We start from the raw sequence: 113,862 nt of genomic DNA on the forward strand, positions 1-113,862 counted from the left end.
CTGTCAGAGGAGAACACGATGCTGATCCCACCGAATGAACAAAGCCTATTGCTGGCAGAGCGCTGGCTGAAACTGTTATCCGATCTCGGGCGGGCGCAGGGCACACTCACCGCCTACCGTAGCGCCCTTCATCATTACTTTTCGTTCTGCAGCGAGAACGGAATTGAACCTGAAAAAGCCCGGTTTGAAGACCTCGCCGCCTACATCCGCCCTCAGCTGCCTGGCATGCCTTACCCTGCGGCCAGTGCCACGCTCCAGCTGCGCCTGTCTGCTATCCGTCTCTGGTATGACTTTCTTGTTTATCAGGATATATGCAGTCTCAATCCGCTACCCCGCGCGGGTTTACCGGGTGCCATTTATACCGGGCGGGGGCTTGTCCCGCGTATCACCCGCTTACCTGTAATACCTGACAATGAACAATGGCTGAGATTTCTTAAACATGTTTCAGCTGCTTCCCTGCGGGACCGGCTGATGCTCGCACTGGCCTATTTTGGTGCACTCCGCCGTGCAGAGGTGACAGCCCTGACGCTTGAGGATATCGACCCTGCTCATCGCCTGATCCGTATCCGCCCGGAAACAACGAAAAGCCGGCGTGAAAGGGTTGTGTGCTATGGTCCGGACATTACGCCGGTACTGGCAAACCTTTTCCGGCAGCTGAAGCGGGCTGGCCGGACACAGGGGGCGTTGTTCCGTTCATTTTCTGATCGTAATTACGGCACTCCTCTTTCTGTGTGGAGCTGGAGTAAAACCGTGCGCAGATGGGCTCTGGATACGGGGCTTCCACAGATTACAACCCACACCTTTCGCCATCTTCGCCTGACCCATCTGGCTCGGGCCGGCTGGAAGCTGCATGAGCTGGCGACTTATGCTGGACACAGAGATCCGCGCACCACACAGATTTATATCCATCTGTCAGGGTCCGATCTGTCTGGCCGGATAACCGCAGCCGTAGCTGAAACCGACAGGAAAATCGCTGGCCTTATTTTTCAGGCGGGGGCTTACTGATGAGTGGAAAAAAAAACACAGTCACTTATATACCTTTCAAACGCACAGATTATCAGCTGAGCGATGCGCTGAGTCCTGAGGAAAAAGACGCGATACGTACAGGCTACCGGCGGTCTGCTGCGCTCGATCGGCCAGATTCCCTGCCATATTTGCTGCTGCCTCTGCAGGACATTGCCTCACGAAGCAGTATCAGTGTCAGACTTGCCAGAATTACCCTCCTTGCCGTTCTTGCAGAAACGCACCGGTCGGGTCAGCCCTGCTGGCAGTGGACGCAGGAAAGATGGTTAACGCTCTGTGAGCAACACTGTTCCGGCAGGCCCCTGCTTGCTGCTTTTGCCTTTCATCTCGGTCCGTTTTCTTCTCCGCTCAGCCTGCCAGTGCATGGCGCACCGTCGTTGTACGCCAGTGCTATATATGGCCGGAGTATTGTCAGTCATGAAATTAACCGGCTGACAGACGTTCTGATCTCAATGGGATATGCCGGGCAGAATCAGAAGCACAATATGTCCGGTATGCTGGGTGTACTGATGCTGATGAACAACGACCCGCGTCTTGAAACTTTTACGACAGACCTCCTGTGGCGGGGGCAGAACTGCCACGACCGGGGAATCGCAAGAGCTACGGGGAAAATATCCTGTGCGCTTGCTGCTATGGGAATTATAGAGAGCCCCCTGAGAATGCGTAACTATCAGGAATGGCATGAAAAGCCAACACAAGGTATCGCACCTGACTGGGCGCGGTGGTGCCGGATGTGGCGGGAAACGTCGGTACTCCGCCCCCGCTCCAGAGAAACTCAGTACAGTTTTATTCTCCGCTGTGGCCTGTGGCTTGCCCGGGAAAAGCCGGAAATATGCGAGCCCTCTGACTGGACAATGGAAACCTGCGCCAGCTTTATTGCAATGGTCGGCAGACTGAAAGTAGACGAGCTGTCACTGGATACAAAGAAAGGGGGCAGACAATCAAAACGCTCAGGAGAACCCCTGATGCCGCATTCCCGCAGCCGGTTTGTTTATGCCATTCGCCGTTTTATGCTTGATTATGAAAGCTGGGGATGGGGGCGATTAAAGTTCAGTCCGGCCCGCCATCTGTCCACGCCTGATACACCGCTGTTTCGTCAGGGCGTGAGCCCCCGCGTTATTGATGATCCGGTCTGGCTCAGACTGGTCTGGGCGAGTCTGAACCTGCGTCAGGAAGATTTGCTGAGCGAAATTCATTATCCCCTGTCTATGCTTCAGGCTATGGCGGTTATCTGGACGCATGCCGGGCTGCGACAGAACGAGCTGTTGCGCCTGACAATGAACTGCGTTACCCCACAGGTGGATGACATTCTGCAGGAAAACAGCAGCCCTGTCCCGGCCGGTACTCTGTGCTATCTCAGCGTACCAGCCGGCAAAACGTCTAAAGCTTTTGTTAAGCCAGTCTCGTCTGTTGTGAAAAAATATGTCGATATCTGGCTCAGTGAGCGTCCTCAGGAGCAGGCAGCATTTACGGATGAACGCACCGGTGAAAAAGTTCGTTATCTGTTTCAGAACCGGGGTAAACCGGTGGGAAGAAACATAATAAATCTCACTGTCATTCCGCTTCTCTGCGCCAGAGCGGGTATGTCTGTGGAAGATTCACGCGGTCCCATTACCAGCCACCGCGGCCGTGCTTCTGCCGTTACAGCACTGGCCAGTGTTGCCGGGGGGATGTCTTTACATGAGCTGATGCAGTGGTCCGGCCATTCATCCCCACAGTCAACCCTGCATTATATTCGTATACGTCCGACTCAGCTGGCCGCTTCGTTCGTCAAAGCCGACAGGGTCTCTCATATGATAAGCGTGCTGATTGACCACGATCCGGAAGCCGCCAGTCTGACCGGACCCGCGACGTACTATGATCTGGGTGACTCATACTGCACGAACCCTTTCTGGAGCAGCTGTCAGCACCGGATGGCCTGCATCGGCTGCGATTTTAACCTGCTTAAAGACAGCGCGCGCGGGCTGATAATGGAGAGTAAAGCATCCATCCGGCGTTACCTCGAAGAGGTTCCGCTCACTCCCGATGAGAGATCCATACTGGAGCAGGATGCTGAAAAGGTTGAGCGGGTTCTTACAAGACTGGATCCACAATCCTGACGGATCAGATGCTTACAATGTCCGGCCTGAGGGTGTCAGCGCAGAGTCAGTACAGACGACCGAACGTCGTATCTGATATAAATCTGATTATAGCGGGCGTGATGCCGTAACTGATGGAGCCGCAGATGAGAAAACAGAAGCGATGTATGGGGTATGTGGCTGTTGTGGTCGATGACTACGATCGTGCAATTGAGTATTACACCGATAAGCTGGGCTTTACCCTGATTGAGGACACGCCGCAGCCGGGTAAGCGCTGGGTCGTGGTGACGCCGGACCCTGACAGCGACTGTGCTATTCTTCTTGCCCGCGCGTCGAACGATCGGCAGGAAGGCTTTATCGGCAATCAGTGCGGCGGACGGGTTTTTCTGTTCCTGCAGACCGACAACTTCTGGCGCGACTACAATGCTATGAAGGCAAAAGGCGTCCACTTCTGTCAGGAGCCGCGGGAGGAAGAATACGGAATGGTTGTCGTGTTTGAGGACATCTATGGCAATCGCTGGGACCTTTACCAGAACAGACAGACCTGAAACTCTGTCACGACAGTGCCCCGGATTTACGAGAAGCATTACAGGCGTAAACCCTGTCGGGTCAGGCCCGCAGAGAGCGCTTCTGAACAATATACTGAACTGTCTGACCTCAGTGCAGCGGTCGCTGCACTGAGGTCTCGCCTGGATTAAAGGCCGTACGGTCCGGGTTAACCACACAGCGTCATGATATAAAATCCGGCCGCCGTCATGGCCAGCGAACCCAGCACGTGTATCAGCACCGAGGCGGCTGCCCAGGCATAGCTGCCTGACTGCAGCAGGGCAAAAACCTCAGCTGAAAATGTGGAGAAGGTCGTCATTCCTCCACACAGCCCGGTGGTAATGAGCAGCCGCCAGGCCGGATCGAGGCCGGGATGGCGCAGAAAATACGCCAGGGCCGCCCCGATGATAAATCCACCCAGCAGGTTGACCAGCAGCGTCCCCGGCGGCAGGTCCGGAAAAAGCGCATTCAGGCGCGCGCCCAGCTGCCAGCGGATAACACACCCTAAAGCACCGCCGGTGATGACGGCAAAAAGCTGATTCACGTTCACTCCTTTTTTTTAATATTCAGAACATCACGGGACACGACCTGGGCGGCCGCATCCATCTGATATACGACCGGCACGCCGGTCGGGATGTGCAGCTGTGCCACGCTGTCGTAAGGCATGCCGTCCAGGAAGGCGGTCAGGGCGCGCAGCGTGTTGCCGTGCGCCACAACCAGAACGGAACTTCCGCAGCGTAACTGCGGTACCACAGCATGCTGCCAGTACGGCATGACGCGGCGCAGCGTCATTTCCAGGCTTTCCGTTGCAGGCAGGTCGGCCAGCGCAACGCGGCGGTAGCGCAGATCCCGACGCAGCTGCGCCGGAGCCTCCGCGTCCGCGGGCGGAATGCCGCTGAAGCTTTTGCGCCAGAGCCGGACAGTCTCTTCCCCCATTATCCGGGCAGCGTCGTCCTTGTTCAGCCCCTGCAGCGCCCCGTAGTGGCGCTCATTCAGTCGCCAGCTCTTTTCCACGGGCGTCCAGCTGCGGTCAAGACGGTCCAGCACCCGCCAGACCGTGTGAACGCAGCGTGTCATCACCGAGGTGAAGACACGGTCGGGCATCAGGCCCGCTGCCCGCAACGCGTCACCGGCCCGGTCGGCCTCCTGCAGCCCCCTGACCGTCAGCGGCACGTCTGTCCATCCGGTAAAACGGTTTTCCCGGTTCCACTGGCTTTCGCCGTGACGCAAAAGGATCAGCGTTGCAGAGGCCACAGGCATTCCTTCTGTGCAGGACGGGGACCGTCCGGCGGATGTGCTACGTGCGGCGCACAAACGCATGAAGCCCCGCGTAGTGCGCATCGTCACCCAGCGCCTGCTCAATGCGCATCAGCTGGTTGTACTTTTCCACGCGTTCGCCGCGGCACGGCGCGCCGGTTTTCAGGTGTCCCGCGCGCAGGGCCACCGTCAGGTCGGCAAGGAACGTGTCCGTGGTTTCCCCGCTGCGGTGGGACATGAACGCGCCCCAGCCGTGCCGCTGGCAGAGCGCCACGGCGTCCAGCGTTTCGCTGAGCGAGCCTATCTGATTGAGTTTAATCAGTGCGGCGCTGGCGAGGTTTTCGTCAATGCCGCGCTGGATATACTTCACGTTGGTGACAAACAGGTCGTCACCAACCAGTTCGGCCCTGCCCGCAAGCTGCCGGTGCAAATGCTTCCAGCCCGCCCAGTCGTCCTCGGCCAGGCCGTCTTCCAGCAGGATGACGGGAAACTGGTCCATCAGCTCGCCGTAGTATGCCGTCATTTCCGCCGCGCTCAGCGCGCTGCCCTCGGTGCGCAGATGATATTTGCCGTCTGCGAAAAACTCACTTGAGGCAGGGTCCATGCAGATGCTGATGTCTTCTCCGGGCCGGTATCCGGCTTTCTCAATGGCCTGTACGATAAACGCCAGCGGGTCGCGGTTTGACGACACGGCGGGCGCAAAACCGCCTTCGTCGCCCACTGCCGCCGACAGGTTGTTGTCCAGCAGGATCTGGCGCAGCGCCTGGTAGACCTCGCTGCCCTGACGTACGGCCTCGCGCAGCGTGGGTGCGCCGTGCGGGGCTATCATGAACTCCTGAAAGTCCGCGCCCTGACCGCGGGCGTGCACGCCGCCGTTGATAATGTTCATGCACGGCACGGGCAGCAGGTTCGCCTGCAGGCCACCCAGGTAGCGCCACAGCGGCTCGTGGGAGGCCTGTGCCGCCAGCCGGGCCACCGCCAGCGACACGCCCAGAATGGCATTGGCACCCAGGCGACTCTTGTTCTCCGTGCCGTCCAGCGCCAGCATGATGTTGTCCAGCTGACGCTGTTCGCGCACGTCGCTGCCGCGCACGGCCTGGCAGATTTCCGTATTAACCGCCCTGACGGCATCCAGCACGCCTTTACCGCCAAAACGGTGTGCGTCACCGTCGCGGCGCTCTGCGGCCTCGCGCGAGCCGGTACTGGCCCCGGAAGGCACCGAGGCGCGCGCCATCATCCCGTCCGTAGTCCGGGCTTCAACTTCAACGGTGGGGTTGCCGCGCGAGTCAAGAATTTCACGGGCGGTTACGTTATCCAGTGTAAAGCGCATGGTGTTTCTCCCGGTTCAGTCAGTCAGGTGAGTGATAAGCACATCCACCGTAAGGTGGTTGATGTAGTCCGCCGAGCGGGAGGTGAGCATTCCCATAAAGCGGTTTCGGTGCCCGGCAAGCACGAGGTCCACGCCCAGCTCCGCGATGCACTTCTCCACGTCCTCAACGCGGCGCATGGTCACCAGCTCCCGCGTGTCTACCGTCTCAGGCACGGAGGCCGCCAGCTCACTCATAAACGCTTTGCCTTTCAGCACCTCCTCCGACACGACGTCGTCCATCAGGCTGTCAGACACGTAGTTCATCTCCCGGTAGTCGTCGCTGATGTGCGCCAGGGTGATTTTCATGCCGAGCGGCTGCGCCAGCGCGACCGCCCGTTTCAGCAGAAGAGTGCCGTCGTTTTTATCGTTCACAAGTATCAGTGCGTGGGTGTAGCAGGTCATAATGAACCTCCGTTCTGGTTAAGGCGGGACTCAAGCCACGGCAGAAGCTGCTTTTTGCGGCTGAGCATGCCCGGTACGGAGCAGGAGGCGACGTTAACGCTCTCCCGCCCGGCGAAGTAAAGCGTTGAGAACCCGGTACGAATGTCGGTCAGCATCAGCACCGCCAGGCCAGCTCCCGACTGGTCTGCCAGATACGCCAGTGCTGCGAGCAGGTCGTTCATCACGGGGGCAACCTGTGACGGTGAGCTGACCTCAATCTGGGCTATGCGCACGTCGGTGCCGGCAATGACGAAGGCCTTGAGGTCCCTGTCCAGCAGCTGCTGTGCGCTGAGGCCGCTGACGTCTGTTTTTGCGGTGAGGAGGTCACGGGCGAAGGCTCTGCGGTTTACGCCAGACAGTGCGCCCAGTTCGGTCGCCGAACGGATATCGTCTTCGGTGGTGGTCGGCGAGCGAAGATTCACGGTATCACTCAGGAGTGCGCCCAGCAGAAGCACGGCGAGCGTCGGGGGCAGCATGCGGCGCGCTTCTGCGTCCATCAGCAGCCAGAGCAGCGTGGCGCTGCTGCCAACCGGGCGAATATGTACCTCCGGCGGCAGTTGCGTTATCAGCCCGCCCAGCCGGTGGTGGTCAGTGATGCCCACGACGTTGCTCCGGAGCAGGTCGTCAGGCCCCTGTGCCGGTTCGGTGAAATCGACCAGCCAGACCCGTTCATCCTTTAGCGGAAAAGCGAGCAGCGGCGGCAGCGTGAGGCCGGCGGCGTCAAAGATAAAGCGGGTTTCCCGGTTAGCCTCGCCGAGACGCCATGCGCGGGCATCCATTCCGCGCCCGGTCAGCCAGTGTGCGGTGACGACGGTCGTGCAGATGGCGTCGCTGTCAGGATTAATGTGGCCAAAAACGTGTATCACAGGTCTCTCCCCATAGAGGGAAGTACGCAGGCCGGGAGGAAAGTAAGGACGGCCTGACGCACCTCCTGAAAATCAAGAGTCACATCAGGCGTCATCAGCTCCTGAACGGAGCGGTTGGGAAGGGTGGAACGCCATCACCCTGTACTGTGAGTATAGAGCCGGTTGCAAAACCTGTCAGTATTATTCCGGCGGCGCTCTCAGCCCGCCAGCGCAGTGCGTGCCTCGCGGAGCACCTGGCGGATGTTTTCCGGCACTGCCGGGCTTGTGCAAAGCGACAGCGGGCTGGGGTGAGGCATAGTCAGCACCGTGACGCCGGGGCGAAGGCAGCTGACCGTCCCGCGGGCCTGCGCCGCTACGGCACCGGCCAGCACCACCACGCGCAGCGCGGGCAGATACGCCAGCACGCCCTCAAGCCAGGCGCAGCCGCTGCGGATGTCCGCCGCTGAGGGCCGTTTCTGCGGCCCGTCACTGACCCAGGGCACCGTATTCCACAGCACGCTGTCCCGGCGCGCAATACCGGCCTCCGCCAGAAACCGCCCCAGATTCTGCTGGGCCGGCCCCGGGTTATCTCGCGAAACGAACCGGGGTGACGGGCTGCTGCGCGCCGGCGACTGCAGCAGGACAAGCAGTCCGGCCCCGGTCCCGCCGTCGGCCGGATCAAACCACGGCAGTTCCACGCCGGCCTGACGCTGCCCGCTGACCCAGCGATTCAGCGCGGCTACGTGCGGCGCGGTAATCGCCGCGAGGCGCTCCTCGCGCAGAAAGGGGTCCAGCAGCGACGTGCAGGTTTCACTCACGACTTCCGGTCCAGGCCTGCCAGGCAGGGGGAAACAAAGAGTTTCCCGCTCCATGCCCCGCGCACCGTCTTCACAGCGACAAGCAGCCACATGGCGGCCAGCATGACGACAAGAAGCGCGCCGAAGCCTTTAAAGAACGCCAGGTCAACGAGGGTGGACAGCTTCAGCGTGGCGACGGTGTACACGCCCAGCGGGAAGGTAAAGCCCCACCATCCCAGGTTGAACGGAATGCCTTCACGAAAGTATCGCACGGTTATCAGCGTGGCCAGCAGCATCCACCACAGGCCGCAGCCCCAGAAGAGAATGCCGGCAACGAACCCCACGCCCTGCGCGATGTGAGCGATTTCCGGCATGCCCGCCGCGGCAAACACCCCGGGCGCATCGCCGCCGATGACCAGCATACCGAGCGAACCGGTGCCAATCGGCCCCAGGGCCAGCCAGCTTGAGGCTGCCATGCTTTCGTGCGGCAGCTTGTGCAGGGCCATACGCAGCAGCAGGATGGCAAGGATGCTCAGCGCCACCGGTACGGAGTAAGCCCACAGCACGTAGCTGGTAATAATGATGCCGAGCTGCGCGTGGGTGTCGGCAATGTGCGGCGCCAGCAGGCCGCCGCTGACCGCTGCGACCTCGGCAGCCACAACCGGCAGTAACCAGACGGCCGTCATCTGGTCAATGCTGTGCTGCTGCCGGGTAAACATCATGTAAGGAATACACACGCCGCACAGCAGCGACATCGCCACGTCCAGCCACCACAGGGCGTGCGCCACCGGAATGACGTCTGCGCCCCACCGGGGAAGACCGAACGCCAGCAGGCCGTTGATGATGGTCGCCATGCCCATCGGGATGGTGCCGAAGAACATGGACACGGTTGAATGGCCGAAGATGCGCTTTGCCTCACCGAAGTACATGACCCAGCGGGCCAGATACATCACGGCAAAAACGCTGAACAGCAGGATGTTAAACATCCACAGCCCTTCCGCGACGAGGCGCAATCCCGGAACCGGCCAGGGGAACTGCGCCAGAGACAGCGACAGGATACCGGTTCCCATGGTGGCGGCGAACCAGTTTGGCGTGAACTGACGTATGGCCTCTTTCGGGCTGCTCAGCGCGCTCAGCGGGCGTGCTCCGTTATGCAGGGTAAATATTTTATCGTTCATGCCGGGATCTCCTGTGTAAACAGAAACAGTATAGGCATGCAGACGTAAATCTTTAAAACAGGTTATTCAGCTAAAATAAATCTGTAAAAGTGGTTTATCCTCCCTCACCCTGCGAAAGACTGTTACTGCACCGGAGTGAGGGAGGGACTGAATCAGGCCTTCGGCGGGCTTTTAATCGTGGCCGTGACGCGGTTCTGTTTCAGGTCAACCACCGAAATACTGAGGTCTTTATTCAGCACCCACGCGCGGGCACTGTCTTTACTGAAAACGATGGCCTGACGGGGCGCATCCAGTCCGGTAACAGTGGCGACCACCTTACCGGCGGCGGTATCAATAACGGAGAGGCTGTTGTCACCCAGGTTGCCGCTGTAAACATAGCGGTTATCCGGTGTCAGGGCGGCACCGTAAGGGTCCTGCCCCACGGGAATGGTTGCCGTAATGGCGCGCTTCTGCGTGTCAACCACTGCGATGGTGTTGCTCCCGCTGTTAGCCGCGTAAAGCGTGCGGCCGTCGGCGCTGACAGAAATGGCGCGCAGCTTGCTGAAGCCGGTTATCTCGCCGCGAATCTCACCCGTTACGGCGTCAACGAGGGTGATTTTATCGCCCTTAAAGTTGGTGACGTAGACGGTTTTGCCGTCCGGGCTGATTTTGATGCCCTGACGGGGCTGAGCAAAACCCGTCACAACCGAAACGGGCCGGTTGTGGGTCAGGTCATACACCGAGAGTGTGCTGGCGGCTTCGTTATTCACATACAGACGCTGACCGTCACGGCTGATGGCTGTACCGAATGCCCCGGCCCCCAGCGGCAGCGTGGTCTCCACGTCAAGCGTCCCGGTGCTGATTTTTCTGACCACGCCGAGGCTGCTGTCTGAAAGATATACAGCCTTCCCGTCGGGGGAGAAAAGCGCATTGCGGGGCGTGACGTATCCCTTCAGCACCTTTCTGACTTTGCCGTTAACCAGGTCGTAAACCACCACGTCAGGGCGCTCACTGTAGGAGGCCACCGCCGTTTTTTCATCGGGACTGACAGCAAGAGAATTGTTGTGGATATCGCCGTCAAACGTCCAGCGCGCCTCTGCGGCACCGGCGAGGGTGCTGATGAGAAGAAGCGCCACCGCGGTCAGTCCCGGGATCCTGTATTTTTTTATCATCATTTTTCCTGCATAGGGGGTGGTAAGGGATAAGACTCATTGCCCGCTTAAGGGCTTCAGAAGAAGTGTGGCAGATAACCCCCTCTCAGGGAAATCGATTTTCCGGCTATGTCTTACCAGTTCACTTCTTTATGCTCTGAGCGGAGGTAAACTGCAGCAATTTAAGGCTGAATAAGTGGGGCTCTGGATTTCAGTCCATGAGGAATAGTTGCTCATTTTTTTTGTTTAAATTGCATTCCACATAAACGCTGACATGTCTAACCGGGTGATGACGACGCTGGAGCAAATGGCGCCATCGGTGGAGGTGTACTCCATCGACGAGGTATTCCTCGACCTGACCGGCGTACGCAACTGCAGGGTGCTGGAAGACTTTGGCCGCGAGGTGCGGGAGCGAATCAAGCGAGACACGCATCTGACCGTCGGTGTAGGCATTGCCCAGACCAAGACTCTGGCCAAGCTTGCCAATCACGCCGCGAAGACGTGGAAGCAGACCGGCGTCGTCGTCGACCTGTCCAATGTCGAGCGGCAGAAAAAGCTGATGGCGCTGGTATCGGTAGAGGATGTGTGGGATGTAGGCCGCCGGATAAGTAAGAAGCTCAACGCGATGGGCATCATTACCGCCAAAGACCTGTCGGAGCAGAGTACCTATGTCATCCGGAAGCACTTTAACGTGATGCTGGAGAGAACGGTGCGTGAGTTGCGCGGCGAACCATGCCTTAAGCTGGAAGAGTTCGCGCCGACGAAGCAGCAGATCGTCTGCTCCCGATCGTTCGGTTCACGCATCACCGAGTACATGGATATGCGCCAGGCGGTTTGCTCCTACGCAGAACGCGCTGCTGAGCAGCTGAGGCGTGAGCGCCAGTATTGCCGACAGGTAGCCGTGTTCGTCCGCACCAGTCCACAGGCTGAAGGTGAGGTGTTTTATGGCAATCAGACAATGGGCAGGCTGCTAACGCCGTCCAATGACACACGCGACATCATCCGTGTTGCTATGCAAGGCCTCGACCACATTTGGCGCGACGGGTGCCGGTATATGAAGCAGGCGTGATGCTGGGCGACTTCTACAGTCAGGGCGTATCTCAGCTCAATCTCTTTGACGAATACAAACCACAGGCCAACAGCGAATCGCTGATGCGCGTAGTTGACGGCCTTAACCAGAGCGGGAAGGGGAAATGTTTGCAGGACAGGGTATCCAGAAATCCGGGGAGATGAAGCGCGAAATGTTGTCGCCGGCATACACCACCAGACTGTGGGACCTGCCAGTGGCGAAGTGACGTTTCTGCTACAGCCGCTGCAGCACATCCTGTCTACGCGTGAGACTTCCAGCATGGTGGAGCTGAATGGCTGCAGGTGCATAGTCGATAAGCAGCGTTACCCGGTAAACGGTGACACTGTGCTGATTGATATGTCAGGCATGTATGAGTGGGCGATGATCATGATTCAGCCGCGGCGGCTCATTACCGACGATGGCGCATTCCTGATGGATGACCTGCTGGAAGATATTGCAGTAGTCGGAGTGCTGACGCATGAAATCACGACCATGTATGGCGAGGGTGATTTGCCGATTTAAGAAAAAAGCCCGGAAGTGGTGGCTAACCGGGCTTGCACTATCCTGTGCCAAAATTTCCAATGAAGTTGAGTCGTCAAGACAGGGAAGTAAAAGCGACTTATTGAAAATAGACTGGCTCTTAAAAATAGCTAGCGAAGCGGTAAGTTTATTCTGTAAAACTAAATTCATATATATGATTTATAAGGATTAATTCTAAAGGCAAGAGCTACCATTTGCGATTATTAAAACAGAAAAAATTCAAATATATTCAGATGATTATGTTTGTTTTTGCAAGGTAATGCTGCGCTACCTGGAGTGGTTCGAAGCGGCTGACCTGATCGTTAAAGGTGTTGAAGGCGCTATCGCTAACAAAACAGTGACTTACGATTTCGAACGTCTGATGGAAGGCGCTAAACTGCTGAAATGTTCAGAGTTTGGTGACGCTATCATCAGCAACATGTAATTTACCACTCGGGCAGAAAGCATAACGGGAGCCGATGGCTCCCGTTTTTTTATCTCAATTTGGCAGATATGCCAGCTAAGTTTATTGCCTTGCCAGCACCGCCTGAGCATCAATAATTATGCATTTCCCTGAGCAGCTCTCATTGCCGTTGATCACTGGCGATTTGGTTAGAGTGTAATGCATACCCGCTTCTTTTTTTACGGTAAATGCCATACCGGCAAACGTCCACGGCATGCCTAAAGATAAAGAACCAAACTCATCATATTTCGATGATTTTGCAATTTTTGGCAAATTCTCACTATTTAAGCGGTAGTAAAGGGCGCCATCGAAATCTTTTGCGACCATTTTAGTTATTTCGGCTTTTAAAAGTGCATACTCTTTTTGCTGAGGTGAAGAAAAACCCTCTTTAATATTGTTGGCTGCAAGCCATCCGGCAGCGACAGGTAGCAATAGATAAAGGAATCGTGAGTATTTTGTCTTATCGATCACCACGAATATCCCGATAAGGAAGCAAGACGTGGTAATCAGCGAGAGCGCACTGATTGTTCGGTAAGCCGCCCAACTCTCTGTCACCAATAAGTTTGGGGTCACTGCTGCAACAGCGAACAGTAAAGATAAAATCACTTTCTCCTTGCCGTTCCCGCTAATTTTTTTCAGCCCAATAAAGATGAATAACAGAGAGATAATAACCGATAGTGCTTTTCTCCCAGTGTCAAAATTACAGATGGCATTTTTCAATGGCTCTACAAAGAACCATTTTATTTTTCCCATGAGATCGAGGGTAATGTTACTTCTTGAAAGTGTCTCGCCGAATAACAGGAGCGGAATGACTTTGGCTAATATCAATGCCATTAGCATGCCAAAGAAAATCATTAACAATGTACGAATGAGTTCTTTTTTAGCGACTTTACGTGGAGTCAGGCAAGTGTCCATAAACGCAAAAAAAAGAAAACACATGGCCGTGGGCTGGTAAATGGCGAAAGAGAGCGTAATCAGCAAGGCTGACACCGTTATTCCCTTAATACCACGCAATCGGGTTAATGCTGAGTAACTCCATCCAGCAAGAAGAATAGACGTCACAAAAGGAAAACATACTGACCAGGCGTTGAATACCTGAAAAGAGGGCAGTAAACAGATCACTAAAGAGAATATAACTCTCTGCAGTGGATTTTTAAGGATACCTCTCTCAGAGATAAATTTGTAAAAGTAACAGCTTAGTAATATGAGAGAGACAACGGATAGCACTCTTATCAGTATCAAAGAGTTCACGCTGGATATCAGGAAAGAGAAACCATAGCGCAAAGCGCCATAGGCCGGCCTTCCAGAGAGGACGTCCCACTTGAAAATGCTGGCAGGATCAGTTTGGGCGCTGAACAGATAGTACCAATCATCCGAAAAGGCATAGCTTGAAAGAAAGACAGGGCTATAGCAAACCAATAATGCCGCAGCTAAAAAAAGATAAACTTTAAAGTTATTACAAGCTATGTTTGTCATCTGCTTCCTTTTTAATATATCGAGGTCTATGCTTGGTTTCAATATATATCCTGCCAATATATTCACCTAGCACACCTATTCCAATTAATTGAATTCCACCCAAAAACAGTATTGATACCAGTAGTGATGGATAACCTGCTACCGGGTTACCCCATATTATTTTATCAATGATCATCCACGCGCCATAAACGAACGACAGGAATGCGACAAAAAAACCAATATAGGTCCACACTCTGAGCGGAAAGGTTGAGAAACTGGTCAGCCCTTCAAGCGCTAAATTCCAAAGTCGCCATCCGTTAAACTTTGCCTCTCCCGCAACGCGCGCTGAACGGCTATATTCCACGATGGCAGCATCACCCTCCACCCAACTCAGGATGCCTTTCATAAATAGATTGCGTTCCTGCAATTGCTTTATGTTTTCGACAGTCGCGCGCGAAAGTAAACGAAAGTCTCCAACATTTTCTTCAAGCTTTGGTGAGCTGATCTTATTATGCAGTTTATAAAACCATGCAGCCGTTTTACGCTTGAAATGACTATCGCTACTGCGGTCATTGCGTTTTGCCAGCACAATGGGCCATCCCTCTTGCCATTTGCTTATTAGCAAGGGAATCACTTCGATGGGATCCTGTAAATCAACGTCAACCGGAATGACTGCATCACCGGTAGCATGTTCAAGTCCGGCAAGCAGCGCGGTTTCTTTACCAAAGTTACGAATAAAATTAATGACTAATACAGATTCGTCATCATCCCGCAGCGACTTAATAATCTGCTCTGTTCTATCGGTACTGCCATCATTAATGAAGACAATTTCGAGAGGGTAAGAAGAGAGTTTTTCTTTGACGGTACGATAGAATATCGGGATTGCATCTTCTTCATTGAAGACGGGAACGACCAGAGAAATTTTCACTTTTTCACCTTAAAAACAATAAAGTTTGAATAGATGAAGCCGAATACCAGGCTTATTATAGAAAATGAAATAAGCGTGATAATCGGATTAATATGCGTATGATCGGCGAAACTGCCGATGCCGGCGGCCATTATGCCCATAAAGGCCACGAAGATGACATAGCGAAAAGTTGTCGCTTCGGCTTTAAACGTCCAGCGTGCATTGGCAAAAAATGAAAATGTTACCGCGACAATGAAAGCCAACAGATTAGCCAGCCATTGGCGGGTATTAAGAGAATACAGGGCTGCAAACACCATCCAATGAATCAGTGTGTTAATGATGCCAACTGATAAAAAACGTGAGAATAATTTCAACATAGTGAAATATTAGCCATGACGACATCATTATTTGCAAAATAGATGCGAATTTTACATGGAGGGGTACGATAAATAAAGTTGAAAAATCAGCGTCCTCACCGGTATGTCATAAGCGCAGGCTATTCACTCATCGTCAGAAAAAACGGAAGCTAATCGCTTCCGTTTTTTTAATGCATTAATCGACTTGCTGCTCATTGGGTTTGGCGATTTGAGCGCGCTCCTGCGACAGTCGCCAGAAATCGCTGCCACCCGGTTGCTGGTACATCCGCAGTGAAAAGTGACCGACGATCGCATAGATATACTCAAAAATGGCCGACTGCGAATCCTCGTAATCCACCCACAGCACTGACGAGGTGAAGCAATAAACCTCCACCGGCAAACCCTCGGGCGAAGGCTTCATGGCGCGTACCACGATATACATATCCTTTTTGATATCGTCGCGCTGCGACAGCCACGCCGTCAGGTATTTACGAAACACCGTTAGATTGGTAATGCCGTTTTCTGCAAACCAGCGTTCGCCCACCGCATTGCTATCGCGGCCATCCATCAGTGCTGAAAGTTGCTCACTGACGCCGCGGATTTGGCTCATCTGCTGCACCATCTCGTGATCGAGAAAGCGTATCGACATCTGATCAAGATGGAAACTGCGCATAATGCGGCGCGCGCCGGAGGAGAACATCGCCTGCCAGTTGGTGTAGGTTTCGGTGAGGAAGTTTTTGGTGGGGATACGCGACAGCGTATTGTCCCAGTTGCGAATGGTGATGGTATGCAGCGCGATATCGATCACTTCGCCGCTGATGCCGTTATCCGGCATCTCAATCCAGTCGCCGAGTTGCAGCACATCGTTCGATGACACCTGAATATTGGCCACCAGCGACATCAGCGTATGCTGGAACACCAACATCAATACCGCCGCTACGGCACCCAAACTGGAGATAATAATCACCGGCGATTTATTCGACATAATCGCCAGAATCATAATCGCCGAAATAATGTGCACCAGAATCTTGCCGACCTGGATATAACCCTTGATCGAGTGATTTTTGCGCTTGGCTTTTTTCGAATAGGAGTTATTAACGATCTCCAGCACTTCGGTAAAGAACAGCGATAAATAGACGAAGAACAGAATGCCGCAGATGGTCTTAATAGCGATCAACAGATGCTCGGGTAAATCTGGCATAAACTGCAGCAGATAATAGACCGTGATCACCGGGATAAAGTTAGAGAGCTTCTCCGACAGCCTGACGTCCTTATCCAGCGGCACCTGATTTTTATGCGTGCTGAAGAACACCTTTCTGACCACCTTAACAATAAAGAATTTACAGATCAGATGGGCGATCATGCCGGCAAACATCAATAACATCAGGCTGAAAGCGGCCGACAGCACCGTGTTACCCTCAATAAAACTTTGTATCTTGCTTAAATAATTCATTTCAACCACATGCCGGACAGTGTTGGCGGGAATTCAAACATAATCGCGCCGATGGCGATATGCGACGCGTGCGCATTAGTCTACACCATCGTGGGTTTACATTCCCTTTCGCAGAACTTTGAAACAGTTAACATTTACGTGCTGATGGCAGTGTGCATTAAAGACTAAACCGTTATCTTCAGCGCTTACGATTCAGGAGGTGGTATGCAAGGTGTAATCAAGTTCGTTAAAGGCTGGCTGCTGTTTTCGCTGTTGTGGGGCATCTTTATGTGGTTTGTTTCGTGGCAGGCGCAGGGCAAAGAGATCGGCATGGTGATCGTGATGAGCTTGTATGCGGGATTAATTTACCAGGCGCTGATGACCATGGTTGCGCGATACAAAGCACGGCGCGCGCAGGTGTAGTTGTACACAACTGACTACAGAGCTTTGCGGCACATTGACGCTCATTTTCATTTACTCGGGCAATCTGAGCCGACATATCTCAGCTTGCTGGAAAAAGAACGATGGTAAAGAAAGTTGTCGCTGCGTGGTTTTTTCTGCTGCTGTCTGTGGTCGCTTGCGCACAGCCTTCAAGCTTAATAACGTTAACCCTGCAGCACGATCGTCATTTGAAGATGGAAAACAGCACCGCAGATGTGGCTGAAACGCCGGATGAACACATCAAAGAAGGAATATATGAGGTGGGTCAGCACCATTAAAATCGGGGCCTTGAGGCCCCGTTTTAACGGATTACTTACGTCCGAGCAGAAAACCGACAATCACACCAATGCTGGCTGCAACTGCCAGGCCGGTCGCGGGGTTATCGCGTACCGATTTCACCACACAATCCGCTGCATCCTGAACCGCATAGCTGGCCTGAGCCGGATAACGACGCGCCGCGCCTTTGGCTTCATGACGGCGTGAACCGGTGAATTGACCAAATTTTTCCTGGACGGCACCCGCCGCTTCATTCAATTTTGCTTCCGCTTTGTCGCTCATAATGACTCCCTGATCGTGGTGAATGTCCTGTAAAGCGTAGTCAGAGAAACTACAGGCAGCAAATGACGCAGCGGTAAAGGTTGTAACAGCAGTTTGCAGTACGCAAAAATTCTGCGCATGCCAGCGGAGTGGGAAAGCGAAAACCTGAAGTTAGCGCTGACCGCGATAAGCCGGATACCAGCTCACCAGAAAGTGACGCAGGTGGTCAAAACACCATTCGGCATCGTCGGCCTGCTGGCAGTAATAGCGTAAGGTCACTTTTTCGTAGCGCATGTGGCGCTGCTGCAGGGGAGACCAGCTCCAATCAAGCACCGCACGCGCGTAGTTGATTAGCGTGCCACTCTGCATGTTGTGCTGCTTCTCCTGACGGCTGAGGTAGATTTCAAACGCCTGATCGAGGCTTTGCGTCTCTTCCGTATTGAAGCCTGCCACCGTCGGACGAAATGCCACATCGATAAATCCGCACACGCCATCGTCACGTTGCTGCCAGTCGCAGGCCAGCGTCATAAATAAGCCATCCTGCAGATTCACTTCTTCCAGCAGGCGCCGCATATTTTCGGAGTGTTTACCGGCGGTGATCTCATCAATACGATCGGTTTCCAGCGTGAGGTCAAATCCACAGGGGTTCACCGAGCCATCCGCGTTGGTGCTGGCCGGAAAGGGGAAATCGATATAGCCGTTGTTATCCAGACTCTTTTCCATCATGCAGGTCCGCCGCGTGCGATGGGCAGACAATAAACCATCTCACGCTGCGACGCACGGCTTATGGGCACGTCCAGGTAATCATGGTGTTCTGATAAGGATTGATCAGGCGGAACTGTTTATCAGACAGGCGTTGCGCGTAAAAGCCCTCCGCGGTGATGGCCGATGGCACGTACTGAAAGCGATCGGTGGAGTGCAGCGTACCGCTTTGCACCTTCACGCCATCGCGCGATACGGCGAAGGCGCTCACCAAATCAAAGATCCGCGCCTGCGTGTTGCCCATCGATTGTCCATAAATCGTCGACACTTCGCCCGGACAGTCGACACCTTTCGGTGCGGAACTGCAGCCAGCTAACATTAAAAGGGTGAGTACAACCGTGATTCGCCACATGAGCACCTGCTTCATTCCCTGGTTTGCCATGGCACGCCTATGCGTACTGATAAGTGGATCATAGCAGGTCTGACGCTGCTTCCCATTTGTCATTTGTATAATCGTTAAGCGGAAGGAATGTAAAGGGGTGACTTTACTAGCAGAGAAACGGTATTCTTGCCAGCGTTGCGCACCAGGTAAGCAAAACAAGGGTAAATTAATGAAAGAAGAAGAAGCGAGTTTAATGATTCTTCAGCACGCGATCGACAAATTAGAAGCCGACAAAAAGAAGCAGGTAATGAACTGCGTAGCGGCCATTCAGGAAGTGATGCAGCGTTTTGAAGCCGAAGAAGCCGGACTGGCATTGATGTTGGTCGCGGCGCAAGTGGCCGCTGAATAGTGCCTGCTCCCGCAGAATCTCATTGCGCTTGATGTACCAGGCTTTGCTGTTGTTGGATGAAGTTTATGGAATGCAGCAGCAAGGCCAATCACGCCACGAAATCATCATTTAACCTCAGCGGAGAACCCAATGAAGGCACTAGTCATGGCCGTTGGCGTGCTGGCATGTCAGATAGCGCCCGCCTGGAGCGAAACCGAATACCAAATCACCTGTCCCGGCCGTCCGACTATGACGGTATCGCGTGCCGAGTATGGTTTGAGTACGTTAATGTGGCCAACGCGCCACTTCCAGATTGCTGCCGGGCAGCAGCGCACCAGCCTGAAAGGGGGTGACAAGGTTGCCATCACCCGTTTTCGTAATGGCGATCAGTTAATCGTGAACAAAAAGAACGATGAAACTTTCTTCGTCTACGCCAACAGCAACAAGTTGTTGCCCTGCAGCCGCACCGATAAGCGCGATGCGCAGATTCTATCGCTGGAACGCTACGACGACAGCGCGCGTCCAAACTCGTGAGTTAATAACCCGGTTTGATGAGTTGCCGCTGGCGCAAATCCAGCGGCGACTGTTCCGCCTCATCAATGGCTGCCAGCCAGCTCTGCAAATTCACCTTAGCCCACGAAAGATGTCCGCGCGTGGTGCTCATCAGCACGACATCCGGGCGTAACGAGCGATACAACTCCAGCGACTGCTGCAGTTCGGTGGGATTGCTTTCAGGCATCAGCACGCTGATCCAGCGGTTGTAATCGCGGGTCAGCGTATCGCCGACAAACAGATAAGTGTGGCCGAGCGGCGAGTGATAGAGATAGCTGCTGCTGCCGGGCGTGTGTCCGGGCGTCGGCAGCAGGTGAAAATCGCCGAAGTGCGTCTCTTGCTGTGTAAAGGTTTCGTCGGGCTCAATCACCAAACTGACCGGCCCGAGCGAACGACTGTGGCAATAGAGCGCGCTATTAAAGCGCTGCTGAATGGCGATCGCCCCCGGCGCGGCTTCGTGCCAGTGAGTCAAATAGTGGCGAATGACGCCGCCGGCATCGTTAAGGAACTCATGATCGAGCGGATGCTCCACGCGGCCAATCAATAAATTGCCGCGTGGGTGGCACAGCATAAAGCCATGCATCATTAAGTCACTCGCCGTCTCTTCGGCGGGGAATTCTGGCGTGGAGATCCACAAATCGTCGTACAGTGGCTTCATTGTCGGTCTCCTGCGGCAACACGTTAGCGCAATGTCGGGTGGCCGGTGAAGGCGAACTGTGCTTCTCCATTCTCAATCTGCAACGTGGCGCTAGCGCCCAGCGGCAGCGTCACGGTATCGGCATCGTGTCCAAAAGCCAGATCGCTAATCACTGGAATCTGAAACTCGTCACGAATGCGCTGCCACACGGTGGCAAAATCAAAACCGTTGTCATACGCCGACAGCGATGTGCTGGTAAAGCTGCCGGTAATAATCGCTTGCTGGCGCGACAAAATGCCACTCTGCTGCAGCTGAATCAGCATGCGCTCGATACGGAACGGATGTTCGTTCACATCTTCGATCACCAGAATGCCGCCTTCAATTTGCGGCATCCACGGCGTACCAATCAGCGAGCAAATCATCGCTAAATTGCCGCCCCATAAAGTGCCTTGCCAGCGGCCGTGATCCGGGCTGGTGCTGCGCCAGCTTAGATTGACTGTAGGTGATGTCAGCGTTTGCCAAAAGTGCGATTCGGTAAAATCAGATAATGCCTCGGCGCCGAAGTTACCGGCCAACATCGGCCCGCTAAAGGTGATCAGCCCGATTTGTGCCAGTAACGCCAGTTGTAGCGCGGTGAAATCGCTATGGCCGCACAGCGCCACCGGTTGATTGAGCAATCGACGTTGCAGGCCAACGTAATCGATCTTATCCAGCAAACGTGAAGCGCCGTAGCCGCCACGCACCGCCAGCACGATATCGGGCAGCGCCTCTAGCGTGGCCAGCGCATTGATATCATTTAGCCGCTGCGCATCATCGCCGGCAAAGCGTTGAAAGCGGCGGGTGATCGCCGATAGATTGTCAAGATGATGGCCAGCAGCCTGTAAACGACTCACCGCGCGCTGGGCGGCGTCCTGATTGTGGCAATAACCGGAAGGGGCGATGAGACGTAGCGTGCGGGGAGTAACCATAACTTCCATCCTGCTGTAGAGTGGCCTGCTGATGATGACGAAATGCGTTATCGAAGTCACGGTAGCATAAGGTTTTTTACCGATTTAGGATAAACGGTAATTTTGCATCGCGCTGCGCCAGGTATGATAGCTTGCGCCAACCCTATTGCGGAACCAAAAATCAGTGAAAATTCGCCTACTTATGCTTTCTGCACTGCTGCTTGCTGGCTGTTCCAGCGAGCCGGAAAAACCGGCACTGCCCGAGAAGAATACGCCGTTAACTCAGGCACCGCCGTCGAAGGTGAATGATGCATGGTCAATGTTTACCGAAGATGCCGCCAGTCATTATGGCGTTGATGAGAAGTTAATCAGCGCCATTATTAGTGTCGAATCCGGAGGCAATCCCACCGTGGTGAGCCGTTCCAATGCGGTTGGTCTGATGCAAATTAAGGCCTCGACCGCGGGCCGCGAAGTCTATCGCACCCAGGGCCGTCATGGTCAGCCATCCTCGTCCGAGCTGCGCGATCCGGCGAAGAACATCGATATTGGCGCGGCCTACCTGAAAATTCTGCAGGATTCCGCCTTAGCCGGAATTCGCGATCCGCTGACCCTGCGTTACGCCACCATTGTCTCCTACGCCAACGGTGCTGGTGCCTTGCTGCGTACTTTCTCACGTGACCGCGACCGTGCTATTGCGATGATCAATTCCATGACGCCGGACGAGTTTTACCAGCACGTACAGAATAAGCATCCGGCGGCACAGGCCCCGCGTTATTTATGGAAAGTCACCACCGCCTACCGCACCATCGGTTGATGCTGTACACCTATCTGTTGCGGCGCGATTTATGACGCAATGAATTGCGCCGCTACACCAACAATCGCGCCGTCGGATAATCCACAATCAACACCTGCACATAACCGCCGCGCAACGCCCCGCGAATCGCCTGCGCTTTCTCTTTGCCGCCCGCTAACGCCACCACCTGCGGACAGCGTTTTACCTGCGCCAACTCCATACCAATTACCGGATCTTCCTCTGCGCTCAGCACCGGTTGACCGTCGGCGTCAAAATAGTGCAGGCAGATATCGCCCACCGCGCCGCGTTCAGCCAGCGTTTGCAGCATCTCACCGTCGTAATAGTTGCCGGAATTACGCAGCAGGGCGGACGGCTCGAGATCGCCGATGCCGACAATCGCCAGGTCCACCTGATCAAACTTTTCCAGTACCACCGCGACATCGGGATTAACCGACAAACGCTGGCGATCCTTTACCGAGTGTTCGATTGATTGCGACGGCAGCAGCCATGCCGGACAACCCAGCAGCGCCGCGAGATTCTGCGTTAGAATCGTGGCCTGCACATTGCCGTTGGCGCCCACGCCGCCCAGCAGCTGAATGACGCCTTGGCACGGCGCGCTGAGCGGATGCAGCGCATCGACCATGGCGCGAATGGTGCCGCTCCAGGAGGAAATGCCAATCAGCTCATCGGCACGCACCCGCGTTTCCAGATAGTGCGCGGCGGCGGAACCGATCGCCTGTTTGATCTGCAATGCAGAAGCCTGATCCGGCACATCCACCACAATCACCTGCGGCAGTTGATACAGCTGCTCAATGGCTTTTTCCAGCTCAGGGAACACATTGGCCGGCGGCACCACGCTGATCTTCACCACACCTTCTTTCACGCTGCGATTAAGGATGCGCGACACAAAAGATTGCGACAGCTTCAACAGCTGCGCAATGTCGGACTGCTTCCTGCCTTCCACATAATAAAGCGTGGCGATTTTCACCATCAGCCGCTGTTCATCCTGTTTTGCCATGGTTTTTTCTCTCTCTTAACCTGCCTGGTATTGTTAATCAGCCTGTCATAAATAACAACGCAGAACATTTTGTGATCGTTTTCGCTTTTTGAGGATCGGGCAATGGACGTGCTCAGAAAGCCAGCGCATAGTCATTATGCATATAAAATCGCAATTGAATATATATTCAATCGGAGATAACAAATGAAAGCCTCTGTCCTCAAAGTCTCTCTACTTGCTTCAATCATGATGATCTCGGCGGCGTCGCTGGCGGCGGATAAGGGGTTGCTGGCTATTATTACGCCATCACATGACAACCCGTTCTTTAAGGCCGAAGCCGACGGCGCGCAGGAGAAAGCCAAAGCCCTCGGTTACACCACGCTGGTGGCCTCACATGATGATGACGTGAATAAGCAAAATCAGCTGATTGAAACCGCCATCGCGCGCAAAGCCAAAGCCATCATTCTTGATAACGCCGGTGCGGATGCCACCGTTGGCCCGGTGCAAAAAGCCAAAGATGCCGGCATTCCTACCTTCCTGATTGACCGCGAAATCAATAAAACCGGCATCGCCGTAGCGCAAATCGTCTCCAACAACTATCAGGGCGCACAGCTCGGTGCCGAGAAGTTCGCCAAACTGCTGAACGGCAAAGGGGATTATGTCGAGCTGCTGGGCAAAGAGTCAGATACCAATGCGGGTGTACGTTCGCAGGGATATCACGATGTGCTGGATGATTATCCCGATCTGAAGATGGTGGCGCAGCAAAGTGCCAACTGGAGCCAGACTGAAGCCTTCAGCCGCATGGAAACCATCCTGCAGAAGAACCCGAATATCGTTGGCGTGATCTCCGGTAACGACACCATGGCGCTCGGTGCGGAAGCGGCGCTGAAAGCGGCGGGCAAAACCAATGTGATTGTGGTCGGCTTCGACGGCAGCGATTACACCCGCGACTCCATCCTCAATAAAGGCAACATCAAAGCGACGGTGCTGCAGCCGGGCTGGGATCAGGCGCAGATGGCCGTCGAGCAGGTGGATTACTACCTGAAGAACGGCAAAGCGCAGAAAGAGGAGAAGCAGCTGATGGATTGCGTGCTGATTGACGACAGCAACGCCGCGAAGCTGAAAACCTTTAAGCTGGCGCCATAACATGGAGGCCGGCATGAAGGGGAAAGCGCTGAGCGGCACGCTGGTGGCGCTGCTGACGCTGATGTTAGCCGCCTGCACCGTGGTGGATCTCGATGCCAACGGCAAACCCATCATGCCGAAAGATCCCAACGCCAAACCGGGCTACAGCGATCAAACGCCGCAGCAGATTGCGGAGTCAAGCTGGGCCAGCCGCGTGCAGCAGCCAGCTGAGAAGCAGGCGCTGAGCTGGGCGGATATGGAAACCAAAAGCCACACCGTCAAAGCGGGCGGCAGCGAAAGCGTGTTTGTGCGCGCGGCAGGCACGGTAACGGCGTTTGATAACAGCAACGAGCGGGAACGCAGTCTCACCATGACCATCAACGGCAAGCCGGTGAAAGTGTTGATTGGTCCGGTGCTGCGCGGCAACGCCATTCGCGATGCGGCCGGTTTCCGCTTCGAAGAGTTCACCAATCAGGTGCAGTACGCGCAACTGACCAAAGCACTGAATCGCCACGCGGTGAAACAGCTGCCCGCGGTGGATGCCAGCTGGGTGGGCAAACCGGCGCAGGCGCTGCTGGCCGTCAGCATGGGCGCGGGCACAGTGGAAGATGTTGTGGCGGTGCGGCTGCAGCAGGGGAATCCATAATGAGCGACGAGATCATTCTGCAAGCCAATCAGATGTCGATGCTGTTCCCCGGCACCTTAGCGCTGGATCGCGTGGATTACCGCGTGTGGCGCGGCAAAGTTAACGTCATCATCGGCGAAAACGGCGCGGGAAAATCGACGCTGATGAAGATTCTCGCCGGCGTGCAGCAACCGACCAGCGGTGAGATGTTCCTGAACGGTAACAAAGTGGCGTTTCACAGCACGCGAGACGCCGCGCGCCACGGTATCGGCATGGTGCATCAGGAGCTCAACCTGTTTGAGAACCTCAGCGTAGCGGAGAACATTTTCCTTGGCCGGGAAATCCAAAGCGGCATTCGGCCCATCAATGAAGCCGAGCAGAAACGCCGCACCGCCGCGCTGATGCAGCGCCTCGATCAGCCAATTTCACCGGATGAGAAGGTCGGCAGCCTGAAGGTTGGCCAGCAGCAACTGGTGGAGATCGCTAAAGCGCTGGCGGAGGACGCTGACATTCTGATCCTCGACGAACCGACCTCGGCGCTGAGCAAAACTGAAGTGGAGATCCTGTTTCGGGTGATCCGCGAACTGACGCGTCAGGGCGTCTCCATCATCTATATCTCGCATCGGCTCGAGGAGCTGATGGCGATTGGTGATGTGATCACCATTCTGCGCGACGGGCGTTTTCAGGCCGAAGCGCAGGTCAGCGATATCGACGTGCCGTGGATCGTGCGCGAAATGCTGGGCAGTGAACCGGTCGGCACTTTCCTGCCGCCGGATCGCCAGTTCGGTGCGCCGGTGCTGGAAGCCGAACACATCACCTGCGTCAGCCCGAACGGCAACACGCTGGTGGATGATGTCAGTTTTCAGGTGCGTTCCGGGGAGATCGTCGGCATTTACGGGTTGATGGGCGCCGGGCGCACCGAGCTGTTTGAGTGTTTGCTTGGCACGCAGCGTAACTATCTAGGCAAGCTGTGGCTCGACAGCAAACCGCTGCCGACGCGTCTACCCACCGCTGAACGCATTCGTATGGGCATGAGTCTGGTGCCGGAAGATCGCAAACGCTCGGGCATTTTTCCCATCTCATCGGTGGCGAGCAATCTCACCATTGCTAGCCTGTGGCGGCGTCTGTCGCATCGCACCGTAATTTCAGAGCAGGCGGAACGCGAAGTGGTGACCAGCACCGTCGGCAATCTGGCGATCAAAATCTCTTCGCCGGATGTCGCCATTAGCGCACTGAGCGGCGGCAATCAGCAAAAGGTGGTGATTGGCCGTTCGCTGCTGACCAATCCGCGTTTGCTGCTGCTGGATGAGCCGAGCCGTGGCATCGACGTCGGTGCCAAAGGCGAAGTGTTCCGCATGATGGTGAAGCTGTCGGAGCAGGGCATTGCGGTGGTGTTCTCCACCTCGGATCTGAAAGAGATCATGGCCGTTGCCGATCGCATCCTTGTGATGTCCGGCGGCAAATTGACTGCTGACCTGCCGCGCGCTGAAGCGGAAGAGGCGGCGCTGGTTAAAGCAAGCGCACAAGGGTTCTGATATGAAAAACAACGGCGCGCTCGCGCTCGCATCGCCTGTCAAAGCGTTCAACTCACGCGAAAGCCTGATTTTGCTGCTGCTCAAACTGCGCACCTTTATTGCGCTGTTTCTGATTGTCGGCTTCTTCGCTATCACGGTGCCCGATTTCCTCGCGGTGGGCAGCATGGTGATCATGGTGAAACACATCGCCATTAACGCCTTCCTCGCGCTCGGCATCACGTTTGTCATTATCACGGCGGGCATCGATCTCTCTATCGGCGCCACGCTCGGCCTGTGCGGCATGATCGCCGGCTGGCTGATTACCAAAGGCATTGTGTTGCCGATGTTTGGCATCGCTATCTTTCCCAGCGTGTGGCTAATCGTGCCGATTGTATTGCTGATTGGCGGGCTGATTGGCGCGGTCAATGGCTGGATCATTACCCGCTATAACGTGGCTCCGTTCATCTGCACGCTCGGCACCATGTACATCCTGCGCGGCACGGCGATGCTCACCTCGGGCGGCGAAACCTTCCCCGGTTTGCAGGGCAATGAAATGCTGGGGAATACCGGATTCGACAAGATTGGCGCTGGCTATTTCCTTGGTTTGCCGTGGGCCATCTGGATGATGGTGCTGCTGGCGCTGGTGATTGCCTACGTGGCGCGCCGCCTGCCGTTTGGCCGTCAGGTTTACGCGATTGGCGATAACGAACGCGCCGCTGAACTCTCGGGCGTGAAAGTGAAGTCGGTGAAAATCTGGGTCTATGCCATCTCCGGTTTCTGCGCGGCAATTGCTGGCATCGTGGTCTCGTCGCAGTTGGTGGCCAGCCATCCGGCGAACGGAACCTCCTTTGAAATGAACGCGATTGCCGCAGTGGTGCTGGGCGGTACCTCGCTGGCGGGTGGACGCGGCACCATTCTTGGCACGCTGATTGGTGCCTTTGTGATCGGCTTCCTCGCCGACGGTTTGATCATGATGGGTGTGAGCGAGTTCTGGCAAATGGTGATCAAAGGCATCGTGATTATCGTGGCGGTGATCATCGACCAAATGCAGAGCCGCATGCAGCAGAAAGCGGCGGTGGTGGCGCAGAAAGCGCTGATTGAGGAGGGCGGTAGCCCGGCAAAAAGTTAATCGGTTGGGTGCAGGCGCTGATTGTCTGCACCTTTTTTTCTTTATCACGAATAAATATTCATCCATGCTTTAAAATTCAGAGGTGTTTATGAATCCTTTCAAATACACGGTAGCGGATCTGGCAGCGAAAGCGCGCGCCGTGCGCCGCCGCATCATCCAGCTTAATGCGGGCAGCCCGGCGGGCGGTCACACCGGTGCCGATCTCTCACAGGTTGAGATCCTTACCGCGCTCTATTTCCGCATCCTGAACTGCGCGCCAGATCGCACCAACGATCCGCAGCGCGACATCTATATCCAGTCGAAAGGCCATGCGGTGGGCGGTTATTACTGCGTGCTGGCAGAAGCCGGTTATTTCCCCACCGAATGGCTGCCGACTTATCAGCATTCCGATTCGCATCTGCCGGGCCATCCGGTGCGGCAAAAAACGCCGGGCGTTGAGCTGAACACCGGCGCGCTGGGTCACGGTTTACCGGTGGCGGTCGGCATTGCGCTGGCGGCGAAGAAAGATAACAGCGACCGACGCATTTTTGTCGTCACCGGTGACGGTGAGCTGGCGGAAGGCAGCAACTGGGAAGCGGCGCTGGTGGCGGCGCATTACGGCCTCGATAACCTGGTGATCATCAATGACAAGAACAAGCTGCAGCTGGCGGGGCATACGCGCGACATCATGAATACCGATCCGCTGCCGGAAAAATGGCGCGCCTTTGGTCTGGATGTGAGCGAGTGCAACGGCAATGACATGGCGGCGGTGGTGGACGCCATCGAAAACCTGCCGCGCAACAGCGGCAAGCCACAGGTGATTGTGGCGCATACCGAAAAAGGCTTCGGCATCTCCTTTATTCAGGGCAAACCGGAGTGGCATCACCGTGTGCCGAAAGGGGAAGAGATTGCGTTGGCACTGGAGGAATTAAAAGATGAGTAATGCAAAACACCTGGCGACGGTAATGGTTGAGGCATTTATTGATGCGGTTAATCGTGGTGTCGATTTAGTGCCGGTGGTGGCCGATTCCACCTCAACCGCCAAAATTGCGCCCTTTATCAAAGCATTCCCCGATCGCCTGATCAACGTGGGTATCGCGGAGCAAACGCTGGTGGGCACCGCCGCCGGTCTGGCAATTGGCGGCAAAGTGGCCGTGACCTGCAACGCCGCGCCGTTCCTGGTTTCGCGCGCCAATGAGCAGGTTAAAGTCGACGTCTGCTACAACAACACCAACGTTAAACTGTTTGGCCTGAATGCCGGTGCCAGCTACGGCCCGCTGGCCAGCACCCATCACAGCATCGACGACATTGCGGTGATGCGCGGCTTCGGCAACATCGAAATTTATGCGCCATCCTGCCCGCTGGAGTGCCGCCAGATTATTGAATATGCGCTGGCGCATGTCGGGCCGGTGTACATCCGTCTGGACGGTAAAGATCTGCCGCAGCTGCACGATGAAAATTACCAATTCCGGCCTGGCCAAATCGACGTATTACGTGAAGGTCATGACATTGTGCTGGTGGCGATGGGCTCGACGGTTCACGAGGTGGTTCACGCCGCCGAGCAACTGCATGAGCAAGGCATTACAGCAGGTGTGATCAGCATTCCATCGATTCGACCTTGTGATACCCAACAGCTGCGCGAGCTGTTAAATCACTATCCAGCGGTCATTACCGTGGAAGAACACAACGTCAACGGCGGCGTCGGCAGCCTGGTGGCGGAAGTGCTGGCGGAAGGCGGCTGTGGCATCCCGCTGCTGCGTTTGGGCATCCCCGACGGCGAATACGCGATTGCCGGCGATCGCGCCTCAACCCGTGCCCGACATGGTATTGATGCCGCCAGCGTAGTGAAGAGTGCAGCGCGCATCTGTGCAGGAGCGTAAAGATGGCAGGTTCGTTGATACTGGCAATTGATGAAGGCACCACCAACGCGAAAGCGATTGCGGTCGATCGTGCCGGCAATGTGGTGGCACGCGGCAGTCAGCCGCTGACGCTGGAACATCCGCAGCCGGGTCTGGCGGAGCAGGATCCGCTGGCGATATGGCAGGCGGTGAAACAGGCAGTGAGCGCTTGTCTGGCGCAGTGTGCGGGGGCGCAGGTTGCGGCGGTGGCGATCAGCAACCAGCGCGAATCGGTGCTGATCTGGCAGCGACATAACGGTCAGCCGTTGACGCCGTTGGTCAGCTGGCAGGATCGCCGCTCGGAGGCGTTTTGCCGCGATCTGCGCGTGGCGGGTAAAGCACCGCGCATCACCGGACTCACCGGGTTGGCGGTGGATCCGATGTTCCCGGCCGGTAAACTTACCGGCATGCTGGCTGCGTTGCCGAATGGATTTGCGCGCGCGCAGGCCGGTGAACTCTGTATCGGCACCGTGGATAGCTGGCTGAGCTGGCAGCTGAGCGGCGGCGAAAGCTTCGTCACCGATCATGCCAATGCGGCACGCACCCAACTCTACAACCTGCACAGCGGCGACTGGGATGATGAATTGCTGGCGCTGTTCCATATTCCCCGCGCGGCGCTGCCGCAGATTGTGCCCTCGGCCAGCGCGCAAGGCGTGGTGACACGCAACGATATTCCCGGTTTAGCGCCCGGCACGCCGATTTTGTCACGCATCGGCGATTCGCACGCTGCGCTGCAAGCGCAGCGCAACGGCAGCGAAGAGGTGGTGAAAGCCACTTACGGCACCGGTTCATCACTGATGATGTCGATGGCGACGCCGTTGCTGACGGAAAATGGCCTCAGCACCACGGTGGCGTGGCACGACGGCACGCTGCGCTATGCCTTTGAAGGCAACATTACCCACACCGGTTCCGGCGCGGCGTGGCTGGGCCGCATGCTTGGCATTCATGATCCGCGAGAACTCACTGCGCTGGCGCAGCGCAGCGAACACAATCAGGGCATCTATTTTGTGCCGGCGCTTTCCGGTCTTGGCGCGCCCTGGTGGGATTTGAAAGCGCGCGGCATGGTATGTGGGTTGACCGATGCGGCGACGCCGGAGGTGCTGGCGCGCGTGGCGCTGGAGTCGATCACCTTCCAGATCGCCGATGTGTTTTTTGCCATGGAGCAGGCCAGCGGCGTGCAACTTCCTGCGCTGTGCGTGGATGGCAGCGCCACGGAAAATAGCTGGTTGATGCAGATGCAGGCCGATGTATTGCAGCGGCCACTGAAACGCGTGCCGACGGCAGAAGTTTCTGCGCTGGGCGCCGCGCTATTAGCGGGCCGCACCTTAGGCTGGTGGCAGCAAGGCAGTGAGATGCAGGCGTTACAGGGCGGTAGCGTGATCACGCCGCGTGAGGATCAGGCGAAAAGCATGCAGGAGAATTATCACGGCTGGCTGGATGCGGTGGCGCGTTGCCGTTATCAGCCGCATTGATTACCGTTATTTAAATCGCGCACGCTTCGTAGCGGCGCGATTTATCGCGCTTTTTAGACGTGTATCTCATGCCACATCGCGCAATAAATTGCGCCGCTACGATGTTGTACGGTGATAAACGTCCAGCGCTACTGGAAACGGTTGGCTTTATCACGCGCCAGACGTTCCAGCGCAAAAATCACCTGCTGTAGCTGGCGTTCCTGAATCGGTTCGATGGCGGTAAAGCGGAAGCTGAGGCGCGGTGTGGCGCGGGTTTCATTCTTGCTTGTCACTACGGTGCGTTCACCAATGTGCAGCAGCTGTGCTGTCACCTCAAAGTGACCATACTCAGCTAAATCCACGCGCAGGTTTTTAAAGGTATCGCCGCGATTGAGGCCTTCCGGTAACGCTTCGTCCAGCAGCACGCCGACGCCGCCCAGTGACAGATCCTGCAGGCGGAAACGCGCGGTACGCCCATCAGGCCACTGGCTGTGGCAATAAAAAACCGGTTCCAGCGGCGCATTGACGCGAAAGAATTCACGACGTTGAATCTGCCACACCAGTTCCGGCAGCGACGCAGCAAAAGCGGGTAAGCCTTCAAATTCAACCCGCTGTAAACCGGTTAAGCCGAATTCGACTTTGGCACCGTGCGTTTCGGCGGCAATATTTACTTCGCCACCTTGCAGCGCTAAATCGTTATCCAGCGCGTTGCTGCCGAGGTCAAAGATCACCTGATCTTCATCGGCTGACAGCAAGCGACTGATAAACTGACCGCGCGAAAAATTCACCATCAACAGGGTTTGAAAACGCAACAGGTCCTTCATCACGCCCAAAACCGCTAACGTGCCTCGCTTGAGGTATTGTTCTTTATCGGCTTCTCCCACGTCCTGCTCCACTTATCCGATTGTTATTTTCACGACTGACAATGCTGTTCGTCAGTTATCGGCGTCGCTGCGCTAACCTTTAGTCAGCTAACGGCTATTTACTGCGGCAAGTTGGGATGCAGATCATAAAATCCCGTCTATACTAGAGGCGGTGAACACATTGATTAATAACGTAAGGAGCAGTACATGGGTATTCTTTCATGGATTATTTTTGGTCTGATTGCCGGGATTATCGCTAAGTGGATTATGCCGGGTAAAGATGGCGGCGGCTTTATCATCACCGTGGTTCTGGGTGTGGTGGGTGCGGTTGTCGGTGGCTGGATCAGTACCCTGTTTGGTTTCGGTAAAGTTGACGGTTTCAACTTTGGCAGCTTCGTGGTGGCAGTGATTGGTGCCATTGTGGTGCTGTGGATCTACCGTAAAGTGCGAAGTTAATCGCGCCAGGATTTGATGAAATCCGCCATCCCGCAAAGGGTGGCGGATTTTTTTTATGCCTGATTAAAAGTCGTAGCCCACCGTGGCCATGACCGTGCGCTCGGCACCGCGATAGCAATAACCGGTGCCGTAACAGGCGGCCAGATACGTCTTATCGGTCAGGTTGTTGGCATTCACCTGCAGCCAGGCGCCTTTCAGCTGTGAGTTCCATGCGCCAAGATCGGCGCGAACCGACGCATCAAACAGCGTTACCGATGGCAGACGCGTGGTGTTCTCGTTATCCGCCCACTGTTTACCGATATAGCGCACACCCGCACCGGCGCTCAAGCCGTAGTCAAACTGATAATGGCCCCACAACGATGCCATGCTGTTCGGCGTCACATACGGCGTATGGCCATCGTTACCGTCCACGGAATCTTTGAAGCGCAGATGATTTAGCGTGTAGCCGGCGATGGTGCTAAAACGCGACGTCAGCTGATTACGCGCCTCAAGTTCAATGCCCTGCGAATGCACTTTGCCCGACGGCGTGTAAGTGCCGTCCAGCACGTTACGGTTGGCGACATCGTCCTGGGTCAAATCGTACACCGCGATTGAGTACATATCGCGCGTGCCCAGCGGCTGATATTTCACGCCCGCTTCATACTGCTCTGACGTAGTCGGTTTTAGCTGATTGCCGAAAGGATCGGTTAACGAAGCCGGCGTTATTGCCTGGCTCCAGCTGACATAAGGCGAGATGCCGTTCTCGAAGGCATATAGCAGCGCAGCGCGGCCGCTGATGTGATCGTCCTGACGACGGCTGGTGCCGTTTTCCGACACGATGCGATCGTAGCGTCCCGACAAATCCAGATGCCAGCGATCGAGCTGCAACTCATCCTGCAGATACAAACCGGTTTGATAGTAGCGGCGCGTCTGCGATGTCCAGTCGAAGTCTGGCATGATGCCCACTTCTTCGCCGTTCCACGCATTCAGCGCGCTGGCGGCACCGCTGGCTTTGGTGATGTCGTTTTTATAGCGATGGTATTCCGCGCCCAGCGTCACGCGATGCTGAACCGCGCCGGTAGCGAAATCGGCCTGCAAGCGGTTGTCGTTGGCCCACGCGCTCAGCGATGAACGCTCACCGGAGTAGTAGCGGTTCAGCAGGTCTGGATTCGTTGCGTTCCAGCCAATCTGATAAACCTGATCGAGCTCGGTATTGGAGTGGCTGTAGCTGCCGGTGGAGTACACCGACCACACATCGTTGAAGCGATGCGAGAAGTCATAGCTGTAAATCTGCTCGCGACGTTTGAACTGATCGAGCGCAGTGTCACCTTCATAGAAACTGTCGCTCAATTTGCGGCCATTATGGCTATAGAGCGTGCCTTCCGCCGGTACCGAGCCGTGATAGCCGCCGGACGGATCTTTCTGCAGGTAGGCGCGCAGCACTAAGTTGGTATCTTCACTTGGCTGCCACATCAGCTGTGGCGAAATCGCATATTTCTCTTCGCGGGTGTGATCGTATTGGGTATCGCTGTTGCGCGTAATGCCGGTTACGCGAAATGCCCACTGATCGTTGATGGCGTTGGTGTAATCAAAGGCGGCGTTATTGGTGGCGTTGGTGCCGGTCGCCAGGCGGAAGTGGCCCTCTTCAGCAAACTGCGGGCGCTTGCTCACCATATTCACCAATCCGCCCGGCACCGTTTGGCCGTAGAGCGCGGAGGAGGGACCTTTAATCACATCGATGCGGTCGAGGAACCAGTTATCCACCTGCAGGATGTTGAAGCTGCCGCCGTCACTCATCACGCGCAGGCCATCGAGGAAGGTGTTATCGACATCGCCGCCGTGGAAACCACGCAGCGCGATAGTGTCATAACGCGTGGCCGCGCCGCCAAAGTTGGTGAAGACGCCCGGCGTGTAACCCAGCGCCTGATTGAGATCCTGCGCGCCCTGATCTTCCATCTGCTGACGCGTCACTACCGAGATCGACTGCGGGGTAGTGATCAGCGGCTGATCGCTTTTGCTGGCACCGCTGCTGCGCGTGGCGAGATAGCCCTGCGTCGGTGAGGTGGCGCTCTCTTGCGGTTGCGCTGTCACGACAATCGACTCTTCAGCGAAGCTTGCCGCGGGTAAAGCCAGCGCAAGCGCGCACAGTACGCGGCCACGTTTAAGGGTAAACAACGAGGTCATGAGAGGTTCCTGTTATTTTAATGGGAATAGCTATCGATATCAGATTGAGAATTATTATCTTTTGTCGCGGATGTTTCAAGATGTGAGTTTGTTGCTAGAGGAATGTGAGGAAAATGCACAGATGATAGGCACGAGCCGTAGCGGCGCCATTTATCGCGCATTGCACTGGCGAAACCTTACTCAGGTTCGGGTCGCGCAATAAATTGCGCCGCTACAGTAATGTGCGGTTGCCGGGCTACTTCGCCCGGCAGAATAGAGGTAATTACTTCGCGCTACTTAAAACCGGCATATTCGGGATATCGCCAGCGTTATTACAGGTTTTGTCTTTCGGGCAGTACTTATCCAGCAGCTTCAGCGTCACGCCATTGGTCCAGCCGAAGCCGTCCTGTAGCGGATATTCACCGCCGCCACCGCCGCCCAGCTGCGCGCCTTCAACCACGTATTTCTCGACCAGCTTATGTTCCTTGTCGTAGGTCGCCTGCACGTTCTGCAGGAAGCGCTGACCAATCTGTTGCGCCAACTTCGGCTGCTTGTAATGCTCCAGACCTTCCACCGCCACCCATTGCAGCGGCGCCCAGCCGTTTGGCGCATCCCATTGCTGGCCGTTATTCACCGTGGTGGTCACCAGTCCGCCGGGTTTCAGCAGCTGTTTTTCAACTGCGGAAGCGGTGCGTTCAGCTTGCTTATCGCTCGCGAGCTGCATATAGAGCGGGAACAGCGTCGCAGCGGTCAGCTGTGAATGAACCTGCTTCTTCTGGAAATCGTAATCGGCGTACCAGCCTTTTTTCTCATCCCACAGGTAGCGATTGATCGCCGCCTGACGTTTCTCAGCATCCGCCGCGAACTGTTTGGCTTTGTCATCCTGCTTATCCAGTTTGGCGGCTTTAGACAATGTTTGTTCGAGGTGGAAAATCAGGCTGTTAAGATCAACCGGTGCCAGCTGCGTGGTACGGATGGACGCCAGATTGTGCGCATCGGTGAACCAGCGCGAACTGAAATCCCAGCCCGAAGCCGCGCCCGCACGCAGATCGCGATAGACCTGCTGCTTATTGCGCTCCGGCGCTTTATTCGCGGTGTTGACGTCATCCAGCCAGGATTCGGTACGCGGCGCATCGCGATCGTCCCAGTAACGGTTAAGCAGCGTGCCGTCGCTGAGTTTGATCACGCGTTTGCTGGCCTGGCCGGCCGCCACTTTGTCGCTGTCCGCCATCCAGTAATCGTACTCTTTCTGCAGCTGCGGCAGGTATTGGCGATAGACGTCGTCGCCTTTGTGCGTTGCCAGCAGGTCAACCATCAAGCTGAAGAACGGCGGCTGCGAGCGGCTGAGATAGTAGCTGCGGTTACCGTTGGGAATATGGCCATATTTGTCCAGCTCGGTGGCGAAGTTATCCACCATATCCTGCACGCGATCCCAGTGTCCGCTCTCCGCCAGGCCAAGCATGGTGAAGTAGCTGTCCCAGTAATACACTTCGCGGAAGCGTCCGCCAGGCACCACATAAGGTTTGGGCAGCGGCAGCAGCGAATCGTACTGACTGGCACTTTGCGCGGTACGCGTCAGCACCGGCCATAAACCGTTGATGTGCTCACGCAGGCTTTGCCCGGCGGGCGGCACATATTTGTCACCCTCTTTTGGCAGCGTGAAGTTGCTGTCGACAAAATGCTTGAGATCGAAGTTGCGCTGGTTTTTTTGCATCTGCCAGTCGGCCAGAATCGACGAGGGATTGGATTTCGGCACCGCATCGGCGAAGGTTTTCTGATCCGGATAAAATTTAGCCTGCTGTACCGCATTGAACAACGGTCCCAGGCGCACATCCGGTGGCTGCGGTTGGTTGCTGAGCATGCGGCTTTGATCGTCGGCGTGTGCGGCGCTGGCACCAGCCAGCAACGCGGCGCTAAGTAAAAAGGTCAGACGCGCGGGCGTGAATACGGCATTTTTTATCATCGGTTTTTCTCCTTGTCCGAAAAGGTGGTGTGCTAACGCATTGACCACCCGAACAACTTTAGTCGTAATCGCGCCGCTTAGCCTCGCACAGCGGTGGAAATGTGAAGCGCCCGGAATTAATCACGTGAGAAATTGCCTCAAGACTAAGGTTTTTGCTTGCCCTGTACGGCTATTTGCCTGAGGCTGAAGCAAAAAAAGGAGAGTCGTATGGAGATAATCTGGTATCACCCGTCGCTGGCGCCGCAAGGTTGGCTGGAGGGTTTGCGTCAGCGTTTGCCGGAGGCGCGCGTGCGTGACTGGCAGCCGGGCGACAACGCGCCGGCCGATTATGCGGTAGTGCGTTCTCCGCCGGTCGAGATGCTGGCGGGGCGTCAGCTGAAAGGCGTGTTTGCCATGGGCGCGGGCGTCGACGAGATCCTCAAACAGCTGCGTGACAATCCACAGATGCTGGCCAACACCATGCCGTTATTCCGCCTGGAAGATACCGGCATGGCGCGCCAGATGCAGGAGTACGCCAACTGGTGCGTGCTGGGCTGGTTCCGCCGTTTTGCCGACTATCGTCAACTGCAGCAGCAGGCTTGCTGGCAGGAGCTGGACGGTTTCGATCGCGAAAACTTCACCATTGGCGTGCTCGGCGCGGGCGTATTAGGCCGTAGCGTGCTGGAGAGTTTGCGTCAGTGGGGCTTTCCTTTACGCAGCTGGAGCCGTTCGCCGAAGCAGATCGACGGTGTGCAAAGCTTTCATGGCCGCGAACAGCTCAATGCTTTCCTGGCGGGCACGCAGGTGCTGATCGATCTGCTGCCGACCACGCCGGAAACCACCAACCTGATTGATAGCCAGCTCCTTAACGCATTGCCGCACGGCGCCTGCTTCATCAACCTTGCGCGCGGTGCGCATGTGGTAGAAGCCGATCTGCTGGCGGCGCTCAACAGCGGTCAGCTGGCCGCCGCCGCGCTGGATGTGTTCCAGCGCGAGCCGCTGCCGCAGGATCATCCGTTGTGGTCTCATCCGCATGTCACAATCACGCCACATACTGCGGCGATTACCTTGCCAGGCGAGGCGATGGATTACATTGCGGATGCCATACTTGCTCTGGAGCAAGGTCAACAGCCGGGTGGTTTGGTCGATCGCCAGCGCGGTTATTAATTTCCATTGGGTCAGGAGATGAAGATGTATCCCGTTGATTTACATATGCACACCGTTGCCAGCACGCACGCTTATAGCACGCTGCATGATTATGTGGCGCAGGCGAAACAGAACGGCCTGAAGCTGTTCGCGATTACCGATCACGGCCCGGATATGGCCGATGCGCCGCACTATTGGCACTTCGTCAACATGCGCATTTGGCCGCGCGTGATTGATGGCGTTGGCGTGCTGCGCGGTATCGAAGCCAACATCAAAAATCAGCAGGGCGAGATCGATTGCAGCGGCCCGATGCTGGATGCGCTGGATCTGATCGTCGCGGGCTTCCACGAACCGGTTTATGCGCCGCGTGACAAAGCACATCACACTGAAGCGATGATTGCGGCGATGGCGGGCGGTTTGGTGCATATCATTTCGCATCCGGGCAACCCGAAGTTCCCGGTGGATATCCGCGCGATTGCCGAAGCCGCCGCGCATTACGATGTGGCGCTGGAGATCAACAACTCCTCCTTTACCCATTCGCGTCCGGGCAGCGAACCGAACTGTCGCGCCATTGCCGAAGCGGTGCGTGATGCCGGTGGACGTCTGGCGTTTGGCTCCGATTCGCATACCGCGTTTACGCTGGGCAATTTCGAACACTGCCTGCGCATCACCAGCGAAGTGGATTTTCCCGAAGATCGCGTGTTAAATGTCACGCCGCGTCGCCTGCTCGACTTCCTCGCGTTGCGCACCGGCAAAACGATTCCCGAATTTGCTGATTTTTAACTTTTTTACCTCAAGGAATTCTGTTGCATGAATGAGTTTTCCATACTCTGCCGCGTCATCGGCTCGCTGTTTAATCGCCAGCCGCAGGATCCGCTGCTGGTGCCGCTGTTCACTCTGCTGCGTGAAGGTAAACTGCAACAGCAGTGGCCGCTGGAGCAGGACGAACTGTTGACGCGCCTGCAGCAGAATAGCGATCCGCAGGCGCTGGCCGCTGACTACAATGCGCTGTTTGTCGGCAGCGAGTGCAGCGTGCCGCCGTACGCGTCACAGTGGCCAAACGGTGTTGCTGAAGCAGACGTGCGTGCGTTTCTCAGCGCGCGCGGCATGCCGCTGAGCGAAGCGCCTGCCGATCACTTTGGCGTGCTGCTGCTGGCGGCATCCTGGCTGGAAGATCAGTCGGCAGAGGATGAATCTGCCGCGCAGCTGGCGCTGTTTGATGAGTATCTGCTGCCGTGGTGCGGCGCGTTCCTCGGCAAAGTGGAAGCGCATGCCACCACGGCATTTTACCGCACGCTGGCGGTGCTGAGCCGTGAGGCGATGCAGGCGATGTACGACGAACTGAACGAAGAGCAGGGCGACGAGGCGTAATCGTTACCAGCTTGCTGCGCTGCTGCCAAGCTTCACGCCTGGCGTTGCGCAGATCATTGGCGTGCCGGGCAAATACGCTGCGGCGCGCAATCTCTCTGCAATTCCCCACTGATTGATCTCTATCGCGCTCAGCGCGTCATCGTGCTGCGCGTGTATACCGTTTTGCGCATTCTGCGGCGCGGCACCGAACTGCTGCAACAGCCGCGCGGTGCGTGCCAGCGATAAGCGCGCCTGCCAGCCAATGCCGTTGGTCAAGCGCTGACGCAAACCTTCCAGCACCGCGGCGGCCATCAGATAACCGGTTGCGTGGTCGAGCGCCTGCACCGGCAGCGGCGTTGGTTGATTATTGCCGCTCCAGCGCATGCCTTGTTCGGCGATGCCGCAGCCCATCTGTACCAGACTGTCGAAGCCGCGCCGGTTGCGCCATGGCCCGCTCCAGCCCCACGCATTGAGGCTGACATCCACCAGGCCCGGCGCGAGTTGGCGGCGCGTATCGGCATCCAGCCCGAGTTTTTCCAGCGCATCAGCACGATAACCGTGTACCAGCACATCGCTGTGCTGCAACAGCTGGCGCAGCTGCTCGCGCCCGGCGCGGGATTTGATATCAAGCCGCGCGCAGCGTTTGCCGCAGGTGATCTCCTCTTCCAGCGTGGGTTCGTGCCAGTCGGGCGGATCGATGCGCAGCACCTGCGCGCCGAGGCTGGCGAGAAAACGTGTCGCCACCGGTCCGGCAATGATGCGCGTGAGATCCAGTACGCGCACGCCGAGCAGCGGCCGCGCGGGCGACAGTAACCAGGCGGGCGGTGGGGCGGCGTCGGTGGCCTGTTGGGCAATCAGCGCTTCCTGCTGTACGGCGCTGCCTTGCGGATGCTGCAGCCATTGCGCTTCGCTGCGCATCTGCGCGGCGCAGCCGCCGGCATCAATCACCGCCTGTTCCAGCGTGGCGGCGGGCCAGCGGGCCACCGCATCGGCCAGCGCGGCACGATCGGCATGCTGGCCGAGCACGCGCTCCATCGCCGCACGATGATGTGCCGCGTTGGTGTGCAGGCGGATCCAGCCGTCGGCGCTGGCGTAATCACCGGCGAATTCATCCCACAGCGCAGCAGGCGGTCGATTGAGCGGGATCAGGCTGTGCTGAAACCAGCGCGAGGCGAGACGGACATTAACGCTGACCGGCGCGGATTGGCCGAGCAGATCGCTTAGCGCCTGGCTGGCGAGGCCGATGCTGGTGGCCGCCAATTCGCTGACGGCAAAGGCAGAGGAAAAAGTGTCGGGCTGGAGAAAAGTCGGCGAGGGAAGCGGGTCTGCGCCTCGCAATCCCTGCCACATTTGCTGCCACAGTGCGGCAGCACGTTGAGAATCCATGTTGAGTCTCCGGAAAACGCGCGAGACTCAAGCATAGCAGAGCGGATTAACGGCGGCGTAAGCGCGGGAAACGCGCGTGCATCCGCAGGTTACGCAGGTTGATCACCGCAATCGCGGTGCCCAGCACCACCAGTGACGCACCGAGGATCTTGAAGCTGTTCATGCTGTCACCCAAGACGAAAACGCCCATCAATACCGCCAGCACCGGCGTCAGCAGCGAATAGGGCATGATCAGGTTGACGTTGTATTTCTTCAGCAGCGCGTACCACAGCGTATAGGCAACAATCGACGAGGCGAGCGCGCTATAAAGAATGCCAAACCAGCCGCGCCAGCCGGCGTGGCTCAGCGCGTAAAACTGATGGGATTCGGTCAGCCACGAAGCGGCACCGACAATCGGCACCGCAAGGAAGGAGATCCAGCCGGTGAGCGTCAGCGGTTGTATCGGCGGCGATTTTTTCACAATCATATTGCTGATTGCCCAGCCAAACGCGCTGCACAACAGAATACACAGCACCCACCAGGCCGGAATGGTCGGACTGCCCGACAGCACCGCCACGCCGCTCAGCGAAATGGCGATACCAAACAGCTGCACCAGCCGCAATTTCTCTTTGAGAATCACCATCGCCAGCAGCATGGCAATCGGCGTACCGAGCTGAACCACGATGGCGCCGGTGCCGGCATCGGTGTAGCGCATGCCGACAAACAGCAGCGAGAAGTGCATAAAACCGAAGGTGAACGCCAGCGTCAGCAGCCACGGCAGTTGCGCGCGCGTAATGCGGCAGAATGGCACCAGCACAATCGCTACCACCACAAAGCGCATCCAGGTGAGAAACAGCGGCGGAAGTTCCAGTAATCCCCACTTCACCGCCACGTTGTTGAAAGCCCAAATGGAAACCACCATCAGAACCATTAAAAAATGCCGCACTGCCACGAGGTCTTCCTTCACGCTGTACAAAGATGATCACCGGCTAATGATGGCATGAAGGCGCGGACTTCGGGCATGTCGGGCAACATTTTTTTCGCATAAGCATTAGCTTATGCAGGAAAAAAATAAGACATGTCGCTGATTTACTGTCAAAGTGGATGTCCGAAAGGCGACCATAACGAGGACCGTATTCGGCATGACACACACCCGCGCTTTACCTCTTGCTCTGATTCAACTTGAAATCCCGCCGCCGCAGGTTGTGGCGCAAATTGGTGAACAACCCCGCTGGTTTATCGACGCGCTGCAACTGCAGCCCGATGACTATGTGATTGTGCGTCCGCATCTGGGCGATGATTTACCGGCCTTTGACCGCGTCAGTGGCGCGATCCTCAGCGGTTCCTGGGCGATGGTCACCGATCACGCTGACTGGAGCGAACGCACCGCCGCCTGGATTCGTGGCGCGCTGGAGGCGGAGCTGCCGCTGCTGGGCGTCTGTTACGGGCATCAACTGATGGCGTATGCGCTGGGTGGCAAAGTGGGCGATAACCCGCAGGGCTGGGAGCGTGGACTGAAACCGCTGACGCGCAATGCGCAGGCGCACAACGACCCCTGGCTGGCCGATCTACCGGGCGAGTTTCAGGCGTGGTTGTCACATCGGCAATCGGTGTTAACGCCGCCTCAGCATGCGCAGGTGCTGGCGAGCTCGGCGCAGGATAGTTGTCAGATTTTGCGTTATTCACCGCAGGCGCTGTCGGTGCAGTTTCATCCGGAATTTACCCGCGAGATTATGACCGCCTGTTTACCGGCGGGCGTCAGTGACGATGGCACGGTTCTTTCAGGCGAAGATTGGTCGCGCGAACTGTTGCGCAGCTTCTGGCTACAAACGCGGCCGCAGCCGCGCGCGCAGGCTCAGGGCGCGTAGTTGCGCGTGCAGCGATAAACCCACGCAGGTGGCATATTTTTCAGCACCCGCTGGCGTTCCCAGGTGAAGTAGCGTGACAAATTTGGCTGGGTGAACGAGGTGTATTGAAACTGCACGAATACGCCGCGTGGACCCAGCGCATCATGCACCGCACTGAGGATGTTATCGCGCGTGGCGGGCGGTAATGACAGCAGCGGCAGGCCAGAAAAAATCACATCATATTCCCCGGCGAGATATTCCGCCGAACAGGCGCGTACCTGCATGCGCGCATCAGGCAATCCACGCAGGCTTTTCACCAGTTCCGGGCAGATTTCGAACACATCAAGCTGTGCTTGCGGTGACATGCGCGCCAGCACGTGGCGTGTGAGCACGCCATCACCGGCGCCCAGTTCGGCGATACGCAGGCTGTTATCCCAGTTCACCGCATCGCACATGGTGCGGCACAGCGCGGCGGAAGAGGGCGTGATGCTGCCCATTTTGCGCGGGTTGCGGATAAATTGCTGAACAAAGTTCGCTTTGGCACGCATTAACGTCAGGGCTGAAGCCAACATCTGTTTCTCCTGGTTAGTATCCTGCTTCATATTGACCACATATTTCGCCCATGTTCCGCTTTTTGCGGCATAAGCGGGAAAACTCGGAATTATCTGTAGCGGCCTACGCTCGCCACATTTCCTTCGGTGCGGTCACAGTTTCCCCTTTTACGATCTGACAGGCTGGCGTGGATCGCCCAATGTTAATAACAGGTTTCATAGTTGTTAATCGCCACTCTGTCCCGCAAGGAGAAACACCATGCGTTACGCTGCTCCGGGAGAACAAGGTTCTCTCATTACTCTGCAATCGCGTTATGGCAACTTTATCAACGGCGAATTTGTTGCACCGGTGAACGGTAACTACTTCGTCAACACTTCACCGATCAATGCTTCTACCATTGGCGAATTTCCCCGTTCGGACCGCGCCGATATTGATAACGCCGTGGCTGCCGCCCAGGCCGCTGCCGATGCGTGGGGCAAAACCTCGCCGCAGGCACGCTCGCTGGTGCTGCTGAAAATTGCCGATCGGCTGGAAGAGAATCTGGAATATATCGCGGTCAACGAAACCTGGGATAACGGTAAGCCGGTGCGTGAAACGCTGGCGGCGGATCTGCCGCTGGCGGTCGATCACTTCCGCTATTTCGCTGGCTGCGTGCGTGCGCAGGAAGGCACCGCCGCTGAAATCGATGAGTTCACCGCCGCCTATCACTTCCACGAACCGCTGGGCGTGGTCGGGCAAATCATTCCGTGGAACTTCCCGCTGCTGATGGCGGCATGGAAACTGGCGCCGGCGCTCGGCGCAGGTAACTGCGTGGTGTTGAAACCGGCCGAGCAAACGCCGCTGTCGATTACGCTGTTTATGGACGTGATCAAAGATCTGCTGCCGCCGGGTGTGATCAACGTGGTACATGGTTACGGCAAAGAGGCAGGCGAAGCGCTGGCATCCCATCCGGGCATCGCCAAAATCGCCTTCACCGGATCCACTGCCACTGGCGGCCATATTCTGGAGCTGGCGGCGAAAAGCCTGATCCCGTCCACCGTTGAACTGGGCGGCAAGTCGCCGAACATCTTCTTCGAAGACATCATGGATGCTGAAGAGAGTTTCATTGAGAAAGCGGCAGAAGGCGTGGTGCTGGGCTTCCTTAATCAGGGTGAAGTTTGTACCTGTCCGTCGCGCGCGCTAGTGCAGGAATCGATCTTTGAGCCGTTTATGGCGGCGGTGATGAAGCGCATCAAAACCATTAAACGTGGCGATCCGCTGGATACCGAAACCATGATTGGCGCGCAGGCGTCGCAGCAGCAGTTCGACAAAATCCTCTCTTATCTGGAAATTGCGCAGCAAGAGGGCGCGCAGGTGCTGCACGGCGGCGGCGTAGAGAAAGTGGGCGAAGAGTTTGCCAGCGGCTACTACATCCAGCCGACACTGCTCAAAGGGAATAACAGCATGCGCGTGTTCCAGGAGGAGATATTTGGCCCGGTGGTTGGTGTGCTGACCTTCAAAGATGAAGCGGAAGCGCTGGCAATTGCCAATGATTCGATTTACGGACTGGGCGCGGGCGTCTGGACCCGCGACATCAATCGCGCCTATCGCATGGGCCGCGCCATCAAAGCCGGTCGCGTCTGGACTAACTGTTATCACCTCTATCCGGCGCACGCGGCGTTTGGCGGCTATAAGAAATCGGGTATTGGTCGCGAAACCCACAAAATGATGCTCGATCATTATCAGCAAACGAAAAACCTGCTGGTGAGTTACAGCACGCAACCGCTGGGTTTCTTCTGATTGAAAACGGCGGCGGGGCAATCTCGCTGCCTTTTCATCTCTTCGTCATCTTGCCGCTGCAGGATATTCACTTCGCCAGAATTTTCTGATCAAGGTGGCATCTTTAAGCCAGGTCTTGTGTGTTTAAAGGAGGCGATTGGGCAGAATAGCCCACCTATTTTCAAGGAGATTTCATGAACACGTTGTATAACTACCTGGAACAGCATGATGAGATGCTGGACGGTGTGGAGCAAAATATTATTACCGTTAACCTGCCTGGGCGTCAGGCGGTGTATGTGATTGGCCAAAACGATGCTGACCTGCTGCTGGAAGTAAAAGCGCGCGAAATCGCCACGGCACAACGCATGGAAACATTGCGTCAACTGGAGAGCCAATTCCGTTTTTAACCTTTCTGTTTTGCCTCATTCGATGATCAATTCGTCAGAAATATCGCAATAAAAAAGCCGCTATCACAAGATAACGGCTTTTTTGTGGTGCGATGCGCAGATTACTTCACGCAGGCGGCACAGTTATTGTGAATCTGCTGGAAGAAGTCGTTTCCTTTGTCATCCACCAAAATGAATGCCGGGAAGTTTTCCACTTCAATCTTCCAGATCGCTTCCATGCCGAGTTCGGCATACTCCACGCATTCCAGACTCTTAATACTCTGCTGTGCCAGCACCGCAGCCGGGCCGCCGATGCTGCCCAGGTAGAAGCCGCCGTGTTTTTGACACGCATCGGTAACCTGTTTGCTACGGTTGCCCTTCGCCAGCATCACCATGCTGCCGCCATTGGCCTGCAGCAGATCAACGTAGGAATCCATACGACCTGCAGTGGTTGGGCCGAGTGAACCGGAGGCATAACCTTCTGGCGTCTTCGCTGGACCCGCGTAATAGACCGGATGGTCCTTGATGTACTGCGGCAGGCCTTCGCCGTTATCGATGCGCTCTTTCAGCTTGGCGTGCGCAATGTCGCGCGCCACGATAATGGTGCCGTTAAGCGACAAGCGGGTTGAGACCGGATAAGCCGACAGCAGCGCCAGAATTTCGCTCATCGGCTGGTTGAGATCGACATGCACCACTTCGCCTTCACCCTGCTGACGCAGCGCTTCCGGAATATAGCGGCCTGGATTGTCTTCCAACTTCTCAATCCAGATGCCTTCACGGTTGATCTTGGCCTTGATATTTCGGTCTGCGGAACATGACACGCCCATACCCACCGGGCAGGATGCGCCGTGACGCGGCAGACGCACCACGCGGATATCATGCGCAAAATATTTACCGCCAAACTGCGCGCCGAGGCCAAGCTCCTGCGAGGCTTTCAGCAGTTCTTCTTCCAGCTGAATGTCGCGGAACGCCTGACCATGCTCGTTGCCTTCAGTCGGCAGCGAATCGTAATAGTGGGTTGAAGCCAGTTTGACGGTTTTCAGCGTGGCTTCGGCTGAAGTCCCGCCAATCACAAACGCGATATGGTACGGCGGACAGGCCGCGGTACCCAGCGACATCATTTTATCGATCAGGTAGTTCTTCAATTTGGCGGGCGTAATCAGCGCTTTGGTTTCCTGATACAGATAGGTTTTGTTGGCGGAACCGCCACCTTTAGCGATGCACAGGAATTTGTATTCGTCGCCATCAACGCTGTAGAGGTCGATCTGCGCCGGCAGGTTGGTGCCGGTATTCACCTCTTTATACATATCCAGCGCGGCATTCTGTGAATAGCGCAGGTTATCTTCAATAAAGGTGTTGTAAACGCCTTGCGACAGCGCGGCTTCATCGCCGCCACCGGTCCAGACACGCTGGCCTTTTTTGCCCATGATGATGGCGGTGCCAGTATCCTGACAGGTTGGCAGCACGCCTTTGGCGGCAATTTCGGAGTTGCGCAGGAACTGCAGGGCGACGTATTTGTCGTTCTTGCTGGCTTCATCGTCGGCAAGAATGGACGCGACCTGCGCCTGATGCGAGGCGCGCAGCATGAAGGAAGCATCGTGGAATGCCTGCTTCGCCAGCAGCGTCAGCGCTTTGGGATCGACTTTCAGGACTTCTTCGCCATCGAAGTTGGCCACCGAGACGTAATCGCGGCTCAGCAGATAGTATTCGGTATCATCTTTGGCGAGAGGAAAGGGATCCTGATAATAGAAGGGTTTGTTCGACATGTTGGCTCACTTAGCTTCGTGTGGCCCGCCAGCATGACGGGCGACAAATTAGGCAGTTTGTTATTCGATTTTCTCTCGCCAGCACTCCGCAGGGGCTGACTGGCGAGTATCATAACATTTTCACGGTATGCGCGGCTCCGTTTTTAACATCGAAGCAACATCATCAGAACATCATCACCATCCATGGATAGGCGACAACCATCAGAAGAACCAGGAACAGCGCGCCGAAGATGGTGCCCAGGCGCCAGTAATCTTTAGTTGGCAGATAGCCGCTACCGTAATAAATCGGGCTTGGGCCGGTGCCGTACGGGGTGATAATGCCCATCACACCCAGAGAAACACACATCATCAGGCAGAACACCGGCATGTTGATGCCCGGAATGGATGCGGCGATGGTCAGCATCGCGGGCAGCAGCGCGGTGGTGTGCGCGGTGGTACTGGCGAACAGATAATGCAGCAGGTAGAAGGCGACCAGAAGGACGACGGCAGAAACCTGCGGGTCATAGCCTTGCAACAGCATTGCGCCTTCTTTACCCAGCCACGCGATGAAGCCAACGCGCGCTAAACCATCCGCCAGCGCGACCAGCGTGGCGAACCAGGCGAAGGTGTTCCAGGCGGCTTTATTGCTGGTGATGTCATTCCAGTTGAGTACGCCGGTCCACAGCATCAGCACGATGACTAACAGTGCGGCCATTGCGGGCTCAATCCAGGCGGTGGCGAAGATCCACATCATCAGCGCCGCAACCACGAAGCCCAGCAGCAGGATTTCGTTACGTTTCAGTTTACCGAGTTTAGCCAGCTCAGCGGTGGCCCAGCGCGGTACTTCATCGTTCACTTTCACTTCTGGCGGATAAAGCCAGTAAGCCAGCAGCGGCATGGTGAGAATCAGCAGCACGCCCAGCGGCAGGAAGGCGAGGAACCACATGCCCCATGAGATATCAAAGCCCACCACGCTTTTTACCAGCGCCAGCGCCAGCAGGTTTGGTGCCAGCGCAGAAAGGAACATTGAACTGGTGATACAGGCGGCGGTGATGGCAACCCACATCAGGTATGAACCAATCTTACGTGCGCTAGGATCGTTCGGTTTTGAACCATAGAGCGGCGGCAGGTTTGCAATAATGGGATAGATGGTACCGCCGCTGCGCGCGGTGTTGGATGGCGTAAACGGCGCCAGCAACAGGTCAGCGAAGGTAATGGCGTAACCCAGCGTCAGGCTACGACGGCCCAGATATTTCACCAGAATCAGCGCCAGGCGGCGACCGAACTGGGTTTTATCGTAGCCTGCGGCGAACATGAAGGCACCGAAGATCAGCCAGACCGTGGAGTTGCCGAAGCCACTCACCGCCCATTTGAACGACTGCGCCGCGGTTTTGAACTTGGGATCCGCCAGTTCTGCCGGGCTAAACAGCACCCACTGGCTGAACAGCGCAATCACCACCACGCCGGTTAACCCGATAACGGCACCCGGCAGCGGCTCGAAAATCAGTCCCACAATAACCCCGACAAAAATGGCGAAGAAGTGCCAGGCGTAAGGTTCCAATCCCGCAGGAGTCGGCACCAGCAGCAACAGCACAGCCACAATAATTGGCAGGCACAACATTATCAGGCGGTTCTTTTTTTTCCCTGGTGCCGCGGGAGGCGCGGTGAGGGATTCACTCTGGGTTGTTTGTGTGTTCATAGTTTTGTCTGCAAGTTATGGAGAATGCGGATATACGCCCCGAACCAAGCTGGTTTTTTTAGTTACAAAACCCTTTTAACAGATTAGTCGTGACATTTAAAACTGAGTCTTAATAAATCGCCATTTACAAAATTCGATGCGCGAATTATCTAATGGATGCGCTTATGATGCGATTAATTAAAATATCTATTTTGATCTAGATCAATAAAATTTATTGGTGATTTTTTTGCTTTAAACCTGTGCGCCTTAATTAACGAACCATTAGGTGAAAATTAACTGTGTGAGATGAATAAAACGGCACAAATCAAGCAAAAAGCAGAGAAAGGAGACGATTTATCTTTATGATAAGACTGGATTTGTTTTAAATGTAAGGAAAAAGTTGATTTTTGTCAAGTCTTGGTTAAAACTTAGCGGAGCGCAGCTTTTAGCAATAAGCCTCAAATATTATTTTCATGCGTAAAACTTATATAACTAACGAATAAGGTTATGTAAGTAAATAAAATGCTATATTTACGCCATGAAATCGGACCACTCAAATAATTATAAAATTCTCCGAACCCCCAAAGAATTGAATACCAAGTTTCTTAATTCTGGAGTTGCTCATCATGAATACGCTCACCCCGATTCTTAATCCGCTTACGTTACCGAAAGGTGCGGTGCTTAAAAACCGACTGGTTATGGCACCGATGACCACCTGTACCGGTTATTACGATGGCGGTGTTACCAGTGACCTTGTCGAATATTATCGCGTGCGCGCCGGCAGCATCGGTACCGTGATTGTCGAGTGCTGCTTTATTGATAACCGCGGCCCTGCGTTTCCAGGCGCGCTCGGTATCGACAGCGACAACAAAATCCCAGGCCTTGCGAAAATCGCCCACGCCATCAAGTCGCAAGGCTCCAAAGCGATTCTGCAGATTTATCACGGCGGCCGTATGGTTGAACCGGCGCTGATCGGCGGTAAAACCCCGGTCGCACCGAGCGCCATCGCCGCACCGCGCGACGGTGCCACTCAACCTCAGGCGCTGACTGCAGAAGAAGTGGATGTGATGATCACCAAATTTGGTGATGCGGTGAACCGCGCGATCAAAGCCGGCTTCGACGGCGTGGAGATTCACGGCGCCAACACCTATCTGATCCAGCAGTTCTACTCGCCAAACTCCAACCAGCGCGACGACAAATGGGGCGGCAGCCGCGACAATCGCGCGCGTTTCCCACTGGAAGTGCTGGAAATCACCCACAAAATGGCTGACCGCTTCGCCGCGGCAGACTTCATCATCGGTTATCGCTTCTCACCGGAAGAGCTGGAAGTGCCGGGAATCCGCTGGGACGACACGCTCTATCTGCTGGAGAAACTGGCAGAACGCGGTCTCGACTACGTTCACTTCTCTGTTGGCCAGCTGCTGCGTCCGTCGATTGTCGACACTCAGGATCCAACGCCGCTGATCACCAAATACCTGGCACAGCGTTCACCTAACCTGGCGAAAGTGCCGGTGATTGGCGTCGGCGGCATCGTCAATAAAGAAGATGCCGAGAACGCGCTGGAGCACGGTTTCGACTTGGTGGCGGTGGGCAAAGCCTGTATCGCCTATCCGGACTGGACCGATCGCGTCATCAAGAATCAGCACATGGAGCTGTATATCGACAGCACCAAGCGCGAAGAGTTGACTATCCCGGAACCGCTGTGGCGCTTCTCGCTGGTGGATGCGATGATCCGCGACGTCAGCGATACCGGCCGTAAATACAAAGCGGGCGTTTATCAGGCGAAAGTCGAAGCCGAAGCGCTGAAGCTGAAAATCAACGTTACCCTCGACACCGACCGTATCACCGACATCTCGCTGGTGCCGGATCCGAGCCTCGACGTCGACTTCACCAGCACCTTCGAAAGTCTGCGTGAACGCATTCTGGTGGCGAACAGCCCGCACGTTGACGCCATCACTGGCGCCACCACGCAGAGTGAAGCGCTGAAAAAAGCGGTATCACGCGCCATGACCACTTCAAGCAAAGAGTATGTGATTGAAGAGGGCGGTAACCCGAACGCACCGGTGAATTACGATGTGGTGGTAGTGGGCACCGGCGGTGCCGGTCTGGCGGCGGCGATTCAGGCGCATGACGATGGCGCACGCGTGGTGATCATCGAGAAGATGCCCACCATCGGCGGTAACACCATCAAAGCCTCGGTCGGGATGAACGCGGCGGAAACCCGTTATCAGAAGTTGAAAGGCATTGAAGACAGCAAAGAGCTGTTCTATGAAGAGACGCTGAAAGGCGGCAAATTTAAAAACAATCCGGTGCTGCTGCGCGAATTTGTTGAGCAGGCGCCCGAAGCGATTGAGTGGCTGGCCGCCAAAGACATCGAGCTGTGCGACATCACCATCACCGGCGGCATGAGCATCGATCGTACGCACCGTCCTGAAGATCGTTCGGCAGTCGGCGGCTTTTTGATTAGCGGGCTGGTAAAAAACGTTAATCTGCGCAATATCGAAGTGTTGCTGGAAACCTCAGTGGCCGAAATTTTAGTGGAAAACGGTGCGGTCACCGGCGTGAAAGTGGTGGATGAGTACAACGACAGCCGCATTATTAACGCCAAAAGCGTGATTGTGGCGACCGGCGGCTTCAGTGCCAACCGCGAAATGGTGGTGAAATATCGCCCTGAGCTGGACGGTTTCGTCACCACCAACCATAAAGGCGCCACCGGCAGCGGCATCGCCATGCTGCAACACATCGGTGCGGATACCGTGGATATGGGTGAAATCCAGATTCACCCAACGGTTGAGCAAACCACGTCGTACCTGATTTCCGAAGCAATGCGCGGCGGCGGGGCGATTCTGGTGAGCCAGGCAGGCAAGCGTTTCTACAATGAAATGGAAACCCGTGACAAAGTGTCCGCTGAGATCATCGCGCTGCCTGAGAAGAGTGCGTGGATTGTGTTTGACGAGCAGGTACGCGCCAATAACAAAGCGGCTGACGAATACATCGCTAAAGGCTTTGTCATCAGCGCGCCAACGCCACACGAGCTGGCGGTGAAACTCAACATGGATCAGGAAGCGCTGCAAACCACGCTCGGTCGTTACAACGAGTTCGTGGCGAAGCAGGATGACGAGGACTTCGGTCGTAAAACCGCGCTGCGTCACCCGCTGAATAAAGGTCCTTACTTCGCGATTCGTATCGCACCGGGCGTGCATCACACCATGGGCGGCGTGACCATCAACACCGATACCGCGGTGCTGGATGCGCAGAAAGAGGTGATTCCAGGCGCATGGGCGGCCGGTGAAGTGGTCGGCGGCATCCACGGCGCCAACCGCATCGGCGGCAATGCGGTGGCCGATATCATCATCTTCGGTATCAAAGCCGGTCACAACGCGGCTAAACTGGCGTTAGGACACTAAGCTGTAAAGATGCCCGCCTTGTGCGGGCATCGTTTTCTTTAGAGGCATGCAATGACCGCTGGCGTCTTTTCTTACTCTGCCGTTCTGATGGGTTCGCCCATTCTGCTCAAATTGTTTGATGACAATCCCACGCTTGCCCGCCACGTATTTCAACTGATAAAACAGCAGGAAAACCTGTTCACCGTTAACCGCGCTGAATCCGAAGTGATGTCGATCAACCACGCCGCAGGCCGTCATCCGGTGATCGTCAGCGAAGCGGTGTTTGCGTTAATTAGCGTGGCACACGCCGTGAGTTTACTGCCGGACAGCGCCTTCAATTTCACCATTGGGCCGATTGTGAAGCGCTGGAAAATCGGTTTTCAGGGACGTGCGGTGCCGCCTGCGCCAGAAGTCGCATCCCTGCTAAAGCTGACCGATCCGCATCAGGTCGTGCTCAATCCCGCCGATCGCTCAGTGTTTTTGCAACTGCCAGGCATGGAGATCGATCTCGGCGCCATCGCCAAAGGCTACATCGCCGATCGCGTGCAGGCGTTTTTACGCCAGCAGGGCGTGCAGCAGGCGCTGATCAATCTGGGCGGCAATGTGCAAACGCTGGGTTCGCCGCCGCACGAGCCGCAGGGTTGGGGCATTGGCCTGAAAAAGCCGTTTGGTCGTGATGATGAGCTGTTAGGCGTGCTGCAGGTGCAGGGCAAATCGGTGGTGACGTCGGGGATTTATGAGCGCTACTTCGAACTGGACGGCCGCTGCTGGCATCATATTTTTGATCCGCAAACCGGCTATCCGCTTGATAACGAACTGCTGAGCGTGACGGTGATTTCCGATCGCTCGATTGATGGCGATATCTACACCACGCTGCTCTTTGGCATGGGCGTGGAGCAAGGGCTGGCTTATCTCGCTGACCAGCCCGACATCGACGCGGTGTTTGTCACGCGCGATCGGCAGATCATCTGCTCCTCGCCGCAGCACTTTCACTTCCAGCAGCTCGATGTCGACTGGCAGCTACGTTACTGACAATATTGCTGCAGCAGCGAATGGTATTCCGGCTGCAGGCGATAGCGGTACACCGGACGGCCGGTCGCGCCATAGTGAATGCTGGTGAACAGAATATTAATCTGCGCCAGCCAAATCAGGTATTTACGACACGACACGCGCGAGATGTTCACTTCAGCTGCCAGTTCGTCAGTCGAAAATTCATGCCCCGGATGCGCATCAATCCACTGACACAGCGTGCGCAGCGTTTGCGGCGTTAAGCCTTTTGGCAGGCGCTTATTGTCGTGCTGCGTGGCCGGGCTGCCGTGAATCAGCAGATCCACATCCGCTTGCTGATAGTAATGCTGATTGTCCATCAGCGATTTCTTCTGCCGCCAGCCGGTCAGCGCCTCTTCAAAACGTGGGAACTGGAACGGTTTGATCAGGTAATCCACCACGCCGTAGTGCAGCGAGGTTTTGATATTCTCCGCATCGGCCGCCGACGAAATGATGATCACTTCCACCGCGCTCTGCGCCGTGCGCAGCTCCGGCAACAGATCGAGGCCATTTTCCTGCTGCATATAGATATCCAGCAGCACCAGATCGACCGCAGTATCGCTATTGAACAGGATCTCTTTCGCCTGCTTCAAGGTTGAGGCGGTGCCACAACAGTGAAAGCCCTGAATTTGGCCGATATACGCGCGATTAAGCTCGGCGACCATGGCGTCATCATCGACCACTAACACATTGATCATGCGGATTGGTTTCCTCCATCCCAGGGAAGTTGGACTAAAAATTGGGTAAACACGCCGGGTTCTGACTCCACACTCACGCTGCCACCGATATTTTCGGTTTGCTGCTGCAGCAGAAACAGCCCGACACCGCGGTTTTCACCTTTGGTGGAGAAGCCTTTTTCGAAAATGGTGCTGAGATGATCGGCTTCAATGCCCGGACCATCATCACTCACTTCACAGGTCAGCCAACCGTTTTGGTAGTGCAGCATCACGTGAATCTCGCCTTCTACCTGCTCGCTCATCGCATCCAGCGCGTTCTCAATCAGATTGCCGATCACCGTAATCAGCGCCGCCATCTGCTGCTCATTGCCGCTGTCGGGCAGGAAGCTGGCATCGCTGATGGTCAGGCGATGGCCGCAATCCGACGCGCGGTTGATTTTGCTCAGCAAGAAACCAGCAATCACCGGCGACTTAATCTTATCGAGCAGGAAACCGATCTCCGTCTGGTAATTATTGGCGGTTTTGAGAATGTAGCTTTCCACCTGCGTGTAGTTTTTCATGTGCAGCAGGCCGAGGATCACATGCAGCTTGTTCATAAACTCGTGCGAGCGCTCACGCAGCGCATCGACGTAGTTTACCATGCCCGTCAGACGCTGCATCAGTTGACTGATTTCCGTCTTGTCCCTGAAGGTGCAGACCGCGCCGATAATTCGTCCCTGCGTGCGCACCGGTACGGTATTACTTAGCAACACGCGGCCATTCACATTCAACTCTTCATCACGCCGCGCCCGCCCGCTGTGCAGCACATCCCGCAGATGATCGTCAATCACTGAGGCATCGTAGATGCGGTCGCCGCTGATGGTGCCCATCGAATCGTTCAGCAGCGATCGCGCCGCCTGATTCACCAGCGTCACCTGCGCCTGATCATCCATCGCCACCACGCCTTCTTTTAGCGAGTTGAGAATCGCCTGACGCTGTTCAAACAGGGTAGAAATTTCGTAGGGTTCGAGGCCAAACAAAATGCGCTTCAGCACGCGCACCAGTACAAAAGTACCGATGGCGCCGGCCAGCGTGCCAATAAAGATGGTCCACAGGATGCTCCAGCGGCTCTCGTTGATCTGCACCGAAACGGCATCCAGTGAGATACCAATCGCCACCACGCCAATCTGCTGATGCTGATTGTTGTACACCGGCGTAAACACGCGCAGCGCTTTCGCCAGCGAACCTTTATTCACCGAGACGTTTTCATGGCCGCGCAGCGCGGGCTCCAGATCGTCACCGATGAAGTGTTTGCCAATCAGTTCAGGATTGCGATGCGAATAGCGGATGCCGTCCATGTTGGTGACAGTAATGAACAGCAAATTATTGGTCTCTTCCACCGCTTTGGCGATCGGCTGGATGCGCGTGCCATCCGGCGGGAACGCCAATGCACGCTGGATTTCCGGTGAGTCGGCCAGCGTGCGCGCCACCGCCATGGCTTTGTCCTCCAGCTGCGCGCGGGTCGCTGCGCCAATCTGGAAGAAATAGAACATATGCACGCTGAGCAGCACCAGCACAATCACTGCGCTTAGCATCAGGGTGACCAGCGTATTAAGCTTCATCGGCTGCTTGCGCGCCGCGGTTCCTTGCTGTGAAGAAGACATGATCGCTCTCGGAGGAGAAGAGGGCACATATTATGACGGATAAACAGAAGAAGGTCGCGCACCATGTAAGGCCGCCATTCGTGGCGGCCTCGACATTGGCGGTACTGAATTAACTCGATTTAACGCGATTCGCAAAGCTCTTACGCAGCTTTTGCAGTTTCGGTGGGATTACCGCCATGCAGTAGCCGTTGCGCTGACCCGCGCCTTGCCAATAATCCTGATGATAACCTTCTGCCGCATACCACTCTTTCAGCGGCTCGATGGTGGTCACTACCGGATCGCTCAGATTCTCCTGCGCGCGCGCAATCGCGGCAATCGCTTCGGCTTCCTGCTCAGCATTCGCCGGGAAAATCGCAGAGCGATATTGGGTGCCAACATCGTTGCCCTGGCGGTTCAGCGTAGTGGGATCGTGGGTGGCAAAGCTGATATCCAGCAGATCGCCGTACTTCACCTGCTCTGGATCGAAACCGATGCGAATCGCTTCTGCGTGGCCGGTCGCACCGCTGCACACCTGCTCGTAGGTTGGATTCGGGCGTGCGCCGCCGGTATATCCACTCTCGACTGACTCCACGCCAATCACATCTTTAAACACTGCTTCAGTACACCAGAAACAGCCACCTGCGATCACCGCATATTCGGTTGCCATTATATCTACTCCTGTCAGGGCGAAAGAATCAAAGTGGGGGCAAGCCCATATCAATTCAAGCAGTTAAATTAACATTTCAGGCTTAAAGTCGCCGCGCTTGTCGAGCCGCAAATTGCTCATCACGCTGAAGCGTCCTTCGCCGGTGTAGTGCAGCGTCGGCGGAAACTCCGGCGTTTCAGCTACATGCGCTTTAACGATCTCAAAGATAAAGAAGTTGTAGTTATCAACCATTGAATCGTCATACAGCTGGCACTCAAAGCTGGCAAAGCACTCGCCGATTAACGGCGCATTGACCACGCTGGCCGGTTCGGGCGTCAGATTGAAGGCATCAAACTTATCGAGACGATCGCCGTGGCTGTTACCGATCGCCACCACGCTGTCCACCAGATTGGCTGATGGCACGTTAATCACGCACTGGCCGCTCTGGCGAATCAGTTCATGGCTGTAATTGCCGCCGGCAATCATGCAGCCAACCAGCGACGGCGAGAACTCCAGAATGGTGTGCCAGCCGAGCGTCATGATGTCGCGATGATCCTCAAACTGGGAACTCAGCAGCACCACCGGACCCGGCTCCAGATACTTCCGCGCTTTGCTTACCGGAAAGTCGATTTTATGCATCGGGATTCTCCTGTTGTAGGTACAGACAGATTAAGTGTAGATGCCAGCCTTTACCGAGCCGAAAAATCGCGGCATGTTATCGGCTACCTCTTACCAACAGGCCAATAATATGAACAACATCCTGTGTCAGACCCTTAACCTTCGCTATCCGATCGTTCAGGCGCCGATGGCGGGCGTCTCGACGCCGGAACTGGCGGCGGCGGTGAGCACCAGCGGCGCGCTGGGTTCGATCAGCGTGGGCGCTTCAACGCCGCAACAGGCGGATAGCATGATCCGCAAAACGCTCGCCCTGACAGCCGCGCCCATCAACGTCAACGTCTTCTGCCACGCGCCGATGCAGCGCAATCCTCAGCAAGAACAGGCGTGGATCGCACGTTTCAAGCCGGTGTTTGCTCGCTATGAAGCGACACCGCCCGATGCGCTGTCAGAAATTTATCAAACGTTTGTGGATAACCACGCGATGCTGGAGGTCCTGCTTGACACCGCGCCCGCCGCAGTGAGTTTCCACTTTGGCTTGCCGTCCGCCGCGGTTGTGCAGCGCTTGAAACGTCGCGGCATTATCACGCTGGCGAGCGCCACCAGCGTTGCTGAAGCAGACGCCATCGAAGCTGCCGACATCGATTTTATTGTGGCACAGGGTATTGAGGCGGGCGGGCATCGCGGGATATTCCATCCAGAAAATGACGATCAGCAGCTCAGCACCTTTACGCTGGTGCAGGCGATTCGCCGGGCGTCGCGGCTGCCGGTGATTGCCGCCGGCGGCGTGATGGATGGCGCGGGCATGGCTGCGATGCTCAAGCTGGGCGCGGCGGGTGTACAGCTGGGTACCGCGTTTATCCTGTGCCCGGAATCCGCCGCCAACGCGGCATATCGTCAGGCGCTGAAAAGCGCGCAGGCCAACAGCACCGAGATGATTGCCGCCATTTCTGGCCGATCGGCAAGATGTCTCACCAACGATTTTTGCCAGCTGGCGCGCGAGTTCGCGCAGGATGCCATTCCCCCTTATCCACTCACCTACGCGCTGGGCAAAGCGCTCGCTGCTGCCGCCGCCGCTAAAGGCGCGCACGGCTTTGGCGCGCAGTGGGCCGGGCAGGGCGCCGCGCTGGCGCGGGAAATGCCGGCGGCAGAATTAATTAACACGCTGGTGGCGGAGTGGCAGGCGGCGTAACGCAGCTTATCTGCTGCGACAATCTCTATGGTTGAGGAGACGATGATGACAAACCCAGCTGGGATAAATCCCGGAGAACAGGTCGTTTTATACGACGGCGTATGCAAACTGTGCAACGCGTGGGTGATGTTTCTCCTGCGTCATCGCATTCCACGCCATGTACGTTTTGCGGCGGTTCAGAGTGAGCAGGGGAAAGCGCTATTACGTTTTGTCGGTCTGCCAGATGAAGATATTCGCACCATCGTTTTGATTGATGGGCAAAATCATTGGCTCCGTGCGCAGGCAATTTTCCGCATCATGCATTATATGCCGTGGCCGTGGCGCGTTTTGTCTGTCGTGAGGTTTATGCCTGACGTTATCAGCAATTATTGTTACGACCGCATTGCGCTAAATCGCTATCGGCTTTTTGGTCGCTACAACGAGCATTACCCCATTAAATCCGATTATCACGGACGATTTTTAGACCAGTAAAATCGTCCGTTAATCCTCGAAACGGAACGCTTGCTGCGAAATGGTTTTAGCCATCATCGATTTAATCCATTCCGTAGGTTCCCGTTTACCGCTGCGTTTGTGTGAATAGATTTTCACGGTGAACCTTGGCGCGGGAAACGGCAGCCTGAATGAGGTCACATCGGCGGCCTGTTTGATTTTACTGGCAACGAAAGACGGGATCGCCATCAGCAATTCACTTTCCGCGATAATAAAGGGCGCACTCAGCATCGATGGCGTTCTGATGGCGATGCGGCGTTTAAGGCCAATGCGCGCAAGATGGGAATCCAGTAATCCCTGTTTTTCATTCCACGGCGTAACCACCAGATGCCCGGCGGCAAGATAGTCGTCAAGATTCAGACTGCTGCGTCGCGCATTGGCAATCACCATAAATTCATCACTGAATAAATCGGTCTCTTCGAGATCGGGATGATGCATGCTATCCGGCTCGCTAAAACTCAGCGCCATATCGATTTCACCCGCCAGTAATTCAATCAGCGCCGGATTATGCGGCAAATGGCAGAGTTCAAAACTCAGATTGGGTGCCGTATCAGTCAGCGCATGCATCAGCCGCGGAAAGACACAAAAAGCGGTGTAATCCGTTACCGCAATTCTAAAACAGTCATCACTGGTCAGCGGATCGAAAGGCTTCAGCGGACTGAGATGCCGATTTAACCCGGATAGCGTTTCGGCAATATAGGGCGCCAGCTGGCAGGCATAAACGCTGGGACACATTTTGTGGCCTTCGCGGTAGAACAGCGGATCTTTAAAAAACTCACGTAATCGGGACAGCGCGTGGCTTAACGCGGAAGTACTCAAACTGAGCTCAATCGCCGCCAGCCTGACCGAACGATGTCTGAAAACTGCGTCGAAAACGGGGAGGAGATTCAAGTCCAGTCGACGCAGCACATGATGCATGAAATTCACCTATCATTGATTTTATTGCACTTATTTCATCGAACAATACCCATTATGCTGGGCAGCATCAATCTGATTAAATAAGAAATAATGCATGAAGATGACTATTCGGCCAGCCAATCCTGATGACGCGGACGCCATTTACGACATGATTGCTGAGTTGTCGGTTTATGAACATGGATTACAGTCGTCATCAACTACCGTGGAAGAGATCAGATCGACGCTATTCAATCCCGAAAGCCATAGCGAAGCGTTGATGTGCGAGATTGATGGCATAACCGCCGGGTACGCAGTGATTACCCGCAGCTACTCGGCGTGGCTGGGGCGGCGCGGACTCTATATGGAAGACTTGTACTTCTCGCCCAATTTTCGCGGCCTCGGTGCAGGCAAAGCGCTGCTGCAGTATGTCGCGCAGCACGCGGTCAATCATCAGTGCAACCGCATTGAGTGGAGTGCGTTAGATTGGGATCAGTCGGCCAGAGAGTTCTATCTCAGTATTGATGCGCTGCCGTTAAATGAGTGGGTGCGTTATCGGCTCGACGGGGCGGCATTAGAGAAATTTGCTGCCGCCACGCCGCAATAGTTCTCTGCCACAAAAGGCCCGCCAAAATGGCCTAATGCTCATGTCAGCCAGGCCAACGACGAGTGTGCAGGCCGGTGGCACTTTTGGGCCGGCTGTCCTCGCGCCGCTAACGCGGTTCCTTCACTTCGCTCGTCAGCCTAACGGACCGGCGAAGACGGGACTTCCCTGTCCCGGCTTCGCCTTTCGCCCGCGTCCTGCGGGCTCTCCTGGCTTCCTCGCTTCGTTCAGCGCTGCGAATTGCCGGCCCCAAATTGCCCCCGGCCCGCTTCGACGCTTCAGTGCGTGACGCAGCAGATGTGTCAGAGCCCGCACGATTAATGCAGCCCTTAAGCCAAACTCTTTCATAACTGACAAGTATTAGGCCAAACCGGCCGATTAATGTTATTCCCGTTAAAGCGATTGCAGGAACGTCAGCAGATCGGCGTTGAGCTGATCGGTATGCGTTACCGCAAAGCCGTGCGGTGCGTTGTCATACACTTTCAGCTGCGCGCCGGCGATCATTTCGGCGGCAACTTTCCCGGTGGTTTCGAACGGCACGACCTGGTCGTTGCTGCCGTGAATCACCAGCGTCGGCACGTCGATTTTTGCCATATCAGGACGGAAGTCGGTTTCCGAAAACGCGGTAACACAATCAATCGTCCCTTTCAGTGACGCCAGCAGCGCAATATTCAACGTCTGCGTCAGCGCGCCTTCTGAAACCGTTTGACCGGCGTTGGTGCCGTAAAACGGTGTCGCAAAATCACTGATGAACTGCGCGCGATCTTTACGTAAGCCCTGACGGATGCCTTCAAACACCGACAAATCGACGCCTGCTGGATAATCATCGGCCTTGCCGAAGATCGGTGTCACCGCGCCCAGCAGCACTAAGCTATCCACGCGCGCTGTGCCGTAATTGTTGATGTAGCGCGCCACATCGCCGCCACCCATTGAGAAGCCCACCAGCGTCACGTTTTGCAGATCCAGATGGCTAATCAGGTCGTTAATATCCGATGCAAAAGTATCGTAGTTGTAGCCTTCCCACGGTTGATCGGAACGGCCAAAGCCGCGGCGGTCAAAAGCGATAACGCGATAGCCTTTCTCCGCCAGGAAATTCAGCTGGCTGTCCCACATATCCCCGTCGAGCGGCCAGCCGTGACTGAATAGCACCGGCTTGCCGGTACCCCAATCTTTGAAATAGATCTGCGTACCATCCTGCGTCTTAAATGTGCTCATGTTTCGGCCTTATTAATGTCGATGAATGAAAGCGCCTTATTCAGGTGCCACGAGATAACGAATTTCCGGAAGTTCCGTGCCTTGATGGAATGCCAGCACGCGGTTCTGAATCTTTTGATCGTTCATGGTGTAGCGCTCGCGCTGACGCAGATGCTCCATCCATGAGCCAACCACAAAGGTCTCGACAAACATGTCGGGTTGCAGCATGTCCTCATACAGAGACCAGTTCAGCGCGCCGCCACGCCGTCTGACGCGACGCATATCCTGCATGCACACCGCAAAGGCATGCGCATCACTGCGGTTGATCTGATAATGATAGCTGACCATCACCGGCCCGCGATCGTGACGAATCTCCAGCTCGGGCAAGGGATCGCTGACCGTGCTGAGGTCGAGGTTCAGATCCGGATCCTGATCCAGCCGCCAGCGCAGCACCGTCAGGCTCGCCAGCAGCATGCCGACAGTGGCGACAGTCAGTGACAATGGAATGCTGAATGTCGATGCCAGCTGTCCCCAAATGGCGCTGCCTAACGTCATCGAGCCAAAAAACACCGTCAGATAGACCGCCAGCGCCCGGGCTTTCACCCATTTGGCGGCACTGCGCTGCGCGCCAAGATTGAGGGTGGAAAGCACTGCAATCCACGCAAAGCCGGTAAAGAACTCGAACGCATTCAGCAACCAGAGGTGACGAATAAACGCCAGCGCCAGCAGAGTGATGGCAAACATCAGGCTCGCCAGCACCATCAGCTGATCGGGATTAAAGCGTTTGCGCATACGCGGCAACAGCAGCGCGCCGCAAATCGCGCCGATGCCGATGCAACCCAGCATAATGCCGTAGCCGCCGGGCCCGAGGCCCAGTTCGCGTCGAGCCACCAGCGGTAACAGCGCCCAACCGGCACTGCCAAACACAAAGAAAGCGATGGTGCGCACTAGCACATTGCGCAGTACCGGCGCAGCATGCACATAGCGCACGCCGGCACGCACCGCCGGGAAGAAGTGCTCCGGCGGCAAACGCTGCACGCTGGGCTGTGCTTGCCACACATACAGCACCAGAAACACGCCGAGTACCGAAAGCGCATTCAGCAGAAACACCATCCACGGACCGGCAAACGACAGAATCAGGCCGCCGAGCGCCGGGCCGATAGCGCGACTGATGTTAATGCCGAGCGAGTTAAGCGCAATCGCCGGGCCGAGCTCCTCCTTACTGACCAAATCCGGCACGATGGCCTGGAAGGGCGGAGAACTCATGGCCGCGCCGGTACTCAGCAGGAACGCCGCAATCAGCAGCACCATCGGTGTGACCAGGTCTGCCCAGGAAAGGAATGTCAGGCTCGCGGCGGCAATAAACACCCAGATTTGCGAGAACAGCAGGTATTTACGCCGGTCAACGATATCCGCCATCACGCCAGACGGCAGTGCAAACAGAAACATCGGTAAGCTGCTGGCGGCCTGCACCAGCGCCACCGAGAGCGGATCGGCGCTCAGTGTCAGCATGGTCCAGTTAACGCCTACGTCGTTCATCCATGAACCGACATTGGATACCACGGTAGCGATCCACAGCATGCGGAACACGCGCTGGCGCAGCGGCTGCCATGGTGAAACCGTCTGCGAAACGGGCGGCAGATCCGCCTCGGGGATGTCATGAATGTCATTAACCTGCGCCATGAACAACCTCCGAAACGCCGCCAAACACGCGCCAGCGACCGGGGCCGGTCAGCGCCAGCGTGGTGAAAATGGTCAGCAGCAGCCAGCCAAACTGTCCTTCCGCTATGCTCCAGTTGGGATGGACGAACAGCATCGCCACCAGCAGCACGCCGATAATCGGCAGGCAGGCGAGGCGGGTAAACACGCCGAGCAGGATAAACAGCGGGCAGACCACTTCAGCAACGATCGCCGCCAGCAGGCTGAAGTAGGCACCCAGGCCAAAGGGATCCTCGATACGCGTCAGTTCTTCACTGAAATGGAACACCTTCGGCAAGCCGTGCACGTGCAACAACAGCAGGCAGCCGGTAAGGCGCAGGAAGAACAGCCCCGCATCAATGCGAGGCGGCTGTGAGAGTGAATGTTTCATGGTTTAGAAGGCGAAGCAGCTGCAGCCGAGCGCGCCCCAGAAGGCGTTCTCTTCCGAAACCGGCAGGTTGGCGCCGCGCGCAATCTCGTGAGAATGCGTATGCACGCCGCACGGGCCGCTGCAGTGATGCGCTTGCTGCATCATGCCCACGCGTGTGGTGGCGGTCGGTGGCGCACTGCGATAGTGGCCGGGAACCTTGACCACCGGCGACCATTCCGGCAGCACCGGAATGAGGGGCGGCGCTTCCGAGCTGAAAGCGCCGGCGGCATAAACGATATTTCCGTCCACCACGGTCAGCACCGACTCAATGCCTTTGATCTCCTCTTCAGGCACGCTGAAGTAGTCTTTGCTCAGCACCACCATATCGGCCAGCTGACCGATTTTAATCTGGCCTTTTTTACCTTGCTCGCTGGAGAACCAGGCGCTGCCCTGCGTCCATAACATCAGCGCCGTATCACGATCGAGGCGCGCGTTGACGTCGTACATCTGCATGCCGCCCACAGTGCGTCCCGATACCAGCCAGTAAAGCGCGGTCCACGGGTTATAACTGGCCACGCGCGTCGCATCGGTTCCTAAACCCACCGGCACGCCGGTCTCCAGCATGCGCGCCACCGGCGGTGTATGGCGAGTGGCCTCAATGCCGTAACGCTCGGCAAAGTACTCGCCCTGGAACGCCATGCGATGCTGTACGGCAATGCCGCCGCCCAGCTCTTTGATGCGGTCAAGGTTACGCTGCGTCACGGTTTCGGCGTGATCGAAGAACCAGTGCAGGCCGTTGAACGGAATGTCGCGGTTCACTTTTTCAAACACATCCAGCATGCGGCTGATCGATTCATCGTAAGTGGCGTGCAGGCGGAACGGCCAGCGATGTTCCACGAGATGACGCACCACACGCTCCAGCTCATCTTCCATGCCGGGCGCCAAATCCGGACGCGGTTCGAGGAAATCTTCAAAATCGGCGGCGGAAAACACCAGCATTTCACCGGCACCGTTGTGACGGAAATAGTCGCTGCCCTGGCCCGGCGTCAGCATGTCGGTCCACTTCTCGAAGTCTTCCAGCTCGTGGCCCGGACGTTGGGTAAACAGGTTGTAGGCGATACGCAGCGTCATCTGCTTTTTCTCATGCAGCTCGGCAATGACTTCGTAATCTTCTGGATAGTTCTGGAAACCGCCGCCCGCATCAATGGCGCTGGTCAGGCCGAGGCGGTTCAACTCGCGCATAAACTGGCGGGTGGAATTGACCTGCTGCTCCAGCGGCAGTTTTGGCCCTTTCGCCAGCGTGGCGTAAAGGATCATGGCGTTCGGGCGCGCAATCAGCATGCCGGTCGGGTTGCCATTGCTGTCACGCTGGATCTCGCCGCCCGGCGGATTGGGCGTGTCTTTGGTGTAGCCGACGACCTTCAACGCGGCGCGGTTGAGCAAGGCGCGATCGTACAGATGCAGGATAAACACCGGCGTATCGGGCGCGGCTTCGTTGATCTCATCCAGCGTCGGCATGCGACGCTCGGCAAACTGAAACTCGGTCCAGCCGCCTACCACGCGCACCCACTGGGGTGACGGCGTGCGCAGCGCCTGTTCTCTCAGCATCCGCAGCGCATCGGCGATCGAGGGCACGCCTTCCCAGCGCAGTTCGAGGTTGTAATTCAGGCCGCCGCGGATCAGGTGCAGGTGGGAATCATTCAGGCCGGGAATGGCGGTATGGCCTTTGAGGTCAATCACTTTGGTGCCTTCGCAGTGATGCTGCATCACGTCGGCCAGGCTACCCACTTCGAGAAATTTGCCATCGCGCATCGCCACGGCCTCGGCAATCGGGTTGCCGCGATCGACGGTATGAAATCGCCCATTGGTCAAAATGATGTCTGCTTTGCCTAACGTAACCATAAAATCTCCTGAATAAGAGGTCCTGCCAATTTCGCAGGTGAAATACTGGGTGGGATTATGTTCAGGCGGTGCGGAAAGCGTCTAGTTATACAAAAGGATAGGTATACCTTCGTATAGTTATACCTATAGATAATGGTTCGTGTGCCCAAAGGTTCTTACACTGCGCCCAGACATTCACCTCAATGGGCATACAAAAATGACAACCAGTAAATTAGAAGTACTGACGCCGCACAACTGCCAGATCATCTTCATTGACCAGCAGCCGCAAATGGCGTTTGGCGTGCAGTCCATCGACCGTCAGGTATTGAAAAATAACGTGGTCGCGTTGGCAAAAGCGGCGAAGGTGTTCAACATTCCTACCGTACTGACCACGGTGGAGACCGAGAGCTTCTCAGGTAACACCTTCCCGGAGCTGCTGGATGTGTTCCCCGGCCAGGACATTCTTGAGCGTACCTCGATGAACTCGTGGGATGACCAGAAAGTGCGTGATGCGCTGGCGGCCAACGGTAAGAAGAAAATTGTTGTTTCCGGTTTGTGGACCGAAGTGTGTAACAACACCTTCGCGCTGTGCGCCATGCTGGAAGGTGATTATGAGATCTACATGGTGGCTGACGCCTCCGGCGGCACCACCAAAGAAGCGCACGACTATGCCATGCAGCGCATGATTCAGGCGGGTGTGATCCCAGTGACCTGGCAGCAGGTGATGCTGGAGTGGCAGCGCGACTGGGCACACAAAGAGACCTACAACGCGGTGATGGATATCGCGAAAGAGCACTCCGGTGCTTACGGCATCGGCGTTGATTACGCTTACACCATGGTGCACAAAGCGCCATCGCGTCAGAAGAGCGAGCATCGCACGCTGGCACCGGTTGCTGCGCCCGTTCGCTAAATCGTCACCCAGGCGAGCGCTTACGGGCTCGCCTTTCTTTTTTCAAGGAGGACCGGTGAGTCCTTTACTGATTTCTCTGGCGGCGGGTGTGTTTATCGGCCTGATTTACGCCTTGCTCAACGTGCGATCGCCGGCGCCGCCCGCCGTGGCGCTGGTGGGCTTGCTGGGCATGATTGTGGGCAGTTCGCTGGGTGGAAAATTGACGCATCCCGTAGCGCCCGTCGATAAAACCTCACGCGCGATGGCCGCTGACAGGCCGCTACCTCCCGCCATGCTCACCGCAAAACAGGCGGGTTGAACATGCTGAAAACCTATGCGATATCGCTCTCGGTCGGTATTTTAGTTGGCATCATTTATGCCGTTATCGACGTCAATTCCCCAGCGCCGCCCGTGATTGCGCTGCTTGGTCTGTTTGGTATGCTGGTCGGCGAACAGATTATCCCGCTGTGTAAGCGCCTGATAAACCGTCAACCGGTCACGCTGGCCTGGTTTCGTCAAGAGTGTGTGCCTAAAATCAGCGGCACGCCGCCATCGAGTGACAAAACCTCCTGAGGACGCGCCGCAGGCAGTGAATAATAATGAAGGAACACAGCATGCAGCTGTCGCAGCGCATTGTCGTTGTTGATGATGAACGATCGGTTCGCAGTGGTTTGAGCAATCTGCTTCAGTCGGAAGGATACGCAACGCAGGCATTTGAGTCGGCTGAAGCGCTATTAGCGGACGAGACGGCGCTAAATGACGCTGCGCTGTTTATTATTGATGTTGAGCTCAAAGGCATGTCGGGCTTTGAGTTGTTCCGTGCGCTGGTACAGCGTCGCGAGAACCCACCCGGAATTATCATCTCCGGCAATGGCGATGAGAATATGCTCTGGTATGCCATCCATCTAGGCGCGATCACCTTTATGCGAAAGCCCATTGATATCGACCTGCTGTTTGAACATATCCGTCTGGCGTTTTCCTCCCAGGCAGCGCGCCAATGAGCACGCTTTTCCTGTCGTTAAATATCGCGGATGACGCGGCGCTGGTGCTGGCGGATGACATCGTTTTCACCCCGCTGGCGCAGGAAGGGCAGGTTGAGTGGATCGAATGCCGTCACCCGATCTCCGATGAACGCTTCGTGCTGGCCACGGCGGCGGCCGAAGAGGCGGAGTTTCCGGTAACGCAACTGCTGAAAAATGAGTATGCGCTGCGCGCCTTATTAGCAGAAAGCTGGGCGCGAAAACCGCTGCGCCACACCTTATATCAGGGGCGCTACGCCCTGATTTATCCCGCGTTTCGCTACCAAACCCTGGCGGATTATCTGCGCCTGCCAGCGGGTAAAATTCAGAAGTTCATCAGCTGCGCCGTGCTGCTGTGTAATGCGCTCAGCAAGCTGCATGAGCAAGGTTTGGTGCACGGCGACATTAAACCGGCCAATTTCTTCTTTACCGATCAAGGCGACGTGGTGCTGGGCGGCTTTGGCCTGGCGTTTATCGAAGCGGACTCACAGCAGCCGCTGCGCGCCTCAGTGACCGGCGGCACGCTGGCCTACATGTCGCCCGAGCATACCTCGCGCACCGCGCACGCGGTCAGCCGGGTCAGCGATCTCTACAGTCTGGGCATCGTGCTTTACGAATTACTCACCGGCAAGCTTCCCTATGGCAGCGCTGAAGGGGGCGCGGCTGAATGGGTGCACCATCATATTGCCTCCGAAGCGCTGCCGCCGCACCGGCTGCGCAAAGATGTGCCGCTGGTACTCTCATCCCTCATTTTACGCCTGCTAACCAAATCGCCGGAGCAGCGTTATCAAACCGTCGAAGGCGTGCTGGCCGATCTGCGCCGCTGTGAATCCAACCTGATGCCTGACGGCGTAGTTGAATCCTTCGCGCTGGGCTTACAGGATGTGCCAACCACAACGCTGTTATCCGATGTGCTGTACAGCGACCATGCTCAGGCCAGCGAGATGCTGGCGGCGTTTGATGAGGTGTGCAGCAGCGGGAAACACTGCATGGTGGCGATTAGCGGCGCGTCCGGTGCCGGAAAATCGGCGCTGATGGCCTCGGCGCTTAAAATCCTGCGGGAAAAAAACGCGCTGCTGACGGTGACCAAAGCCGACCAGCACTCGCCCATTTTGCCCTACGCGGTATTTACCTCGGCGTTTCGATCGCTGACGCTGCATCTGCTCGGGTTGCCCGCCGAAGAGCTGGCGCGCTGGAAAACACACATCACGCGCCAACTGGGGAATTATGTTGGGCTGGCCGTTAATCTGGTGCCCGAACTGGGCATCTTGCTCAACCACAAAGCCAGCGTGCAGGCGGATGCACGCTCGTTAGATGCACGCAATCGCCTGAATCTGGTGGCCTGCAGCCTGGTGAAAGCCTTTACGGTGCCGGGGCGGCCGCTGATCCTGCTGATTGATGACGTGCACTGGGCCGATCAGGCGACCTTGCAGCTGCTACAGAATTTGCTGCGCTCCAGTGAAGATATTCCCTTATTGCTGGTGATTTCTCATCGCGATCGCGCCTCGTTGTCCTGTCCGACGGTGGTTGCCAGCCTGGAGCGCATTCGTGCGGCGGCCACGCGCATTGTGGATATCACGCCCGAGCCGCTGTCGGTGAAAAATATCGCCAGCTGGCTGGCCGGCATTTTTCACACGCGCAGCGCGGAGACCACCGAGCTGGCGCAGATCATCCATGAAAAAACCGCCGGGAATCCGCTCGCCACGCGTGAGTTTTACCGCCAGGCGGTGCGCGATCACCACATCACACACGCTGCATCCCATAAATGGACCTACAATCCGCACGCGTTGAGAAACTGCCATTACACCGCGAACGTTGCCGCCAGCGTGCTGCAACAGCTGCAGTTGCTCGCGCTGCCGCTGCGCCAGCTGCTGGGCCGATTGGCCTGTATCGGCAGTAGCGGCGATCTGCCGGTGTTGGCCGGCATCCTCGATACGACGCTTAGCGCCCTTCACGCCACGCTGCGCCCTGCGGCTGAGGCCCGGCTGATCTCGCTGACCGATCACAGCTACACCTTTATGCATGACAGCATGCATGAGGCCGCGCTGAAGTTGCTTTCGTCGGCGGCAAAAGATGATTTTCACTTTGCCGCTGCGCGCTATTACATGCAGGCCGCGCGCCAGGATAACGCGCATGCGCTGCTGTTCAGTGCCGCGCATCACACTATCACGCTGCAAAATCGCGCACTTTTAGCGCCCGAAGCCGCTGCGTTTAGTCTGCTGTTACTAAACGCCACCCGACGCGCGAAAATTATGGGCGATTACGCTTCCGCGCTGCGTTTCTTACACGCTGCCCGAGCGCTCAACGCAGCGTCAGGCGCGGAGGAGAGCGGCCCGTTTTTGTTTGAGCAAGCAGAGTGTGAGTTTTTAAACGGCAACTTATCGGGCGCGCTGGCGTTGAGCTCTGAGATTCTCGCCACGCCCGGTGTGGTCACCGATAAAGCCGAAGCGGCGACGCTAATTGCTGAAATTCATATGCGTCAGTCCGACAGCCAGCTGGCGCTGGAAACCGCGCTGGCCTGGCTGGCGGTGTTTGACATTCATCTGCAGCGCTATCCGGATAAAGCCGAGTGCGATGTCGCCAGGCAACGGTTGAAAAAAGAGGTTGGCAAAAATCCCTATACGCGCTTCCGTTCCCTGGCGCGAGTGACCTGCCATAAAACCGAAGCGGTGATGAACCTGATGGCCAGCGCCAGCACCTTCGCCGCTTTTATCAGCCCACGGCTGCAGTTCATTATCCTGTGCAAACTTCTGCATCTGACGATGGAGAAGGGCATTAGCGGTGCCTCCACGCTGGCGCTGGCCTGGTACGGCGTGGTGTGTGGCGATCAGTTCAATGAATACAGCCGTGGATTTGCCAGCGCGCTGCTGGCCCGCGAGCTGGTGTATAAGCACGACTTCGTTAGCTACAAAGCGCGCACGCTGATGCCGCTGGACCAGGTGAGCGTCTGGACCATGCCGCTCAGTTACGCCATTGAGTGCGCTAAAGCGACTTTTGATGTGGCGGTTGATATTGGCGATCGCACGTCGGCGTGTCTGGCGCTGCGTCATCTCACCATGAATTGCCTGGCGCGCGGTGACCATCTTGATGGCGTGCATACTTCGATCATGCGCGGCATGGTCTATGTGCGCAAAGCGCAGTATCGCGATGTGGAAGTGATACTCGGCATGCAGCTGGATTACGTGATGTTCCTGCGTAAGCCAGCCGGTGAGACCTTGTCCGGCGATGATTTCCATGCGCCCGCGCTAAATGTGGTGCAACCCGAATACGCCATTGAACCGCTGTTTTTGATGCAGTTCTGGACGCGGCTGTATAAAGGCATGGCGCACTTCTTTGCCGGTGAGTATGCCGCCGCTCAGCGCCAGTTCAGCGACGCTGCGCCGCTCACAGACGTGATTCCCGGCCATGTGCATATGCTGGATTTCCATCTCTACAGTGCGCTTTCACTCAGCATACCGCTGCAACCGAATGAGCTTGATGCCACGCAGCGGCAGCAACTGCAGCGCCATCTTGAAAGAATCATCACCTGGGCAACGGAGAACCCCGGCACCTTCGCCGACAAAGAGGCGCTACTGCGCGCCGAACTGCTCAGGCTGGAGGATAACAGCGGCGCGGCGCTGGAGCAGTTTGAAAAAGCCATTGAGCTGTCGCGCAAAGGGCAGTTTCATCCGATCAACGGTCTGGCATGCGAACTGGCCGCGCGCTGCGCCAGTGCGCGCGGCATGGCGTTCGCCGCCGAGGGCTACATCAAAGGCGCGCTTGCCGCCTGGGATCGCTGGGGCGCGGGCGCCAAGGTGCGCCAGCTTGAAATGCACTATCCGCATCTGGCGGCGCACCCGCCGCAGAGCGCGTTAAACACCGTGACCTTTGAGCAGAGCGCGGTGATCAGCGACCTGCAAAGCCTGGTCACGGCGATGCGCGCATTGACCGAAGAGATCAATCTTGATCGGCTGATCCATATTTTGATGATGATGTTGGTGGAGCGCGCCGGCGCGCAGCACTGTATTTTGATCCGCCTCATCGACGGCAATGTGCCGGAAATTCAGGCGCGCGCCTCCTCCACGGTGGAGGGCGTCAGAGTCAAAATCGTTAATGAACTGCCGGTAGCGACTGATTTGCCGCTGTCGATTCTCTCGGCGGTGATCCGCACCGGACAGGAAATCCGTACCGGTCGGCCGGAAGTGTTTAGCCCGTTTAGTCAGGATAACTATCTGGTTGCCTCTGGCGCGGCAGTGATGTGTGTGCCGATGTTCCGCCAGGCGCAAATGGTGGGCGTGCTCTATCTGGAAAACCGGCTGATGCCTGATGTTTTCACCGCGGAGCACTCGCGCATTGTCTCGATGTTAGGCGCGCAGGCTGCGGTTTCTCTGGAAACGGCGCGGCTGTATGCCGAGCTGGTGGAGGAGAACATCCAGCGGCGGAAAATTGAAAAACAGCTGCGCGCCAGCCAGACATCCCTGATGCTGGGTGAAAAAATCAGTAATACCGGTACCTGGCACTGGCATCTTGAGCCGGATATCCAGCTGATATCGGACGAATATAAACGCATCATGGGGCTGCCCGCCGGGCAGGTGAGCACCTCGATGGCCGAGTTTCAGCGGCGGGTGCATCCAGACGATCTTCAGTGCCTGAAAGCGCTGATTGAATCCAGCGTGGCGCATGGCGTGAGCATGCAGGCTGAATTTCGTATCATCCGTGATGACGGCGAATGCCGTTATATCAAAGGCATAGGTGAGCCGGTGGAGAACTGGCCGGATGTCGCCGAATATTTCGGCACGCTGACGGATATCACCGCGCAGCGTCAGTCCGAAGATGCCGCCAGAATTGCCCAGGCCGAGCTGGCTCGCGTGGCGCGCGCCACCACGGTAGGACAGCTGACCTCATCGATCGCCCATGAAATCAATCAGCCGCTGATGTCGATTGTGGCCAATGCTGGCGCCAGCCTGCGCTGGTTGAAACGCGATCCGGCTCAGCTGGAGAAAGCCAGTGAAAGCATTGAGGAGATCATTAACGAAGGGCGGCGCGCTGGCGAAATTATTCGCGGCCTGCAGTCACTGACGCGCAATAATGTCGCGGAGTATGCATCGGCCAGGCTGCATCTGCTGGCGCGCGATATTTTAACCTTGTCGCGTCTGGAACTTGAGCGCCGCTCGGTGGCACTTGAACTGGATATTAAAGCGCCATGGGATGAGGTGTTTTGCGAGCGCGTACAGATTCAGCAGGTGCTGCTGAATCTGGTGATTAATGCCATTGAGGCGATGGCAGATAATGCCGGAGCGCGTATTCTGCGGCTCTCATCCTCCAATCCTGACGCGAATCATATTCGTATAGAGGTTGCCGACAACGGCAGCGGATTATCGGCAGAGGTTATCGGCAAGATATTTGACTCTTTCTACACCACCAAAGCGGAAGGAATGGGAATGGGCCTGACCATCAGTAATGAAATCATCAAACGTCATGGTGGTGTGCTGAGTGCGGAAAACCGCCCACAGGGTGGCAGCGTATTTAGCTTTACCCTGCCATTAAATCTGGGGAAATAGTTTATCTGATCCTCCCGCGCTATTTCGCGGGAGGAAAATCGGACCGTTATCACTTTAACGCGCGCGTTATTCATCTTGCAGTAAATGAAGTTTCTCAGCGGCTCTGACTAATTCTGATACTGAACGCACCGCCATTTTTTCCATTACGCGGCGTTTATGCACTTTTGCCGTAATTTCACTGATGCCCATTTCGGCGGCAATCTGCTTATTTAATAAACCGCGAATGACAAGCAGCATCAATTCCATTTCCCGTGGCGTTAAAGAGTGATAACGCCCGGTGAGTACAACTCTTTCCTGTGCGAGTGCTGCGCTTTTTTCGGCCAGCGCCATGGCAGCGGATACCACTTGTATCAGGTCATCCGGCATCACCGGCTTGGTGAGAAACTCAAAGGCGCCGGCCTTCATCGCGCGGACCGTCAGAGGAATGGTGCCAAAGCCGGTGAGGAAAATGGTGGGAATGGTGTATCCGCGTGCGGTGAGGTCGTGCGAGACATCAAAGCCGTCGAGGCCCGGCATATTCATATCGACAATTAAACAGCTCGGGGTGCGGTAATGCGGCTGATGTAAAAATTCAGCGGGGGAGGTAAAGGTCGAAATCAGGTAGCCTTCTGAGCTCAGCAGATTTTGCAGCGCGTTGATGACAGCGGGGTCATCGTCAACAATATAAATCGTTCTATCCATAAAAACTCATTCAGACTCTTACGAGTTCTATTCACTACATGCGCGCTAATATACCCGCAAAATAGTGCTGTAGGAATGGCGAAAAACGTATATGTGAATGTGATTATCTGCTGCGCTGTTAGGCCTAAAAAGGGTGAGGATGAAAAGCCATGCACTCACCCGCTATTCTTAAGGTAATAAATGCGTAACCTTAAGGTTCATCAATCCGCGATACCCTCAAGGTGGTTTGTTCGCCACGCCCATACACTTTTCCACTCACGCGGACTTTATCACTGGCTGAATAGGTTTTCTCTTTGAAGGCCGGCTTCTCAGCATTAATGATAATCGTGCCGGTATCATCGCGGAATTTGTAGCTATCACCTTTCAGCTTTTCAATAATATGGCCTTCGAGCGTGACATAGCCGCCCTGACGGAAATCACGAATACGTGAAATCGGGGTTTGTGCGGTGTCTTCCGATCCTTTATAACCGGCATCCTGATTCTTCTGCGGCGGTGCTGTTTCACCTGATTGGTATCCGCCTTCCGCTGCGCTCACGCCAACGCTGAACATCATGATTACTGAAGCTAAAACAACCTGTTTCATACGCTCTCCATAGATTTTCCTGCTGACACGATGTTAAGTCTGGCACAAATATGCGCGACTGCACGACAAACGCAGCGGTAATTGAAAAAAGCACAACTGACTTATTTATGCCAGGGTATGTAGACGCGGTTTTTATTTCTTTGGCTAAGCGCGACGTTAAATTAGCGCCGTGCTTATCTGCTCATTCGAATTAAGAGTGCTCGCCACTCAGGAAAATAAATTATGAAAGCTATCGTCTATAACGGGCCTTTTGATGTCTCGGTTAAAAATGTTCCTGATGCAAAAATTGTGCGTCCTACCGATGCGCTTATTCGTATTACCACCACCAATATTTGCGGTTCCGATTTACATATGTACGAGGGGCGCACCAGCTTTGAACAGGGACGCATCTTTGGTCATGAAAACCTTGGCGAAGTGGTGGAAGTGGGGAGTGGCGTCGAGCGACTTAAGGTTGGCGATTACGTTTGTATGCCGTTCAACGTCGGCTGTGGTTTCTGTGAAAATTGTGAGAGAGGGTTAACCGGTTTCTGTCTGACCGCCAACCCCGGCACCGCAGGTGCGGCCTACGGCTTTGCTGAAATGGGTGAGTGGGAAGGCGGTCAGGCCGAGCTGCTGCGCGTGCCGTTTGCCGATTTTAACTGTTTGCTGCTGCCACCGGATGCGGTGGAGAAAGAGGAAGATTATGTGATGCTGTCAGACATTTTCCCCACCGGCTGGCATGCGACCGAACTGGCAGGCCTGCGACCGGGCGATAGCGTCGCCATCTACGGTGCGGGCCCGGTAGGCTTGATGGCCGCGCATTCGGCGATCATCAAAGGCGCGTCGCAGGTGTTTGTGGTGGATACGCACCCCGATCGCCTGGCGCTGGCGGAGCAGATGGGCGCAACGGGCATCAATGCCGTGGGCGACGCAGCGGTGCAGCAAATCCTTGATCTAACGGATGGACGCGGCACGGATTGCGGTTGTGAATGCGTGGGTTATCAATGTTGTAATCAGCATGGACACGAAGATAACAGCGCCACCATGAACAGCCTGGTCGCCTCCACCAAAGCCACCGGCGGCATTGGCGTGGTGGGCGTGTTATCCCGCAGGATCCCGGCGCGGCCAGCGAGTTAGCCAAAGTGGGTAAAATGCCGTTCGATTTCGGCAGCTTCTGGTTTAAAGGGCAGTCGATCCGTACCGGCCAGGCCAACGTCAAAGCCTATAACCGGCAGCTCGCGCGATTGATTGCCACCGACAAAGCGCATCCGGCGAGCATTATTTCTCATCGACTGTCGCTGGCCGAAGGCCCCGAAGCGTACCGCCATTTCGACGATCGTGATGCGGGCTGGACTAAGGTGATTTTGAAACCTTAACGCATTCATAGCGCCTGTTTCGCCGCATGATATTTTTGGTCGCCATTAATGGCGACCCTGTGGAGGGTGCGAAAATAATTGAAATAAAGCGCAACGGTATTTATCAGGATTAATCTTATTAATAAACCATTAAAGCTACCTTTCGGTTAAAATATCCTCGCTTTACATTCTCCTCATTAATCTCTTTAAACATCATTTCTAAACCAGACGAAATATAAATGTTTTTATGCTCTACAGTTAATAGGGTCTTAACTGGAGGAGCATGTCACATGTCGAAAGATAAAAAAGAACAGAATTTAACCCATACCGCGCCGCATAAAGGGCCAGAAACCTCTGAGCCAGGATTAGGTGATTTAGCACCGCAAGGCGGTGGACATAAACCTGCCGCTGAACCGACGCCGCCGGGCAAGCAGCCTACCGCGCCCGGCAGCCTGAAAGCGCCCGCCACGCAAAACAGCAAACTTGAGCAGCTCGATGAGTACCGCAAAAATGGCGAAAACGCCGACCTGACCACTAATCAGGGCACCCGCATCGCCAACGATCAGAACTCGCTGCGTGCCGGTTCGCGCGGGCCCACGTTGCTTGAAGACTTCATCATGCGTGAAAAAATCACGCATTTTGACCATGAACGCATTCCTGAGCGTATCGTTCATGCGCGCGGTTCGGCGGCGCACGGCTATTTCCAGCCCTACCGCTCGCTGGAAAAACTGACCAAAGCAGGTTTCCTCAGCGATGCCGAAAAAATCACACCCGTCTTCGTGCGTTTCTCCACCGTGCAGGGTGGCGCAGGATCGGCTGACACCGTGCGCGATATCCGTGGATTCGCCACCAAGTTCTATACCGATGAGGGCGTTTTTGATTTAGTCGGCAACAACACGCCAGTGTTTTTCATTCAGGATGCGCATAAATTCCCGGACTTCGTGCATGCGGTGAAACCCGAGCCGCACAACGAAATCCCGCAGGGGCAGAGCGCGCACGACACCTTCTGGGATTATGTGTCGCTGCAACCTGAAACGCTGCATAACGTCATCTGGGCGATGTCGGATCGCGGCATTCCGCGCAGCTATCGCACCATGGAAGGCTTTGGCATCCATACTTTCCGCCTGATTAACGCCGAGGGTAAAGCCACCTTTGTGCGTTTCCACTGGAAACCGGTGGCGGGCAAAGCCTCGCTGCTGTGGGATGAAGCACAGAAGCTGACCGGCCGCGATCCCGATTTCCACCGTCGCGATCTGTGGGAAGCGATTGAAGCCGGTGACTTCCCGGAATATGAGCTCGGCCTGCAGCTGATTCCGGAAGAGGACGAGTTCAAATTCGATTTCGACATTCTCGATGCCACCAAACTGATCCCTGAAGAGCTGGTGCCGGTCGAACTGGTCGGCAAAATGGTGCTCAACCGTAATCCGGACAACTTCTTTGCCGAGACCGAACAGGTGGCGTTCCATCCGGGCCACATTGTGCCGGGGCTGGATTTCACCAACGATCCGCTGTTGCAGGGCCGTTTGTTCTCCTACACCGATACGCAAATCAGCCGTTTGGGTGGGCCGAACTTCCATGAGATCCCGATCAACCGTCCGGTTTGCCCGTACCACAATTTCCAGCGTCAGGGCATGCATCGCACGGAAATCGATACCAATCCGGCCAACTACGAACCGAACTCCATCAACAACAACTGGCCACGTGAAGTGCCGCCAGCGGCAAAAGAGGGCGGATTCGAGAGCTATCAGGAGCGGGTGGAAGGCAGCAAGGTGCGCGAGCGTAGCCCATCGTTTGGCGAATATTACTCGCAGCCACGGCTGTTTTGGCTGAGCCAGACGGCGGAAGAGCAGCAGCATATCATCGGCGCTTATTCGTTTGAGCTTAGCAAGGTAGCGCGTCCTTACATCCGCGAACGCGTGGTCGATCATCTGCTGCAGATTGACGTCACGCTGGCGCAGGCTGTGGCCACCAATCTGGGGCTGAAGCTGAGTGATGAGCAGCTCAACACCGTTCCGCCGAAAGATGTCAACGGCCTGAAAAAAGATGACAGCCTGAGTCTGTATGCGCAACCGAGCGGCGATATCAAAGGCCGTCAGGTGGCGTTACTGCTGAGTGACGGTGTGAAAGCCGCCGACGTGCTGGCGATTCTGCAGGCGCTGAAAGCGCAGGGCGTGCATGCCAAAATTCTGGCAGCGCACATGGGACAAGTGCTGGCGGATGATGGATCGGTGCTGCCGGTTGATGCCACCTTTACCGGTCTTCCTTCGCTGACCTTTGATGCGGTGATTGTGCCGGATGGCAATATCGATGCGTTGCTGCTGAGCGGTGATGCGCGCTACTTCCTGCTGGAAGCCTATAAGCATCTCAAAGCCATCGGTCTGAGCGGTGATGCACGCCGGTTTAAGGCGCAGTTCAACGTGCAGGACAATGAGGTCGAAGAAGGGCTGGTGGAAGATGTGAAAGCCGAGGGCACCTTTATGGCAGACTTCCTTTCTGTCATGGCATCCCATCGTGTCTGGTCGCGCAGCAAAAAAGCGCTGACCGTCGCAGCCTAATGCGCGGGGCGGAGTTGATTGCTCCGTCCCGTTTTCCCTGCATCTTAGGCAAAAAAAAGCCCGCTCGTTGCGGGCTGGTCGAGATGCATACCGAAGTGATCGTGTAAACGCGTACTGTGTGTTGCAGCCACTCAATGTGGTGAAACCAGATTACAGTAATATTTCGCAACTGGTCATAGGAGTTATCGATGGCCCGAAAAATAACCGCATTCGTCCACTGATGCGTGGTTTACCTGCTTAACTCTGTTGGTGGGGAAGACAGAGGACAACATGCAGTTTAAAAGAAAAATGGATAAGCCGGTTTCTTCTGACGGCGGTTTACTGAAAAGCATTGTGCTCTCTGGACTGCTGCTGTTGATCACCGTAGCCAGTATGAGTATCTGGACCTTGCGTGAAGACTGGCTGGCGACCGTGCGTCAGACCCAGGAATCCGCGATGAATCTGGCGTTATCACAATCGCGTCAGGCGGAAGACACCTTCCTGCAGACCGAGCTGTCGCTACGCCAGGTACAGCGTGATCTGCAGCTACAGCTGGCAACGCGCATTCAGGGCGCTGACCTGAGTAATACCATGCGCGAATTACAGCGCCGCTTACCGCAGTTACACGGCTTGTTCTACTACGATCAAGATGGCAAGTGGATCGCCACCTCCGCCCAACGCGCACCCAACAATATCAATAATTCCGATCGTGAATACTTCACTTTTCAGCGCCATAACCGGCGCAACAGCGTGCATATCGGCCCGGTGATCAACAGCCGCAGCACCGGTGATTTGGTCATCCCCGTTTCCCTGCGCGTCAGTGATGCCAGCGGTGGCTTTAAGGGCGTGCTGCTGGCCACCATCAAGGTCGATTTTTTCCGTCGCTTCTACAGCTATTACGAACTCGGTGCGCGCGATGTGCTGGTGTTGATGCTGGCTGACAGCACGGTGCTGTATGCGCGTCCGATGCCTGACAGTTACATCGGCAAAAATCTCTCAGCCAGCCCGCTGTTTCAGGAGATGCTGGCGAAAATGGATCGCGGCAGCGGGCAGTGGAAATCGGTGCTGGATGGCCAGGCGCGGATCTTTGGTTTTGCGCGTTCCGATCGCTATCCGATTATCGTCGCCGCCGGTTACAACAGTGACGATCTGTTCCATGTGTGGGTTAACCGTCGGGCGCAGGATATTCTGCTCAGCATTATCCTGCTGCTGACCATCTTGCTGCTCGGCGTCTTCCAGCTGCGTCAGGCGCGTAGCGTGTTGCGCTATCAGCAGGAATTGACTCAGCTGCGCGACGAACTGCACAGCGCCAACCTCGCCCTGAATCAACTCGCGCACGTTGATGGTTTAACCGGTCTGGCGAATCGAAGGGAGTTTGATCGTTTCCTGCATCAAGCGCTAGCCCACGCCGCCGCCAGCGGTAAACCGCTCACGCTGATCATGATGGATATCGATTTCTTCAAGCATTACAACGACACTTACGGCCATATCGCCGGGGATAAGTGCCTGAAAGCGATCGGTGAAGTATTAGCTGCCGTGGTGGCGCGGCGCTCCGATATCGCCGCACGCTATGGCGGCGAGGAGTTTGCGCTGATCCTGCCTGATACCCCATTCGATGAGGGCATGACGATTGCGCATCGGGTGGTTGAGGCGGTGCGGATCAGGCAGCTTGCGCATATTTCTTCGCCCAAAGGGCGGGTGACGATCAGTGCCGGCTGCGCCACCACTGCGACGTCTGCCACCCTCAGTGCGGTAAAACTGCTGGAGTACGCCGATCACGCCTTGTACCGGGCAAAGCGTGAAGGGCGTGATGATGTGAAAGGGATTAATATAGATGAATCGCAAGCGTAATTGGCTTATTCCACGGCGGGCAGCTGGTATTTGATATATTGACGCAGCGCCTCGTGCATCTGGCTATTCCTTTCGTCCTCTAAGCCGCGCTCTTCATATTCTTTCGCCAGTTGAATAATCACCTCATCATATTTCCCTTTGAAGGTGATGTTATTTACCGCCACCTGCTTAATCATTAACTCGCGCAAGGCAGCGACTTCAATCTGCAGCTGGTTTACCGTTGCTTCCAGCTCGTTTACGCGTTCTTCATTCGCCATAGATTCTCCGGATGTTATTAAGCTGTGGCCGTATCAGGGGCTGAATATCGCATTCGCATGCGTGTAATTCAAGCGTGAAGCGCTTACTTCGCTACTGGCAGATCCGCTCAGGGCTTGAGTCTGTGACGCGCTGCGAAAATAAAAAGCCAGACCTGTTTCCTGTTGAGAAACATATGATATGCTGTTCTCAGCAGGAAACGCGGAGACGTGACGTGATTAAAAGCTGGAAGCATAAGGGATTACAAAAGTTGTTTGAGAAAGGTGATATCAGCGGCGTCCAGGCGCAGGACGCAGAACGCATTCGGCTTCGCCTTCTGGTCATTGATGAAGCGCTCTCCACGGATGAATTCAGAAACTATCCGGGGTTTCGTTTTCATCCCCTGAAAGGGGACAGGAAAAACCTGTTTTCATTAACGGTCAGGGCTAACTGGCGTATCAACTTCGAATTCACCGACGGCGATGCCTATATTCTTAACCTGGAGGACTACCACTGATGGCAATGTTCAATCCCCCGCATCCGGGCGGTCTGATCACCGAATACATCGAAGATAACAATATTGGCTTGCGCGTACTGGCGAAAGAGCTTGGCGTATCAGCTTCAGCGCTGAGTAAAGTCGCCAGCGGTAAAGCATCGGTCAGTCCTGAAATGGCGGTGCGGCTTGAGGCGGGGCTGGGTATTGCGGCGCGCCTGTGGTTATCAATGCAGGCGGCATGTGACCTGCACAAGGCACGAGAAACCACGGACGTTTCCGGTGTCAATCTGCATCCGGGTATGAATGCCGCTTCTGAGGCGCACAGGGCAGCGAAGTAACGCACCCACGCCAGTTACCTGTACAAAACCGCGCTGGCTGGCGCGGTTTTTCTTTGGTCGGTTCAGACACCTTTAGACGAACCCGGTTCTGCGGTCGTGATGACGCTGTGTCAGGGACTGAAGAGTGTATTGACATGCGTGTAATTCAAGCGTGAAGCGCTTACTTCGCTACTGGCAGATCCGCCAGCCGGGTGGTGTAGGCCGGGGACAGCATCTCGCGCTTCATCGACCAGGGTTTCTGAATGCCTTGTCCGGCAAACCATAACGCACCGCGCTGGTGGGCATTCATCTTGTCGATCAGGGCCATTAATTGGTCACTATTGTGACGCGGCTGATATTCCGCAAACAGATCAAACTGCGCCACGCCATCGCTAAAGAAATCGCCCAGCATGACGCCGCCTTTCATATAACGCTTACCGGGCACCCAGATGCGATCTAAACAGTTGAGCGTGGCCTGAATAATATCGCGGCTGTCAGCGGTGGGCGTAATCAAGGTTTGGCTGGCCGCATTGGCATAATAAGGATGATGCGGATCGTGCGGACTGGTACGAATAAACGTCCCGATATGACGGCAATATTGCCGCTCACTGCGTAACTTCTCTGCGGCACGCGCCGCGTAATTGGCGATGGCCTCGCGCATATCCTGATATTCGGTAATGCGATCGCCAAACGAGCGCGAGCAGAGGATATTTTGCCGGTTGGGAATCACCTCTTCAAACGCCAGACAAGACTCGCCACATAATTCACGCACCGTACGCTCCAGCACCACGCCAAAGTGTTTACGGATCAGCGCGGTCGGGGTTTCAGCCAATTGCAGCGCGGTGGTAATGCCCATCAGGTTGAGCTTTTTCGATAAGCGCCGGCCCACGCCCCACACCTCTTCAACCTTGACCAGTTTCATCAACTCGCGCTGACGGTGGGGCAAAGAGAGATCCATCACGTTCTCGGCTTTGGTCCAGCGTTTGGCGGCCCAGTTGGCGAGCTTGGCGAGGGTTTTGGTCGGCGCAATGCCGACACCCACGCGCAAATGGGTGTCCTGATAAATACGGTCGCGAATGTCGCGGCCTAACTGTTCGAATGTCATGCAGGCGTTGATGCCGGTGACGTCAACGAAGGCTTCGTCGATGGAATACTCATCCACGCGCGTGGAGATCAGCGCCAGCGTCTCCATCACGCGGCGCGACATATCGCCATACAACGCATAGTTAGACGAGAACACCACCACTTTGTGGCGCATCAACTCTTCCCGATGTTTGAAGTAGGGCGCGCCCATCTTAATGCCCAGCGCCTTGGCTTCTCTGCTTAGCGAAATAATGCAACCGTCGTTATTCGACAGCACCACAATCGGCTTGCCGCGCAGATCCGGGCGAAACACCGTTTCACAGCTGGCGTAAAACGAATTCACATCCACCAGGGCAAACATCAGCGGCCTATGGTTTTAATCACGTGTTTAACGATGCCGAAGACTTCGAACTCATCGGCGTCAGGAATGGCGATCACCGCATGCGCGGTATTCATCGGTTTGAGATGCAGGTAAGGCTGTAACATCAGCTGTTTCACGGTGAACTCGCCGGAAAGCGAAGCCACCACAATGTCACCGTGTTTGGGTTTGAGCGAACTGTCCACCACCAGCATGTCACCCTCATTAATACCGATGTCGATCATCGAGTCACCGCTGACTCTAATGAAATAGGTTGAACTGGGGTGATCGACTAAAAAGTCGTTGAGGTCGATACGTTGTTCAACGTAGTCCTGCGCCGGGGACGGAAAGCCGCAGGGCACGCGGCTGATGAACAAAGGTAAGGCGAGAATAGCGCGGATTTCCGCGGGCTGATAAAACTGCATGGCTGCGATCTCAAATCGTCACTGTATATGTATACAGTAATGTCGAATAGGCAGTTTGATCAAGCCAGAACCCGTAATGATTTGCAAAACAGTTGGCAACAAAGGAAATTTATTTTGTGCCAAAGGGCTTGCCGCTGCGCTTAAATCATCATCCCCATGATCTGCAGGGTGCTCTGCTGTGAAGCGGTGATAAACGGAATGTCTTTGATGTGCTGCATACCAAAGGCTTCGTAGAACTTACGTGCACGCACGTTATCGCCTAACACTTCCAGCCACAGGTAGCCTTCACGCTTGTCGCGCGCCTCATTGATGATGCTCTCGAACATCCAGCGGCCGTAGTTTTTGCCGGTTTCTTCTGGATTGAGGTAGAGCTTGTTGAGCAACGCGCCGCTCATGCCGGAATCCGGCACTGGCGTGTTCCAGGTGACTTTGGCGAAGCCAATCGGCTTGTCGGTCTCGGCGATCAGCCAGCTCTCATTGGGCGCCGCGAGGCTGCTATTCAGCTCTGCCAGACCGTATTCCTTGTCGATAAAGGCATCCAGTTCGTCTGCGGAAACCCACATATGTTTGAAATGCGCACTGTAGGTCATGCGGCCCAGCAGGTGCAGCAGCTCTGCATCCTCTGCCGTGGCTTTGCGTATGGTGAACTCCATGCCAGATTTCCTTGCTTAATGCTTGTTATTAATCACGTCGTCGGTGCGAGCAGAGGCCACCGAAGGGCAGTTACCATAACGTGTTAGTAACAAAAACCCAAGATAACCAGAGCTGTCTGTTAACAAGGCGCCAGGCCGATGATCTATAATGAAGAGTGAGAAGCAAGCGTAAGCCCATATTCTCAGGAGGTAGAAGATGTCAGATTCGCAACCTAAAATTATCGGCGAAGCGGCCTATGCATTACTGGTGCGCCGTGAGGAAGTCAGCGTTTCCTCACTGCTGGCAGAGCTCGCGCGCATGGCGAGAAAAGAGCAAAACAGTCAACAGCAGCAGCGTATTGCCCAGGCGCAGCAATGGTTGCTCACGCACCGTCAACCGGCGGGCAGCGATAATCGCGTCCATTCAGCATTGCGCGGATTGAGTCGCCAGGAAGGCAGTGTCAGAATGCCTTCGGCCGATGCCGACGACAATTGACCATCCCAACCGGCTCACGCGTCGATGACTTTCGGCGCGGAGCGCACAGATTTGGAAATAAAAGCTTTCTAATTGTCCTAATTCACACTTCTTAGCACTTTTTGCAACAAAACCTGCCTGATATCTTGAGTAAGCTCCTTGTACAGCTTTTTGCTATCTGTACAACTTTACTTAGGTCAAATGATCTAACTTTTTCATTTATTGGGGTCAATTATGCGTCAGAACGGATACACGCCGAGTTCAGTCGAGGCCATTGCCAACTATTTCAGCAAAGCGTCGCTGCCATCGCAGCAGGAAACCTTGGGTCAGATCGTGGTTGAAATCTTACGCGAAGGCCGTAACCTCAACCGCAAATCGCTATGCACCAAGCTGCTGCGCAGACTGGAACTGGCCGCCAATGCTGAAGAAGAGCATCACTATCATCAGCTGATTGGCTTGTTATTTGAACGTGAAAGCTGAGAGCCAGTCAGACGTCAAACTTGTACAAGTATTAAAATTTTACTCTGAATACGCTCCCACACTGGTTTCGCCCCGCACCGGGGCGAAGCGGCGGTCAGAGATTCGTTATGAAAATTCTTTATGAATAGAAGTGAACACCAGAAAATAATCGATGAAATTATTGGCGAAGCGGCGCTGGCGCTGTTGCAACGTACGGGCCCGGTCAATACGCAAGCGCTGTTGAATCAGCTGATGCTGATGAAGCAGCAGAGCAACGACGAAGAGCAGCGTGCAGCGATTACTGCCGCCATCACCGATGTACGCAACAGTATTTCGGCGGGAAAAAAGCTGCGCGAAGAGCAGCCGCAAAGCGACAACGTTCTTCAGCTGTTTGGTAACAACCAACAGTCTGGTAACAATCGTAAACATTGACTGATTGGCTCGCGTTTAGGCATTGTAAATTCGAGCGTAGATACAATCACGGGACTGGAATCATGTCGGAAAATCACAACCTCTACGCTGCACTGCCTGACACCGAACTGGCAGAGCATTTTCGCAATGCAGACAGTACGTTAAGAAACGAAGCTGCCGTATTGGATAGGGTTATCCGCCACGTGCTGGCCACCGAAGGGCGCGTCAGTAATAAATCGATTATTCTCTGTTTGATTATGGCGCTGGAAACCGCAGAAGGTGATGCTGAAGCTGATGTGCTGCGCAAAACACTGGAAATTGTGGTGGGTTACACGCCTGACGACGCCTGATATTCCTCTCTGTCCCCCGCGCGGGGACAATGAATTAATCCTTTCTGGCGAGAGCTAATCGGCGCTTCGCTTTGCCAATATTAATTCTGTGCAACCAGGTGCGAAACTGTTTTAACTGGACGTGTGAAGCGACATCAGTTGAAAGCGTGCAAATATACAGCTGGCTTTGGGTATGATTATTAGTGCCGGTCGCGTAAATTTCGCTTTTATTATCACGCTGTTGCAGTTCAATTCCCGTGAAGTGTAAATTCCCCCACAGTTGTAAAGTGTCCTCGAACTTTTTAAAGTCCATCATGATGCCCTTATTATTTTGACTTATTATGGAATGTTGCTGGCTCCGTGCAACATAAAGCAATTGCACGATTAAGCCAGCATCTTTGAATAGTAAATTCAGGGATAGTCGCGTTTGGGCGCGGATTTTCGCATCCACTTGCGTTTATTACCGCTTTGCTTATCCATCGCTAATGCGCTGGCGCTGGCCGGATCAAACAGCGACAAACTCTCTATTTGATGCACCATAATCACTTTACGAAACTCAAGGGCACTTTTAGGTGCGGACGAGAAATCAATGTTGTGATTGTGGTACCACAGACTGTAATTATGCTCGATCGCCAGATTGAGCGTGCGTGAATCACGATAGCCGCTCAGCATCGGGATCAACACAATGTTGGCAGTGTTTGGATATTCAAAGGTCGCCGCGTGAATCATGCCGATATAGATACGGCGCGATTTCAGTGTGACCCACGCCAGCTCGCCTTCTTCCATACATTGCAATAGCAACTGTTCAATGCCGTTGGAGCGGGAAAGGCGTTGATACAACTCCTTGCGTCCACCGGCGTTGAGCCGGGCGCTGACCGCCCAGTTGGAGCGATACATACAGAACAGGATGGCAAAGGCCAGCATCAGCACCACCGGCGCCTGAATGCCTAAAAAGCTCCACGTCATGAAATCGACGTTCCAGTGCACATTCTCCGCCGAGGTCAGCGCAAACGCATTGTTCACGCCCGATGCGGCCAGCAGAATCAGCCAGATAATCGCGGTTGCCAGCACGCCTTGCAGCACAAATATGCAGCCATACAGCGCAATGAGAAAATAGACATCCCAGCCAAAGGAACGCTTAATTTTTAAACGGCTCGACATGTCGCGGCTGGTATACCAATAGCCGCAAACCATCATCACCATAAATATCGCCGTGCCCATTTAAATATCCTTTAATGTGCTGACATGATGGGCAAAATCGCGCTGCACTTCAGGACTCAACGCATTAACCGAAGCGTTACCATCTTCATCAATAATAATTCTGTCGCCTTCCTCGATCGATTCCTGAATGTCCTGGCGCGTCATGACTTGCACTAATGACTCCGGGCTACCGAACAGGGAAGTTAAAAAACCAAACATCATCAAGCCATCCTTATTATTTATGCCAGCGTCAACTATGGCACATCCCTCAACAACCCAGCCGCGTAACTGAAATGAAAGGGCGTTTTCCGGATTAATCTGCCAGGTCGCCGTTTAGGGCGACCTGTGATAATTACTGATTGGTAAGCGGCGTTTTACTGCCGGGTTCCGCGCCGGTAATCGGATTGGTATCGGGCTGTGAAGCGGTGCGTGTTGCCAGCGTATCCAGATCGCTCAGCTGTTTTGACGGCAGCGTCACGCTGGCGGAGCCATCACCGCCATCCACTGCGGGCTGCGGGTCGGCGACATAGTCGAAGTTCTCATCCGAATTCCAGCTACCGCGAATATCGTCACCTTGAGACATGTTGTAGTAGGTGTGCGCATACTTCTCGATCGGCGGCAGTTTGCCCGGTGGGAAGTTGTTGTGGATGGAGTAGAGCGCTTTTTCAAACGACAGCTGATGCGCCACTTCGCGCGTCATCAGGAAGCCTAGCGCATCTTTCACGCCCACGTCATCGGTGAGGTTGATCAGGCGTTCGTAGAGGATTTTGGCGCGCGCTTCGGCCGCGATGTTGGAGCGCAGATCCGCTGTCACTTCGCCAATGGTATCAATGTAAGCCGCTGTCCAGGGCACGCCCGCGGAGTTGGTTAATGCCGGGCCGCCGCCGTACAGAATCGATGTCAGATGGCTGTCATTGCCCGCGCCGGTGATGGAGCGATAAAGATCGCCTTGCTCTTCGCTGCCTTCCGCCAGTTCGCCTTTGGCACCTTTATTCAGCATGCCAACCAGCGAACCGATAATTTCCAGATGGCTCAACTCTTCAGTCGCGATATCCATCAGCATCTCGCGACGACCCGCATCTTCATCACTTAAGCCCTGCATGAAATAGCGCATCGCAGCGGCTAATTCGCCCTGCGGACCACCAAACTGCTCGAGTAATAAATTGGCCAGACCGGGATTGGGCGCATTAACGCGCACGGTATATTGCAACTGCTTTACGTGTCGAAACATAGCTCACCTCAAAAAATAAAATAAACGGAGAAAGGGAATTAATTCTGATGTTTAAAAATAAATAACGATAAGAAATGGAGGAGGGAAGGAGTGAATTTAGCCTTGTACTCATCAACTGCATGCCGCCTCATTAATACTAAGCGGGCATCCCATTGCTGCAAGCGCACCGGGTTAAATTAATTTTATTTTAAGCCGCGAGATAAATATTATTTTAAAGGGTGAATGTTGGCATGAATTAAATAAGCGCGTCGTTCTGGTGCGCATAAATGCGCACCTACAAAACACGTCGGTCGCCATTAATGGTGACCTGGTTAACGCCTAATCAGAACAACTCACGATACAGCGCAGCGATCATCGTCACGCTGCACTCCCGCGGATTGCCCGGCGTACACACATCGGCGAAAGCTGCGGTGGCAAGCGCATCCACATCCTGCTCCTGCATGCCGATATCACGCAGTCTGAGCGGAATACCGATATCGTGGTTTAGGGTGATCACCGCATCAATGGCCAGCGCACGGGCATCGGCTAATGAACAGCTATAGGCACCTTCCATGCCCAGCGCATGGGCGATATCGCGGTACTTCTCGCCGGTATGCTCGGCATTGAACGCCATGATATGCGGCAGCAGAACCGCATTGGCGATGCCGTGCGGCGTGCCATAAAACGCGCCCAGCGGATGCGCCATACCGTGCACCAGACCCAAGCCAACATTCGAGAAGCCCATTCCGGCGATGTACTGACCGAGCGCCATATCCGCCACGCCCGCAGGCACGCCTTTAACCGAATCACGCAGCGAGCGGCCAATAATTTCAATCGCTTTGAGGTGGAACATGTCGGTCAGTTCCCACGCGCCGCGCGTGATGTAGCCTTCAATGGCGTGCGTCAGCGCATCGACGCCGGTCGCCGCTTTCAGGCTGGCGGGCATGCTGGCCATCATGTCGGGATCGATAATGGCAATCGCCGGGATATCGTGCGGGTCGTAGCAGACGAACTTGCGCTTCTTCTCTTCATCGGTGATGACGTAATTGATGGTCACTTCCGCTGCGGTGCCGGAAGTAGTAGGCACCGCAATGATCGGTACGGAGGGATTGCGCGTGGCGGCGCCGCCTTCCAGCATGCGCACGTCACTGAACTCGGGATTGGCAATCATCATGCCGATGGCTTTACAGGTATCCTGCGGCGAGCCGCCGCCCACCGCGATCAGATAATCGGCACCCGAACGACGAAAAGCCTCGACGCCCGCATGCACCACCTCAACGGTAGGATTGGGGATCACCTCATCATAGATGGCGAAACTGAGGTCGTGCTGCGCCAGCAGATCGGTGATGCGGGTGGCGACAGAAAACTTGATCAAATCCTTGTCGGTCACCACCAACGCTTTGTTAAAACCGCGTTTGTGAATCTCATCGACAATAGAATTAATCGCGCCCGCACCGAAATAGGCGGTCTCATTGAGGATCATTCTGTTAATCATATTAATTACCTTCACGTAGATGCCAGATTTAAGTTTTTTCGATTAAATTCATCAAGATAAGAAGATTTAACCGTATCCAGATTTACGTGGTAATGACGATACAGATATTGCGTTGCCTCAATAAAATCGCGGTTTCCATTGAGTCGAATAAATGGAAGGAATCATGATCCTAAACGCATCGTCTCGGCACGCTTCGCCGTGTCGTAAACATATTGCAGCATCGGTTCCAGGTCGGTGTCGGGCCCGGAGCTGATGATCTTGGCGCGCAGCCACTCAATCTCGCTGGTGATATCCGGCGGGAAAATGGTGTTGTTCTGCGCATTACGCAGCCATTTCAGCAGGAAGTTATTCTTGCCGCGCACGCCGCCAGACTTCTTCGTTTTGGCGTTGATTTTCAGGGCGACCAGAATGCAGTAATAGAAGTGAACGCGTTGGCTGTAGCTTTGCGGGATCATCTTCGCTCACCTGCCGCGACAAGTGAAAAATGTGATGTCGATCGGTTTTCCATCATCCGGATTCCTGCCTGAATGGGTCTAACAGCCATGATCAATGCCGATCAGGGCGCTATTTCCGCGCTGTAGCCGCACGGTAAACGCACCATATGATAATCCTCGCGGCGGATGCAAGTCGGCATAATCCGGGAATTGAGGCGGGAGAAGGGCGCCATCAACGCTAAAAAAATAAGCGAAGCGGCTGAAAAAGCGCTGAGGCAATTCTTTTGCGGCATAAGGCCTAAAACGGCCACTTATCCTATAGCCAGGCCGCGCGTATCTGGCAATATCGTGATCTGCGTCTACACTTAATTCTGACGATGTTCGCAGTCAGCCTGGCGAGTGAGTTTAAATGATGTTTGTTTGTGGAGAGTTATCTATCGAAATTCCGTGTTATCTGCAAAACCTCCTCGCACACACTTATGCGGTAGTAACCGCCTCGATCACCCAGCCAGCCTCCGAACATCCTGTAATGACAAATTCCACAAGACAGGAGAAGAGTCGTGACCTCCGCGGTTAATCACAACAGCACCTTGCCGTCATTAAGTGGCGGACTCTACGCCTTCTTTTTTGATGTCGACGGCACGCTGGCAGCGATTCAGTCGCAGCCCGAGTCGGTCTCCATTCCCGCTCCGGTACGCCAGCTGCTGCAACACATTTCCAATCTTAGCCACGGCGCCTTAGCGCTGGTTTCCGGCCGTCCGATTGCGCAACTCGACGCCTTAGTCGCGCCACTCGAAGCCCCCGCCGCGGGCGTGCACGGTGCAGAACGCCGCGATGCGGCGGGCCGCGTGCATCGCCACAGCTTGCCGGGGGATATTGCGCAAACACTGCAAACTGAACTGCAGCAGACGCTGGATCAGTGGCCCGATACGCTATTAGAAGTGAAAGGCATGGCATTTGCGCTTCACTATCGCAATGCGCCGCAGTACGAAAACGCCATTATGCAGCTGGCCGAAGACGCCGTTGCACGCTTTCCCGAGCTGGCGCTTCAGCCAGGTAAATGCGTGGTGGAACTGAAGCCGCAAGGCATCGATAAAGGCGCTGCCGTACGTGAGTTTATGCAGGAAGCACCCTTTGCCGGACGCATTCCGGTATTTGTGGGAGACGACCTGACAGATGAAAAAGGATTCCTCGTGGTAAATGCCATGCAGGGGATCTCTGTCAAAGTCGGTGAAGGGGCCAGCCATGCACGCTATCGCCTCAACAGCGTTGAGGCCGTATGGCACTGGCTTGAACAACTATTATTACAACTAGAACATGACAATGTTGGTAAGGAGTTTAGGTTATGAGTCGTTTAGTCGTCGTATCTAACCGTATCGCGATCCCCGATGGTAGCAAGGCCAGCGCAGGCGGGCTTGCTGTCGGTATTTTAGATGCACTGCGAGATACCGGTGGATTATGGTTTGGCTGGAACGGAGAGATCAGCGAATTCTCGGGTGAAGAAGAGGATGAAGAACTTACGCAGATCGAAAAAGACGGCATCACCTACGCGTCACTGCCGCTTAATCAAAACGATTATGATCAATATTATCTCCAGTTCTCCAATACCGTGATTTGGCCGGCGTTCCACTATCGCCTCGATCTGGTGCAGTATCAGCGCGAAGCCTGGGATGGCTACTGCCGCGTCAATACTTTGCTGGCGCAGCGCCTTAAACCGCTGCTGAAGCCCGACGATATTCTGTGGATCCACGATTATCATCTGCTGCCGTTTGCCGCCGAGCTGCGCAAGCAGGGCATTAATAACCGCATCGGATTCTTCCTGCATATCCCGTTCCCGACGCCAGAGATCTTCAATGCTCTGCCGCCGCATCAGGAGCTGCTGGAGATGCTGTGCGACTACGATCTGCTGGGCTTCCAGACAGAATCTGACCGCGTAGCTTTCCTTGATAGCCTGAGCCAGCTGACGCAGCTGCAGAATAAAGGAGAGAAGAAGCATCGTGCCTTCGGTAACACCTTTATGACTGAGGTCTATCCGATTGGTATTGAGCCAGACACCATTAAAGAGATGGCGGAAGGACCGCTGCCACCGAAAATGGCGGCGATGAAACGCGATTTGGGCGATCTGCAGAATATCATTGCCTGTGAGCGCCTGGATTACTCTAAAGGATTGCCGGAGCGTTTCCTGGCCTTCGAAGCCCTGCTGGAGAATTTCCCGCAGCACCGCGGCAAAATTCGCTACTCGCAAATTGCGCCCACCTCGCGCGGCGATGTGCAGGCTTATCAGGACATCCGTCACCAGCTGGAAACGGAAGCGGGGCGCATCAACGGTAAATACGGCACGCTGGGCTGGACGCCGCTCTATTACCTCAATCAGCACTTTGATCGTCGTCTGTTAATGAAGATCTTCCGTCTCACCAACGTCGGCTTGATTACGCCGCTGCGTGACGGCATGAATCTGGTGGCGAAAGAGTATGTAGCAGCGCAGGACCCGGATAACCCTGGCGTGTTGGTGTTGTCCCGCTTTGCTGGTGCGGCCAATGAGCTGACTTCCGCGCTGATCGTCAATCCGTACGATCGTGATGACGTGGCGGCGGCGCTCGATCGCGCGTTGACCATGCCGCGTACCGAACGTATCTCGCGTTATAACGACATGATGGCGGTGTTGCGCAAACAGGATATTTCACACTGGCGTGAAAGCTTCCTGAAAGATTTAAATACTTTGCCGGTACGCAGTGATGATCACGGTACGGTAAATAAAGTCGCTACCTTTCCGAAATTAGCGTAACGCTTAATTGCACAATACATTGCGCCGCTACGGTAAATGCTAACATTGGGTGCTTTGCTCACTTATTGCACACTTCCGTAGCGGCGCGATTTATCGCGCCTCTTTGAATTTACGCTCCGCTGCACAGCGTTTTCACGCGCCACTGTAACTTCACGAAATCGATTTCATTTCTTAAAGCGCTAATGCGCTGACTCATCAGCAAAAAGCGCACGATTTGGTTAAAAAGCACACAAACGAAAGGCAAAAAGAGCTTTTTTTCCTCGCAACCCTAAAGATCTCAGGTGGTGCGCCGATAGTTATCGTGGAGCAAACCGAAAAATGCCTATTCATTCATTTCTCTAATGTAACGCCCTGTTACATCCCCTGCCGTGCGCTAAACACTCCCTACAATCCACTAACAGTTCCCTGGCGCTCTGCGCCCAGACTTCACGCTTCGCTAGCGTCTCGCTTTACGGCACATGGGCAATATTCCCTGTAAGTGATTAATTTAGAAGCGAATAGTTTCATGCTAATTTAGAGTATTATGCTGCATATAATCCTTTATATGGCGTGTTATAGCACCCTGATTGCCATAGAGCAGATAACTGATCGCGTTGTAATGACAATCTTCCGCACAGCCTAAAATCCGCATTACTTCAGCAAAATATTAAGGAAATAATCAGAAATCGCGCAAAAAATGGACAACAGAAAAGCGCTGCTGAAGGTTTAGAGAAAAAATTTGCCTTAAAAGTGTGACGTAGATCACACTTTATCTAAAATTTCGCGCCACTCACGTTGTATGTCGAAATCAGACAATATAGATTTGCCTTGTTTTCAGATTAGTCTTAAAAAACTGTAAGCAGACGTCACGGAAGATGGTTACAACTCAAGCAAAGAATGGCCTGGAGTTTTGATTACTACAGATCAGTGTCCTGACGAAAAGTGCAACAGTCAGGAGCACGTTGGCTCAAGCCTGATTATTTTTTGCCATCTTTAGATTTACCAACCAGCAGCCCGAACCATAGAACAATTTAATTCTGTGGCCGTATATGTGTCGCGTCTATCAGGATGGAAAAAAATGGGTACATCAGAATTACTAAAACATATATATGACATCAATCTGTCATATTTGCTTCTTGCTCAGCGTTTAATTAACCAGGAAAAAGCTTCAGCAATGTTTCGTTTAGGCATCGATGAATCGATGGCTGATGCATTGTCGCAATTAACTTTACCTGAGATGGTAAAATTAGCGGAAACCAACCAACTGGTTTGCCAGTTCCGATTTACCGATCACAACCATATTAATCGCCTGACTCAAGAGTCACGTGTGGATGACTTACAGCAAATCCACACCGGTATTTTATTATCCAGCCGTCTCCTGCGAAATGCGTCTAAAGATGACGTCTCTGCGAAGAAGAGGGCCGTTTAATGAGCGAAAAAAGTATTGTTCAGGAAGCGCGTGATATTCAGCTGGCCATGGAGCTGATTACATTGGGCGCACGACTGCAAATGCTGGAGAGTGAAACTCAGCTGAGCCGTGGTCGCCTGATTAAACTCTATAAAGAGTTGCGTGGTGCGCCACCACCGAAAGGTATGCTGCCATTCTCTACCGATTGGTTCATGACCTGGGAACAAAATATCCACTCTTCTATGTTCTGTAACGCCTGGCAGTTCTTGCTGAAAACCGGCTTGAACAGTGGCGTTGAAGCGGTAATCAAAGCTTATCGCTTGTATCTTGAGCAGTGTCCGCAATCGGACGAGGGCCCGCTGTTGGCGCTAACGCGTGCATGGACCCTGGTGCGATTCGTTGAAAGTGGCATGCTGGAACTGTCTGACTGTAAGTGCTGTGGTGGCAGCTTTATTAACCACGCTCATCAGCCCATCGGCAGCTTTGTCTGCAGCCTGTGCCAGCCGCCATCACGTGCCGTAAAAAGACGTAAACTTTCTGCAGATTCTGCCGATACCTTTCCACAACTGCTGGATGAACAGGTTAAACGCGCCGTTTAAGTTTGTTCGCATCGTGGAAAACATCCAGCAGCGGTTAATACCGCTGCTTTTTTTTTGCCTGCGATCAACGAATAACACCTGCGGCTCTCTGGCTTAACTTCCATCAACACGTTACGGACGTAAGGATTTTTTGTGCTGATAATTCTGGGTTATATCGTGGTCGTCGGCTCCGTGTTGGGCGGCTACGCGATGGTCGGCGGACATTTAGGCGCGCTTTATCAACCGGCGGAGCTGATCATTATCGGCGGTGCCGGTATTGGTGCCTTTTTAGTCGGCAATAATGGCAAATCGATTAAGAAAACATTAAAAGCGCTGCCATTGTTAATGCGCGGCTCGAAATATAACAAAGCCGTATACATGGATTTAATGGCGCTGCTTTATCGCCTGATGGCGAAATCCCGTCAGCAAGGCATGTTGTCATTAGAACGTGACATTGAAGATCCCAGCCAGAGTGAAATTTTCGCTAACTATCCGCGTATTTTGTCCGATAAACAGTTAGTCGATTTTATTACCGATTATTTGCGTTTGATGGTCAGCGGAAATATGAACGCCTTCGAAATTGAAGCGTTGATGGATGAAGAGATTGAGACCTACGAGCACGAGTGTGAAGTCCCCGCGCAAAGTATCTCGGCGGTGGGTGATGGCTTACCGGCTTTCGGTATTGTCGCGGCGGTAATGGGCGTGGTGCACGCACTGGCGTCAGCCGATCGTCCGGCGGCCGAACTGGGTGCGTTAGTGGCGCACGCGATGGTCGGTACTTTCCTCGGGATTTTGCTGGCCTACGGTTTTATCTCTCCGCTGGCGTCGGTGCTGCGTCAGAAATGTGCCGAAACCACCAAGATGATGCAGTGCGTGAAGGTGACGTTGCTCTCCAGCCTCAACGGTTACGCACCGCAAATCGCAGTGGAATTTGGTCGTAAAACGCTTTACTCCGCCGAACGTCCGTCGTTCTCGGAGCTGGAAGAGCACGTGCGTAACGCCAAGAACCCGGCGAAACAAACTTCGGATGAGAATTCATGAAAGCAGGCAATCGCCCCATTGTGCTGGTTAAAAAGCGCAAACATAAAGGTCACCATGGGAGCCACGGTTCGTGGAAGATTGCCTATGCCGACTTTATGACGGCGATGATGGCGTTCTTTATGGTGATGTGGTTGCTCTCCATCTCCAGCCCCAAAGAGTTGGTCCAGATTGCGGAATACTTTAAAACGCCGCTGAAAGTGGCGTTGACCGGCGGTCAGCGCAGCAGCGACAGCGAAAGTCCGATCCCCGGCGGCGGCGATGATCCGACGCAGCAGAAGGGTGAAGTGAAGAAGATTGTCGATATGGATGCGCAGAAGAAGAAGCTGGAGGAGATCCGCCTGAATCGCCTGCGTGAAAAGCTCGACCAGCTGATTGAAGCCGATCCGCGTCTGAAAGCGCTGCGTCCGCACTTGATCATCAACATGGTCGAAGAGGGACTGCGCATTCAGATTATCGATAGCCAGAACCGCCCGATGTTTAAAACCGGCAGCGCGGACGTGGAGCCTTACATGCGCGACATCCTGCGCACTATCGCGCCGGTGCTGAATGATATTCCGAACAAAATCAGCCTCGCGGGTCACACCGATGATTTCCAGTATGCCAACGGCGATCGTGGCTACAGCAACTGGGAACTGTCGGCGGATCGTGCCAATGCCTCACGGCGCGAGCTGGTGATTGGTGGCCTCGACGGCGCCAAAATGCTGCGTGTGGTCGGTATGGCCGACACCATGAAGCTGAAAAACCGTGGTGCTAATGATGCAGTCAACCGCCGCATTAGCCTGCTGGTGTTGAATCACGACACCGAAGCGGCGATTGAAAAAGAGAATGCCGAGAGCGATGCCGTTCAGGTGAGCGACCCGGCGCAAATGATTCCCAACATTACCGCACCCGCTGTACCGGCTGCGTCGACTGCTCCAACAGGTTCCACTGCAACACCGGCTGCGCCGGCTGCTGCAACGGCCCCAGCGGCAGCGGCGACGCCCACGGCGAGCGCGGTGACACCAGACCAACCCTCACAGCCGAGGTGATCCCGTGAGCATGGACATCAGCGATTTTTACCAGACGTTTTTCGATGAAGCCGATGAGCTGTTAGCGGATATGGAGCAACACCTGTTGGGACTTGATCCCCAGGAGCCCGATTCCGAGCAGTTGAATGCCATCTTCCGCGCCGCCCACTCCATCAAGGGCGGAGCCGGTACGTTTGGCTTTACGGTTTTACAGGAAACCACCCACATCCTGGAAAACATTCTGGATGGTGCGCGCCGCGGCGAGATGCAGCTCAGCACCGATATCATCAACCTGTTTTTGGAAACCAAAGATATTATGCAAGAACAGCTCGATGCCTATAAAACGGCGCAGGAGCCGAATGCAGAAAGCTTTAAATATATCTGCGAAGCGCTGCGTCAGCTGGCACTGGAAGCGAAAGGCATTGCGCCTGAAGCGCCCAAAGTCGCCGAAGTGGTTGAGATCGCAGCACCAGTTGCGGCCGCAGGTCTGCGCCTGCAACTGGTTGACCTGAAAGAGAAAGAGCCGGAGCTGATGCTGGAGGAGCTCGGCAATCTCGGTACCGTCAGCAACGTGGTGAAAGGCGCCAATTCGCTAGACGTTACCATTGATGGCGTCGGCAAAGATGACATCGTCGCGGTGCTCTGTTTTGTGCTGGATGAAGCACAGATTCACTTCCCTACAGGCGCGGCGGCCGTTGCCGACGCCCCGGTTGCTGAAGTGGCTGCTGAACCGGTGCAAACCGCCACCGTCACCGATATCACGCCAGCGGTGAAGCGCGAACCTAAACGTGCCGCCGCACCGGCCAAAGGCAGCGAATCCAGCAGCATCCGTGTTGCCGTTGAGAAAGTTGACCAGCTAATTAACCTGGTTGGCGAACTGGTGATCACCCAATCGATGCTGGCACAGCGCTCCGGTGCGCTGGATCCGGTGGCGCACGGCGACCTGCTGAACAGCATGGGTCAGCTGGAGCGTAACGCCCGCGATCTGCAGGAATCGGTGATGTCGATTCGTATGATGCCGATGGAGTACGTCTTCAGCCGCTTCCCGCGTCTGGTACGCGATTTGGCCAGCAAGCTGGGCAAAGAAGTGGAGCTGACGCTGCTCGGCAGCTCAACCGAGCTGGATAAGAGCCTGATTGAACGTATCATCGACCCGTTAACGCACCTGGTGCGTAACAGCCTCGATCACGGTATCGAAACCCCGGAAAAACGTCTGGCCGCGAATAAAACCGCCGTCGGCAACCTGACGCTGTCGGCGGAACATCAGGGCGGCAACATCTGCATCGAAGTGATCGATGACGGTGCCGGTCTGAACCGCGAACGTATTCTGGCTAAAGCGCTGTCGTCTGGCCTGCCGGTCAGCGACAGCATGAGCGATGAAGAAGTCGGCATGCTGATCTTCGCGCCGGGCTTCTCCACCGCTGAGCAGGTCACCGATGTGTCGGGCCGTGGCGTGGGCATGGACGTGGTGAAACGGAATATTCAGGAAATGGGCGGTCACGTCGAAATCTCCTCGAAGCAGGGCAAAGGCACCACCATTCGCATCCTGCTGCCGCTGACGCTGGCGATCCTCGACGGCATGTCGGTACGCGTCGCTAACGAAGTGTTCATTCTGCCGCTCAACGCGGTAATGGAATCGCTGCAGCCAACCGCAGAAGAGCTGAAACCGCTGGCCGGTGGCGAGCGCGTGCTGGAAGTGCGTGGCGAATATCTGCCGCTGGTAGAACTGTGGAATGTGTTTGAGGTGCAGAACGCCAAAACCGACGCCACGCAAGGCATTGTGGTGATTCTGCAAAGCGCAGGCCGTCGCTATGCGCTGCTGGTCGATCAGCTGATTGGTCAGCATCAGGTGGTAGTGAAAAACCTTGAAAGCAACTATCGCAAAGTGCCGGGCATCTCTGCCGCCACCATTTTAGGCGATGGTAGCGTGGCGCTGATTGTGGATGTCTCAGCACTGCAATCGTTGAACCGTGAAAAGCGTGTGGCCGGTGCCGCAGCGTAATAGATAACGAAAGGGTAAAAAAATGACTGACATGGCAACCGTGACCAAAATCGCTGGCGAAACCGTGGGCCAGGAATTCTTAGTTTTCACACTGGGTGACGAAGAGTACGGCATCGACATTCTGAAAGTGCAGGAGATTCGCGGTTACGATCAGGTAACCCGCATCGCTAACACGCCGGAATTCATCAAAGGCGTCACCAACCTGCGCGGCGTGATCGTGCCGATCATCGACCTGCGCGTGAAGTTCTCGCAGCCGGATGTGGTGTACAACGAGAACACCGTGGTGATCGTGCTGAATCTTGAGCATCGCGTGGTGGGCATTGTGGTGGATGGCGTTTCTGATGTCCTGTCGCTGACGCAAGAGCAGATTCGTCCTTCACCAGAGTTCGCGGTCACCATGTCCACCGAGTACCTGACCGGTCTGGGCGCGCTGGGTGAACGTATGCTGATTCTGGTCGACATCGAAAAGCTGCTGAGCAGCGAAGAGATGGCGCTGGTGGATAACCTGCGTACTGCCTAATCTCCGCAACGGGCCGCGCTGCTGCGGCCCGTTATCATTACACACATTAATTAATTCCTTACAAATCAACAATAAATCCGCAAAAAATCGCTGTAATATCCCTCAATCTTCTCCGCCCCTGGTCGATAACCGATCGGTACGATTTTTTCCTTCATTTTCCAGGGCAAACTATGTTTACGAGAATCCGCGTGGTCACCAGCTTATTGCTGGTGTTGTTAGTGTTTGGCTTTTTACAGCTGGCATCCGGCTCACTGTTTTTTAAAGCGCTAAGCGATGACAAAAACAGTTTTAACGTTTCACAACTGGCGAGCAAAAACACCGCCGCCATCAACGACGCCTACATGAGCCTCAATCAGAGCCGTGTGGTGTTAACCCGCATTCAGCTGCGCATGGCAACCAGCAAACTGACCGGTACCGAAGCGGATATCGCCGGTTTGTACGGCGACAGCAAAGCCTTCCAGAAAGAGGCCGCCGATAACTACCAGCTGTTTAAAGCGACGCCGGACACGCCGGGACAGGATGCCGCGCTCAACAAACGTCTCGATCAAACCTATACCGCCTATGCCAGCGCGCTAGGCCAGTTGCAGGACGCGTTGGTCGCAAAAGATCTCGATCTGGCAGCCAAAGCGCCGGTTGCGCCAAGCCAAAACGCCTTCCTGAAAGAGTACCGCCAATGGCGTGCCGATCAGGATCGCCTGACTGCGGCGGGCGTCGAAGCCAACAGCTCAGCCTACGATCACATGATCTGGCTGTTAGGCGCGGTGCTGGCGATTGTGGTGGCGGTGATTGTGCTGTGCTGGTTTGGCATGCGCAAAATCCTCATCAAGCCGCTTAATGAGAATATCCAGCATATTCAGCACATTGCGCAGGGCGATTTGACGCAGCGCATCGCGGTCGAAGGACGCAACGAAATGAGCCAGCTGGCGGAAAGCCTGCATGAGATGCAGCAGTCGCTGGTGCGCACGGTAAGTGATGTGCGTGACGGTTCGGATGCCATCTTTACCGGAGCGAGCGAAATCTCTGCGGGCAACAACGATCTCTCGGCACGTACCGAAGAGCAGGCGGCTTCACTGGAGCAGACCGCCGCCAGCATGGAACAGCTGACCGCCACCGTGAAGCAGAACGCCGAAAACGCGCGTCAGGCGTCGCAGCTGGCGCTGAGTGCTTCCGAAACCGCGCAGAAGGGCGGTGATGTGGTGCAAGGCGTGGTGCGCACCATGAGCGACATCGCCGGCAGTTCGAAGAAGATCGCCGACATCACCAGCGTTATCGATGGCATTGCCTTCCAGACCAATATTCTGGCGTTGAACGCGGCGGTAGAAGCGGCGCGCGCCGGTGAGCAAGGCCGTGGCTTTGCGGTGGTCGCGGGTGAAGTCCGTAATCTGGCCCAGCGCAGCGCGCAGGCGGCGAAAGAGATTAAAGGGTTGATTGAAGACTCCGTCAGCCGCGTGAACAGCGGATCTGAACTGGTGGGCACCGCTGGTGAGACCATGAGCGATATCGTTAATGCGGTAACGCGCGTCACCGACATCATGGGCGAAATTGCCTCGGCATCGGATGAGCAGAGCCGTGGTATCGATCAGGTCGGCCAGGCGGTGACGGAGATGGATCGCGTGACGCAGCAGAACGCCTCGCTGGTGGAAGAGTCTGCGGCGGCGGCGGCCTCGCTGGAAGAGCAGGCCAGTCGCCTGAGCCAGTCGGTGGCGGTGTTCCGCGTACCGCGCGCGGCGCAAACGCAGCCGCAGGCCAGAAGCGGCGTGCGTCATCCGCAGATCGCACCACCCACGATCGGCGCACCGCGTAAAGCGCTGACCGCCGCGGCTGGGGAGAGTAACTGGGAGACGTTTTAAGTTTCTGAGTGGTCGGTCCCTCACCCTAACCCTCTCCCACACGTGGGAGAGGGCACTGTCCGAGCCAGCATGTGGCAGCGTCTCCCTCTCCCGCAGGCGGGAGAGGGAACTGTCCGAGCCAGCATGTGGCAGCGTCTCCCTCTCCCGCCTGCGGGAGAGGGCCGGGGTGAGGGACAACCCGCACCACCCAATGCGCCTTTATCGCTCACCCGATAAAGGCGCATTTTTTTTACTGTTAATTTCTTTAGTTATAAAACACTGCAATCATGCGCAAACGCAGAGTTTTAATTCGTAAAGTAGCTTAAGCACCCTGAAAAATTCAGATTGCCGGTCGATAACTGGGGGAGCCGAAACGCATCCCTGGAGATCCCATGTTAAAACGAATCAATGTAGTGACCAGTTTAATCGCCGTATTACTGGTGTTTGGCGCTTTACAATTACTGTCGGGTGGCCTGTTCTGGTCCGCCTTACAAAAAGATAAAGAGGCGTTTGCGGTAGCGCAGATCTCCTCCAACAACGTTGGCGCGATGTCAGACGCCTGGATTGAACTGAACCAAACCCGCACCGTACTCAACCGCGCCATGTTGCGTATGCAGGGCACCATGGCCGCGCAGTCGAATGGCGGTCAGCTGAGTGCCTTAATCGCCCAGACGGAAAAACAACTCAATGTGGCTGCCGGCCACTATCAACGCTACTACGACTTGCCGGCCACGCCAGGCTTGCCAGACGCGTTGCGCGATAAGCTGGAAGCGAACTACGCCGCTTTCAACGACGGGTTGAAAGCGATGCTGGATCGCCTGAAAGCCAACGATCTGCAAGGCATGTTTGCGCAGAACATCGAAGCTAAACAGGTCGCGATGAAAGCCACTTACGAAGAGTGGCGGACGGAGCAAAGCACATTGGCGGCAGAAGGCGTGGCGCAGAATCAGCGCGCCTTCCACACCATGATGTGGCTGCTGGCGTCGGTGGCGCTGGTGGTGATTGCGGTGATCGTTGGCTGCTGGTTCGGCCTGCGTAGCGTGCTGATTCAGCCGCTGCATCAACTGCTGGCGCATATTCGCCATATTGCCGCGGGCGATCTCACACAAAATATCGTTGTGGAAGGGCGCAATGAAATGAGCCAGCTGGCGGGAAGCCTGCATGAAATGCAGCAGTCGCTGGTCAGCACCGTGGGCAATGTACGTGACGGTTCCGATGCGATTTTCACCGGCGCCAGCGAAATCGCCGCCGGGAATAACGATCTGTCGGCGCGTACCGAAGAGCAGGCCGCCTCGCTGGAGCAGACGGCGGCCAGCATGGAGCAGCTCACCGCGACGGTGAAACAGAACGCCGAGAATGCGCGTCAGGCGTCGCAGCTGGCACTCAGCGCGTCCGATACCGCACGCAAAGGTGGCGAGGTGGTCGATGGCGTGGTGCGTACCATGCAGGATATCGCCGGCAGCTCGAAGAAGATCGCCGACATTATTAGCGTGATCGATGGCATCGCCTTCCAGACCAATATCCTGGCGCTGAACGCGGCGGTAGAAGCAGCACGCGCCGGTGAACAGGGCCGTGGTTTTGCTGTAGTGGCCGGTGAAGTGCGCAACCTGGCGCAGCGCAGTGCGCAGGCGGCGAAAGAGATCAAAGGCTTGATCGAAGATTCGGTGAACCGCGTCAACAACGGCTCGCAACTGGTCGGCACCGCCGGAGAAACCATGAACGATATCGTCGGCGCCGTCACGCGCGTCACCGATATTATGGGCGAAATCGCCTCGGCATCGGATGAGCAGAGCCGTGGTATCGATCAGGTGGGACAAGCGGTTACCGAGATGGACCGCGTCACCCAGCAGAACGCCTCGCTGGTGGAAGAGTCCGCCGCCGCCGCCGCATCACTGGAAGAGCAGGCGAGCCGCCTGAGCCAGTCGGTATCGGTGTTCCGCATTCCGCGCGCCGCACAGGCGCAACCAAAGGCGAGCACGGTGCGCCAGATCGCCAGCGCACCGCGCAAAGCGGCTGCCGCGCCGGTGAGTGAGGGTAACTGGGAGACGTTTTAAGTTTTGAGTTGTTTGCCCCTCACCCTAACCCTCTCCCACTGTACAGTCCGGGGACATGGTAGACAGGTGTTCGGGGACATGGTGAACACTTTTTAACATCCTTTACCCATGGTGATCGACTTTTTCTTCAGGTCGATCACCCCCACTTTTGTGCTGTACCACCATACCTCGTAGCACCCGTCTTCCTGCATCTCCTTCAGGCCAACGTGCTCTCCCCTGAACGCCTTGCCTGCCTTCAGACTCAGGCCTTTTATAGTCAGCTTCCCACTGATATCTACCTTCCTGACCATCACGCCCTCGTCGTATTCCGCTGACGTTACGCTGGCGCTGTACTGCCGAGCCGATGGCTGATAGCGCGACGCCGGCACCGCCATATCCAGCGCCTCATGCGGGCGTTCAAGGTTATAAACCGTCCGCCAGTGATCGAAGGCGCGCTGCAGCTCACCGTCGTCCGCGAACCACTTCCCCTGCAGCACTTCAGCCTTCAGGCTGCGGTGAAAGCGCTCCAGCTTGCCCTGCGTCTGCGGATGATAAGGCCGGGAGTGCCCCACCCGGATACCCTGTCGCATAAGCCACAGCTCGACGGCCGTCCAGGTCCCGGTAGTGTCGCCCCACGGTGAACCGTTATCCATCGTCATCCGGTCCGGCAGGCCGTAACGTTCAAAGACTCTGACCAGCTGCTTCTGCACCGTCTCACGCCGCTCATCAGCGCAGTGTACGAGGCAAAGCGAGAAGCGGGAGTGATCGTCAAGGAGGGTAAGCGGGTGGCAGCGGCCGCCGCCAAAGGGAAAATGCCCCTTGAAATCCATCTGCCAGAGCTGGTTCGGGGCCGCATGTTCAAACCGGCCCGTGGCCGGGACACCCGGAGCTGAGCCCGGCAGCAGGTCGTGGCGGGCCATCAGGCTGTGGACGGTGCTGAAGGCGGGCATGCGGTGTCCGCGGTCTTCGAGCCAGCGCTTTATCTTGCGCGCGCCCCAGTGCTGATGAAGTTCATGCGCCATACGAAGCAGGTCAGTGATGTCGTCAGACGAGCGGTTGGGAGAGTGATGGGGTATGCAGGGGCGGTCCTCAAGACCGGATTCTCCCTCTTCAGCCCAGCGGCGAAGCCACTTGTAGGCAGTGGCGGAAGAAATGCCGTAGTGACGGCAGAGTGCGCGGATGTTCGCCCCGTCTTGCGAGGCGAACAGAACAAACTCTTTACGTAATGACATGGTATCTCTCGCATCCCAGGACATAAGCGACTCCATAAACGGGTTCTTATGCCTTAGTTGTAAGTGTCTACCATGTCCCCGAACAAGTGTTCACAATGTCCCCGGACTGTACACCCACAAGTGGGAGAGGGAACCGATCGAGCCTGCATGTGGCAGCGTCTCCCTCTCCCGCCTGCGGGAGAGGGCCGGGGTGAGGGACAGCGAGCACCCATCAACCCCCCGCTGGTCCAACCCCTGCGAACACACATAAAGATCCCCTCAGAAAAGCCGATAACAGAGGCGATCCGCCAACCAATGAGGTGTTTATGTTTAGTCGTATTCGTGTTGTATCCGGCCTGCTGTGCGTGCTGGCGCTGTTTGCCTTACTGCAGCTGTTCTCCGGTGGAGTGTTCTACTCCACGGTCAAAGCCGATAAAGAAAATTTTGCCTATAACCAGCGTCTTAGCACGCTGCAGCGGGCAATGGGCACCTCATGGGTATCGCTGGTTCAGGCGCGTAACACGCTGAACCGTGCGGGGATCCGTTACCTGCTGGACAGTCAGCAGGCTGGCTCAGGCGCAACCGTGAAAGATCTGGTGGCGCTGGCGAGTGAGGAGTTGAAGCACGCTGATGAGGGTTTTGCCGAATTTAACGCCAACCTGTCTGAAAAGGGCAAAAAGGCCGAGAACGTGCTGACGTTACAGGCCAACTACAACGCCTATCGCGGAGCATTGGGTGAGTTGATCGATTTCCTCAGTAGTGGAAATTTCAAAGGATTTGTCGATCAGCCGACGCAGGGATTCCAGGACAAGTTTGCTAAGGATTACAACGAATGGTTGAGCTACAACATTGTGCTCGCCAATCAGGGCATTGCAGCCAATGAGGCGGCGTACAACCAATCCATCATGCTGGTGGTCGGCACGCTGCTGGTGACCTTGCTGGTGATTGCGCTGGTGTGGAGCGGCATGCGTACGGTGCTGATCCGTCCGCTAAAGCACAGCATCGAGCACATTCGTCACATCGCGCGTGGCGATTTGACGCAGCAGGTGGAGATCACGGTGCGCAACGAGATGGGCGAGCTGCTCACCTCGGTGCAAGAGATGCAGCAAGAGCTGGCGCGGACGGTGCGTACCGTGCGTGACGGTTCCGATGCGATCTACACCGGTGCGAGTGAAATCGCCATGGGCAACAACGATCTCTCCTCGCGTACCGAGCAGCAAGCGGCTTCGCTGGAAGAGACCGCTGCCAGCATGGAGCAGTTAACCGCCACGGTGAAGCAGAATGCCGAAAATGCCCGTCAGGCGTCACAGCTGGCGCTCACCGCCTCGGAGACCGCGCAGCAGGGCGGCAAAGTGGTGGATGGCGTGGTGACTACCATGAAAGAGATCACCGGCAGTTCGAAGAAAATCGCTGACATCATCAGCGTGATCGATGGCATTGCCTTCCAGACCAATATCCTCGCACTGAACGCTGCGGTAGAAGCAGCACGCGCCGGTGAGCAGGGACGTGGATTTGCCGTGGTAGCGGGCGAGGTGCGCAGTCTGGCACAGCGCAGCGCGCAGGCGGCGAAAGAGATTAAAGGATTGATCGAGGATTCGGTCAGCCGCGTCAACACCGGTTCCGTGCTGGTGGAGAGCGCCGGGGAAACCATGACCAACATCGTGAATGCGGTCACGCGGGTCACCGACATCATGGGCGAAATTGCCTCGGCGTCGGACGAGCAGAGCCGTGGTATCGATCAGGTCGGTCTGGCGGTGAACGAGATGGATCGCGTGACGCAGCAGAACGCCGCGCTGGTCGAAGAGTCGGCAACGGCGGCGGCCGCGCTGGAAGATCAGGCCAGCCGACTGAAACAGTCGGTTGCGGTGTTCAATATCGGTAAAGAATTTGTCGTTCAGGCCGTTAACGTATCTACAGCGGCAAAAAATTTGCGTTCCGGCACGCCAAAAGCACTGGCACCGGCAGGCGCACGTAGCACTGACGATAACTGGGAAACCTTTTAATCCTTGTGGCCGCCGCAAGGCGGCCCATGAGAATGGCGCGACTGGCAGCACAGTAGCAACCGCAGTATCACAATTTAAACAGTTTGTTGCCGGGTGACCTGAAATGAAGAAATCGACGTTATTGGATCAAAGTGAAGCGACCACGCTGCTCTCGCAAATGGTGCAGCGGTTACCGCTCTCAGATACGCATTTTCGTCGCATTAGCCAGCTGATCTATCAGCGCGCGGGCATTGTGCTGGCCGACCACAAACGCGAGATGGTTTACAACCGTTTAGTGCGTCGTCTGCGCATGCTGAATATTGATGACTTTGGCCGCTATCTGGCGCTGCTGGAGCAAGACCAAAACAGTGCGGAGTGGCAGGCGTTTATTAACGCGCTGACCACCAATCTGACCTCTTTCTTCCGCGAGGCGCATCACTTTCCGATCCTCGCGGATCATGCGCGTAAGCGCACGGGTAACTACAGCGTGTGGAGCACCGCCGCCTCAACCGGCGAAGAGCCGTACTCCATCGCCATGACGCTGGCGGAAACGCTGGGCACCGGTCCGGGTAAATTCCAGGTCCACGCCAGCGATATCGATACCCAGGTGCTCGAGAAAGCCGTGGCCGGCGTGTATCGCCAGGAAGAGCTACGCACGCTATCGCAGTCGCAGCTGCAGCGCTTTTTCCTGCGCGGCACCGGTCCGCATGAAGGCATGGTGCGCGTGCGTTCCGACCTCGCCAACATGGTGAACTATACGCAACTGAATTTACTGGCACACGACTGGGCGTTGCCGGGTCCGTTCGACGCTATTTTCTGTCGCAACGTGATGATCTATTTCGATAAAGAGACGCAGGAACAGATTCTGCGCCGTTTCGTGCCTCTGCTGAAACCCGGCGGTCTGCTGTTTGCCGGGCATTCAGAGAACTTTAGTCAGATCAGCAAAGAGTTCTGGCTGCGTGGACAGACAGTCTATGGACTGAGCAAGGAAAGACGATGAGCAAAATCACCGTGATGTGCGTGGATGACTCTGCGCTGATGCGACAGTTGATGACCGAAATCATCAACAGCCATCCCGATATGGAGATGGTCGCGAGTGCGCCCGATCCGCTGGTGGCGCGGGATTTAATCAAACAGTACAACCCGCAAGTATTGACGCTGGATGTGGAGATGCCGCGCATGGATGGCCTCGATTTCCTCGAGAAGCTGATGCGCCTGCGTCCGATGCCAGTGGTGATGGTCTCCTCGCTGACCGGTAAAGGTTCAGAAGTGACGCTGCGCGCGCTGGAGTTGGGTGCGGTGGATTTTGTCACCAAGCCACAGCTCGGCATCCGCGAAGGCATGCTGGCGTATAGCCAGATGATTGCTGACAAGATCCGCGCCGCCGCGCGCGCCAAGCTGCATGTGCGTGCCTCCACGCCGATGCCCGTCACGTTGAAAGCGGGCCCGTTGCTGAGCAGTGAAAAGCTGATCGCCATTGGCTCTTCCACCGGCGGCACCGAGGCGATTCGCCATGTGCTGCAGCCGCTGCCGGCGACCAGCCCGGCGCTGCTGATTACCCAGCATATGCCGCCAGGCTTTACGCGCTCGTTTGCCGAGCGTCTGAATAAATTGTGCCAAATCACCGTGAAAGAAGCGGAAGACGGCGAGCGTATTCTGCCCGGCCACGCCTATATCGCGCCGGGCGCCATGCACATGGAGCTGGGCCGAAGCGGGGCCAACTATGTGGTGAAACTGAATGACGGTCCGCCAGTGAACCGACACAAGCCATCGGTGGATGTGCTGTTCCGTTCGGTGGCGGTGCACGCAGGACGAAATGCGGTGGGTGTGATTCTGACCGGGATGGGTAACGACGGCGCGGCCGGGATGCTGGAAATGCATCGCGCGGGCGCCTGGACCATCGCGCAGGATGAAGCCAGCTGCGTGGTATTTGGTATGCCGCGCGAAGCGATTGCGATGGGCGGCACCAGTGAAGTGGTCGATTTAGGCCACATCAGTCAGCACATGCTGGCGAAAATTAGCGCCGGACAGGCATTGCGAATTTAACGAGCCCGTCCTGCTGGACGAGACAACACGGGAGTAGATATGGCTGATAAAAATATGCGCTTTTTGGTGGTGGATGACTTCAATACGATGCGTCGTATTGTCCGTAACCTGCTGAAAGAGCTTGGATTCAATAACGTTGAAGAAGCAGAAGATGGCGTCGATGCGCTGACCAAACTGCGTGCCGGTGGCTTTGATTTCGTAGTTTCCGACTGGAACATGCCGAACATGGACGGTCTGGAGCTGCTGCAAACCATCCGTGCTGACGCCACGCTGAACAAACTGCCGGTGCTGATGGTGACCGCGGAAGCGAAGAAAGAGAATATCATCGCGGCCGCGCAGGCGGGCGCCAGCGGCTACGTGGTGAAGCCGTTCACGGCGGCCACGCTGGAAGAGAAGTTAGGCAAAATATTCGAAAAACTGGGTATGTAAGGAGATGTGATGAGCGACCTTCCGAAATCAACCGAAGAAGCCTCGGCACACGACATTATTACCCGCATCGGCTCACTGACGCGCATGTTGCGTGACAGTTTGCGTGAGCTGGGGTTAGACCAGGCAATTGCTGAAGCGGCGGAAGCGATTCCTGATGCGCGCGATCGTCTGGATTATGTTGTGCAAATGACGGCGCAAGCGGCAGAACGTGCGTTGAACTGCGTTGAAGCAGCGCAGCCACACCAGGACCAAATGGAAGCCGGCGCCAACCAGCTGAAAGGCCGTTGGGATGCGTGGTTTGAAAATCCGATTGAACTGACAGATGCGCGCGAGTTGGTTTCGGATACGCGCCAGTTCCTGACTGACGTTCCGGGACACACGTCGTACACCAATAAGCAGTTGCTCGAAATCATGATGGCACAGGATTTCCAGGACCTGACCGGTCAGGTGATCAAGCGCATGATGGATGTGATCCAGGAGATCGAGCGTCAGCTGTTGATGGTGCTACTGGAGAATATGCCAGAAGCCAACGCCGCGGCGCGTAAAGAGGGCAACAGCCTGCTGAACGGTCCGCAGATCCACGCCAATGCACCCGGCGTGGTGGCGAACCAGGATCAGGTTGATGACCTGCTGGATAGCTTAGGGTTTTAAACACGTTTGTCCTCACCCTAACCCTCTCCCACAGGTGGGAGAGGGAACCGTTCGGGCCTGCATATGGCAGCGTCTCCCTCGCCCGCTTGCGGGAGAGGGCCGGGGTGAGGGACAGCGCGCACCGCACCTTACACCGCGCGCTTCTGCGCCAACGCCGACTGCGCCACCAACACCTGCACGCCTAACGCCTCAAACGCCGCGACCTGCGCCGGCGAAATGCCGCTATCGGTAATCAGATAGTGAATATGGCTCCAGTCGCACGGCAGCGCGAACATCGACACCTTATCGATCTTGCTGGAATCCGCCACCACATACACGCTGTTGGCTGACTTGATCATCGCCATTTTCACCTTGATATCGGTCTCGCTGGGAAAGCTCAAACCGAGACGCGGTGAGATACAGGCCGTGGCAAGAAACAGCTTCTCCGCCAGCACGTTTTCGAAAAACGAGGCGGCTTTCTCACCTGAAGTCGAAAGCGTCGGGAACTTAAAAGTGCCGCCGGTCAGCAAAATATTGATACCCGGCTCGCCGCCCAGCTTCAGCGCGATATTCACCGCCGTGGTAATTACCGATAAACGACGGATATGGCTGATCGCCTCGGCAATCGCCGTGGTGGTGGTACCGGAATCGAAAATCACCGTGTCGCCATTTTCCACATGCTGCGCGGCAAGGCGGCCAATCGCCTGTTTTTCTTCAAGATGTGTTTGGCGCTCCAGCAACATCGCGCCGGTATTCTGCTTGCCGGTCATCAGCGTGGCGCCGCCGTGATAACGCTGTACGTGCCCCTCTTGCTGCAATATGCGCAAGTCGGTGCGAATGGTGGCTTCGGTCAGGCCGAAGGTATCGGTCAGCGCTTTAACCGTGACGGTGCCGTCTTCGCGGATCATCTCCAGAATCTTCTCACGGCGCTGCTGCATATCTGCCAGCTGCTCAGTTTTGCTTTTCAATCGAAATGCTCCCTCTTTCCAATCACGGTCTGGTTTCGCCAATAAGGAAACCCGAGCTGATTTTACTCTGCGATTTGGCCATTTGCGAGATAGCTTCCAGAAACATTCGTTTTCGAATGAAAATCATCATTTGCTATGCGATTGATTTCGCAGAAAGCCGTCAGCAGCTCGCTCCATGTCCTGAAGGCGGTGAATTGTGCAAATTCAACAAAATCATCAAGATAATTTTATTGCTGCAATTTGTATGAAATTTGATCTCCTCCACAAACCATTATTAATCGATAGCTTATATTTTTGTTCGAAAATGATGTTTGTAAAAACGATAACCCGGCCAGTAATAACCAGCGCCGCCGTACACCATTATGGAGAGAGACGATGAGTGGGGAATATGACGTTAACCTGCGCTACGGCGTGAACATTGAGCAGGATTTAACCGGCAAAGTGGCGGTAGTCACCGGCGGGCTGGGCGGGATTGCGATGGCCAGTAATGCCATGCTGCTGGAGAAGGGCGCACGGCTGGCGCTGCTTTATCCGCCCTTCGAAAGTGACAAAGTGGCGGGCGTGCAGGATCAATTTGCTGCCGATCGCGTGCTGCTGGTGTGCTGCGACGTGACCGATCCGGCCTCGGTTGAAGCGGCATTTGATCGCGTCGAACAGCATTACGGTCAGATTGATATCCTGGTGAACTGCGCGGGCTACGTGATGTTGCAACCGGTGTTAGAAACCGATTTTGCCGAGTGGCAGAAGCAGATCGACGTCAATCTCACCGGTCCTTTCCTCTGCTCGCAGGAGGCCGGTAAACGCATGGTGCGCGCCGGTAACGGCGGCAAAATCATCAACATTGCGTCGCAGGCCGCCTCCATCGCTATCGACAACCACGTTGCTTACACCTCCGCCAAAGCCGGTCTGCTCGGCATGACCAAAGTGATGGCCAAAGAGTTCGCTCCCTATCGCATTAACGTCAATACCTTATCGCCCACCGTGGTGCTGACGCCGATGGGTGAAAAAGCCTGGCGCGGTGAGAAGGGCGAGCAGATGAAAAAGCTGATCCCGCTGGGACGCTTTGCCTATACCGACGAAATCGCCGGCGCGGTGCTGTTCTTCGCCAGCAACGGCAGCGACATGATCACCGGCGCAGATTTGATGATCGACGGTGGCTTTACCATCTGGTAAGCCGCGCCAACACCAGAACGGCTGACCCTGCGTGACCCACTATAACAATGAGAGAACCTCACCATGAAAAAACGTACCCTGCTGTTAACTGCTATTGCCAGTTGCCTGATCTCCCAAGCCAGTTTCGCTGCCGATAAAGGCACCATCATGATCCTGGTGAACTCGCTGGATAACCCGTATTACGCCTCCGAAGCCAAAGGTGCCAACCTCAAAGCGCAAGAGCTGGGCTATAAAACCAGCGTGCTGTCGCATGGCGAAGATGTGAAAAAGCAAAGTGAACTGATTGATGCCGCCATCGGCAAAAAGGTGCAGGGCATCGTGCTGGATAACGCCGACTCCACCGCCAGCGTCGCCGCGATTAAAAAAGCCAAAGATGCCGGCATTCCGGTGGTGCTGATCAACCGCGAAATCCCGGTGGATGACGTGGCGCTGGCGCAGATCACCCACAACAACTTCCAGGCCGGCTCCGACGTGGCAAACGTGTTTGTGGAGAAAATGGGGGAAAAGGGCAGCTATGCGGAACTCACCTGTAACCTCGCCGACAACAACTGCGTCACGCGCTCCAAATCCTTCCATCAGGTGCTCGATCAATATTCCGACATGAAAAGCGTGGCGCGTCAGGATGCCAAAGGCACGCTGATTGACGGCAAACGTATCATGGACAGCATTCTGCAGGCGCATCCGGATGTAAAAGGCGTGATCTGCGGTAACGGCCCCGTGGCGCTGGGTGCGATTGCAGCTCTGAAAGCGGCAGGCCGTAACGACGTCATCGTGGTCGGCATTGACGGCAGCAATGATGAACGTGACGCGGTGGAAAAAGGGGATCTGAAAGCCACGGTGATGCTGCAGGCACAAGCCATCGCCGCACAGGGCGTGACCGACCTCGACAACTTTATTCAGAAAGGCACCAAGCCTGAGAAGCAGCGCGTGATGTTCCGCGGCATTCTCATTACGCCAGACAACGCCAAAGGCGTGCAGGACTTTAACTTCAAGTCGTAATCAATGCGGTGCGCCCGTAGATCGGGCGCCCAGGAGAATGTGATGCACAGACGACTCTGGTTACTGCTTCCTGTCGTGATCCTTAGCGGTTGCCGCATTGTGTCGCAGCAGGAGCTGGCCGACCTGAAAAATCCTCCCAATCCCAAAATGGGCAATATTGCCCAAACGTGGCAACAGAAACTGGTACCGCAAGTTCAACATGATGCGAAGCCGGTGGCTGAGTTGTTGAATGCGCTGAAATCCGCCAAAGATTTTGATAGCGCTTGTAAAACTTATGGCTATCGCAGTCAGGAAGAGAACCCGTGCGTGTTCAGTGTCAACGTGAGCGGTGAAATCACGGCGGTTAACACCACGTCGCGTAACGGTCGGATGACAGTGAAAGATGTGTCCGGTGACACTGTCACGGTGCAGGTTGGCCCGATTTTTCCCGGCACGGTGTTGCGTGATGCCTACAAAGGTGCCAGCTATCAGGACTTTAACGATCAGGTGCTGTTCGGCGATTACAGTCGCGCGATCAATCAGCAAGCGGCGAACATGATGAGTGCTTTCAAGCCCAAAGTGGGTGACAAAGTGCAGCTGGCTGGCGTGTTTAGCAGCTTTGATACGCCGGAACAGGTGCCGAATGTGACGCCTGCGGCGATTACACGTCAGTAAGGAGCGGATATGCAACAGCCTCAACATGACGTGATCATTGAAACCCGTAACGTGTCGCGCATCTATCCCGGCGTCACCGCGCTGGATCAGGTCAATTACCGCGTCTATCGCAACAAAGTTAACGTGCTGATTGGCGAAAACGGCGCGGGCAAATCCACCATGATGAAAATGCTGGCGGGCGTGGAGATCCCGTCATCCGGCGAGATTCTGCTGGACGGCGCAGCGGTGTCGCTGAGCTCCACGCATCAGGCGGAAAAACAGGGCATCAGCATTATTTTTCAGGAGCTGAACCTGTTTCCCAATATGAACGTGATGGACAACATCTTCATGGCCAATGAGTTTTTCCAGCGCGGCGTGATCAACGAGAAGTATCAGTATTCGCTCGCCAAAGCATTGCTGGAACGGCTGGAGCTGGATGTCGATCCCTACGCGCCGCTGGCTGAACTCGGTATCGGCCATCAGCAGCTGGTGGAGATCGCCCGCGCGCTGTCCAAGGACACGCGCGTATTGATCATGGATGAACCGACCAGCGCACTCAGCCAGTCAGAAGTGAAAGTGCTGTTCAACGTCATCGACCAGCTTAAACGGCGCGGCGTCACCATTATCTATATCTCACATCGGCTGGAAGAGCTGATGGAGATTGGCGATCACATCACCATCTTCCGCGACGGACGCTTCATCAGCGAACGCGAAGTCCGCGACGCCTCGGTTCCGTGGATCATTGAGCAGATGGTGGGCGACAAGAAGAAACACTTCGATTATCAACCGGCGACGCAGGGTGAAACGGTACTCAGCGTCAACGGGCTGACCGCGCTGCATCAAAACGGCGGTTACAAGCTCAATGATGTCTCTTTCTCGCTGCGAAAAGGCGAAGTGATTGGCATCTACGGTTTGCTTGGCGCCGGGCGCACCGAGTTGTTCAAAGGGTTGATTGGCATGATGCACTGTCAGTCGGGCAGCGTCAGTCTGAACGGCGAAGCGCTGGAGAAGCGCAGTTTCCAGCAGCGACTGAAAAAAGGCATCGCGCTGGTGCCGGAAGATCGTCAAACCGAAGGCGTGGTACAGCTGATGTCGATCACCGCCAACATGACGCTCAGCGATCTCAGCCTGCGGGGTTTCCGCCGTTGCTGGCGCAAGCTCAATCCGCACAACGAGCAGCGCCGTGTGGATGAAATGATTGGCCATCTCGCCATCAAGGTCAGCGATCCCGAGCTGCCGATCACCTCCTTAAGCGGCGGCAATCAGCAAAAAGTGGTGCTGGGCAAAGCCCTGATGACCGGGCCGCAGGTGGTGCTGCTGGATGAGCCCACGCGCGGCATTGATGTGGGGGCAAAAACCGATGTTTATCACCTGATTGGCAACCTGGCGCAGCAGGGATTGGCGGTGATGTTCTCCTCCTCCGAACTGGATGAAGTGATGGCGCTGGCTGACCGCATTCTGGTGATGGCGGATGGTCGCATCACCGCCGATTTACCGCGCGCGGCGGCCACGCGCGAAGCCCTGATTAGCGCCTCAACGCCACATGATTGAGCCCGCTGGAGAGTAAAACGATGAATCAAAAATACCTGATCTATATGTACCTGCTTAAGGCGCGTACCTTTATTGCCTTGCTGATCGTGGTGAGTTTCTTCAGCTTTATGGTGCCTAACTTTCTCACCACCTCCAACCTGCTGATCATGACGCAGCATGTGGCGATCACCGGCTTGCTAGCGATTGGCATGACGCTGGTTATTTTGACTGGCGGCATCGATCTTTCGGTCGGGGCGGTGGCGGGCATATGCGGCATGGTGGCGGGTGCGCTGCTCACCAACGGCGTACCGCTGTGGGGCGGCAACGTACTGTTCTTCAACGTGCCCGAAGTGATTCTGGTGGTGGCGCTGTTCGGCGTGGCGCTGGGATTGATTAATGGCGCGGTGGTGACGCGACTCGGCGTAGCGCCGTTTATCTGTACGCTCGGCATGATGTACGTGGCACGCGGCGCCGCGCTGCTGTTCAACGATGGCAGCACCTACGCCAACCTTGTCGGCACGCCAGCACTGGGTAATACCGGCTTTGCCCTGCTCGGTTCGGGTTCGATATTGGGCGTGTATAT

The 113,862-nt window shown here is 55.6% G+C and carries 112 protein-coding genes, 2 pseudogenes and 1 riboswitch (1 of these 115 cut by a window edge); of the genes and pseudogenes, 65 read left to right on the plus strand and 49 right to left on the minus strand.

The window, feature by feature from the left end:
- Positions 1-18 precede the first annotated feature (18 nt).
- From PO881_RS07725 to PO881_RS07735, 3 genes are all read left to right on the plus strand, one after another.
- Positions 19-1,005, plus strand: a complete 987-nt coding sequence (locus PO881_RS07725; RefSeq protein ID WP_085016762.1) for a tyrosine-type recombinase/integrase — start codon at positions 19-21, stop codon at positions 1,003-1,005.
- Positions 1,005-3,122: a tyrosine-type recombinase/integrase gene (locus PO881_RS07730; RefSeq protein WP_110412210.1), complete on the plus strand. Its 2,118-nt coding sequence runs from the start codon at positions 1,005-1,007 to the stop codon at positions 3,120-3,122. The genes PO881_RS07725 and PO881_RS07730 overlap by 1 nt, the downstream gene beginning before the upstream one ends.
- Before the next feature lie 125 nt (positions 3,123-3,247).
- Complete coding sequence (locus tag PO881_RS07735; RefSeq protein ID WP_085016764.1) at positions 3,248-3,649, plus strand: VOC family protein; 402 nt, start codon at positions 3,248-3,250, stop codon at positions 3,647-3,649.
- Positions 3,650-3,816: 167 nt separating this feature from the next.
- Here the strand turns inward: PO881_RS07735 and crcB are convergent, their stop codons facing one another.
- The 8 genes from crcB to PO881_RS07775 form a co-directional block, all read right to left on the minus strand.
- The gene (gene crcB, locus PO881_RS07740) at positions 3,817-4,191 is read right to left on the minus strand and encodes a fluoride efflux transporter CrcB (protein WP_010260804.1); all 375 of its coding nucleotides are present in this window, start codon (positions 4,189-4,191) and stop codon (positions 3,817-3,819) included.
- Positions 4,192-4,193: 2 nt separating this feature from the next.
- Positions 4,194-4,901, minus strand: a complete 708-nt coding sequence (locus tag PO881_RS07745; RefSeq protein WP_110412224.1) for a 2,3-bisphosphoglycerate-dependent phosphoglycerate mutase — start codon at positions 4,899-4,901, stop codon at positions 4,194-4,196.
- Between the two features lie 43 nt (positions 4,902-4,944).
- Positions 4,945-6,234, minus strand: a complete 1,290-nt coding sequence (gene eno / locus PO881_RS07750; protein ID WP_085016766.1) for a phosphopyruvate hydratase — start codon at positions 6,232-6,234, stop codon at positions 4,945-4,947.
- 15 nt (positions 6,235-6,249) lie between these two features.
- Positions 6,250-6,675: a universal stress protein gene (locus tag PO881_RS07755; protein WP_085016767.1), complete on the minus strand. Its 426-nt coding sequence runs from the start codon at positions 6,673-6,675 to the stop codon at positions 6,250-6,252.
- Positions 6,672-7,580, minus strand: a complete 909-nt coding sequence (locus PO881_RS07760) for a DHHA2 domain-containing protein (protein WP_085016768.1) — start codon at positions 7,578-7,580, stop codon at positions 6,672-6,674. The genes PO881_RS07755 and PO881_RS07760 overlap by 4 nt, the downstream gene beginning before the upstream one ends.
- Positions 7,581-7,658: 78 nt before the next feature.
- Positions 7,659-7,728: riboswitch (Fluoride riboswitch) on the minus strand.
- A gap of 49 nt (positions 7,729-7,777) precedes the next feature.
- Positions 7,778-8,377 (minus strand): uracil-DNA glycosylase family protein, encoded by a 600-nt coding sequence (locus tag PO881_RS07765; protein WP_085016769.1) that lies wholly within the window; start codon positions 8,375-8,377, stop codon positions 7,778-7,780.
- Entirely contained in the window at positions 8,374-9,534 is a 1,161-nt protein-coding gene (locus PO881_RS07770; RefSeq protein WP_085016770.1) for a TDT family transporter, read from the minus strand. The genes PO881_RS07765 and PO881_RS07770 overlap by 4 nt, the downstream gene beginning before the upstream one ends.
- Before the next feature lie 152 nt (positions 9,535-9,686).
- A complete protein-coding gene (locus PO881_RS07775; RefSeq protein WP_085016771.1) occupies positions 9,687-10,685 on the minus strand; it encodes a YncE family protein in 999 nt (332 codons plus the stop codon).
- A 247-nt stretch (positions 10,686-10,932) separates the two neighbouring features.
- Between PO881_RS07775 and umuC (PO881_RS07780) the strand changes: the two are divergent.
- From umuC (PO881_RS07780) to PO881_RS07790, 3 genes and pseudogenes are all read left to right on the plus strand, one after another.
- Positions 10,933-11,959, plus strand: a pseudogene (umuC, locus tag PO881_RS07780) (translesion error-prone DNA polymerase V subunit UmuC); the annotation flags it as partial.
- On the plus strand, positions 11,956-12,255 hold the full coding sequence (locus PO881_RS07785) for a hypothetical protein (protein WP_280172706.1): 300 nt from the start codon (positions 11,956-11,958) through the stop codon (positions 12,253-12,255). The pseudogene umuC (PO881_RS07780) and the gene PO881_RS07785, both read left to right, overlap by 4 nt.
- A gap of 271 nt (positions 12,256-12,526) precedes the next feature.
- A pseudogene (locus tag PO881_RS07790) lies at positions 12,527-12,697 on the plus strand (isocitrate/isopropylmalate family dehydrogenase); the annotation flags it as partial.
- A gap of 81 nt (positions 12,698-12,778) precedes the next feature.
- On the opposite strand, the gene PO881_RS07795 reads toward PO881_RS07790, so the two are convergent.
- The 4 genes from PO881_RS07795 to PO881_RS07810 all read right to left on the minus strand — a co-directional run bounded on the left by PO881_RS07795 (position 12,779) and on the right by PO881_RS07810 (position 16,886).
- A complete protein-coding gene (locus PO881_RS07795) occupies positions 12,779-14,191 on the minus strand; it encodes a glucosyltransferase domain-containing protein (protein WP_280172707.1) in 1,413 nt (470 codons plus the stop codon).
- Entirely contained in the window at positions 14,172-15,098 is a 927-nt protein-coding gene (locus PO881_RS07800) for a glycosyltransferase family 2 protein (protein ID WP_192413623.1), read from the minus strand. Before PO881_RS07800 ends, PO881_RS07795 begins: the two co-directional genes overlap by 20 nt.
- On the minus strand, positions 15,095-15,454 hold the full coding sequence (locus PO881_RS07805; RefSeq protein WP_280172708.1) for a GtrA family protein: 360 nt from the start codon (positions 15,452-15,454) through the stop codon (positions 15,095-15,097). The genes PO881_RS07800 and PO881_RS07805 overlap by 4 nt, the downstream gene beginning before the upstream one ends.
- Positions 15,455-15,629: 175 nt before the next feature.
- Positions 15,630-16,886 carry a mechanosensitive ion channel domain-containing protein gene (locus PO881_RS07810; RefSeq protein ID WP_280172709.1) on the minus strand — a complete coding sequence of 419 codons (1,257 nt, stop codon included), beginning with the start codon at positions 16,884-16,886 and terminating at the stop codon, positions 15,630-15,632.
- A gap of 204 nt (positions 16,887-17,090) precedes the next feature.
- Between PO881_RS07810 and PO881_RS07815 the strand changes: the two genes are divergently transcribed.
- Both PO881_RS07815 and PO881_RS07820 read left to right on the plus strand, forming a co-directional pair.
- On the plus strand, positions 17,091-17,288 hold the full coding sequence (locus tag PO881_RS07815) for a DUF6404 family protein (RefSeq protein WP_007891509.1): 198 nt from the start codon (positions 17,091-17,093) through the stop codon (positions 17,286-17,288).
- A 101-nt stretch (positions 17,289-17,389) separates the two neighbouring features.
- Positions 17,390-17,584, plus strand: coding sequence for a hypothetical protein (locus PO881_RS07820; RefSeq protein WP_222233273.1), 195 nt, complete (start codon positions 17,390-17,392; stop codon positions 17,582-17,584).
- A 31-nt stretch (positions 17,585-17,615) separates the two neighbouring features.
- Here the strand turns inward: PO881_RS07820 and PO881_RS07825 are convergent, their stop codons facing one another.
- The 3 genes from PO881_RS07825 to PO881_RS07835 form a co-directional block, all read right to left on the minus strand.
- Positions 17,616-17,864, minus strand: a complete 249-nt coding sequence (locus tag PO881_RS07825) for a DUF883 family protein (RefSeq protein WP_101760797.1) — start codon at positions 17,862-17,864, stop codon at positions 17,616-17,618.
- A 150-nt stretch (positions 17,865-18,014) separates the two neighbouring features.
- On the minus strand, positions 18,015-18,566 hold the full coding sequence (locus tag PO881_RS07830) for a hypothetical protein (RefSeq protein WP_101761035.1): 552 nt from the start codon (positions 18,564-18,566) through the stop codon (positions 18,015-18,017).
- Positions 18,567-18,627: 61 nt separating this feature from the next.
- Positions 18,628-18,957 carry a hypothetical protein gene (locus PO881_RS07835; protein ID WP_101761034.1) on the minus strand — a complete coding sequence of 110 codons (330 nt, stop codon included), beginning with the start codon at positions 18,955-18,957 and terminating at the stop codon, positions 18,628-18,630.
- 199 nt (positions 18,958-19,156) lie between these two features.
- Between PO881_RS07835 and PO881_RS07840 the strand changes: the two genes are divergently transcribed.
- Together PO881_RS07840 and PO881_RS07845 are read left to right on the plus strand one after the other, a co-directional pair.
- Entirely contained in the window at positions 19,157-19,336 is a 180-nt protein-coding gene (locus PO881_RS07840) for a hypothetical protein (RefSeq protein ID WP_008108187.1), read from the plus strand.
- A 129-nt stretch (positions 19,337-19,465) separates the two neighbouring features.
- Positions 19,466-19,849, plus strand: a complete 384-nt coding sequence (locus tag PO881_RS07845) for a hypothetical protein (RefSeq protein WP_101760796.1) — start codon at positions 19,466-19,468, stop codon at positions 19,847-19,849.
- Between the two features lies 1 nt (position 19,850).
- Here the strand turns inward: PO881_RS07845 and PO881_RS07850 are convergent, their stop codons facing one another.
- Both PO881_RS07850 and ldcA read right to left on the minus strand, forming a co-directional pair.
- Positions 19,851-20,525: an MBL fold metallo-hydrolase gene (locus PO881_RS07850; protein WP_101760794.1), complete on the minus strand. Its 675-nt coding sequence runs from the start codon at positions 20,523-20,525 to the stop codon at positions 19,851-19,853.
- A gap of 23 nt (positions 20,526-20,548) precedes the next feature.
- Positions 20,549-21,472 (minus strand): muramoyltetrapeptide carboxypeptidase, encoded by a 924-nt coding sequence (gene ldcA / locus PO881_RS07855; RefSeq protein WP_101760792.1) that lies wholly within the window; start codon positions 21,470-21,472, stop codon positions 20,549-20,551.
- A gap of 181 nt (positions 21,473-21,653) precedes the next feature.
- Between ldcA and emtA the strand changes: the two genes are divergently transcribed.
- Positions 21,654-22,265 (plus strand): membrane-bound lytic murein transglycosylase EmtA, encoded by a 612-nt coding sequence (gene emtA / locus PO881_RS07860; protein ID WP_007891535.1) that lies wholly within the window; start codon positions 21,654-21,656, stop codon positions 22,263-22,265.
- A gap of 52 nt (positions 22,266-22,317) precedes the next feature.
- Here emtA and PO881_RS07865 read toward each other — a convergent pair whose 3' ends face one another.
- Positions 22,318-23,262, minus strand: a complete 945-nt coding sequence (locus PO881_RS07865) for a sugar-binding transcriptional regulator (protein ID WP_137385584.1) — start codon at positions 23,260-23,262, stop codon at positions 22,318-22,320.
- 183 nt (positions 23,263-23,445) lie between these two features.
- Between PO881_RS07865 and PO881_RS07870 the strand changes: the two genes are divergently transcribed.
- From PO881_RS07870 to PO881_RS07900, 7 genes are all read left to right on the plus strand, one after another.
- The gene (locus PO881_RS07870; RefSeq protein WP_101760789.1) at positions 23,446-24,387 is read left to right on the plus strand and encodes a D-ribose ABC transporter substrate-binding protein; all 942 of its coding nucleotides are present in this window, start codon (positions 23,446-23,448) and stop codon (positions 24,385-24,387) included.
- A 13-nt stretch (positions 24,388-24,400) separates the two neighbouring features.
- The gene (locus tag PO881_RS07875) at positions 24,401-25,012 is read left to right on the plus strand and encodes a DUF2291 family protein (protein ID WP_280172710.1); all 612 of its coding nucleotides are present in this window, start codon (positions 24,401-24,403) and stop codon (positions 25,010-25,012) included.
- Positions 25,012-26,526, plus strand: coding sequence for a sugar ABC transporter ATP-binding protein (locus tag PO881_RS07880; protein WP_280172711.1), 1,515 nt, complete (start codon positions 25,012-25,014; stop codon positions 26,524-26,526). The genes PO881_RS07875 and PO881_RS07880 overlap by 1 nt, the downstream gene beginning before the upstream one ends.
- Position 26,527: 1 nt before the next feature.
- Positions 26,528-27,634: an ABC transporter permease gene (locus PO881_RS07885; RefSeq protein ID WP_101760787.1), complete on the plus strand. Its 1,107-nt coding sequence runs from the start codon at positions 26,528-26,530 to the stop codon at positions 27,632-27,634.
- Between the two features lie 88 nt (positions 27,635-27,722).
- A complete protein-coding gene (locus PO881_RS07890) occupies positions 27,723-28,556 on the plus strand; it encodes a transketolase (RefSeq protein ID WP_101760786.1) in 834 nt (277 codons plus the stop codon).
- Positions 28,549-29,493 (plus strand): transketolase C-terminal domain-containing protein, encoded by a 945-nt coding sequence (locus tag PO881_RS07895; RefSeq protein WP_101760785.1) that lies wholly within the window; start codon positions 28,549-28,551, stop codon positions 29,491-29,493. Before PO881_RS07890 ends, PO881_RS07895 begins: the two co-directional genes overlap by 8 nt.
- A gap of 2 nt (positions 29,494-29,495) precedes the next feature.
- Positions 29,496-30,983 (plus strand): FGGY-family carbohydrate kinase, encoded by a 1,488-nt coding sequence (locus PO881_RS07900; RefSeq protein ID WP_280172712.1) that lies wholly within the window; start codon positions 29,496-29,498, stop codon positions 30,981-30,983.
- A gap of 128 nt (positions 30,984-31,111) precedes the next feature.
- Here the strand turns inward: PO881_RS07900 and PO881_RS07905 are convergent, their stop codons facing one another.
- On the minus strand, positions 31,112-31,846 hold the full coding sequence (locus PO881_RS07905) for a flagellar brake protein (RefSeq protein WP_110865957.1): 735 nt from the start codon (positions 31,844-31,846) through the stop codon (positions 31,112-31,114).
- A gap of 186 nt (positions 31,847-32,032) precedes the next feature.
- On the opposite strand from PO881_RS07905, the gene PO881_RS07910 reads away from it, so the two are divergent.
- Positions 32,033-32,281, plus strand: a complete 249-nt coding sequence (locus PO881_RS07910; RefSeq protein WP_008102737.1) for a GlsB/YeaQ/YmgE family stress response membrane protein — start codon at positions 32,033-32,035, stop codon at positions 32,279-32,281.
- A gap of 63 nt (positions 32,282-32,344) precedes the next feature.
- Here PO881_RS07910 and PO881_RS07915 read toward each other — a convergent pair whose 3' ends face one another.
- On the minus strand, positions 32,345-34,444 hold the full coding sequence (locus PO881_RS07915) for a TonB-dependent siderophore receptor (protein ID WP_101760782.1): 2,100 nt from the start codon (positions 34,442-34,444) through the stop codon (positions 32,345-32,347).
- 262 nt (positions 34,445-34,706) lie between these two features.
- A complete protein-coding gene (treA, locus tag PO881_RS07920; protein ID WP_192413607.1) occupies positions 34,707-36,386 on the minus strand; it encodes an alpha,alpha-trehalase TreA in 1,680 nt (559 codons plus the stop codon).
- A gap of 207 nt (positions 36,387-36,593) precedes the next feature.
- On the opposite strand from treA, the gene ghrA reads away from it, so the two are divergent.
- From ghrA to PO881_RS07935, 3 genes are read left to right on the plus strand one after another with little or no spacing between them, the layout of a single operon-like run.
- The gene (ghrA, locus tag PO881_RS07925) at positions 36,594-37,532 is read left to right on the plus strand and encodes a glyoxylate/hydroxypyruvate reductase GhrA (RefSeq protein ID WP_280172713.1); all 939 of its coding nucleotides are present in this window, start codon (positions 36,594-36,596) and stop codon (positions 37,530-37,532) included.
- A gap of 24 nt (positions 37,533-37,556) precedes the next feature.
- Positions 37,557-38,294 (plus strand): phosphatase, encoded by a 738-nt coding sequence (locus PO881_RS07930; RefSeq protein ID WP_137385589.1) that lies wholly within the window; start codon positions 37,557-37,559, stop codon positions 38,292-38,294.
- Between the two features lie 27 nt (positions 38,295-38,321).
- Entirely contained in the window at positions 38,322-38,882 is a 561-nt protein-coding gene (locus PO881_RS07935) for a molecular chaperone (protein ID WP_192234231.1), read from the plus strand.
- Positions 38,883-38,885: 3 nt separating this feature from the next.
- Here PO881_RS07935 and PO881_RS07940 read toward each other — a convergent pair whose 3' ends face one another.
- Together PO881_RS07940 and PO881_RS07945 are read right to left on the minus strand one after the other, a co-directional pair.
- Positions 38,886-40,247 carry a CoA transferase gene (locus PO881_RS07940; protein ID WP_192234229.1) on the minus strand — a complete coding sequence of 454 codons (1,362 nt, stop codon included), beginning with the start codon at positions 40,245-40,247 and terminating at the stop codon, positions 38,886-38,888.
- Between the two features lie 46 nt (positions 40,248-40,293).
- Positions 40,294-41,178, minus strand: coding sequence for an EamA family transporter (locus PO881_RS07945; RefSeq protein ID WP_101760776.1), 885 nt, complete (start codon positions 41,176-41,178; stop codon positions 40,294-40,296).
- Positions 41,179-41,368: 190 nt separating this feature from the next.
- On the opposite strand from PO881_RS07945, the gene PO881_RS07950 reads away from it, so the two are divergent.
- The gene (locus tag PO881_RS07950; RefSeq protein ID WP_280172714.1) at positions 41,369-42,094 is read left to right on the plus strand and encodes a glutamine amidotransferase; all 726 of its coding nucleotides are present in this window, start codon (positions 41,369-41,371) and stop codon (positions 42,092-42,094) included.
- Here the strand turns inward: PO881_RS07950 and PO881_RS07955 are convergent.
- A complete protein-coding gene (locus PO881_RS07955; RefSeq protein WP_137385593.1) occupies positions 42,082-42,645 on the minus strand; it encodes an rRNA adenine N-6-methyltransferase family protein in 564 nt (187 codons plus the stop codon). The two genes, PO881_RS07950 and PO881_RS07955, sit on opposite strands and share 13 nt — an antisense overlap.
- Before the next feature lie 238 nt (positions 42,646-42,883).
- Here PO881_RS07955 and PO881_RS07960 point away from each other — a divergent pair, with 238 nt between their 5' ends.
- Both PO881_RS07960 and PO881_RS07965 read left to right on the plus strand, forming a co-directional pair.
- A complete protein-coding gene (locus PO881_RS07960; protein WP_101760773.1) occupies positions 42,884-44,404 on the plus strand; it encodes an aldehyde dehydrogenase family protein in 1,521 nt (506 codons plus the stop codon).
- Positions 44,405-44,577: 173 nt separating this feature from the next.
- Positions 44,578-44,790, plus strand: a complete 213-nt coding sequence (locus PO881_RS07965; protein WP_110865967.1) for a hypothetical protein — start codon at positions 44,578-44,580, stop codon at positions 44,788-44,790.
- A gap of 101 nt (positions 44,791-44,891) precedes the next feature.
- On the opposite strand, the gene fumA is transcribed toward PO881_RS07965, so the two are convergent.
- Positions 44,892-46,535 (minus strand): class I fumarate hydratase FumA, encoded by a 1,644-nt coding sequence (fumA, locus tag PO881_RS07970; RefSeq protein ID WP_137385595.1) that lies wholly within the window; start codon positions 46,533-46,535, stop codon positions 44,892-44,894.
- A 163-nt stretch (positions 46,536-46,698) separates the two neighbouring features.
- Complete coding sequence (locus PO881_RS07975; protein WP_137385596.1) at positions 46,699-48,213, minus strand: anion permease; 1,515 nt, start codon at positions 48,211-48,213, stop codon at positions 46,699-46,701.
- Positions 48,214-48,818: 605 nt separating this feature from the next.
- On the opposite strand from PO881_RS07975, the gene PO881_RS07980 reads away from it, so the two are divergent.
- On the plus strand, positions 48,819-51,599 hold the full coding sequence (locus PO881_RS07980; RefSeq protein ID WP_280172715.1) for a flavocytochrome c: 2,781 nt from the start codon (positions 48,819-48,821) through the stop codon (positions 51,597-51,599).
- A 51-nt stretch (positions 51,600-51,650) separates the two neighbouring features.
- Positions 51,651-52,610 (plus strand): FAD:protein FMN transferase, encoded by a 960-nt coding sequence (locus PO881_RS07985; protein WP_280172716.1) that lies wholly within the window; start codon positions 51,651-51,653, stop codon positions 52,608-52,610.
- Here PO881_RS07985 and dcuR read toward each other — a convergent pair.
- The 4 genes from dcuR to PO881_RS08005 form a co-directional block, all read right to left on the minus strand.
- On the minus strand, positions 52,604-53,323 hold the full coding sequence (dcuR, locus tag PO881_RS07990) for a two-component system response regulator DcuR (RefSeq protein WP_008102769.1): 720 nt from the start codon (positions 53,321-53,323) through the stop codon (positions 52,604-52,606). The two genes, PO881_RS07985 and dcuR, sit on opposite strands and share 7 nt — an antisense overlap.
- A complete protein-coding gene (locus tag PO881_RS07995) occupies positions 53,320-54,945 on the minus strand; it encodes a sensor histidine kinase (protein WP_222233286.1) in 1,626 nt (541 codons plus the stop codon). The genes dcuR and PO881_RS07995 overlap by 4 nt, the downstream gene beginning before the upstream one ends.
- A gap of 109 nt (positions 54,946-55,054) precedes the next feature.
- Positions 55,055-55,591, minus strand: coding sequence for a peptide-methionine (S)-S-oxide reductase MsrA (gene msrA / locus PO881_RS08000; RefSeq protein ID WP_101760767.1), 537 nt, complete (start codon positions 55,589-55,591; stop codon positions 55,055-55,057).
- Between the two features lie 63 nt (positions 55,592-55,654).
- Positions 55,655-56,209 carry a flavin reductase family protein gene (locus tag PO881_RS08005; protein WP_210080481.1) on the minus strand — a complete coding sequence of 185 codons (555 nt, stop codon included), beginning with the start codon at positions 56,207-56,209 and terminating at the stop codon, positions 55,655-55,657.
- Positions 56,210-56,318: 109 nt separating this feature from the next.
- Here PO881_RS08005 and PO881_RS08010 point away from each other — a divergent pair, with 109 nt between their 5' ends.
- Together PO881_RS08010 and PO881_RS08015 are read left to right on the plus strand one after the other, a co-directional pair.
- On the plus strand, positions 56,319-57,377 hold the full coding sequence (locus tag PO881_RS08010; RefSeq protein WP_280172884.1) for a nitronate monooxygenase: 1,059 nt from the start codon (positions 56,319-56,321) through the stop codon (positions 57,375-57,377).
- Between the two features lie 45 nt (positions 57,378-57,422).
- Entirely contained in the window at positions 57,423-57,848 is a 426-nt protein-coding gene (locus PO881_RS08015; protein ID WP_110865972.1) for a DCC1-like thiol-disulfide oxidoreductase family protein, read from the plus strand.
- Between the two features lie 9 nt (positions 57,849-57,857).
- Here the strand turns inward: PO881_RS08015 and PO881_RS08020 are convergent, their stop codons facing one another.
- Positions 57,858-58,784 (minus strand): LysR family transcriptional regulator, encoded by a 927-nt coding sequence (locus tag PO881_RS08020; protein WP_280172717.1) that lies wholly within the window; start codon positions 58,782-58,784, stop codon positions 57,858-57,860.
- 94 nt (positions 58,785-58,878) lie between these two features.
- Here PO881_RS08020 and PO881_RS08025 point away from each other — a divergent pair, with 94 nt between their 5' ends.
- Positions 58,879-59,367: a GNAT family N-acetyltransferase gene (locus PO881_RS08025; RefSeq protein WP_110865974.1), complete on the plus strand. Its 489-nt coding sequence runs from the start codon at positions 58,879-58,881 to the stop codon at positions 59,365-59,367.
- Between the two features lie 390 nt (positions 59,368-59,757).
- Here the strand turns inward: PO881_RS08025 and PO881_RS08030 are convergent, their stop codons facing one another.
- The 4 genes from PO881_RS08030 to PO881_RS08045 are packed head-to-tail and all read right to left on the minus strand — an operon-like array spanning position 59,758 to position 64,528.
- Positions 59,758-60,579, minus strand: coding sequence for an alpha/beta hydrolase (locus PO881_RS08030; RefSeq protein ID WP_101760762.1), 822 nt, complete (start codon positions 60,577-60,579; stop codon positions 59,758-59,760).
- 36 nt (positions 60,580-60,615) lie between these two features.
- Positions 60,616-62,241 carry an MFS transporter gene (locus PO881_RS08035; protein ID WP_280172718.1) on the minus strand — a complete coding sequence of 542 codons (1,626 nt, stop codon included), beginning with the start codon at positions 62,239-62,241 and terminating at the stop codon, positions 60,616-60,618.
- Positions 62,228-62,647: a DoxX family protein gene (locus PO881_RS08040; RefSeq protein ID WP_280172719.1), complete on the minus strand. Its 420-nt coding sequence runs from the start codon at positions 62,645-62,647 to the stop codon at positions 62,228-62,230. The genes PO881_RS08035 and PO881_RS08040 overlap by 14 nt, the downstream gene beginning before the upstream one ends.
- A 3-nt stretch (positions 62,648-62,650) precedes the next feature.
- Positions 62,651-64,528: an amidohydrolase gene (locus PO881_RS08045; protein ID WP_192413579.1), complete on the minus strand. Its 1,878-nt coding sequence runs from the start codon at positions 64,526-64,528 to the stop codon at positions 62,651-62,653.
- A 196-nt stretch (positions 64,529-64,724) separates the two neighbouring features.
- Here PO881_RS08045 and PO881_RS08050 point away from each other — a divergent pair, with 196 nt between their 5' ends.
- From PO881_RS08050 to PO881_RS08070, 5 genes are read left to right on the plus strand one after another with little or no spacing between them, the layout of a single operon-like run.
- A complete protein-coding gene (locus tag PO881_RS08050) occupies positions 64,725-65,417 on the plus strand; it encodes a hydrolase (RefSeq protein WP_101760759.1) in 693 nt (230 codons plus the stop codon).
- A 55-nt stretch (positions 65,418-65,472) separates the two neighbouring features.
- Positions 65,473-65,715, plus strand: a complete 243-nt coding sequence (locus PO881_RS08055) for a DUF1427 family protein (RefSeq protein ID WP_192413577.1) — start codon at positions 65,473-65,475, stop codon at positions 65,713-65,715.
- Positions 65,716-65,717: 2 nt separating this feature from the next.
- Complete coding sequence (locus PO881_RS08060; RefSeq protein ID WP_217546879.1) at positions 65,718-65,969, plus strand: XapX domain-containing protein; 252 nt, start codon at positions 65,718-65,720, stop codon at positions 65,967-65,969.
- A gap of 41 nt (positions 65,970-66,010) precedes the next feature.
- Complete coding sequence (locus PO881_RS08065; protein ID WP_101760756.1) at positions 66,011-66,397, plus strand: response regulator; 387 nt, start codon at positions 66,011-66,013, stop codon at positions 66,395-66,397.
- A complete protein-coding gene (locus tag PO881_RS08070) occupies positions 66,394-71,955 on the plus strand; it encodes an ATP-binding sensor histidine kinase (protein WP_280172720.1) in 5,562 nt (1,853 codons plus the stop codon). Before PO881_RS08065 ends, PO881_RS08070 begins: the two co-directional genes overlap by 4 nt.
- Before the next feature lie 66 nt (positions 71,956-72,021).
- On the opposite strand, the gene PO881_RS08075 is transcribed toward PO881_RS08070, so the two are convergent.
- Both PO881_RS08075 and PO881_RS08080 read right to left on the minus strand, forming a co-directional pair.
- Positions 72,022-72,636 carry a response regulator gene (locus PO881_RS08075; RefSeq protein WP_192413569.1) on the minus strand — a complete coding sequence of 205 codons (615 nt, stop codon included), beginning with the start codon at positions 72,634-72,636 and terminating at the stop codon, positions 72,022-72,024.
- A gap of 190 nt (positions 72,637-72,826) precedes the next feature.
- Positions 72,827-73,219: a NirD/YgiW/YdeI family stress tolerance protein gene (locus tag PO881_RS08080; protein WP_137385635.1), complete on the minus strand. Its 393-nt coding sequence runs from the start codon at positions 73,217-73,219 to the stop codon at positions 72,827-72,829.
- A 222-nt stretch (positions 73,220-73,441) separates the two neighbouring features.
- On the opposite strand from PO881_RS08080, the gene PO881_RS08085 reads away from it, so the two are divergent.
- From PO881_RS08085 to PO881_RS08100, 4 genes are all read left to right on the plus strand, one after another.
- Positions 73,442-74,335: a glutathione-independent formaldehyde dehydrogenase gene (locus PO881_RS08085; protein WP_280172721.1), complete on the plus strand. Its 894-nt coding sequence runs from the start codon at positions 73,442-73,444 to the stop codon at positions 74,333-74,335.
- A gap of 14 nt (positions 74,336-74,349) precedes the next feature.
- Complete coding sequence (locus tag PO881_RS08090) at positions 74,350-74,574, plus strand: hypothetical protein (protein ID WP_280172722.1); 225 nt, start codon at positions 74,350-74,352, stop codon at positions 74,572-74,574.
- 269 nt (positions 74,575-74,843) lie between these two features.
- On the plus strand, positions 74,844-77,108 hold the full coding sequence (katE, locus tag PO881_RS08095) for a catalase HPII (RefSeq protein WP_101760751.1): 2,265 nt from the start codon (positions 74,844-74,846) through the stop codon (positions 77,106-77,108).
- Between the two features lie 270 nt (positions 77,109-77,378).
- Positions 77,379-78,938, plus strand: coding sequence for a sensor domain-containing diguanylate cyclase (locus PO881_RS08100; protein WP_280172723.1), 1,560 nt, complete (start codon positions 77,379-77,381; stop codon positions 78,936-78,938).
- 5 nt (positions 78,939-78,943) lie between these two features.
- On the opposite strand, the gene PO881_RS08105 is transcribed toward PO881_RS08100, so the two are convergent.
- On the minus strand, positions 78,944-79,195 hold the full coding sequence (locus tag PO881_RS08105) for a hypothetical protein (protein WP_110865985.1): 252 nt from the start codon (positions 79,193-79,195) through the stop codon (positions 78,944-78,946).
- Between the two features lie 212 nt (positions 79,196-79,407).
- Between PO881_RS08105 and PO881_RS08110 the strand changes: the two genes are divergently transcribed.
- Both PO881_RS08110 and PO881_RS08115 read left to right on the plus strand, forming a co-directional pair.
- Entirely contained in the window at positions 79,408-79,689 is a 282-nt protein-coding gene (locus PO881_RS08110) for a type II toxin-antitoxin system RelE/ParE family toxin (protein ID WP_280172724.1), read from the plus strand.
- Positions 79,689-80,006: a HigA family addiction module antitoxin gene (locus tag PO881_RS08115; protein WP_137385638.1), complete on the plus strand. Its 318-nt coding sequence runs from the start codon at positions 79,689-79,691 to the stop codon at positions 80,004-80,006. Before PO881_RS08110 ends, PO881_RS08115 begins: the two co-directional genes overlap by 1 nt.
- Positions 80,007-80,166: 160 nt before the next feature.
- Here the strand turns inward: PO881_RS08115 and umuC (PO881_RS08120) are convergent, their stop codons facing one another.
- The 3 genes from umuC (PO881_RS08120) to PO881_RS08130 all read right to left on the minus strand — a co-directional run bounded on the left by umuC (PO881_RS08120) (position 80,167) and on the right by PO881_RS08130 (position 82,504).
- Positions 80,167-81,429, minus strand: coding sequence for a translesion error-prone DNA polymerase V subunit UmuC (gene umuC / locus PO881_RS08120; protein WP_110865986.1), 1,263 nt, complete (start codon positions 81,427-81,429; stop codon positions 80,167-80,169).
- Positions 81,429-81,851 carry a translesion error-prone DNA polymerase V autoproteolytic subunit gene (umuD, locus tag PO881_RS08125; RefSeq protein WP_101760747.1) on the minus strand — a complete coding sequence of 141 codons (423 nt, stop codon included), beginning with the start codon at positions 81,849-81,851 and terminating at the stop codon, positions 81,429-81,431. Before umuD ends, umuC (PO881_RS08120) begins: the two co-directional genes overlap by 1 nt.
- 140 nt (positions 81,852-81,991) lie before the next feature.
- Positions 81,992-82,504 carry a GNAT family N-acetyltransferase gene (locus PO881_RS08130; protein WP_101760746.1) on the minus strand — a complete coding sequence of 171 codons (513 nt, stop codon included), beginning with the start codon at positions 82,502-82,504 and terminating at the stop codon, positions 81,992-81,994.
- A gap of 196 nt (positions 82,505-82,700) precedes the next feature.
- On the opposite strand from PO881_RS08130, the gene PO881_RS08135 reads away from it, so the two are divergent.
- The 4 genes from PO881_RS08135 to PO881_RS08150 all read left to right on the plus strand — a co-directional run bounded on the left by PO881_RS08135 (position 82,701) and on the right by PO881_RS08150 (position 84,178).
- On the plus strand, positions 82,701-82,979 hold the full coding sequence (locus tag PO881_RS08135) for a hypothetical protein (RefSeq protein ID WP_101760745.1): 279 nt from the start codon (positions 82,701-82,703) through the stop codon (positions 82,977-82,979).
- Between the two features lie 213 nt (positions 82,980-83,192).
- Positions 83,193-83,438: a regulatory protein YcgZ gene (gene ycgZ, locus PO881_RS08140; protein ID WP_007891089.1), complete on the plus strand. Its 246-nt coding sequence runs from the start codon at positions 83,193-83,195 to the stop codon at positions 83,436-83,438.
- A gap of 120 nt (positions 83,439-83,558) precedes the next feature.
- The gene (locus PO881_RS08145) at positions 83,559-83,849 is read left to right on the plus strand and encodes a hypothetical protein (protein ID WP_101760744.1); all 291 of its coding nucleotides are present in this window, start codon (positions 83,559-83,561) and stop codon (positions 83,847-83,849) included.
- Between the two features lie 62 nt (positions 83,850-83,911).
- Positions 83,912-84,178 carry a biofilm development regulator YmgB/AriR family protein gene (locus PO881_RS08150; RefSeq protein WP_101760743.1) on the plus strand — a complete coding sequence of 89 codons (267 nt, stop codon included), beginning with the start codon at positions 83,912-83,914 and terminating at the stop codon, positions 84,176-84,178.
- Between the two features lie 34 nt (positions 84,179-84,212).
- On the opposite strand, the gene PO881_RS08155 is transcribed toward PO881_RS08150, so the two are convergent.
- From PO881_RS08155 to PO881_RS08180, 6 genes are all read right to left on the minus strand, one after another.
- On the minus strand, positions 84,213-84,473 hold the full coding sequence (locus tag PO881_RS08155; protein ID WP_101761031.1) for a hypothetical protein: 261 nt from the start codon (positions 84,471-84,473) through the stop codon (positions 84,213-84,215).
- 95 nt (positions 84,474-84,568) lie between these two features.
- On the minus strand, positions 84,569-85,378 hold the full coding sequence (locus tag PO881_RS08160) for a hypothetical protein (protein WP_101760742.1): 810 nt from the start codon (positions 85,376-85,378) through the stop codon (positions 84,569-84,571).
- Positions 85,379-85,576: a hypothetical protein gene (locus PO881_RS08165; protein WP_101761030.1), complete on the minus strand. Its 198-nt coding sequence runs from the start codon at positions 85,574-85,576 to the stop codon at positions 85,379-85,381.
- A gap of 133 nt (positions 85,577-85,709) precedes the next feature.
- A complete protein-coding gene (locus PO881_RS08170) occupies positions 85,710-86,588 on the minus strand; it encodes a manganese catalase family protein (protein WP_101760741.1) in 879 nt (292 codons plus the stop codon).
- Positions 86,589-86,910: 322 nt separating this feature from the next.
- Positions 86,911-88,062, minus strand: coding sequence for a lactaldehyde reductase (gene fucO, locus PO881_RS08175; RefSeq protein WP_110865988.1), 1,152 nt, complete (start codon positions 88,060-88,062; stop codon positions 86,911-86,913).
- A 161-nt stretch (positions 88,063-88,223) separates the two neighbouring features.
- Complete coding sequence (locus PO881_RS08180) at positions 88,224-88,514, minus strand: hypothetical protein (RefSeq protein ID WP_101761029.1); 291 nt, start codon at positions 88,512-88,514, stop codon at positions 88,224-88,226.
- Positions 88,515-89,056: 542 nt separating this feature from the next.
- Here PO881_RS08180 and otsB point away from each other — a divergent pair.
- The 10 genes from otsB (at position 89,057) to PO881_RS08230 (ending at position 101,699) form a co-directional block, all read left to right on the plus strand.
- Positions 89,057-89,845 carry a trehalose-phosphatase gene (gene otsB, locus PO881_RS08185; RefSeq protein ID WP_101760738.1) on the plus strand — a complete coding sequence of 263 codons (789 nt, stop codon included), beginning with the start codon at positions 89,057-89,059 and terminating at the stop codon, positions 89,843-89,845.
- On the plus strand, positions 89,842-91,281 hold the full coding sequence (otsA, locus tag PO881_RS08190; protein WP_101760737.1) for an alpha,alpha-trehalose-phosphate synthase: 1,440 nt from the start codon (positions 89,842-89,844) through the stop codon (positions 91,279-91,281). The genes otsB and otsA overlap by 4 nt, the downstream gene beginning before the upstream one ends.
- 1,057 nt (positions 91,282-92,338) lie before the next feature.
- Positions 92,339-92,689 (plus strand): flagellar transcriptional regulator FlhD, encoded by a 351-nt coding sequence (gene flhD, locus PO881_RS08195; protein WP_008102850.1) that lies wholly within the window; start codon positions 92,339-92,341, stop codon positions 92,687-92,689.
- Positions 92,689-93,267, plus strand: coding sequence for a flagellar transcriptional regulator FlhC (gene flhC, locus PO881_RS08200; RefSeq protein WP_101760736.1), 579 nt, complete (start codon positions 92,689-92,691; stop codon positions 93,265-93,267). Before flhD ends, flhC begins: the two co-directional genes overlap by 1 nt.
- Positions 93,268-93,399: 132 nt before the next feature.
- On the plus strand, positions 93,400-94,287 hold the full coding sequence (gene motA / locus PO881_RS08205; protein ID WP_007891047.1) for a flagellar motor stator protein MotA: 888 nt from the start codon (positions 93,400-93,402) through the stop codon (positions 94,285-94,287).
- Entirely contained in the window at positions 94,284-95,315 is a 1,032-nt protein-coding gene (gene motB / locus PO881_RS08210; RefSeq protein ID WP_192413558.1) for a flagellar motor protein MotB, read from the plus strand. The genes motA and motB overlap by 4 nt, the downstream gene beginning before the upstream one ends.
- Positions 95,316-95,325: 10 nt before the next feature.
- Positions 95,326-97,296: a chemotaxis protein CheA gene (cheA, locus tag PO881_RS08215; RefSeq protein WP_192233597.1), complete on the plus strand. Its 1,971-nt coding sequence runs from the start codon at positions 95,326-95,328 to the stop codon at positions 97,294-97,296.
- Positions 97,297-97,318: 22 nt separating this feature from the next.
- Positions 97,319-97,816 carry a chemotaxis protein CheW gene (cheW, locus tag PO881_RS08220; protein WP_008102858.1) on the plus strand — a complete coding sequence of 166 codons (498 nt, stop codon included), beginning with the start codon at positions 97,319-97,321 and terminating at the stop codon, positions 97,814-97,816.
- A gap of 170 nt (positions 97,817-97,986) precedes the next feature.
- Positions 97,987-99,666 carry a methyl-accepting chemotaxis protein gene (locus PO881_RS08225; protein WP_192413556.1) on the plus strand — a complete coding sequence of 560 codons (1,680 nt, stop codon included), beginning with the start codon at positions 97,987-97,989 and terminating at the stop codon, positions 99,664-99,666.
- Between the two features lie 371 nt (positions 99,667-100,037).
- Complete coding sequence (locus tag PO881_RS08230) at positions 100,038-101,699, plus strand: methyl-accepting chemotaxis protein (RefSeq protein WP_192233601.1); 1,662 nt, start codon at positions 100,038-100,040, stop codon at positions 101,697-101,699.
- Positions 101,700-101,791: 92 nt separating this feature from the next.
- On the opposite strand, the gene PO881_RS08235 is transcribed toward PO881_RS08230, so the two are convergent.
- Positions 101,792-102,946: an IS481 family transposase gene (locus PO881_RS08235; protein ID WP_222233525.1), complete on the minus strand. Its 1,155-nt coding sequence runs from the start codon at positions 102,944-102,946 to the stop codon at positions 101,792-101,794.
- 269 nt (positions 102,947-103,215) lie between these two features.
- Between PO881_RS08235 and PO881_RS08240 the strand changes: the two genes are divergently transcribed.
- From PO881_RS08240 to cheZ, 5 genes are all read left to right on the plus strand, one after another.
- Complete coding sequence (locus PO881_RS08240) at positions 103,216-104,892, plus strand: methyl-accepting chemotaxis protein (protein WP_137385648.1); 1,677 nt, start codon at positions 103,216-103,218, stop codon at positions 104,890-104,892.
- A 103-nt stretch (positions 104,893-104,995) separates the two neighbouring features.
- Positions 104,996-105,871 carry a protein-glutamate O-methyltransferase CheR gene (gene cheR, locus PO881_RS08245; protein WP_101764604.1) on the plus strand — a complete coding sequence of 292 codons (876 nt, stop codon included), beginning with the start codon at positions 104,996-104,998 and terminating at the stop codon, positions 105,869-105,871.
- A complete protein-coding gene (locus PO881_RS08250; protein WP_008102868.1) occupies positions 105,868-106,917 on the plus strand; it encodes a chemotaxis response regulator protein-glutamate methylesterase in 1,050 nt (349 codons plus the stop codon). The genes cheR and PO881_RS08250 overlap by 4 nt, the downstream gene beginning before the upstream one ends.
- 39 nt (positions 106,918-106,956) lie before the next feature.
- Positions 106,957-107,346: a chemotaxis response regulator CheY gene (cheY, locus tag PO881_RS08255; protein ID WP_008102871.1), complete on the plus strand. Its 390-nt coding sequence runs from the start codon at positions 106,957-106,959 to the stop codon at positions 107,344-107,346.
- Positions 107,347-107,355: 9 nt separating this feature from the next.
- A complete protein-coding gene (cheZ, locus tag PO881_RS08260; RefSeq protein WP_101764603.1) occupies positions 107,356-107,997 on the plus strand; it encodes a protein phosphatase CheZ in 642 nt (213 codons plus the stop codon).
- Between the two features lie 128 nt (positions 107,998-108,125).
- Here the strand turns inward: cheZ and PO881_RS08265 are convergent, their stop codons facing one another.
- Entirely contained in the window at positions 108,126-108,944 is an 819-nt protein-coding gene (locus tag PO881_RS08265) for a DeoR/GlpR family DNA-binding transcription regulator (RefSeq protein WP_280172726.1), read from the minus strand.
- Positions 108,945-109,319: 375 nt separating this feature from the next.
- Between PO881_RS08265 and PO881_RS08270 the strand changes: the two genes are divergently transcribed.
- From PO881_RS08270 to PO881_RS08290, 5 genes are all read left to right on the plus strand, one after another.
- Complete coding sequence (locus PO881_RS08270; RefSeq protein WP_280172727.1) at positions 109,320-110,117, plus strand: GolD/DthD family dehydrogenase; 798 nt, start codon at positions 109,320-109,322, stop codon at positions 110,115-110,117.
- A 63-nt stretch (positions 110,118-110,180) separates the two neighbouring features.
- Positions 110,181-111,116 carry a D-ribose ABC transporter substrate-binding protein gene (locus PO881_RS08275; RefSeq protein ID WP_101764600.1) on the plus strand — a complete coding sequence of 312 codons (936 nt, stop codon included), beginning with the start codon at positions 110,181-110,183 and terminating at the stop codon, positions 111,114-111,116.
- 42 nt (positions 111,117-111,158) lie between these two features.
- Positions 111,159-111,770: a DUF2291 domain-containing protein gene (locus PO881_RS08280; RefSeq protein ID WP_101764599.1), complete on the plus strand. Its 612-nt coding sequence runs from the start codon at positions 111,159-111,161 to the stop codon at positions 111,768-111,770.
- 9 nt (positions 111,771-111,779) lie between these two features.
- A complete protein-coding gene (locus PO881_RS08285; protein WP_280172728.1) occupies positions 111,780-113,300 on the plus strand; it encodes a sugar ABC transporter ATP-binding protein in 1,521 nt (506 codons plus the stop codon).
- 20 nt (positions 113,301-113,320) lie between these two features.
- Positions 113,321-113,862: the 5' portion of an ABC transporter permease gene (locus PO881_RS08290; protein WP_101764597.1), read on the plus strand. 526 nt of this gene lie beyond the right edge of the window; 542 of the gene's 1,068 nt are visible here — the first part of the coding sequence; its start codon is at positions 113,321-113,323; its stop codon lies off the right edge, out of view.

Origin of the sequence: Pantoea sp. SS70 (assembly GCF_029866845.1) — a bacterium.
In the GTDB taxonomy this organism is placed as follows: Bacteria; Pseudomonadota; Gammaproteobacteria; order Enterobacterales; family Enterobacteriaceae; genus Pantoea; species Pantoea leporis.

Coding starts and splice junctions, on each gene's coding strand:
- PO881_RS08045 (WP_192413579.1), bottom strand. CDS start 64,528: ATGGTTACGTTAGGCAAAGCAGACATCATTTTGACCAATGGGCGATTT.
- fumA (WP_137385595.1), bottom strand. CDS start 46,535: ATGTCGAACAAACCCTTCTATTATCAGGATCCCTTTCCTCTCGCCAAA.
- PO881_RS07865 (WP_137385584.1), bottom strand. CDS start 23,262: ATGGCAAAACAGGATGAACAGCGGCTGATGGTGAAAATCGCCACGCTT.
- umuC (WP_110865986.1), bottom strand. CDS start 81,429: ATGTTTGCCCTGGTGGATGTGAATTCGTTTTACGCCAGCTGTGAAACG.
- PO881_RS07915 (WP_101760782.1), bottom strand. CDS start 34,444: ATGACCTCGTTGTTTACCCTTAAACGTGGCCGCGTACTGTGCGCGCTT.
- PO881_RS08250 (WP_008102868.1), top strand. CDS start 105,868: ATGAGCAAAATCACCGTGATGTGCGTGGATGACTCTGCGCTGATGCGA.
- fucO (WP_110865988.1), bottom strand. CDS start 88,062: ATGATTAACAGAATGATCCTCAATGAGACCGCCTATTTCGGTGCGGGC.
- PO881_RS07890 (WP_101760786.1), top strand. CDS start 27,723: ATGAATCCTTTCAAATACACGGTAGCGGATCTGGCAGCGAAAGCGCGC.
- motB (WP_192413558.1), top strand. CDS start 94,284: ATGAAAGCAGGCAATCGCCCCATTGTGCTGGTTAAAAAGCGCAAACAT.
- PO881_RS07875 (WP_280172710.1), top strand. CDS start 24,401: ATGAAGGGGAAAGCGCTGAGCGGCACGCTGGTGGCGCTGCTGACGCTG.
- PO881_RS08230 (WP_192233601.1), top strand. CDS start 100,038: ATGTTAAAACGAATCAATGTAGTGACCAGTTTAATCGCCGTATTACTG.
- PO881_RS07980 (WP_280172715.1), top strand. CDS start 48,819: ATGAATACGCTCACCCCGATTCTTAATCCGCTTACGTTACCGAAAGGT.
- PO881_RS07730 (WP_110412210.1), top strand. CDS start 1,005: ATGAGTGGAAAAAAAAACACAGTCACTTATATACCTTTCAAACGCACA.
- PO881_RS07850 (WP_101760794.1), bottom strand. CDS start 20,525: ATGAAGCCACTGTACGACGATTTGTGGATCTCCACGCCAGAATTCCCC.
- PO881_RS08115 (WP_137385638.1), top strand. CDS start 79,689: ATGGCAATGTTCAATCCCCCGCATCCGGGCGGTCTGATCACCGAATAC.
- PO881_RS07755 (WP_085016767.1), bottom strand. CDS start 6,675: ATGACCTGCTACACCCACGCACTGATACTTGTGAACGATAAAAACGAC.
- treA (WP_192413607.1), bottom strand. CDS start 36,386: ATGATAAAAAATGCCGTATTCACGCCCGCGCGTCTGACCTTTTTACTT.
- PO881_RS08155 (WP_101761031.1), bottom strand. CDS start 84,473: ATGATGGACTTTAAAAAGTTCGAGGACACTTTACAACTGTGGGGGAAT.
- flhD (WP_008102850.1), top strand. CDS start 92,339: ATGGGTACATCAGAATTACTAAAACATATATATGACATCAATCTGTCA.
- msrA (WP_101760767.1), bottom strand. CDS start 55,591: ATGGCAACCGAATATGCGGTGATCGCAGGTGGCTGTTTCTGGTGTACT.
- PO881_RS07910 (WP_008102737.1), top strand. CDS start 32,033: ATGGGTATTCTTTCATGGATTATTTTTGGTCTGATTGCCGGGATTATC.
- PO881_RS08100 (WP_280172723.1), top strand. CDS start 77,379: ATGCAGTTTAAAAGAAAAATGGATAAGCCGGTTTCTTCTGACGGCGGT.
- PO881_RS07830 (WP_101761035.1), bottom strand. CDS start 18,566: ATGGAAAAGAGTCTGGATAACAACGGCTATATCGATTTCCCCTTTCCG.
- PO881_RS07935 (WP_192234231.1), top strand. CDS start 38,322: ATGAATGAGTTTTCCATACTCTGCCGCGTCATCGGCTCGCTGTTTAAT.
- cheR (WP_101764604.1), top strand. CDS start 104,996: ATGAAGAAATCGACGTTATTGGATCAAAGTGAAGCGACCACGCTGCTC.
- flhC (WP_101760736.1), top strand. CDS start 92,689: ATGAGCGAAAAAAGTATTGTTCAGGAAGCGCGTGATATTCAGCTGGCC.
- ghrA (WP_280172713.1), top strand. CDS start 36,594: ATGGAGATAATCTGGTATCACCCGTCGCTGGCGCCGCAAGGTTGGCTG.
- PO881_RS08150 (WP_101760743.1), top strand. CDS start 83,912: ATGTCGGAAAATCACAACCTCTACGCTGCACTGCCTGACACCGAACTG.
- PO881_RS07885 (WP_101760787.1), top strand. CDS start 26,528: ATGAAAAACAACGGCGCGCTCGCGCTCGCATCGCCTGTCAAAGCGTTC.
- PO881_RS08235 (WP_222233525.1), bottom strand. CDS start 102,946: ATGGAGTCGCTTATGTCCTGGGATGCGAGAGATACCATGTCATTACGT.
- PO881_RS07845 (WP_101760796.1), top strand. CDS start 19,466: ATGAAGGCACTAGTCATGGCCGTTGGCGTGCTGGCATGTCAGATAGCG.
- ldcA (WP_101760792.1), bottom strand. CDS start 21,472: ATGGTTACTCCCCGCACGCTACGTCTCATCGCCCCTTCCGGTTATTGC.
- umuD (WP_101760747.1), bottom strand. CDS start 81,851: ATGCAGTTTTATCAGCCCGCGGAAATCCGCGCTATTCTCGCCTTACCT.
- PO881_RS08275 (WP_101764600.1), top strand. CDS start 110,181: ATGAAAAAACGTACCCTGCTGTTAACTGCTATTGCCAGTTGCCTGATC.
- PO881_RS08065 (WP_101760756.1), top strand. CDS start 66,011: ATGCAGCTGTCGCAGCGCATTGTCGTTGTTGATGATGAACGATCGGTT.
- PO881_RS08060 (WP_217546879.1), top strand. CDS start 65,718: ATGCTGAAAACCTATGCGATATCGCTCTCGGTCGGTATTTTAGTTGGC.
- PO881_RS08160 (WP_101760742.1), bottom strand. CDS start 85,378: ATGGGCACGGCGATATTTATGGTGATGATGGTTTGCGGCTATTGGTAT.
- PO881_RS07810 (WP_280172709.1), bottom strand. CDS start 16,886: ATGAATTATTTAAGCAAGATACAAAGTTTTATTGAGGGTAACACGGTG.
- PO881_RS08020 (WP_280172717.1), bottom strand. CDS start 58,784: ATGCATCATGTGCTGCGTCGACTGGACTTGAATCTCCTCCCCGTTTTC.
- ycgZ (WP_007891089.1), top strand. CDS start 83,193: ATGCGTCAGAACGGATACACGCCGAGTTCAGTCGAGGCCATTGCCAAC.
- PO881_RS08015 (WP_110865972.1), top strand. CDS start 57,423: ATGACAAACCCAGCTGGGATAAATCCCGGAGAACAGGTCGTTTTATAC.
- PO881_RS07985 (WP_280172716.1), top strand. CDS start 51,651: ATGACCGCTGGCGTCTTTTCTTACTCTGCCGTTCTGATGGGTTCGCCC.
- PO881_RS08050 (WP_101760759.1), top strand. CDS start 64,725: ATGACAACCAGTAAATTAGAAGTACTGACGCCGCACAACTGCCAGATC.
- PO881_RS07770 (WP_085016770.1), bottom strand. CDS start 9,534: ATGAACGATAAAATATTTACCCTGCATAACGGAGCACGCCCGCTGAGC.
- PO881_RS07840 (WP_008108187.1), top strand. CDS start 19,157: ATGAAAGAAGAAGAAGCGAGTTTAATGATTCTTCAGCACGCGATCGAC.
- PO881_RS08085 (WP_280172721.1), top strand. CDS start 73,442: ATGAAAGCTATCGTCTATAACGGGCCTTTTGATGTCTCGGTTAAAAAT.
- PO881_RS07895 (WP_101760785.1), top strand. CDS start 28,549: ATGAGTAATGCAAAACACCTGGCGACGGTAATGGTTGAGGCATTTATT.
- PO881_RS08030 (WP_101760762.1), bottom strand. CDS start 60,579: ATGAGCACATTTAAGACGCAGGATGGTACGCAGATCTATTTCAAAGAT.
- PO881_RS08105 (WP_110865985.1), bottom strand. CDS start 79,195: ATGGCGAATGAAGAACGCGTAAACGAGCTGGAAGCAACGGTAAACCAG.
- eno (WP_085016766.1), bottom strand. CDS start 6,234: ATGCGCTTTACACTGGATAACGTAACCGCCCGTGAAATTCTTGACTCG.
- PO881_RS08040 (WP_280172719.1), bottom strand. CDS start 62,647: ATGAAACATTCACTCTCACAGCCGCCTCGCATTGATGCGGGGCTGTTC.
- PO881_RS07870 (WP_101760789.1), top strand. CDS start 23,446: ATGAAAGCCTCTGTCCTCAAAGTCTCTCTACTTGCTTCAATCATGATG.
- PO881_RS07820 (WP_222233273.1), top strand. CDS start 17,390: ATGGTAAAGAAAGTTGTCGCTGCGTGGTTTTTTCTGCTGCTGTCTGTG.
- PO881_RS08025 (WP_110865974.1), top strand. CDS start 58,879: ATGAAGATGACTATTCGGCCAGCCAATCCTGATGACGCGGACGCCATT.
- PO881_RS07775 (WP_085016771.1), bottom strand. CDS start 10,685: ATGATAAAAAAATACAGGATCCCGGGACTGACCGCGGTGGCGCTTCTT.
- PO881_RS08130 (WP_101760746.1), bottom strand. CDS start 82,504: ATGGAGTTCACCATACGCAAAGCCACGGCAGAGGATGCAGAGCTGCTG.
- PO881_RS07795 (WP_280172707.1), bottom strand. CDS start 14,191: ATGACAAACATAGCTTGTAATAACTTTAAAGTTTATCTTTTTTTAGCT.
- PO881_RS07950 (WP_280172714.1), top strand. CDS start 41,369: ATGACACACACCCGCGCTTTACCTCTTGCTCTGATTCAACTTGAAATC.
- PO881_RS07960 (WP_101760773.1), top strand. CDS start 42,884: ATGCGTTACGCTGCTCCGGGAGAACAAGGTTCTCTCATTACTCTGCAA.
- cheA (WP_192233597.1), top strand. CDS start 95,326: ATGGACATCAGCGATTTTTACCAGACGTTTTTCGATGAAGCCGATGAG.
- PO881_RS08270 (WP_280172727.1), top strand. CDS start 109,320: ATGAGTGGGGAATATGACGTTAACCTGCGCTACGGCGTGAACATTGAG.
- PO881_RS08280 (WP_101764599.1), top strand. CDS start 111,159: ATGCACAGACGACTCTGGTTACTGCTTCCTGTCGTGATCCTTAGCGGT.
- PO881_RS08090 (WP_280172722.1), top strand. CDS start 74,350: ATGCCGTTCGATTTCGGCAGCTTCTGGTTTAAAGGGCAGTCGATCCGT.
- PO881_RS08165 (WP_101761030.1), bottom strand. CDS start 85,576: ATGTTTGGTTTTTTAACTTCCCTGTTCGGTAGCCCGGAGTCATTAGTG.
- katE (WP_101760751.1), top strand. CDS start 74,844: ATGTCGAAAGATAAAAAAGAACAGAATTTAACCCATACCGCGCCGCAT.
- dcuR (WP_008102769.1), bottom strand. CDS start 53,323: ATGATCAATGTGTTAGTGGTCGATGATGACGCCATGGTCGCCGAGCTT.
- PO881_RS08135 (WP_101760745.1), top strand. CDS start 82,701: ATGTCAGATTCGCAACCTAAAATTATCGGCGAAGCGGCCTATGCATTA.
- PO881_RS07880 (WP_280172711.1), top strand. CDS start 25,012: ATGAGCGACGAGATCATTCTGCAAGCCAATCAGATGTCGATGCTGTTC.
- PO881_RS07940 (WP_192234229.1), bottom strand. CDS start 40,247: ATGGATTCTCAACGTGCTGCCGCACTGTGGCAGCAAATGTGGCAGGGA.
- PO881_RS07995 (WP_222233286.1), bottom strand. CDS start 54,945: ATGTCTTCTTCACAGCAAGGAACCGCGGCGCGCAAGCAGCCGATGAAG.
- PO881_RS07955 (WP_137385593.1), bottom strand. CDS start 42,645: ATGTTGGCTTCAGCCCTGACGTTAATGCGTGCCAAAGCGAACTTTGTT.
- PO881_RS08080 (WP_137385635.1), bottom strand. CDS start 73,219: ATGAAACAGGTTGTTTTAGCTTCAGTAATCATGATGTTCAGCGTTGGC.
- cheW (WP_008102858.1), top strand. CDS start 97,319: ATGACTGACATGGCAACCGTGACCAAAATCGCTGGCGAAACCGTGGGC.
- PO881_RS08010 (WP_280172884.1), top strand. CDS start 56,319: ATGAACAACATCCTGTGTCAGACCCTTAACCTTCGCTATCCGATCGTT.
- PO881_RS07735 (WP_085016764.1), top strand. CDS start 3,248: ATGAGAAAACAGAAGCGATGTATGGGGTATGTGGCTGTTGTGGTCGAT.
- PO881_RS08285 (WP_280172728.1), top strand. CDS start 111,780: ATGCAACAGCCTCAACATGACGTGATCATTGAAACCCGTAACGTGTCG.
- PO881_RS08240 (WP_137385648.1), top strand. CDS start 103,216: ATGTTTAGTCGTATTCGTGTTGTATCCGGCCTGCTGTGCGTGCTGGCG.
- PO881_RS07965 (WP_110865967.1), top strand. CDS start 44,578: ATGAACACGTTGTATAACTACCTGGAACAGCATGATGAGATGCTGGAC.
- cheZ (WP_101764603.1), top strand. CDS start 107,356: ATGAGCGACCTTCCGAAATCAACCGAAGAAGCCTCGGCACACGACATT.
- PO881_RS08035 (WP_280172718.1), bottom strand. CDS start 62,241: ATGGCGCAGGTTAATGACATTCATGACATCCCCGAGGCGGATCTGCCG.
- PO881_RS08145 (WP_101760744.1), top strand. CDS start 83,559: ATGAATAGAAGTGAACACCAGAAAATAATCGATGAAATTATTGGCGAA.
- PO881_RS07725 (WP_085016762.1), top strand. CDS start 19: ATGCTGATCCCACCGAATGAACAAAGCCTATTGCTGGCAGAGCGCTGG.
- cheY (WP_008102871.1), top strand. CDS start 106,957: ATGGCTGATAAAAATATGCGCTTTTTGGTGGTGGATGACTTCAATACG.
- PO881_RS07975 (WP_137385596.1), bottom strand. CDS start 48,213: ATGAACACACAAACAACCCAGAGTGAATCCCTCACCGCGCCTCCCGCG.
- emtA (WP_007891535.1), top strand. CDS start 21,654: ATGCTTTCTGCACTGCTGCTTGCTGGCTGTTCCAGCGAGCCGGAAAAA.
- otsA (WP_101760737.1), top strand. CDS start 89,842: ATGAGTCGTTTAGTCGTCGTATCTAACCGTATCGCGATCCCCGATGGT.
- PO881_RS08075 (WP_192413569.1), bottom strand. CDS start 72,636: ATGGATAGAACGATTTATATTGTTGACGATGACCCCGCTGTCATCAAC.
- PO881_RS07805 (WP_280172708.1), bottom strand. CDS start 15,454: ATGTTGAAATTATTCTCACGTTTTTTATCAGTTGGCATCATTAACACA.
- PO881_RS07835 (WP_101761034.1), bottom strand. CDS start 18,957: ATGTGGCGAATCACGGTTGTACTCACCCTTTTAATGTTAGCTGGCTGC.
- PO881_RS08225 (WP_192413556.1), top strand. CDS start 97,987: ATGTTTACGAGAATCCGCGTGGTCACCAGCTTATTGCTGGTGTTGTTA.
- PO881_RS07900 (WP_280172712.1), top strand. CDS start 29,496: ATGGCAGGTTCGTTGATACTGGCAATTGATGAAGGCACCACCAACGCG.
- PO881_RS07815 (WP_007891509.1), top strand. CDS start 17,091: ATGCAAGGTGTAATCAAGTTCGTTAAAGGCTGGCTGCTGTTTTCGCTG.
- PO881_RS08005 (WP_210080481.1), bottom strand. CDS start 56,209: ATGCATAAAATCGACTTTCCGGTAAGCAAAGCGCGGAAGTATCTGGAG.
- PO881_RS07825 (WP_101760797.1), bottom strand. CDS start 17,864: ATGAGCGACAAAGCGGAAGCAAAATTGAATGAAGCGGCGGGTGCCGTC.
- PO881_RS07930 (WP_137385589.1), top strand. CDS start 37,557: ATGTATCCCGTTGATTTACATATGCACACCGTTGCCAGCACGCACGCT.
- PO881_RS08070 (WP_280172720.1), top strand. CDS start 66,394: ATGAGCACGCTTTTCCTGTCGTTAAATATCGCGGATGACGCGGCGCTG.
- PO881_RS08170 (WP_101760741.1), bottom strand. CDS start 86,588: ATGTTTCGACACGTAAAGCAGTTGCAATATACCGTGCGCGTTAATGCG.